The organism is Bacillus sp. M5A3_1b, assembly GCF_053345335.1.
The window spans coordinates 1-115,343 of the sequence record NZ_JBKEZY010000004.1; the positions used below are offsets into that span (position 1 = coordinate 1).

Annotated in this window: 111 protein-coding genes, 7 pseudogenes, 1 riboswitch and 1 other annotated feature (1 of these 120 running past the window's edge); of the genes and pseudogenes, 60 read left to right on the top strand and 58 right to left on the bottom strand. The window is 32.2% G+C overall.

All coding sequences use genetic code 11. The features are described from left to right. Positions 1-193: 193 nt before the first annotated feature. The 6 genes and pseudogenes from ACLBWW_RS12540 to ACLBWW_RS12565 form a co-directional block, all read left to right on the top strand. Positions 194-1,060, top strand: a pseudogene (locus tag ACLBWW_RS12540) (cytochrome P450); the annotation flags it as partial. A gap of 113 nt (positions 1,061-1,173) precedes the next feature. Beyond that, positions 1,174-1,752, top strand: a complete 579-nt coding sequence (locus ACLBWW_RS12545) for a cysteine dioxygenase family protein (protein WP_098047614.1) — start codon at positions 1,174-1,176, stop codon at positions 1,750-1,752. 177 nt (positions 1,753-1,929) lie between these two features. After that, complete coding sequence (locus ACLBWW_RS12550) at positions 1,930-2,781, top strand: HAD family hydrolase (RefSeq protein WP_098132785.1); 852 nt, start codon at positions 1,930-1,932, stop codon at positions 2,779-2,781. A 460-nt stretch (positions 2,782-3,241) separates the two neighbouring features. Continuing rightward, complete coding sequence (locus ACLBWW_RS12555) at positions 3,242-5,029, top strand: PAS domain-containing sensor histidine kinase (protein ID WP_098067889.1); 1,788 nt, start codon at positions 3,242-3,244, stop codon at positions 5,027-5,029. A 222-nt stretch (positions 5,030-5,251) separates the two neighbouring features. Beyond that, a pseudogene (locus ACLBWW_RS12560) lies at positions 5,252-7,368 on the top strand (peptidoglycan D,D-transpeptidase FtsI family protein). A gap of 337 nt (positions 7,369-7,705) precedes the next feature. Then, complete coding sequence (locus tag ACLBWW_RS12565; RefSeq protein ID WP_098132784.1) at positions 7,706-8,884, top strand: macrolide family glycosyltransferase; 1,179 nt, start codon at positions 7,706-7,708, stop codon at positions 8,882-8,884. Positions 8,885-8,933: 49 nt separating this feature from the next. Here the strand turns inward: ACLBWW_RS12565 and ACLBWW_RS12570 are convergent, their stop codons facing one another. Beyond that, positions 8,934-9,614, bottom strand: coding sequence for an aspartate/glutamate racemase family protein (locus ACLBWW_RS12570; RefSeq protein WP_048547145.1), 681 nt, complete (start codon positions 9,612-9,614; stop codon positions 8,934-8,936). A 154-nt stretch (positions 9,615-9,768) separates the two neighbouring features. Beyond that, positions 9,769-9,884: riboswitch (SAM riboswitch) on the top strand. Positions 9,885-10,022: 138 nt separating this feature from the next. Between ACLBWW_RS12570 and ACLBWW_RS12575 the strand changes: the two genes are divergently transcribed. The 4 genes from ACLBWW_RS12575 (at position 10,023) to ACLBWW_RS12590 (ending at position 13,321) form a co-directional block, all read left to right on the top strand. Then, the gene (locus ACLBWW_RS12575) at positions 10,023-10,571 is read left to right on the top strand and encodes an ECF-type riboflavin transporter substrate-binding protein (protein ID WP_001038206.1); all 549 of its coding nucleotides are present in this window, start codon (positions 10,023-10,025) and stop codon (positions 10,569-10,571) included. Between the two features lie 10 nt (positions 10,572-10,581). Continuing rightward, positions 10,582-12,285, top strand: a complete 1,704-nt coding sequence (locus ACLBWW_RS12580; protein WP_048547146.1) for an ABC transporter ATP-binding protein — start codon at positions 10,582-10,584, stop codon at positions 12,283-12,285. Then, positions 12,278-13,078, top strand: coding sequence for an energy-coupling factor transporter transmembrane component T family protein (locus ACLBWW_RS12585; RefSeq protein WP_098080144.1), 801 nt, complete (start codon positions 12,278-12,280; stop codon positions 13,076-13,078). The genes ACLBWW_RS12580 and ACLBWW_RS12585 overlap by 8 nt, the downstream gene beginning before the upstream one ends. Before the next feature lie 135 nt (positions 13,079-13,213). Next, on the top strand, positions 13,214-13,321 hold the full coding sequence (locus ACLBWW_RS12590; RefSeq protein WP_000120182.1) for a YjcZ family sporulation protein: 108 nt from the start codon (positions 13,214-13,216) through the stop codon (positions 13,319-13,321). Positions 13,322-13,413: 92 nt separating this feature from the next. Here the strand turns inward: ACLBWW_RS12590 and ACLBWW_RS12595 are convergent, their stop codons facing one another. Continuing rightward, a complete protein-coding gene (locus ACLBWW_RS12595; RefSeq protein WP_098221887.1) occupies positions 13,414-14,682 on the bottom strand; it encodes a sensor histidine kinase in 1,269 nt (422 codons plus the stop codon). 85 nt (positions 14,683-14,767) lie between these two features. After that, on the bottom strand, positions 14,768-15,649 hold the full coding sequence (locus ACLBWW_RS12600; RefSeq protein WP_447614054.1) for a protein kinase domain-containing protein: 882 nt from the start codon (positions 15,647-15,649) through the stop codon (positions 14,768-14,770). A gap of 127 nt (positions 15,650-15,776) precedes the next feature. Here ACLBWW_RS12600 and ACLBWW_RS12605 point away from each other — a divergent pair, with 127 nt between their 5' ends. The 12 genes from ACLBWW_RS12605 (at position 15,777) to ACLBWW_RS12660 (ending at position 28,610) form a co-directional block, all read left to right on the top strand. Beyond that, on the top strand, positions 15,777-16,286 hold the full coding sequence (locus ACLBWW_RS12605; RefSeq protein ID WP_048547154.1) for a GrpB family protein: 510 nt from the start codon (positions 15,777-15,779) through the stop codon (positions 16,284-16,286). 117 nt (positions 16,287-16,403) lie between these two features. Continuing rightward, complete coding sequence (locus tag ACLBWW_RS12610) at positions 16,404-16,934, top strand: hypothetical protein (protein WP_048547155.1); 531 nt, start codon at positions 16,404-16,406, stop codon at positions 16,932-16,934. Between the two features lie 12 nt (positions 16,935-16,946). After that, entirely contained in the window at positions 16,947-17,621 is a 675-nt protein-coding gene (locus tag ACLBWW_RS12615) for a response regulator transcription factor (protein ID WP_048547157.1), read from the top strand. Further along, complete coding sequence (locus ACLBWW_RS12620) at positions 17,618-19,033, top strand: HAMP domain-containing sensor histidine kinase (RefSeq protein ID WP_447614055.1); 1,416 nt, start codon at positions 17,618-17,620, stop codon at positions 19,031-19,033. The genes ACLBWW_RS12615 and ACLBWW_RS12620 overlap by 4 nt, the downstream gene beginning before the upstream one ends. A gap of 108 nt (positions 19,034-19,141) precedes the next feature. Beyond that, positions 19,142-20,128: a zinc-binding dehydrogenase gene (locus ACLBWW_RS12625; RefSeq protein WP_447614056.1), complete on the top strand. Its 987-nt coding sequence runs from the start codon at positions 19,142-19,144 to the stop codon at positions 20,126-20,128. Positions 20,129-20,377: 249 nt separating this feature from the next. Further along, entirely contained in the window at positions 20,378-20,977 is a 600-nt protein-coding gene (locus tag ACLBWW_RS12630; protein WP_048547161.1) for an undecaprenyl-diphosphatase, read from the top strand. Positions 20,978-21,336: 359 nt separating this feature from the next. Further along, entirely contained in the window at positions 21,337-23,475 is a 2,139-nt protein-coding gene (locus ACLBWW_RS12635) for a penicillin-binding protein (RefSeq protein ID WP_098641843.1), read from the top strand. Between the two features lie 177 nt (positions 23,476-23,652). Beyond that, positions 23,653-23,911 (top strand) — a binding site (T-box leader). 65 nt (positions 23,912-23,976) lie between these two features. Next, positions 23,977-25,215 (top strand): MFS transporter, encoded by a 1,239-nt coding sequence (locus tag ACLBWW_RS12640; RefSeq protein WP_098641842.1) that lies wholly within the window; start codon positions 23,977-23,979, stop codon positions 25,213-25,215. 104 nt (positions 25,216-25,319) lie between these two features. Then, on the top strand, positions 25,320-26,345 hold the full coding sequence (locus tag ACLBWW_RS12645) for a serine hydrolase domain-containing protein (RefSeq protein ID WP_098221899.1): 1,026 nt from the start codon (positions 25,320-25,322) through the stop codon (positions 26,343-26,345). A 206-nt stretch (positions 26,346-26,551) separates the two neighbouring features. Then, positions 26,552-27,019, top strand: a complete 468-nt coding sequence (locus tag ACLBWW_RS12650) for a DUF1453 family protein (protein WP_000353194.1) — start codon at positions 26,552-26,554, stop codon at positions 27,017-27,019. Positions 27,020-27,098: 79 nt separating this feature from the next. Next, on the top strand, positions 27,099-27,605 hold the full coding sequence (locus ACLBWW_RS12655) for a DUF3189 family protein (RefSeq protein WP_000576339.1): 507 nt from the start codon (positions 27,099-27,101) through the stop codon (positions 27,603-27,605). 198 nt (positions 27,606-27,803) lie between these two features. After that, positions 27,804-28,610 carry a DegV family protein gene (locus ACLBWW_RS12660; protein ID WP_048547168.1) on the top strand — a complete coding sequence of 269 codons (807 nt, stop codon included), beginning with the start codon at positions 27,804-27,806 and terminating at the stop codon, positions 28,608-28,610. Between the two features lie 135 nt (positions 28,611-28,745). On the opposite strand, the gene ACLBWW_RS12665 is transcribed toward ACLBWW_RS12660, so the two are convergent. Beyond that, positions 28,746-29,318: a DJ-1/PfpI family protein gene (locus tag ACLBWW_RS12665; RefSeq protein ID WP_098633657.1), complete on the bottom strand. Its 573-nt coding sequence runs from the start codon at positions 29,316-29,318 to the stop codon at positions 28,746-28,748. Positions 29,319-29,579: 261 nt separating this feature from the next. Between ACLBWW_RS12665 and ACLBWW_RS12670 the strand changes: the two genes are divergently transcribed. The 3 genes and pseudogenes from ACLBWW_RS12670 to ACLBWW_RS12680 form a co-directional block, all read left to right on the top strand. After that, positions 29,580-30,803 carry a methyltransferase domain-containing protein gene (locus ACLBWW_RS12670; RefSeq protein WP_098633658.1) on the top strand — a complete coding sequence of 408 codons (1,224 nt, stop codon included), beginning with the start codon at positions 29,580-29,582 and terminating at the stop codon, positions 30,801-30,803. 112 nt (positions 30,804-30,915) lie between these two features. Then, a complete protein-coding gene (locus tag ACLBWW_RS12675; RefSeq protein WP_098630736.1) occupies positions 30,916-32,211 on the top strand; it encodes an MFS transporter in 1,296 nt (431 codons plus the stop codon). Positions 32,212-32,301: 90 nt separating this feature from the next. Then, positions 32,302-32,433: pseudogene (locus ACLBWW_RS12680) on the top strand (methyltransferase family protein); the annotation flags it as partial. Between the two features lie 52 nt (positions 32,434-32,485). Here ACLBWW_RS12680 and ACLBWW_RS12685 read toward each other — a convergent pair. Further along, positions 32,486-33,199: a hypothetical protein gene (locus ACLBWW_RS12685; RefSeq protein ID WP_095205749.1), complete on the bottom strand. Its 714-nt coding sequence runs from the start codon at positions 33,197-33,199 to the stop codon at positions 32,486-32,488. A gap of 496 nt (positions 33,200-33,695) precedes the next feature. Here ACLBWW_RS12685 and ACLBWW_RS12690 point away from each other — a divergent pair, with 496 nt between their 5' ends. Further along, the gene (locus tag ACLBWW_RS12690) at positions 33,696-34,496 is read left to right on the top strand and encodes a GNAT family N-acetyltransferase (protein ID WP_098080124.1); all 801 of its coding nucleotides are present in this window, start codon (positions 33,696-33,698) and stop codon (positions 34,494-34,496) included. A gap of 45 nt (positions 34,497-34,541) precedes the next feature. Further along, complete coding sequence (locus ACLBWW_RS12695; protein WP_048547176.1) at positions 34,542-35,405, top strand: glycerophosphodiester phosphodiesterase; 864 nt, start codon at positions 34,542-34,544, stop codon at positions 35,403-35,405. A gap of 265 nt (positions 35,406-35,670) precedes the next feature. Here the strand turns inward: ACLBWW_RS12695 and ACLBWW_RS12700 are convergent, their stop codons facing one another. After that, positions 35,671-36,132 (bottom strand): DUF2306 domain-containing protein, encoded by a 462-nt coding sequence (locus tag ACLBWW_RS12700; RefSeq protein ID WP_048547178.1) that lies wholly within the window; start codon positions 36,130-36,132, stop codon positions 35,671-35,673. Positions 36,133-36,306: 174 nt separating this feature from the next. Between ACLBWW_RS12700 and ACLBWW_RS12705 the strand changes: the two genes are divergently transcribed. Continuing rightward, the gene (locus ACLBWW_RS12705; RefSeq protein ID WP_098047636.1) at positions 36,307-36,837 is read left to right on the top strand and encodes a DUF4269 domain-containing protein; all 531 of its coding nucleotides are present in this window, start codon (positions 36,307-36,309) and stop codon (positions 36,835-36,837) included. A gap of 45 nt (positions 36,838-36,882) precedes the next feature. Here ACLBWW_RS12705 and pdxR (ACLBWW_RS12710) read toward each other — a convergent pair whose 3' ends face one another. Continuing rightward, the gene (gene pdxR / locus ACLBWW_RS12710; protein WP_447614057.1) at positions 36,883-38,316 is read right to left on the bottom strand and encodes a MocR-like pyridoxine biosynthesis transcription factor PdxR; all 1,434 of its coding nucleotides are present in this window, start codon (positions 38,314-38,316) and stop codon (positions 36,883-36,885) included. Positions 38,317-38,464: 148 nt separating this feature from the next. Between pdxR (ACLBWW_RS12710) and ACLBWW_RS12715 the strand changes: the two genes are divergently transcribed. The 16 genes and pseudogenes from ACLBWW_RS12715 to ACLBWW_RS12790 all read left to right on the top strand — a co-directional run bounded on the left by ACLBWW_RS12715 (position 38,465) and on the right by ACLBWW_RS12790 (position 50,970). Further along, on the top strand, positions 38,465-39,379 hold the full coding sequence (locus ACLBWW_RS12715) for a DMT family transporter (RefSeq protein ID WP_048547183.1): 915 nt from the start codon (positions 38,465-38,467) through the stop codon (positions 39,377-39,379). 122 nt (positions 39,380-39,501) lie between these two features. Next, complete coding sequence (locus ACLBWW_RS12720; protein WP_098221905.1) at positions 39,502-40,863, top strand: glycosyl hydrolase family 8; 1,362 nt, start codon at positions 39,502-39,504, stop codon at positions 40,861-40,863. A gap of 161 nt (positions 40,864-41,024) precedes the next feature. Beyond that, positions 41,025-41,948, top strand: a complete 924-nt coding sequence (locus tag ACLBWW_RS12725) for a nucleoside hydrolase (protein WP_098047639.1) — start codon at positions 41,025-41,027, stop codon at positions 41,946-41,948. Between the two features lie 76 nt (positions 41,949-42,024). Next, a complete protein-coding gene (locus tag ACLBWW_RS12730) occupies positions 42,025-42,483 on the top strand; it encodes a GNAT family N-acetyltransferase (protein ID WP_098633659.1) in 459 nt (152 codons plus the stop codon). A 30-nt stretch (positions 42,484-42,513) separates the two neighbouring features. Next, positions 42,514-42,852, top strand: coding sequence for a divalent cation tolerance protein CutA (gene cutA / locus ACLBWW_RS12735; protein WP_098132811.1), 339 nt, complete (start codon positions 42,514-42,516; stop codon positions 42,850-42,852). 25 nt (positions 42,853-42,877) lie between these two features. Continuing rightward, the gene (locus ACLBWW_RS12740; protein WP_098132766.1) at positions 42,878-43,324 is read left to right on the top strand and encodes an NUDIX domain-containing protein; all 447 of its coding nucleotides are present in this window, start codon (positions 42,878-42,880) and stop codon (positions 43,322-43,324) included. A 199-nt stretch (positions 43,325-43,523) separates the two neighbouring features. After that, entirely contained in the window at positions 43,524-43,790 is a 267-nt protein-coding gene (locus ACLBWW_RS12745) for a heterocycloanthracin/sonorensin family bacteriocin (RefSeq protein WP_447614058.1), read from the top strand. Positions 43,791-43,891: 101 nt separating this feature from the next. Continuing rightward, complete coding sequence (locus ACLBWW_RS12750; RefSeq protein WP_098132764.1) at positions 43,892-44,908, top strand: serine hydrolase domain-containing protein; 1,017 nt, start codon at positions 43,892-43,894, stop codon at positions 44,906-44,908. Positions 44,909-44,939: 31 nt separating this feature from the next. After that, positions 44,940-45,083, top strand: coding sequence for a hypothetical protein (locus ACLBWW_RS12755; protein WP_000653369.1), 144 nt, complete (start codon positions 44,940-44,942; stop codon positions 45,081-45,083). 283 nt (positions 45,084-45,366) lie between these two features. Continuing rightward, entirely contained in the window at positions 45,367-46,575 is a 1,209-nt protein-coding gene (locus tag ACLBWW_RS12760; RefSeq protein WP_098047645.1) for an L-lactate MFS transporter, read from the top strand. A 289-nt stretch (positions 46,576-46,864) separates the two neighbouring features. Further along, a pseudogene (locus ACLBWW_RS12765) lies at positions 46,865-47,266 on the top strand (cadmium resistance transporter); the annotation flags it as partial. A 131-nt stretch (positions 47,267-47,397) separates the two neighbouring features. Next, positions 47,398-47,814, top strand: coding sequence for a GNAT family N-acetyltransferase (locus ACLBWW_RS12770; RefSeq protein WP_048547199.1), 417 nt, complete (start codon positions 47,398-47,400; stop codon positions 47,812-47,814). Between the two features lie 219 nt (positions 47,815-48,033). Then, positions 48,034-48,549, top strand: a complete 516-nt coding sequence (locus ACLBWW_RS12775; RefSeq protein ID WP_447614059.1) for a DinB family protein — start codon at positions 48,034-48,036, stop codon at positions 48,547-48,549. Positions 48,550-48,830: 281 nt separating this feature from the next. Beyond that, complete coding sequence (locus ACLBWW_RS12780; RefSeq protein ID WP_000757634.1) at positions 48,831-49,274, top strand: NUDIX hydrolase; 444 nt, start codon at positions 48,831-48,833, stop codon at positions 49,272-49,274. Between the two features lie 30 nt (positions 49,275-49,304). Further along, positions 49,305-50,435 carry a DNA polymerase III subunit beta gene (gene dnaN / locus ACLBWW_RS12785; protein ID WP_098630743.1) on the top strand — a complete coding sequence of 377 codons (1,131 nt, stop codon included), beginning with the start codon at positions 49,305-49,307 and terminating at the stop codon, positions 50,433-50,435. Between the two features lie 22 nt (positions 50,436-50,457). Further along, positions 50,458-50,970, top strand: coding sequence for an NUDIX hydrolase (locus tag ACLBWW_RS12790; RefSeq protein ID WP_048547205.1), 513 nt, complete (start codon positions 50,458-50,460; stop codon positions 50,968-50,970). 122 nt (positions 50,971-51,092) lie between these two features. Here ACLBWW_RS12790 and ACLBWW_RS12795 read toward each other — a convergent pair whose 3' ends face one another. Continuing rightward, positions 51,093-52,055 carry an MBL fold metallo-hydrolase gene (locus ACLBWW_RS12795; RefSeq protein WP_048547207.1) on the bottom strand — a complete coding sequence of 321 codons (963 nt, stop codon included), beginning with the start codon at positions 52,053-52,055 and terminating at the stop codon, positions 51,093-51,095. A gap of 296 nt (positions 52,056-52,351) precedes the next feature. Here ACLBWW_RS12795 and ACLBWW_RS12800 point away from each other — a divergent pair, with 296 nt between their 5' ends. Next, positions 52,352-53,347, top strand: coding sequence for an LAGLIDADG family homing endonuclease (locus ACLBWW_RS12800; RefSeq protein WP_048547209.1), 996 nt, complete (start codon positions 52,352-52,354; stop codon positions 53,345-53,347). A gap of 152 nt (positions 53,348-53,499) precedes the next feature. Continuing rightward, the gene (locus ACLBWW_RS12805; protein ID WP_048547211.1) at positions 53,500-53,895 is read left to right on the top strand and encodes a RidA family protein; all 396 of its coding nucleotides are present in this window, start codon (positions 53,500-53,502) and stop codon (positions 53,893-53,895) included. A 736-nt stretch (positions 53,896-54,631) separates the two neighbouring features. Here the strand turns inward: ACLBWW_RS12805 and ACLBWW_RS12810 are convergent. The 6 genes and pseudogenes from ACLBWW_RS12810 to ACLBWW_RS12835 all read right to left on the bottom strand — a co-directional run bounded on the left by ACLBWW_RS12810 (position 54,632) and on the right by ACLBWW_RS12835 (position 59,115). Beyond that, entirely contained in the window at positions 54,632-55,447 is an 816-nt protein-coding gene (locus tag ACLBWW_RS12810; protein WP_048547213.1) for a YwqG family protein, read from the bottom strand. Positions 55,448-55,525: 78 nt separating this feature from the next. Beyond that, on the bottom strand, positions 55,526-55,933 hold the full coding sequence (locus ACLBWW_RS12815) for a DnaJ family domain-containing protein (protein ID WP_048547215.1): 408 nt from the start codon (positions 55,931-55,933) through the stop codon (positions 55,526-55,528). A gap of 21 nt (positions 55,934-55,954) precedes the next feature. Next, a pseudogene (locus ACLBWW_RS12820) lies at positions 55,955-57,151 on the bottom strand (alpha/beta hydrolase). A 94-nt stretch (positions 57,152-57,245) separates the two neighbouring features. Beyond that, entirely contained in the window at positions 57,246-57,611 is a 366-nt protein-coding gene (locus ACLBWW_RS12825; RefSeq protein ID WP_048547218.1) for a hypothetical protein, read from the bottom strand. A gap of 268 nt (positions 57,612-57,879) precedes the next feature. Beyond that, a complete protein-coding gene (locus ACLBWW_RS12830) occupies positions 57,880-58,251 on the bottom strand; it encodes a YxiJ-like family protein (protein ID WP_098067911.1) in 372 nt (123 codons plus the stop codon). Positions 58,252-58,263: 12 nt separating this feature from the next. Further along, a complete protein-coding gene (locus tag ACLBWW_RS12835) occupies positions 58,264-59,115 on the bottom strand; it encodes a patatin-like phospholipase family protein (RefSeq protein ID WP_098630745.1) in 852 nt (283 codons plus the stop codon). A gap of 179 nt (positions 59,116-59,294) precedes the next feature. Between ACLBWW_RS12835 and ACLBWW_RS12840 the strand changes: the two genes are divergently transcribed. Continuing rightward, on the top strand, positions 59,295-59,672 hold the full coding sequence (locus ACLBWW_RS12840) for a PH domain-containing protein (RefSeq protein WP_000522465.1): 378 nt from the start codon (positions 59,295-59,297) through the stop codon (positions 59,670-59,672). Positions 59,673-59,792: 120 nt separating this feature from the next. On the opposite strand, the pseudogene ACLBWW_RS12845 reads toward ACLBWW_RS12840, so the two are convergent. The 5 genes and pseudogenes from ACLBWW_RS12845 to ACLBWW_RS12865 form a co-directional block, all read right to left on the bottom strand. Next, positions 59,793-60,266 (bottom strand): annotated as a pseudogene (locus ACLBWW_RS12845) (GNAT family N-acetyltransferase); the annotation flags it as partial. 1 nt (position 60,267) lies between these two features. After that, positions 60,268-60,789 carry a YfiT family bacillithiol transferase gene (locus ACLBWW_RS12850; protein ID WP_048547225.1) on the bottom strand — a complete coding sequence of 174 codons (522 nt, stop codon included), beginning with the start codon at positions 60,787-60,789 and terminating at the stop codon, positions 60,268-60,270. 13 nt (positions 60,790-60,802) lie between these two features. Further along, a complete protein-coding gene (locus ACLBWW_RS12855; RefSeq protein WP_098047656.1) occupies positions 60,803-61,333 on the bottom strand; it encodes a GNAT family N-acetyltransferase in 531 nt (176 codons plus the stop codon). Between the two features lie 63 nt (positions 61,334-61,396). After that, positions 61,397-62,719 (bottom strand): FAD-dependent oxidoreductase, encoded by a 1,323-nt coding sequence (locus ACLBWW_RS12860; protein WP_048547229.1) that lies wholly within the window; start codon positions 62,717-62,719, stop codon positions 61,397-61,399. An 82-nt stretch (positions 62,720-62,801) separates the two neighbouring features. Continuing rightward, on the bottom strand, positions 62,802-63,581 hold the full coding sequence (locus ACLBWW_RS12865) for an undecaprenyl-diphosphate phosphatase (protein ID WP_048547231.1): 780 nt from the start codon (positions 63,579-63,581) through the stop codon (positions 62,802-62,804). A gap of 132 nt (positions 63,582-63,713) precedes the next feature. Here ACLBWW_RS12865 and ACLBWW_RS12870 point away from each other — a divergent pair, with 132 nt between their 5' ends. Beyond that, positions 63,714-63,920, top strand: coding sequence for a hypothetical protein (locus ACLBWW_RS12870; RefSeq protein ID WP_000267713.1), 207 nt, complete (start codon positions 63,714-63,716; stop codon positions 63,918-63,920). Between the two features lie 53 nt (positions 63,921-63,973). Here the strand turns inward: ACLBWW_RS12870 and ACLBWW_RS12875 are convergent, their stop codons facing one another. The 4 genes from ACLBWW_RS12875 to ACLBWW_RS12890 all read right to left on the bottom strand — a co-directional run bounded on the left by ACLBWW_RS12875 (position 63,974) and on the right by ACLBWW_RS12890 (position 67,112). After that, complete coding sequence (locus ACLBWW_RS12875; protein ID WP_001048941.1) at positions 63,974-64,354, bottom strand: nucleotide excision repair endonuclease; 381 nt, start codon at positions 64,352-64,354, stop codon at positions 63,974-63,976. Positions 64,355-64,431: 77 nt separating this feature from the next. Beyond that, complete coding sequence (locus ACLBWW_RS12880; protein ID WP_088609372.1) at positions 64,432-64,995, bottom strand: GNAT family N-acetyltransferase; 564 nt, start codon at positions 64,993-64,995, stop codon at positions 64,432-64,434. Positions 64,996-65,034: 39 nt separating this feature from the next. Next, entirely contained in the window at positions 65,035-65,607 is a 573-nt protein-coding gene (locus ACLBWW_RS12885) for a hypothetical protein (protein WP_447614060.1), read from the bottom strand. Between the two features lie 74 nt (positions 65,608-65,681). Further along, a complete protein-coding gene (locus ACLBWW_RS12890) occupies positions 65,682-67,112 on the bottom strand; it encodes a PQQ-dependent sugar dehydrogenase (protein WP_098221924.1) in 1,431 nt (476 codons plus the stop codon). A gap of 203 nt (positions 67,113-67,315) precedes the next feature. Here ACLBWW_RS12890 and ACLBWW_RS12895 point away from each other — a divergent pair, with 203 nt between their 5' ends. Together ACLBWW_RS12895 and ACLBWW_RS12900 are read left to right on the top strand one after the other, a co-directional pair. After that, a complete protein-coding gene (locus ACLBWW_RS12895; RefSeq protein WP_048547237.1) occupies positions 67,316-67,573 on the top strand; it encodes a hypothetical protein in 258 nt (85 codons plus the stop codon). Between the two features lie 48 nt (positions 67,574-67,621). Continuing rightward, positions 67,622-68,071 (top strand): NUDIX hydrolase, encoded by a 450-nt coding sequence (locus tag ACLBWW_RS12900; protein WP_098047660.1) that lies wholly within the window; start codon positions 67,622-67,624, stop codon positions 68,069-68,071. A 42-nt stretch (positions 68,072-68,113) separates the two neighbouring features. Here ACLBWW_RS12900 and ACLBWW_RS12905 read toward each other — a convergent pair whose 3' ends face one another. The 6 genes from ACLBWW_RS12905 to ACLBWW_RS12930 form a co-directional block, all read right to left on the bottom strand. Then, the gene (locus ACLBWW_RS12905) at positions 68,114-69,229 is read right to left on the bottom strand and encodes an NAD(P)/FAD-dependent oxidoreductase (RefSeq protein WP_447614061.1); all 1,116 of its coding nucleotides are present in this window, start codon (positions 69,227-69,229) and stop codon (positions 68,114-68,116) included. A 126-nt stretch (positions 69,230-69,355) separates the two neighbouring features. Beyond that, a complete protein-coding gene (locus ACLBWW_RS12910; protein ID WP_048547241.1) occupies positions 69,356-70,009 on the bottom strand; it encodes a YdeI/OmpD-associated family protein in 654 nt (217 codons plus the stop codon). A gap of 157 nt (positions 70,010-70,166) precedes the next feature. Then, positions 70,167-70,934 (bottom strand): arylamine N-acetyltransferase family protein, encoded by a 768-nt coding sequence (locus ACLBWW_RS12915; RefSeq protein ID WP_048547243.1) that lies wholly within the window; start codon positions 70,932-70,934, stop codon positions 70,167-70,169. A gap of 138 nt (positions 70,935-71,072) precedes the next feature. Further along, positions 71,073-71,597 (bottom strand): MepB family protein, encoded by a 525-nt coding sequence (locus ACLBWW_RS12920; protein ID WP_088110257.1) that lies wholly within the window; start codon positions 71,595-71,597, stop codon positions 71,073-71,075. Positions 71,598-71,681: 84 nt separating this feature from the next. Continuing rightward, positions 71,682-72,053 (bottom strand): DUF4180 domain-containing protein, encoded by a 372-nt coding sequence (locus ACLBWW_RS12925; protein ID WP_048547247.1) that lies wholly within the window; start codon positions 72,051-72,053, stop codon positions 71,682-71,684. Between the two features lie 154 nt (positions 72,054-72,207). Continuing rightward, positions 72,208-72,900, bottom strand: coding sequence for an HAD family hydrolase (locus tag ACLBWW_RS12930; protein WP_048547248.1), 693 nt, complete (start codon positions 72,898-72,900; stop codon positions 72,208-72,210). 374 nt (positions 72,901-73,274) lie between these two features. On the opposite strand from ACLBWW_RS12930, the gene ACLBWW_RS12935 reads away from it, so the two are divergent. The 3 genes from ACLBWW_RS12935 to bla all read left to right on the top strand — a co-directional run bounded on the left by ACLBWW_RS12935 (position 73,275) and on the right by bla (position 76,684). Next, positions 73,275-73,940, top strand: a complete 666-nt coding sequence (locus ACLBWW_RS12935) for a response regulator transcription factor (protein ID WP_098047663.1) — start codon at positions 73,275-73,277, stop codon at positions 73,938-73,940. Continuing rightward, on the top strand, positions 73,933-75,405 hold the full coding sequence (locus ACLBWW_RS12940; RefSeq protein ID WP_048547872.1) for a sensor histidine kinase: 1,473 nt from the start codon (positions 73,933-73,935) through the stop codon (positions 75,403-75,405). Before ACLBWW_RS12935 ends, ACLBWW_RS12940 begins: the two co-directional genes overlap by 8 nt. A gap of 343 nt (positions 75,406-75,748) precedes the next feature. Further along, positions 75,749-76,684, top strand: coding sequence for a class A beta-lactamase (gene bla, locus ACLBWW_RS12945; protein WP_098080078.1), 936 nt, complete (start codon positions 75,749-75,751; stop codon positions 76,682-76,684). Positions 76,685-76,923: 239 nt separating this feature from the next. Here bla and ACLBWW_RS12950 read toward each other — a convergent pair whose 3' ends face one another. From ACLBWW_RS12950 to ACLBWW_RS12970, 5 genes are all read right to left on the bottom strand, one after another. Continuing rightward, on the bottom strand, positions 76,924-78,084 hold the full coding sequence (locus ACLBWW_RS12950) for a Ger(x)C family spore germination protein (protein ID WP_098047665.1): 1,161 nt from the start codon (positions 78,082-78,084) through the stop codon (positions 76,924-76,926). Next, positions 78,071-79,549 carry a spore germination protein gene (locus tag ACLBWW_RS12955; protein ID WP_048547256.1) on the bottom strand — a complete coding sequence of 493 codons (1,479 nt, stop codon included), beginning with the start codon at positions 79,547-79,549 and terminating at the stop codon, positions 78,071-78,073. The genes ACLBWW_RS12950 and ACLBWW_RS12955 overlap by 14 nt, the downstream gene beginning before the upstream one ends. A gap of 52 nt (positions 79,550-79,601) precedes the next feature. Next, positions 79,602-80,681 carry an endospore germination permease gene (locus tag ACLBWW_RS12960; protein ID WP_048547258.1) on the bottom strand — a complete coding sequence of 360 codons (1,080 nt, stop codon included), beginning with the start codon at positions 80,679-80,681 and terminating at the stop codon, positions 79,602-79,604. A gap of 441 nt (positions 80,682-81,122) precedes the next feature. Further along, positions 81,123-81,800, bottom strand: coding sequence for an ABC transporter ATP-binding protein (locus ACLBWW_RS12965; protein ID WP_447614062.1), 678 nt, complete (start codon positions 81,798-81,800; stop codon positions 81,123-81,125). 11 nt (positions 81,801-81,811) lie between these two features. After that, complete coding sequence (locus tag ACLBWW_RS12970) at positions 81,812-83,242, bottom strand: ABC transporter permease (RefSeq protein WP_098067928.1); 1,431 nt, start codon at positions 83,240-83,242, stop codon at positions 81,812-81,814. Between the two features lie 513 nt (positions 83,243-83,755). On the opposite strand from ACLBWW_RS12970, the gene ACLBWW_RS12975 reads away from it, so the two are divergent. Then, the gene (locus ACLBWW_RS12975) at positions 83,756-84,217 is read left to right on the top strand and encodes a GNAT family N-acetyltransferase (protein WP_098221933.1); all 462 of its coding nucleotides are present in this window, start codon (positions 83,756-83,758) and stop codon (positions 84,215-84,217) included. A gap of 394 nt (positions 84,218-84,611) precedes the next feature. Continuing rightward, on the top strand, positions 84,612-85,613 hold the full coding sequence (locus tag ACLBWW_RS12980) for an alpha/beta hydrolase (protein ID WP_098221935.1): 1,002 nt from the start codon (positions 84,612-84,614) through the stop codon (positions 85,611-85,613). Between the two features lie 208 nt (positions 85,614-85,821). Here the strand turns inward: ACLBWW_RS12980 and ACLBWW_RS12985 are convergent. The 6 genes and pseudogenes from ACLBWW_RS12985 to ACLBWW_RS13010 form a co-directional block, all read right to left on the bottom strand. Beyond that, positions 85,822-86,274 (bottom strand): annotated as a pseudogene (locus ACLBWW_RS12985) (hypothetical protein); the annotation flags it as partial. After that, entirely contained in the window at positions 86,253-86,852 is a 600-nt protein-coding gene (locus ACLBWW_RS12990; protein ID WP_098132646.1) for an undecaprenyl-diphosphatase, read from the bottom strand. The gene ACLBWW_RS12990 and the pseudogene ACLBWW_RS12985, both read right to left, overlap by 22 nt. Positions 86,853-87,276: 424 nt before the next feature. Further along, complete coding sequence (gene pulA, locus ACLBWW_RS12995; RefSeq protein WP_447614063.1) at positions 87,277-89,835, bottom strand: type I pullulanase; 2,559 nt, start codon at positions 89,833-89,835, stop codon at positions 87,277-87,279. Positions 89,836-90,320: 485 nt separating this feature from the next. Further along, complete coding sequence (locus ACLBWW_RS13000) at positions 90,321-92,024, bottom strand: M4 family metallopeptidase (protein WP_098047674.1); 1,704 nt, start codon at positions 92,022-92,024, stop codon at positions 90,321-90,323. An 883-nt stretch (positions 92,025-92,907) separates the two neighbouring features. After that, positions 92,908-94,854: a bifunctional metallophosphatase/5'-nucleotidase gene (locus tag ACLBWW_RS13005; protein ID WP_098077477.1), complete on the bottom strand. Its 1,947-nt coding sequence runs from the start codon at positions 94,852-94,854 to the stop codon at positions 92,908-92,910. Positions 94,855-95,407: 553 nt separating this feature from the next. Beyond that, a complete protein-coding gene (locus ACLBWW_RS13010) occupies positions 95,408-95,923 on the bottom strand; it encodes a DinB family protein (protein WP_060486760.1) in 516 nt (171 codons plus the stop codon). A 505-nt stretch (positions 95,924-96,428) separates the two neighbouring features. On the opposite strand from ACLBWW_RS13010, the gene secY reads away from it, so the two are divergent. After that, a complete protein-coding gene (gene secY, locus ACLBWW_RS13015; protein ID WP_087983907.1) occupies positions 96,429-97,733 on the top strand; it encodes a preprotein translocase subunit SecY in 1,305 nt (434 codons plus the stop codon). A 46-nt stretch (positions 97,734-97,779) separates the two neighbouring features. Here the strand turns inward: secY and ACLBWW_RS13020 are convergent, their stop codons facing one another. Further along, positions 97,780-98,697, bottom strand: coding sequence for a DMT family transporter (locus tag ACLBWW_RS13020; RefSeq protein ID WP_098847644.1), 918 nt, complete (start codon positions 98,695-98,697; stop codon positions 97,780-97,782). A gap of 146 nt (positions 98,698-98,843) precedes the next feature. Between ACLBWW_RS13020 and pdxR (ACLBWW_RS13025) the strand changes: the two genes are divergently transcribed. Next, positions 98,844-100,277, top strand: a complete 1,434-nt coding sequence (gene pdxR / locus ACLBWW_RS13025) for a MocR-like pyridoxine biosynthesis transcription factor PdxR (RefSeq protein WP_087983905.1) — start codon at positions 98,844-98,846, stop codon at positions 100,275-100,277. Between the two features lie 120 nt (positions 100,278-100,397). Here pdxR (ACLBWW_RS13025) and ACLBWW_RS13030 read toward each other — a convergent pair whose 3' ends face one another. Then, positions 100,398-101,327 (bottom strand): NADP-dependent oxidoreductase, encoded by a 930-nt coding sequence (locus ACLBWW_RS13030; protein ID WP_098077485.1) that lies wholly within the window; start codon positions 101,325-101,327, stop codon positions 100,398-100,400. A 195-nt stretch (positions 101,328-101,522) separates the two neighbouring features. Between ACLBWW_RS13030 and ACLBWW_RS13035 the strand changes: the two genes are divergently transcribed. After that, a complete protein-coding gene (locus tag ACLBWW_RS13035) occupies positions 101,523-102,377 on the top strand; it encodes an alpha/beta fold hydrolase (RefSeq protein WP_098080058.1) in 855 nt (284 codons plus the stop codon). A gap of 118 nt (positions 102,378-102,495) precedes the next feature. On the opposite strand, the gene ACLBWW_RS13040 is transcribed toward ACLBWW_RS13035, so the two are convergent. After that, positions 102,496-102,831 carry a hypothetical protein gene (locus ACLBWW_RS13040; protein WP_001257747.1) on the bottom strand — a complete coding sequence of 112 codons (336 nt, stop codon included), beginning with the start codon at positions 102,829-102,831 and terminating at the stop codon, positions 102,496-102,498. Between the two features lie 11 nt (positions 102,832-102,842). Next, positions 102,843-104,012 (bottom strand): ParM/StbA family protein, encoded by a 1,170-nt coding sequence (locus tag ACLBWW_RS13045; RefSeq protein WP_000025617.1) that lies wholly within the window; start codon positions 104,010-104,012, stop codon positions 102,843-102,845. Between the two features lie 210 nt (positions 104,013-104,222). Here ACLBWW_RS13045 and ACLBWW_RS13050 point away from each other — a divergent pair, with 210 nt between their 5' ends. Next, positions 104,223-104,624, top strand: coding sequence for a hypothetical protein (locus ACLBWW_RS13050; RefSeq protein WP_098047678.1), 402 nt, complete (start codon positions 104,223-104,225; stop codon positions 104,622-104,624). Between the two features lie 139 nt (positions 104,625-104,763). On the opposite strand, the gene ACLBWW_RS13055 is transcribed toward ACLBWW_RS13050, so the two are convergent. The 9 genes from ACLBWW_RS13055 to sleB form a co-directional block, all read right to left on the bottom strand. After that, entirely contained in the window at positions 104,764-105,348 is a 585-nt protein-coding gene (locus tag ACLBWW_RS13055) for an SMI1/KNR4 family protein (RefSeq protein WP_048547287.1), read from the bottom strand. A gap of 96 nt (positions 105,349-105,444) precedes the next feature. Beyond that, positions 105,445-105,873, bottom strand: coding sequence for a hypothetical protein (locus ACLBWW_RS13060; RefSeq protein ID WP_447614064.1), 429 nt, complete (start codon positions 105,871-105,873; stop codon positions 105,445-105,447). 150 nt (positions 105,874-106,023) lie between these two features. After that, positions 106,024-106,560: a DUF1697 domain-containing protein gene (locus ACLBWW_RS13065; protein WP_098080054.1), complete on the bottom strand. Its 537-nt coding sequence runs from the start codon at positions 106,558-106,560 to the stop codon at positions 106,024-106,026. A gap of 1 nt (position 106,561) precedes the next feature. After that, positions 106,562-107,644, bottom strand: coding sequence for an aromatic acid exporter family protein (locus ACLBWW_RS13070; protein WP_098067939.1), 1,083 nt, complete (start codon positions 107,642-107,644; stop codon positions 106,562-106,564). A gap of 109 nt (positions 107,645-107,753) precedes the next feature. Continuing rightward, entirely contained in the window at positions 107,754-108,251 is a 498-nt protein-coding gene (locus tag ACLBWW_RS13075) for a GNAT family N-acetyltransferase (RefSeq protein WP_098132639.1), read from the bottom strand. A gap of 26 nt (positions 108,252-108,277) precedes the next feature. Further along, entirely contained in the window at positions 108,278-108,634 is a 357-nt protein-coding gene (locus ACLBWW_RS13080) for a hypothetical protein (protein ID WP_048547297.1), read from the bottom strand. Positions 108,635-108,741: 107 nt separating this feature from the next. After that, positions 108,742-109,338: a YhcN/YlaJ family sporulation lipoprotein gene (locus ACLBWW_RS13085; protein ID WP_048547299.1), complete on the bottom strand. Its 597-nt coding sequence runs from the start codon at positions 109,336-109,338 to the stop codon at positions 108,742-108,744. 26 nt (positions 109,339-109,364) lie between these two features. Beyond that, entirely contained in the window at positions 109,365-110,705 is a 1,341-nt protein-coding gene (gene ypeB, locus ACLBWW_RS13090; RefSeq protein WP_048547301.1) for a germination protein YpeB, read from the bottom strand. A 15-nt stretch (positions 110,706-110,720) separates the two neighbouring features. Beyond that, positions 110,721-111,500: a spore cortex-lytic enzyme gene (sleB, locus tag ACLBWW_RS13095; RefSeq protein ID WP_048547302.1), complete on the bottom strand. Its 780-nt coding sequence runs from the start codon at positions 111,498-111,500 to the stop codon at positions 110,721-110,723. Between the two features lie 144 nt (positions 111,501-111,644). On the opposite strand from sleB, the gene ACLBWW_RS13100 reads away from it, so the two are divergent. Continuing rightward, complete coding sequence (locus tag ACLBWW_RS13100; RefSeq protein ID WP_048547304.1) at positions 111,645-111,977, top strand: DUF3889 domain-containing protein; 333 nt, start codon at positions 111,645-111,647, stop codon at positions 111,975-111,977. 45 nt (positions 111,978-112,022) lie between these two features. Here ACLBWW_RS13100 and ACLBWW_RS13105 read toward each other — a convergent pair whose 3' ends face one another. From ACLBWW_RS13105 to kynU, 5 genes are all read right to left on the bottom strand, one after another. Then, positions 112,023-112,646 (bottom strand): Pr6Pr family membrane protein, encoded by a 624-nt coding sequence (locus tag ACLBWW_RS13105; protein ID WP_064475460.1) that lies wholly within the window; start codon positions 112,644-112,646, stop codon positions 112,023-112,025. A 16-nt stretch (positions 112,647-112,662) separates the two neighbouring features. Further along, entirely contained in the window at positions 112,663-113,580 is a 918-nt protein-coding gene (locus tag ACLBWW_RS13110) for a serine hydrolase domain-containing protein (RefSeq protein ID WP_098047680.1), read from the bottom strand. A gap of 117 nt (positions 113,581-113,697) precedes the next feature. After that, positions 113,698-114,537, bottom strand: coding sequence for a tryptophan 2,3-dioxygenase (gene kynA / locus ACLBWW_RS13115; RefSeq protein ID WP_000661964.1), 840 nt, complete (start codon positions 114,535-114,537; stop codon positions 113,698-113,700). Positions 114,538-114,569: 32 nt separating this feature from the next. Beyond that, positions 114,570-115,199: an arylformamidase gene (kynB, locus tag ACLBWW_RS13120; protein WP_098047681.1), complete on the bottom strand. Its 630-nt coding sequence runs from the start codon at positions 115,197-115,199 to the stop codon at positions 114,570-114,572. 2 nt (positions 115,200-115,201) lie between these two features. Next, positions 115,202-115,343 carry the 3' portion of a kynureninase gene (gene kynU / locus ACLBWW_RS13125; protein WP_098132637.1) on the bottom strand. 1,145 nt of this gene lie beyond the right edge of the window, so the window shows 142 of its 1,287 coding nt (coding positions 1,146-1,287); its start codon lies off the right edge, out of view; its stop codon occupies positions 115,202-115,204.

Genomic DNA, 115,343 nt, shown 5'->3' on the forward strand with positions numbered 1-115,343 from the left:
TAATCTTCCAATAATTGAAGTACCAGCAATCTTATTTATGGAAAAGGATTTTGAAAAAATAAAGACTTATATAGACAATTATTTTTCTAATAACTCATAAAGAAAATAAAAGTACAGTAAAAAGAAGTCCGATAAAAAACGAGTGGCTTAGAATATTTCTATTAATCATTCGTTTTTTATTATATTTACATATCAGTCTATCGCAAATAAACTTGTACAACATATCGGGAAATATAGTGAGGTTAATATCGTTGAAGAGTTTGCTGCACCTTTACCTGTTACCGTCATATCCGATTTATTACGAGTGCCAACAACTGACCGTAAAAAAATTAAAGAATGGTCTGATATTTTATTTATGCCATATAGTAAAGAAAAATTTAACGATTTGGATGTAGAAAAAGGAATTGCGTTAAATGAATTTAAAACGTACCTGCTTCCAATTGTTCAAGAGAAAAGATATCATTTAACCGACGATATTATTTCAGATTTAATACGAGCTGAATATGAAGGCGAAAGATTAACTGATGAAGAAATAGTTACTTTTTCTTTAGGTTTATTAGCGGCTGGCAATGAAATAACTACTAATTTAATTATTAATAGCTTTTATTGCTTTTTAGTGGATTCACCTGGAACATATAAAGAATTAAGAGAAGAACCTAAATTAATTTCAAAGGCAATTGAGGAAGTATTACGCTATCGATTTCCCGTTACATTAGCTAGGAGGATTACAGAGGATACAAATATATTTGGGCCTTTTATGAAAAAGGATCAAATGATTGTTGCGTGGGTAAGTGCAGCAAATTTAGATGAGAAAAAGTTTTCACAAGCCTCTAAATTTAATATACACCGAATAGGAAATGAAAAGCATTTAACATTTGGTAAAGGTGCTCACTTTTGCTTAGGAGCACCACTTGCACGTTTAGAAGCTGAGATTGCATTAAGAACTTTCATAAATGCTTTTGAAAAAATAGAGTTATCTCCATTGTTCAATTTAGAAAAATGTCTATTGGAAAATGAACAAACGTTAAATTACTTACCTATTCTTTTGAATAATAGGTAAATTGATCAGCAAGGTACAAATTTACTGTACCTTGTTTTTTTATTTCTCAATTGTAAATTTTTAGTTGATTATTTAGTATGGAGATGTGTGAAAAAGAATGGAGGAGGACGCTTATGTTAACGTGTAATGGAAGTAAAACGTTTCAAACGTTCATTAAAGCTGTAACGGATTTAATGGATAGTAATTTATTAGAAGATCAAATTGTTTGTGCGATTGAAAAATTACTAGAAGAACTTTTAGAAAAGAAAACATGGCTTCCTTTAGAAAAACAGAAGGCGAATTCGGCTCAATACGCACGACATTTGTTATATGAAGATCCTTTTAATCGTTTTGAAGTATTAGCTCTTGTATGGAAAGATGGACAATCTACACCTTTACATGATCATGATGGTACATGGGGAGTAGAAGGCGTTTTTACAGGGAGGATAATGGTGCAAAACTTTATACAAACGAAGCAGTTTGAAAATTCACTTGTTTATTTAACACATACAGGAAATCTTTATTTGGGAGAAGGAGAAACAGATAAAGTCATTCCACCAGCTGATTGTCATATTCTTGAAATAGCTAAAAATGAAAGCGTTATCACTATTCATATTTACGGTAAACGTTTAGAAAAGTTTAAAGTATATGTCCCAACTGAAGAAAAGAATGTGTACATGTGTGAGACGAAATATATTAGTTATAGTTCATAGTATAAAATCAAAAACTTTTCTTTAAAAAGAAAAGTTTTTGATTTTATTATTAATTATTTCTTGACCTGAAACGCTTTTCATAAATTATAAATAAGGGGTACTTCACGAGATCAGTATGAAAACGATACCTTTTGTTTATAATGAACTCGTGTATTTATAGAAAGTGGTGAAGAAATAATGAAATTAATCGCAATTGATTTAGATGGAACTCTTCTTTCAGGGAATAAAATGATTAGTAAAGAGAATGCAGAAGCAATTCGAAAATGTCAGGAAGCGGGTCATGTTGTAGCAATTTGTACAGGACGTTCTATCGTCGACATTGAAAGATTGTTGTTAGAAGTTAATTTAGAGTGTCCAATTATTGCGGAAAACGGTGCGCTTATATATAAAGATAAAAAAATGATGAAGAGATATCCAATTCAAAATATGCAAGCACTTGAGATTGTAGAATATCTTGAAGAGAATGGCTTATATTATCAGCTTTATACTGATAAAGGTGTGTATGTACCGGATTATGGAGTAGAGAGTGTACGTAATGAAATTGAGTATGTGAAGAATTCAAAAGAAAATTTCGACTTGAAAGAATTAGAAACGATCGCAGCTTTATACCTTGAGCATACAGCGTTTCATAGTGCAGAAAGTTGTAAACCGATTGTAGAAACTGATATACATGTGCAGAAGCTTTTACCATTTTCTTATAACATAGAAAAATTACAAAAGTTAAAAGCAGCGTTTCTGCATAATACTGATTTAGCAATTACATCTTCATATTGGCATAATTTAGAAATTAATCATCGAGATGCTCAAAAAGGAAATGGATTATATACTTTAGCAGAACATCTAAATATTCCAGTTGAAAATACTGTAGCGATAGGTGATGGGCTAAACGATGTATCCATGATGGAAAAAGCAAACATATCAATTGCAATGGGGAACGCAGTCGAAGAAATAAAAGCAATGTGTAAATACGAAACTTTATCAAATGAAGAACACGGTGTTGCACATGCTTTATATAATTATGTAATGTAATATAAAAAGAAAAAAAGAATCCAAATGGATTCTTTTTTTCTTTTTATTAGGGGTAAGGTATTCTATGAGATTCATAGAAGCCTTATTACTTTTTATTATATAGAATATATTGGAATAAATGTTTATATTTTTCATACTAATTGTGAAAATTTTATGAACTTTATATTTTTTGTATCTTTATACTACTAAAATCGATGTGTATGACTCTGATATTAAAATCCGGTTTCTGCATGAGTACCCGTTTTAGGTTGGTCGTACATTCAGAATTAATATGTGATGAACAAAATACGTACTGATTAAGGATTCATTTTATACGCAAATTCTTCTCTATTTTAATTGAAAAATAAAATTTATTCGAATAATTATTCTGCAGCTATATACCTAAAGGCACATTCTACGTATAATGGAGAAGTATAAAATTTGAATTTGTATTAATTTTACATATTGAGGTGAAAAAGGAATGAATGCGCGGCTAATGGAACTTATTGATGTGAGTACAATAGAAACCATGGCAGAACAGTTTTATAAATTAACCAACATATCACATCAACTTCTTGATGCTGAAAAAGAATGTATATTTTCTTTTGGAATAAATGAAATGAAAATATGTAAACTTCCCAAAATTGAAATCCCCATTTTTTTATACAATCAACATTTAGGATCTTTTGTAGTATGGTCAAACAAAAGTGACATTTTCAATTGTCAAAAATACTTTGAAATGCTTTCAAATCTAATTATAGATGGAGCAACAAAGGTATTTCAAAGTAAAAATACAACGTTGCTTTCTCGAAAAGAGGAGGAACTGCATACGATTTTACAAAACATGCCTGTTATGGTTGATGCGCTTGATTATAATGGAGATTTTGTTTTGTGGAATCGGGAGTGTGAAATTGTAACAGGTTATACAGCTGAAGAAATAATAGGGAATCCAAATGCCCTACAATTATTGTACCCAGATCATAATTATCGTCACCAAATACAAACGAAATTTTTAACTTGTGGAAAAAATTTCAGGGATTGGGAAATGCACTTAACATGTAAAAATGGTGAAATCAAAACAATCATGTGGTCCAATATATCAGAACAGTTTCCTGTAACAGGATATAGCTACTGGGCTGTCGGAGTAGATATTACACATTTAAAAGCGATAGAAGACCAGTTAAAACAACAAACGTCTGAATTGGAATTAATTTTTAAGGCTTTACCAGATTTATGTTTCTTAACAGAAGCTGATGGCACAATTATAGATTATAAAGCAGGATCCCCTTCGAAATTTTACGTACCGGCACAAGCTTTTATGGGAAAAAAGTTTTTCGAAGTATTACCATCTCCAGTAGCACAGCAGTTTCAGGAAGCAATTCATCAAGTGAAGGAAAAAGGGACGAATGTAATTGTTGAGTATCCACTTACAATTAATGGGAGTGTCGATTTCTTTGAAGCTAGATGCTTACCATTATTACATGATAAAATTATGATCATTGTACGCGATATTACAGAACGGAAAAAGACAGAAGAATTGCTAAATAAATCAGATACACTTGCAGCGATTGGTCAATTAGCAGCTGGTGTGGCTCATGAAGTGAGGAACCCATTAACTGTCATTAAAGGGTTTATACAGTTATTTCAAATTAATAAAGAAGATCAAGAAAAATATTTTGATTTAATGCTTTCTGAAATTGAAAGAATAGAAGCGATACTTCAAGAGTTTTTATCAATTGCTAAAACAGATGAGATAAATACAGAACAAAAAAATATTTATCAAATTTATAATAATGTCGTATCGTTAATGAATACAAAAGCAATTATGACGAATATTCAAGTGGAACTATATGCAGACAACAAAGACATAAGCATTGAATGCTCAGAAAATCAATTGAAACAAGTGTTTATTAATATTTTGCAAAATTCAATCGAAGCTATGCCAGATGGCGGGAAAATTACAATTCATATTAAAGAGATAAACGATGAAGGTGTCATTATTCATGTAATTGATGAAGGAATAGGGATACCTGAAGATAGAATTAAGAGATTAGGTGAGCCTTTTTATAGCACGAAAGAAAAAGGTACCGGTATCGGATTAATGTTAAGTTATAAAATCATTGAAAGTCATCAAGGAAATATAAGTATTATGAGTGAAGTTGGAGTCGGGACAACAGTAACGATTTACTTGCCGAAAGCTCAGAGCGAAAAATCTCTATCAAATTATGATGATAGATTCGAATCAATACGTCCAATTATTAACTCTTAAATTACCAAATCCCCAATAACCAAAAGCTTAACTTTTGGTTATTGGGGATTTTTATATTTAATTTAGTAAACTTTACCTTTTCTTAACCTTTGTTTTAATTTCTATTAAGTTTTTATCAGTATATTAATATTTGTGCAAAGTACTGTATAGAAAATGTGCATTACTTTTAATATATAGATTCAATTATAAGTAGGAATTTGATAAGGAGGAGATTATGACAAGGTGAAAAAGCATGAGAAAAAAAGTGGTAGAGCAATACCGACGCGGTTAAATATTTTATTTCTTTGTGTATTTTTATTATTTTCTGCAATGATTATACAGTTAGGTAAAGTGCAAATTTTCGATGGAGAGACTTATAAAAATGAAGTAGAAAAGAGAGAAAATGCAACTGTGAGCCTATCTGTCCCACGTGGAAAAATATTTGATAGAGAAGGGAATCCAGTAGTTGATAATACATCTTTGCGTACGATCACGTACACAAAGATGAAAGGTGTAAAATCAGAAGATATATTAAAAACTGCAAGACAACTTGCAGACATAATTGAAATGCCGCAAGAAGATATAGCTAAGTTAACTGAGACAGATAAGAAAGATTTTTGGATGCAATTAAATCCGAAACTGGCTGAAAATCTAGTATCGAAAAAAGAAATAGATACATTTAGAGAAAAAGATATTAGCGGCAAGAAGCTAGATAAAAAAATAGAAGAGTTAAAAAGAAAACGGGTTACAGATAAAAATCTTCAGGAATTAACAGAGAAAGATATAAAAGTGTTAGCTATTAAAAGTAAGATGACTTCTGGTTATCAAATGGCTCCTCAAATTATTAAAAAAGATGTTAGTGAAAAGGAATTTACTATAATTAGTGAAAGTTTAGCGAATCTCCCAGGTGTAGACGTATCGGTTGATTGGGAGAGAGTGTATGTAAATGATGGATTATTCCGATCTGTTCTTGGAAATGTTTCTAATTCTGATGAAGGATTACCAAGTGAACGATTAGATTACTACTTGGTACGTGATTATAGCCGAAATGATAGGGTTGGAAAAAGTTATATCGAGCAGCAATACGAAGATGTACTTCATGGTACAAAAAAAGAAGTAAGAAGCGTTGCAGATAAACAAGGTAATACAATTAGAACGGAAATCGTTTCTGAGGGAAAGAGCGGTAAGAATTTAACTTTAACAATAGATATGGAATTACAGAAGAAAGTATTGAAAAAATATTAAAGACATATAAAGGGTCAGAATCCATGTTGGACCGTGCTTTCGTTGTGATGATAAATCCGAAAAACGGACAAGTATTATCCATGGCCGGGAAAAGACTTGTAGAAAAAGACGGAAAAACAGAAGTTGAAGACTATGCATTAGGCACAATGACTAGTTCTTATGAGCTTGGATCAACAGTGAAAGGTGCGACAGTTTTAACTGGATTTGAAACGAAAGCTATAACACCAGGTACTTATTTTTATGATGCACCTATGAAGTTTAAAGGAACAAAGGAAAAAAAGTCTTGGAAAGAGTTTGGAAATATTGATGATTTAAGAGCGTTACAAGTCTCTTCAAACGTTTATATGTTTCATACAGCATTAAAAATTGCAGGTGTAGATTATGTGAAAAATAGTTCATTAAATATTAAACAGGAGTACTTTGATAAAATGAGGTATTATTTCAGGCAATTTGGATTAGGTGTTCCAACGGGTATTGATTTACCAAATGAAACAGCTGGACAAATTGGTAAAAAAGATAATCAACCTGGTTTCTTACTAGACTACTCAATTGGCCAGTATGACACCTATACGCCACTTCAACTTGTACAGTATATTTCAACAATCGCAAACGGTGGATATCGAATGAAGCCACAAATTGTTCAAGAGGTAAGAGAGCAAACGTCGCAAAAAGATGAGATTGGTAAAGTGGTGCATGCAGTAGAACCAATTGTTTTAAATAAGATAGATATGAAAGAGGAATATATAAATCAAGTAAAAGAAGGATTTAGAAAGGTATTCCAAGAAGGTGATGGAACAGGAGTAAGGGCGTTCCAAAAAGCATCTTATAAGCCAGCAGGTAAAACAGGGACAGCACAGACAGTATACGGTGGAGAAAGTGATATTGGAAGAAATGAAAAAGGTGAGCGAAGAGAATGTTATAATTTAACGTTAGCAGGATATGCGCCGTATGATAATCCTGAAGTAGCATTCTCTGTAGTTGTGCCGTGGGTTATTAATGATAAATCTGGTATTAACTCTGATATTGGAAAAGAAGTTTTAGATGCTTATTTTGAACTGAAAAATAAGAGATTGACTGGAGAAACTATAAAAATAGATAGCTCTCAAGAAGGTTAAAAACATATGAAATAGTACAGAAACTAGAGTCGACTTATTTAGAAATAGGTTCAAAATGGGTGATAGAAAGGTAAAATCATTCTATCAATTATTCACATTTTATAAAATAAATCATATATTGATAGCATAGGACAAGCTGAAAAGCTTATTCTAACCTCACAGAACACTCCTTATCACGGTTTGGCATCTACTTATGTAGATGCCTTTTTTAATTTAATCACTAACAATTATTTATCAACCTAAAGTAGCAAGCATATTAGGACTATTAGGTGAAGATTGACGGTAATAATTACAGTATGCTTAATAAGCGAATTGAAATGTAAGGAGTGAGAAATAAGTGCTAAATATTTTAGTGATTAATTTTCCAGCAGAGGGACATGTAAATCCTACATTAAGTTTAGTCAAAGCCTATACTGAACGAGGTGATCACGTACATTATATTACGACAGAACAATTTAAAGGCAGAATTGAAGATTTGGGAGCTACTGTATATACACATCCAGATTTATTAAAGGAGATTTCTATTGATTCTGAAACTCCAGATGGGCTGAATTCTTTCTTTCGTGTACATGTTCAAACTTCTTTATATATATTAGAAATTACGAAACAATTATGTGAAAACATACATTTTGATTTCGTAATTTATGATATATTTGGCGCTGGAGAGTTAGTAAAGGAGTATTTACAAATTCCAGGCATAGTTTCTTCTCCTATATTTTTAATTCCTCCAAATTTTTTGGAAACATTACCTTTTCATCCAAATGCAGAAATACCATACCAACCTGATAAAATTTCTGAACAGTTACTATATCAAATGGAACATGAATTTGGAGTAACACCTAAAAATAATCTTCAATTTATGCATAACAAGGGAGATATTACTCTTGTGTACACAAGTCGCTATTTTCAACCTAATAGCGATTTATTTGGAAGAAATAACATTTTTATTGGACCGAGTATTTTAAAGCGTAAAACAAATGTACAGTTTCCATTTGAATTACTTAAAGATAAGAAAGTTATTTATATTTCAATGGGGACACTGCTTGAAGGACTTGAACCATTCTTTAATACTTGCATTGATACTTTCTCAGATTTTGATGGAATAGTTGTAATGGCAATTGGTGATAGAAATGATCGTTCAAAAATTAAGAAAGCGCCAGACAATTTTATAATTGCTTCATACGTACCCCAATCAGAAATATTAAGTGAAGCAGATGTTTTCATTACACATGGTGGTATGAATAGCGTACACGATGCCATTTATTTTAATGTCCCATTTGTTATAATTCCACACGATAAAGACCAGCCAATGATAGCGCAAAGATTAACTGAACTTGAAGCCGCACATCGGTTATTGAAAGAGAATGTTAATGTGCAAACTTTAAATGAAGCGGTAACAGACGTTCTTTCAAATGAAAAATATAAACATGGTATACGAAAACTGAATGATAGTTTTTTAGAATGTGGTGGTACTAAAGAAGCAATTGCAGTGATTACATCTCTTTTAAATAAATAGTTTAGACAATATAAAAGCATAGAGGCACTACCTTTATGCTTTTATATTATTATACTGCAAACTGCACAGCAGTATTTGCATGTAAAAAAGCGGTATCAAAAACAGGTACAGTAAGGTCGTTTTGGGAAATGAGCAATGGTATTTCAGTGCAGCCTAGCAATATACCTTCTGCGCCATTTTGAATTAATGAGTTTGTAATTTGTAATAGCTTTTCTTTTGATGTTTCTGAAATAATTCCTTTACTTAATTCATTTAAAATAACATGATGAATAAAATTTCTTTCCTCTTTATTTGGAATAATTGTCTCAATGTTATAGTTCGCTAGACGTGATTTATAGAAGTCTTGTTCCATCGTTTGTTTCGTACCTAATAGTCCGATCCGTTTTATATTCTGCTCTACCATTTCTTTAGCACTTACATCACCAATATGAAGAAGTGGAATAGATATTGCCTGTTCTACTTCTTCAGCAAATAAATGTACCGTATTGGAACACATTAATAAACATTCAGCCCCGGACTTTTCAACCTTTTTTGCAACTGTGACTAATTCGTTTTTCACTTCTTCGTATTGATGATTTTGTAATAAAGTAGTTACTTCACCAAAGTCCATGCTATATAAAACAAGCTTCGCATTTTGATCGTATTGAGAGAGTGTAAGTGTATTAATATGTTTATAGTATAACGATGTAGCTTCCCAACTTAGTCCACCAATTAAACCGATTACTTTCATCGTACATTCCTCCCGTTACTATTTTGAATTCATTATTTCATAATTCCGATAAGAATACAATGATTTAAATGTACCGTTAAACGAAAAATAAAAAATAATTAGAAAAGTGTTGAAATTTACACTTATTAATGCCATAATACAAATTACAAATTAATACTTATCCAGAGAGGTGGAGGGAACGGCCCTATGAAACCTCAGCAACCCCTATATAACTTTATAGGAAGGTGCTAATTCCGCAGAGGACACGACGTGTTTTTTGGAAGATAAGAGGATTCTTGAACGTGAAGAAAATGACCTCTTATGTAAGGGGTCATTTTTTGTTGTATAGAAAGGGAGTGTCGATGCATAATTCATTTTCAAAATAAATATAGAGTAATAAAAGTTGACTAATACGGGAGGGGAATTGTAATGAACAAATTATCAACAAAGTTAGTAGTAGCAATCGGAATTGGAGCAGCATTATACGGGATATTAGGGCTTTGGGGATTTTCTATTGCACCAAATACATTTATTAAACCTGCATTAGCTATTTTAACCGTTTTTGGAGCGTTATTTGGTCCAGTGGCAGGACTGTTAATAGGACTTATCGGTCATACCGTAACAGATACAATCGCTGGATGGGGTATTTGGTGGGGGTGGGTTATTAGTTCAGGCATTATCGGCTTTGCAATGGGACTCATTCAAAAAAGAGTTAGCTTTAGTGTGAAAAACGGGACGTATAATAAGCGGGATATTTCTTATTTAGCCATTACTGGGTTAATTGGTATTGTCATTGCTATTATATTTGCTGGGGCATTCGATGTTATTGTCATGGGAGAACCATTTGACAAAATTGTTATACAAGTATTAGGAGCGACAATTGCGGATGTTATTGTATTTTTAGTTCTTGGATTGCCAATTACAATAGGTCTAGCTAAATCTAATAAGAAACATACACATTTAAAAATTGAAAAGTAGGGATGTTAACATGCAACCAATCATTTCTTTTGAACAATTCAGTTTTCAATATGAACATGCTGCGCAGCCTACTGTAAAAGACATTACATTTCATATATACCCTGGAGAAAAAGTACTAATCGCTGGACGAAGTGGTTCAGGGAAGTCAACGTTAGCTCATTGTATAAATGGGCTAATCCCCTTTTCTTATGAAGGGATTAGTACTGGTAATATTTTAATTGCCGGAGAAGACCCGAGGAAAGAGAGTGTTTTTGAACTGAGTAAACAGGTAGGCACAATTTTGCAAGATCAAGATGCTCAATTTATTGGTCTTACAGTAGAAGAGGATGTAGCTTTTTATTTAGAAAATGAATGTGTAAATCAAGATGATATGAAAAAGATTGTTTCGAACTCATTAAAAAAGGTAAAGATGCATGCTTTTCATAAACAAAGTCCACATGAATTATCAGGAGGGCAAAAACAAACTGTTTCTTTAGCAGGTTTGTTAACAACAAATGCTGATATATTATTGTTCGATGAACCGTTAGCAAATTTAGATTCAGCAAGTAGTTTACATACAATAGAACTTATTAAAGGCATACATAAACAATATAATAAAACAATTGTAATTATTGAACATCGAATAGAAGAAATGTTAAACCTGGATTTAGATAAAATCATTTTAATGAATGAAGGGGAAATTGTTGCGATAGGGACACCAGAAGAGATTTTAGCGTCAAATATATTACCATCTATCGGCTTAAGAGAGCCTATGTACGTAGAAGTATTAAAGAAATTACAGTTTGATCGTAATAGTGACGTAATATACTACCCACTTGAAAATCTTCAAAGGGAAAGTGTTCGTAGCGTAATAAATGAGTGGATGGAGAAGCAAGTTTCTTGTAAAGGTACTCCTACAAAAAAAGAATTATTGAAAGTAGAGAATTTATCATTCTCCTATCCTAATAAACAAAAAGTATTGGACAATGTAAATTTCTCCATATATGAAGGTGAAATTGTAGCACTTTTGGGCCATAATGGAGCCGGGAAATCAACATTAGCTCATAGTCTTATAGGCATAAACAAAACAAAAAATGATAGGATTGTATTTGATGAAGTAAATATCAATTCTTGGTCTATTCGTAAACGTGGTGAGGTTATATGTTATGTGATGCAAAATCCAAATCATATGATTACACAACCTACTGTTATAGAAGAGGTTTCATTTTCATTAAAATTAAAAAAGTTTTCAAAGGAAGAAATTAAGCTTAGAGCGGAAGAAACATTAAAACTTTGTGGTTTGTATCCATTTCGAAATTGGCCAATTCAGGCATTAAGTTATGGACAAAAGAAGAGAGTAACGATTGCATCTGTACTAATAGCAAATCCGAAACTTATCATATTAGATGAACCGACAGCGGGACAAGATTATTATCATTATAAACAGTTTATGTCGTTTATTAGAAAACTAGCTGTAAAGGGAATATCTTTTATTTTTATCACACATGATATGAATCTCGCTTTAGAATATGCAGACAGAGCGATTGTTCTAGATGAAGGGGAAATTATTGCGAATAATTCCGCGTGCGTTGTATTAGGAGATACAGAAACGTTACAAAGGGCGAACCTAAGGGAAAGTTCTTTATTCAAACTAGTTAAATTTAGTGGAATTTCATATCCTGAAAGGTTTATGGAATATTATTTTGAGGATATTAGGAGGGAGGAAGGTGTATAGTACATATTTTCATCGCATGGATGGAGCAGTGAAATCGTTGTTATTTATCTTTTGTATGACACTTACTTTTTTGTTTTTTGATTTTCGTATATTGCTATTTGTATTTATGATTGGATGTATCGGACTGTTTATTGCTAAAATTCCATTTCGTAAAATTTGCATTGTTTTTACTGTTATATTTACATTTAGTTTATTAAATTCTGTCATGATTTTATTTATTACACCAACTCATGGATCCGAATTAACCGAATCATATACTTCGTTTTTACATATCGGATATGCAACAATCACATATGAAACATTATTTTATGCAGCTACACTTTCATTAAAATATTTTACGTTATTACCATTTACACTTATTTATATATATACGACTGATCCAAGCAAATTTGTGAGTAGCTTAAGTAAATTTCGAATTCATTATAAGATTACATATGCAATAAATATTGCATTACGTTATATACCTGATATTCAGTCCGAATATAAAGTTATTAAACATGCACAAGAGGCGAGAGGAGTAGCTTTTGAAAAAGGAGAAGCAAGTTTATGGATTCGTATGAAAAACCGTGTCTTAATTTTTTGGCCTTTAATTATTCATTCACTAGATAGAATCGATACAGTTTCAAATGCAATGGATTTAAGAGGATTTGGAAAGAAGAATACACGAACTTGGTTTTATACAAATAAAGCGAAAAGCGGGGATTTCATTGCTTTATTTGTAGGTGTTTTTATTTTAATTGTTGCAGTGTATTTAAAGTTACATGTATTTCAAAACTTTTGGTATCCATTTTAAAGCACTCTCAAATGAGTGCTTTTACTTATTTTTATGTGGACATGCTCAAAAAAGGGATATTTACATAATGTATAATACGAACCAGTTAAAATGATCAACTACCTATTAGTTTTCAAACCAAAAGGAGGAGAAAATATGAGTTACGGTGGTTCTTGTGGTTTTGGTGGAGGTTTCGCGTTATTAGTTGTGTTATTTATTTTATTAATTATCGTTGGATGCAGCTGCTGGGGCGGAGGGTACTAATTTCTAATTAGTCTCCACAAATGTAAACTTAAAAAACATAGAAGATACTTATGTATCGAAACAAATAAAAAAGGAGCAATTATGCTCCTTTTTTATTTGTTTTCAGATGAATTCATATTACATCTCGGCAATGTAATTGTCAAAGTTGTACCTTTATTAATAACGCTTCGGATTTTCAAACTACCTTGCATCGTTTCAATGATCTTAACAGCAACCATTGTACCTAAACCTGTACCTTTTGTTTTTGTACTAAAATATGGTTCACCAAATCGATTTACTTGCTCTTGTGACATACCAATTCCGCTATCCTCAATTCGAATAATAACTTTATTATTACTAATAGATGAGGAGATATGTAAAGTACCACCATTAGGCATTGCTTCAATCCCATTTTTTATTAAGTTTAAAAAACATTGTTGAAAGTGCTGTTTATTGCCTACAATTGTTGCCGTAGAAAAATCTTTTGTAATATGTATTGTATTCATATTGCATAATGGTAAGATCATATTAATAACTCGGTTCAACTCTTGTTCTACTGAAATATGATCTAATTTTTCTGAAGCAGGTTTGGCAAACGTTAAATAATCATCAATAATTCCTTGTGCACGATGTAACTCTTCAAGTATATGTTCAATATACTCATCTCTTGATTCTGGAGTTAAATTAGGTGTTTTTAAAAGTTGAGTAAATCCTTTTACGACAGTTAAGGGGTTTCTTACTTCGTGCGATATACTAGCAGCAAGTTGGCTAACAATCTCCATTTTCTCCATTTTAATCATCTTCGATCGCATACATACTGCATCTTTTAAAACTTCATTAAAATAAATGCCAAACAACATCAAAATGGTTGGTAATATTATGAAATAAATAATGTACAAATTATTTACTTCAAAATCTGATAAAGTTAATACAATTACAGTTGTAAATATTGCTAGAAAAAATGTTAAAAACATTCCATAAGCTACTTTAATTTTTCTATTATACTTATTAAATTTTGCGGATGCGAATGCTGTAACGATAAACATTGTTCCATAAACTAGTATTGTTAACATACTAAATCCATAAAATGAAAATCTTGTAATTAATAAAATAGCAAACAAAATGATACCAACAGGGAAGCCACCATAAAGTGTGCCTATTATAACTGGTATTTGTCTTAAATCATGAATACAATTTTCATCCATATAGATTGGATAGCGCATACATAAAATAAGAGGGATACTCGTACAAAGGATAATAAGTAATTTTTTATATTTCTTTAAATAGCGTCCGCTATCATATATAAAATAAAAAATAAATATACTACTTAAAATGTAAAGAAGATTATTTAATACGTTTTGATTAATATAAACAAAGTTCATAATATTTTCCTCGTTATTTTGAATTTCCATTTTATATGTATTATACATGATTATAGTAGAAACTTTATGTTTTTAATAATATAGGTTATATCTTTTCAGCATTTGCCACGTTTATCCACTCTTCATAAAATACTTTAACTGATTCATATCGTTCAGCTCGGCTTTCATTTACAGCACGATGCACTATTTCATATAAGTCCCTACTTGCTTCCCATTTTGTAAAGGAACGATCTTTTCCACCTCCTAAAATTTCGAAAGCCATCGCCCCCATATTAAATACATTTGTTCTTGCATCAATCATAGCGTTTAGCTCAAATTCTTCAGGAGACATAAAACGCGAGGAACCCCATAATCTACCCATTTTATTCACGTATGGTTTTTTAGAATATAAATCAATATCACAAATCTTCGTCTCATTTGTATGGAAATTATATAAAATACTACCGTCATAAAAATCTATTGCTACATAGTTTTCCTTTTCGACATATGTATGGAAAGAAAACATAGAATTTAAGGACTGAATTCGCTCCAAAACAGATAAATGCTTATATTTATAATAAGGAGAGTTTGGATTTTTATATTTCTCAGGAGGCGGGAAACTCCAATGTGAATGAAGACATTCGCCATCAAACCAATCAAAAATTAAGACATATCCAGATTGAACGGGAAAATGTTCAATTAATTGTATTAGTGACTCATGCTTTAATTCTTCATATAAGGAAACTGAATTTTTTAATCTATCAATTGCATCGCTGGTCTTTCCGTTATATGCAATTGTATGTGCCCCTGCATATTTAATAAATTTCTTATGACCATCTTTTTCTACACCAAAAGATAGATTTCCTGAATCTTGCTGGTCAAAAACCGCAAATACGGTTCCTAATTTCAATAGCCAATCAAAATTATGATGTTCTTTTAATTTAAATGTTACTTGATTTAATTGAATTTCAACTGGAATATCTTTCATAATATACCTCACATTTATTATAATTAAGTTGTATATTTCAGTATTCGACATATTTTGTAAAAATCCTATGTTAATCACATGAAATTTTATAAATATAATAATAAACACTTATAAGAGGGTGAACAATATGGAACAACAAATCGTTATTAAACCATATCAAAAAGATTGGTATGAAGAGTATGTAATAGAAAAAGAGAAATTTATTTCATTATTTGAAGGAGAATGTATTGCTATTGAGCACATAGGGAGCACATCTGTACAAGGATTAGGAGCGAAACCTCTAATTGATATGATGATTGGCGTAACGGATTTACAAATTACTGAAAAGTGGATTGAAGCGCTATCAAAAATTGGGTATGAGTATGTTCCAAAAGAAACACCTAATCGACGTTTTTTTAGAAAGGGAAAATGGAGAGCTGGTACTCATCATTTACATGTTTATATTTATAATAGTGAGGAGTGGAAAAACAATCTTTTATTTCGAGACTTTCTAATAAAACATGAATGGGCACGTAAAGAATATAGAGAATTAAAAGAGAAACTTGCAACTACATATCCTTTTGATCGTGTTTCATATACAAGTGCAAAAGCACCGTTTATTCAAAATATAATAAAATTAGCTAAAAAAGATCACTAGAAAATTCAAGTGATCTTCAAATTCTCATTTTATTTTAATCTTTCTCTCATGTTCCTTTCTTTTTAATTTGATATTCTGCTTGTTACAGAAGGTTTATAAGGAAGGAGCTTGAATAAATTGGAGAAGCTACTAAGAAATAAATATTTTCATTTGTATGTTAAAATTACAGGCATTACTATAATTTTTTGTAGTATAGCATTGTTAGTTATTAATGTAATATACGGCAACGCATTAAATGTGAAATGGTTAAATAAGAAATTAGGTTCTTTCGGTGAATACGGGGCAATTTTAGCTGCATCGTTATGGATTTTACGTCATGTATGGTTATTTTTAAAAAAGAAAAATATAATTGGGTTTAAATTGATAAAGGATATATATCTTTTTATAAAAAAATTTCACGTATTAATTGGATATACTGTATTAGCTGTATCATTTACTCATGGCGTTTATTTTTTATTAAAAGGAAGTCGGCATATACTTATATTTTATAGTGGTATATTCTCTCTTTTCATTTTAATCATACTAGGAGTCGTCGGATTTTTCTTACAGAAACATAATAAAAAAACAAACTTGATATTGTATAGAAAAGCACATCAAATCATTGCAATTATATTTGGGATAGGATTACTCATTCATTTAACTATATAGGAGGAATTAGGGTTGCAACATATATTAATTATTGAGGATGAGGAAAGTTTAGCTGATTTTTTAGAATTAGAATTAAAGTATGAAGGATATAAGGTAGACATACAGTTTGATGGAAGGAAGGGATTAGAGGCCGCACTTGAAATAAATTATGATCTTATTTTACTTGACTTAATGCTACCAGGGTTAAATGGACTAGAAGTGTGTCGTAGATTAAGGGCAACTAAAAATACACCTATTATTATGCTGACTGCACGCGATAGTATTATGGACCGCGTGACAGGGTTAGATAGCGGTGCCGATGATTATCTTCCGAAACCATTTGCAATTGAAGAGCTATTAGCGCGAATGAGAGTTATATTTAGACGAGAAAAACATATAGAAAACAAACATGTATCATCTCTTACGTTTAAAGATTTACAGCTCCAGATTGAATCGCGAACTATTACAAAAGGTAATGAAGAAATCGAACTTACAAATAAAGAATTTGAACTATTACTGATGTTTATGAAAAATATTAATAGAGTACTTACCCGTGATGTTTTATTGGATCAAGTATGGGGATATGACGCGATGGTTGAGACAAATATCGTTGATGTATACGTTCGTTATTTACGTAACAAGTTACATAGTGTAGATAAGGAGGAATATATCCAAACGGTCCGCGGTGCTGGATATATAATGAAATGATTAAAAATATTGTGCATCGAATTCGAAATCTACCTATAAAGTGGAAATTAACACTTTGGTCCACTACTCTAGTATTTATTTTATTCATTTTATATAGCACTCTGCAGTTTATTGTAATTAACAAGTGGACTATAGACTATGAACAAAAACAAATAAATAGACAAGTGACAGAAATAGCGGCCTATTTCCAAGATAAAAATGATACCCTTTCGAGAAAAACGTTTGAAAACAGTAAAGATTTCTTAAACAATATGATTGATAAACATCAAATGATTCGTATTATTGGTATGGATGGGAAAACAATTGTTACTGTTTCGCGAGATTTTAATGAAACATGGATAAAGCCAAAACAAGTTACACAAGAGGAATTATTTATAAAAAGACATGTAGAAGATCGCATATTAGTTAAGCGTATACCAATCCAAACAAAAGAGTTCACTGGTACTATTGAGCTTACGAAAAACTTAGAGGCTTTCGATCATTTATTAAAAATTATTGTAGTGGTAATGGTTATTGCTGGAATATGTGGACTAATCTTTAGTTTTTTAGGTGGGCTACTAATCACGAAAAAACTATTATCAAGCGTTCAAAATATAACGGATACGATGAAACGCATTAAGAAAAATGGATTGAATGAACGAGTTCCAGTACGTGAAAATAATGATGAACTTGCAAAATTATCGTTTCTTTTTAACGAAATGATGGATGAGGTAGAAACTTCTTTTACACAACAGAAACAGTTTGTTGAAGACGCATCCCATGAACTGAGAACACCACTAACAATTATTCAAGGACACTTATCTATGTTAAATCGGTGGGGGAAAAATGACCCGGCAGTTTTAGATAAATCGCTTCAATCCAGTTTAAAGGAAGTCGATCGTTTAAATAAGTTAGTTTTAGAATTGTTAGAACTATCAAGAGCCGAATCAGAACAGATGCATCCAATCGCAGCTGAGCCAGTCCATGTAAATAGTATATTAAAACACGTTACACAAAACTTTGGCGTACTTCAAACTGGATTTCAATTTGAAATGAAACTGGATGGAGATACGGCATATGTCTCAATACCCTCATCTTACTTAGAACAAATTATTATTATCGTAATGGATAACGCTGTGAAGTATACAAAAGAAGTTAATAAATATATTTGTATTGAATCTAGTGTGCAATCAAGGAAAGTTAAAATTCGTATCATAGATCGTGGAGCGGGAATACCCGAAGCTGATTTACCTTTTGTTCTTAACCGCTTTTATCGAGTGGACAAAGCAAGAAGTCGAAAACAGGGTGGAAACGGTCTAGGTTTGTCTATTGCAAAACGACTTATAGAGAAATACAACGGAACAATTCAAATAGAGAGTAAAGAAGGCGAAGGAACAATCGTTACGATTACACTGCCTACCGTTTCACTTTAATAATTTAGAAAGAAGGGATGTTTTTGTGCATTCCTTCTTTTTTACGGTCAAATTATTTTGTTTATTTCGAACTTTCTAGTACATTAGAATCATGAAGGGGGAATAATAATGAAAGCTATCGTACAACAATATAAATCTGGATTTGAAGGGGTAGAATATAAAGTATTACCAGAGATAACACCTAATGCTGGAGAAGTGAAAGTGAAATTAAAATCAGCCGGTTTAAATCACCGAGATTTATTTATAATGAATAACAGAAAAGAAATGCAATTACCATTAGTTCTAGGATCAGATGGTGCAGGTATTGTTACGGAAATTGGAGAAGGTGTTTCAGGTGATTTATTACAAACCGAGATCATTATTAATCCTAGTATTGGATGGGATCATATTGCTGAAATACCCGAGTTACCAGAGGTGTTAGGTGGACCGAAAGATGGAACGTTTGCTGAATATGTGATTGTGCCCGCTGAAAATGTAGTGGAAAAACCGTCATATCTTACTTGGGAAGAGTCTGGCGTCTTATCTTTATCGGCACTAACTGCATATAGAGCGCTTTTTACAAAGGGTAGATTAAAGAGTGGAGAACATGTTTTAATTCCTGGAATAGGCGGCGGTGTAGCGACATTTGCCATGTTATTTGCAAAAGCAATTGGCGCAAAAGTAAGTGTTACTTCAAGGGTAGAGAACAAAAGAAAGTTTGCCGAAACATATGGCGCAGACTTTTCTTTTAATAGTTCTGGAAATTGGGAAGAGAGTTTATGCGGAGAGAAGGTAGATTTAATAATCGATAGTATAGGTCCAGCAACATTCTTAAAATACTTTGATGTATTAAAACCTAATGGAAGAATTGTTAATTTTGGTGCAAGCTCAGGAGATAAAGTTGAATTATCATTACGAGCATTATTTTATAATCAAATCGATATAATGGGAACATCTATGGGTAGCCGTGAGGAATTTAATGAAATGGTTAAGTTTATAGAGAAATATAAAATTAAACCAATTATGGATAAAGTTTATTCGTTAGAAGAAGCGATTCAAGCATTAAAACGTATGGAACAGGGAGAACAATTTGGTAACATTGCACTTCGGATGTAATACAAATATGATTTTGCAACTAGTATATTCAAATGACTATGTTATGTATTCTATATATAAAAAGCATATGATTCGTATTGTTTTAAAGGTTTTTCAGCTTTATACAAAATTAGCCATTATAAATAGTCTTAATATTGTCAAATAACTACTAGTAAAATGAGAATTAGATGAGAAAAGTTTAAGTCCATTTTCATATAGATGTTGTATACTGTGTAAATCACGAACGCTTTTATGTAAGGAGAGAGTATTATGAATTACACAGTATTTCAATGGTTTAATAATTTTGCAGGATCGTCCAAACTATTAGATACGCTAATGATTGCTATTACAAATAGTGCTGTATATGTAGCGATTTTGTTTATGTTTGTCTTATGGTTTAATAATGGAAAGAAAGTCAATGCCATTAAAAAACAATACACAGTGTTATATACGACACTTTCAGTCATTATCGCATTACTAGTAAATGTGGTGATACATGCAGTATATTACCATCCACGTCCGTTTGTATCACATGATGTACATCAATTAGTACCACATGCAGCAGACTCATCATTTGTTAGTGATCATTCTGTACTTGTATTTTCCATCGCATTTGTATTTTTACTTAGAGGAGAAAAACTTAAATATGTCGCTCTTATTTGGGCAGTATTAGTTGGTGTATCACGTATGTACGTAGGAGTTCATTATCCTCTAGATATACTAGGTGCTGCGTTCTTAACATTTATTACGAGTAGTTTAGTAATACAAAGTACACGTATGCTTGAACCGATAGCGAGATTTGTATTCAAAATGTACGCATTGGTAGCGAAACGAATTCCTTTTCTAGCGAAATATAATCATATAGCTTAATTTTTATAAATAACTATTTGTAAGTTTGTTTAAGAGTTCGCCTTTGGAAATCCAGAGGCGAACTTTTTTATTATGCACAAGATAAGGGTATGCGTAATAAAAGAGTGGAGAAAGAACAACGGAATTAGCATCATAAGTTCCTATTAAATTTGTATAAGTTAACCATCTTATAACGGAATATTCGTAAATTTCACGCACCGTACTGTAAATAGAAAAATAAAAGCAGAAACAACAGCTACTTTCAGAACGTTTTAAAGGAATTAAAAAGAAAAGTTCGAAACATATAGTATTGAAATCAAAAACTACATAATTTGTAGCACACCTTTGCCGCAATTAATTGTGAAAGAAAGGAGATCAATATGCATAAACTTCAAACGAATAAAGGCGCGCGGTATTTTATGATTGCTTTTATTGTTTTGTTTCTTATTATGCTTTTGCGTTTTTTCTATATTCAAGCAGTAGGGGTCGTGCATAATGTGAACGTCAAGGATCTTGCAACTGAACAACATAATAAAAATGGTGTTTTGGAAGCAAATCGTGGCACAATATATGATCAAACTGGAAAGGTGCTAGTCCAAGATTCCACAACGTATCGTGTTGTTGTGAATTTGAAAGGAACAAATAAAGTGAAAAATAAAGAGGAAACCGCAGAGCGATTAGCTGATGCACTTGAAATTGATAAAGAGGACGTATTAAAAAATTTTCATGAGGGACGCACGCAAGTTGAGATTGGAAAAGTTGGCCGGAATTTATCTAGAGAAGTAAAGGAACAAATAAAGCAATTGAAAATCCCGGGTGTATCTTTTATGTCAGAAAAAGCAAGAGTATATCCAAATGAAGATTTTGCATCTTATATTCTTGGTTTTGCGAGACCTGACGATAAAGGGAATACAGAAGGGAAATTTGGACTGGAAAAGAGTCTGGATAAATATTTGCGCTCGACAAACGGAAATATAGAATACGTGGGAGCACCAAGAGGGGTCCCACTTACAAATGATATAGGGAAAATAGAACCCGCTAAAAATGGGAATAACGTATACCTTACGCTAGATAAACAAATTAATAGTTTTTTAGAAGAAGCGATGAATAAGGCGCAAGAGCACTATGATCCTTCTATGCTAGTAGGAATCATAGCGGATCCAAAGACAGGGAAAGTTTTAGCAATGTCTAGTAAACCTAGTTTTAATCCTAATAAAGGAGATATCGAATACTTTTTAAATGACCCAATCGCATATGCATTTGAACCAGGTTCAACTATGAAAGTATTTACGTTAGCTGCTGCAATAAATGAAGGGGTATATAACGGGAAAGAATATTTCCAATCTGGAAAATATTCAGTTGGTTCATCTGATATAAAAGATCATAACGGTGGGTTTGGATGGGGATCTATTACATTTGATGAAGGCTTTGAAAGATCATCCAACGTAGCTTTTTCTATTTTAGAAGATCAGTTATTGAAACCGGATAAATTTAAGCAATATATGAATAAATTTGGATTCAACCAAAAAACCGGAATAGATTTACCTGGCGAAAGTAAAAACACATTATTATTAAATACACAAATTCAACAAGTCACAACTTCTTTCGGACAAGGTTCTACAGTAACTCCCATTCAATTAATCCAAGCAGCTACTGCTATAGCAAATGACGGGAAAATGATGCAACCATATATCGTTGACAAAGTTGTAAATCCAATAAATAAACAAGTTATTATGGAAAATCAACCGAAAGAAATTGGGAATCCAATAAAAAAAGAGACAGCGGACAAGGTAAGAGACTTAATGGAGCGTGTTATTACGTCTTCAAAAGGTACTGGTACAATGTATAAAGTGGATGGTTATCCAATAGGAGGTAAGACGGGAACAGCGCAAATTCCGAATCCTGAAAATGGACGATATATGGAAGGAAAAGAAAACTATATTTTTTCATTTTTAGGAATGGCTCCGATTGATGACCCAGAGTTAATTGTATACTTAGCTATTAAGCAGCCAAAGTTAAAGGGAGATGAGTATGGAGCTCAGCCGCTCGCTGAAATATTTAAACCAGTTATGAAAAATAGCCTTGAATATTTAAAAGTGAAACCATATACAGAAAAACAAATGGCAGATGCAACGAAACGATCCCAATTAAAAGTACAAAACTATGTCAATCAAGCAATGGATACAGTAGAGAATAGTGTGAAAAAAGAGAAGCTCCAACCGATAATTTTAGGCGAAGGAAAAATAATAAAACAATATCCGCAATCTGGTGAAGTAATGAGTGAAGGGGATCGTATATTTTTATTAGGGAAGAACGCAATAATGCCAAATTTACAAGGTTGGTCAATGCGTGATGTTATGTATTTCTCTAAATTATTAAAATTAGATTTAAAAACTACAGGTACGGGCTATGTAACGAGTCAGAGCATTGAAAAGGGACAAGATATACAAGAAGGCGATGCATTAGAACTAAACTTAGAACCACCTTTACAACCGCTAGCAGAGGCGAATACAAACTAATTCGGACAAAGTGAAGGGTCTATATACAATAGGCTCTTTATTTTACAGATTTAAGTAATTTCACGCACCGTAATTTTTAGAAAAAATAATAAATAAAAGAATTAACAGAAACATGTTATTAAATATCTGATTATTTTTTATTTACAGTTAAATATTTCTGTGATAATATGGAAAAAATCAAATGCAGTGAAGAGAAGAGTAAATAAAATGAATTTTTCACAGAGAGCTCCATTTAGCTGAAAAGGAGTAAAAATTCTTTATTGAACCAAGCCTCTGAGCGGCACATCGGAACCTTTTATTAGGGGGTGGTGTGACGGGAGCTCCCGTTATAGAGCTATGGTATAAGCATGATTTACAATGCAGTACCTAATAAGGTTAATATGGCGACATATTAACAAACTAGGGTGGCACCGCGATGATAAATCTCGTCCCTAAGACAAAAAGTCTTGGGGGTGGGATTTTATTATTGTTTAAATACGATTTGGAAAGCGGGGGCCTAAAATGAAAAACTTACTTAAAGGTTGGAAATATCCTTTATTATTACTGTCTGGAGTTGGTATTGCGAATTTAGGGGCATGGATTTACTTAATAGCACTGAATGTACTTGTCTATAATATGGGAGGCTCAGCCTTAGCTGTTGCTACTTTATATGTAATTAAACCATTAGCCGCTTTATTTACAAACGCATGGTCAGGAAGTATGATTGATCGTTTAAATAAACGGAAGTTAATGATTCACCTCGATATATATCGTGCGGTATTTATCGCTATTTTACCTTTACTTCCATCACTTTGGATTGTTTATGTGTTCGTATTCTTTATTAGTATGGCTAGTGCAATTTATGAGCCAACTGCTATGACGTATATGACGAAATTAATTCCAGTTGAGCAAAGACAACGTTTTAACTCATTACGTAGTTTAATAGGATCTGGTGCATTTTTAATTGGGCCAGCGATAGCGGGAGTATTGTTAATAGCAAGTACACCAGAGTTTGCTATATATATAAATGCTATAGCATTTCTCATATCAGGAGTAATTACATTACTGTTACCTAATCTTGATAAAAAATCCGATATTCATACATCAAATGACAAGTTATCTCTAGCTGTACTAAAAAAAGATTGGAACATCGTTTTAAAATTTAGTAAAAAATCTTTATATATCGTTTTTATGTACTTCTTGTTTCAAGGGATGATGGTTTTAGCTGCCGCAAATGATTCACTTGAATTGTCATTTGCTAAAAAAATTTTACTGTTATCAGATAGTGAGTATGGCTTTTTAGTTAGTACCGGCGGAGCTGGATTTATTTTAGGAGCTATAACAAATACAGTTTTATCAAAAAAATTAACACCTTCATTTTTAATTGGAATAGGATCATTATTCATCGCAATCGGTTATTTAATTTATGCTTTTTCAAATGAGTTTTTAATAGCTACTATCGGATTCTTTATTTTATCTTTCTCTATGGCATATGCAAATACAGGATTTAACACCTTTTATCAAAATAATGTCCCTGTCTATATGATGGGACGGATTGGGAGTATATATGGGCTTGTTATTGCGTTCATGACCATTTCGATTACGATTCTATTCGGAGTTGTAACCCAATTTATTTCTATACAACTTGTAGTTATTATAGGATCATCAATCATGTTCCTTATAACTATCATATTGTGTGTGTTTACTTTATTGCCATCACAGTCTAAAGTGCATTCCTCTGAGTCAATCAATTCAAAATAGTAATCTTGGTTTTGATTTACGGTATTCAATAGGAGGGTTTACCCTCCTATATATGGAAATATAAGAAGGGTGAACAATATTGATAAACGAGGGTGGTTTTTGTAATGAAAACAAAAAATCAAATAGACAGTATTGTAAAAGAAATGCATCAGCATATAGATTTCTCTGGGGTAATTTTAGTAAAAGAAGAAAAAGGCTTAGTCTATGAAGAGGCGTTTGGTTACGCAAATCGCAATGAATGTATAAATAATACGCTACAAACAAGGTTTGGAATTGCCTCCGGTTGTAAAATATTCACTGCTATCGGTATCTGTCAACTTGTTGAAAAAGGTGTAATCACTTTTCATACAAAGTTAAAAGAGTGTTTACGTATAAACTTTCCAAACTTCAATGAAGATATTACAATACATCACCTTTTGACGCATAGTTCGGGTATTCCGGATTATTTTGATGAAAGTATTATGGATAACTTCGAAGATCTTTGGGAACAAACTCCTATGTATCTATTAAAAAATTTAAAAGACTTCTTACCATTATTCCAAAACAGAAATATGATGTTTGCAACAGGAAGTAAGTTTCACTACAACAATGCTGGGTTTATCATACTTGGATTAATAATCGAAGAACAGACAGGACTTAAATTTACGGAGTATATAGAAAAAAACATATTTAATCCAATTGGTATGAACGATTCTGGCTATTTTTCTTTAGATAGATTACCAAGATACACAGCTCTTGGATATATAAAAGGTGAAATTAACCAAAATTGGAGGACAAACATCTACTCTATACCAATAATAGGAGGATCTGATGGTGGAGCTTTTATTACTGCGCCAGACATGCTGAAGTTTTGGGAAGCGTTGTTTAACTATGAAATTGTAAGCCGGGAATATACAAACATACTTTTAACCCCACACATTCAAGTAAATAAAAATCAGTCTTACGGATATGGAATATGGATTGAAACGAGAGAAAACAAGATATTCAAATATCATGTAATGGGATATGATCCAGGCGTTAGCTTTCGCTCGGCCGTATATCCAGACTTAGGAATTACAGTAGTTATTCCATCAAATAAAGGAGCGGGTCCTGAAAAGATAATGAAAGAATTAGAAAACTCTTTTTCATAAGGTTAAAAGAGTTTATGAACGCATTAATAAATGTAAAAAAGACGTACTATTTATTTGTACGTCTTTTTTGCATAAACAATGCTTAAAACTGATGGGAAATCACATTCTATATTTTATAATTTTTATTAGCTAGTTTATTTAAAGTATGGAATGAAAAGAAGCGAATATAATTTTCAAATGTAAACAAGTAAATAGGAGGACTCTAAATGGATATTCTATTTGTTATTCTACTTGTTGTTTTTATAATGATATTAATGCAAGGTAAAGAATATAAAGTGAATATTAATCGTATTTGGTTCATTCCGACTTTGCTGTGCTTTGCGACAATCCAGTCTATTATTCATATGGGACAATTAACTATATTGAAAGTATTACTATTCGTTGTAATGCTGGGGATTGGATTGGGCCTTGGAATGATTAGGGGAAAAGTTTTAACATTTCGATTAGATAGTGAAACAGGTCATGTATTACGAAAAGGAAATTGGTTAAGTACAATTATTCTACTTGCCATTCTAGGTACGAAGGTTTTGATTAAACAAAGTATGTTTTCTAGCAGTACTCACTATACATTAATGGTTGTAACAAATACCTTTTTATGTATCACATTAGGTACTGTAATTAGTAAACGATATTATATTTGGAAAAAATATAATGAATTAATACAAAAAACATGAAAGTATTCATCCATTGTTTAACAGCGCCGTGAACGGTAATACTAAATAACATTGAACATTTATAACAAGGGATGATAATATGATATTCATTTACACAGATTTCGGCGGAACGCATTCAACTTCACTTGCTGCAGCTTATCATTTAAATAAATTACCAACGGATCGTAAGTTAACGAAAGAAGAAATTTTGAATGTAGATTACTTTAATAAATTGAAAACAGAAGATATGGGGAAAATTATTTTTCATGGAATAGACGAAAATGGTAATCCAGTATATACAATTGGATGCGGCGCATCAAAAGTTGTTGTACCTGCGATGAAACATTTAGGAGAGATTTTGCAAAAACATTATCAAAGTCATGAAAAGATTATTTTTTCTAATACATCACCAACAGTGCCTTTACCAATGACTTTCGGTGGTCTGTTTTCTAGAAGATTTCACATCGACTTCATCGGCGTACCGTTACTCGTATGGGGAGCGAAACTTTGCTGTGATAACGTGCAAAGACTTGTTAGTTATACGAAGGAAGCTGGTCGATTGACCAATGATTATGTAGTAATTTTAGATAATGAAACTTTTAAATAATGTATGATAAGAGAAAATTGGGAAAAACTCCGATTTTCTTCTTTTTTTGGCCAAAATGACAAAAAATATTCACATTTAATATTCATCTACTATAGCCAAAACAATAAAGTCCTGTTACTATTACAGGGATATTCTCTTTTCGTAACATAAATATATAGAAAAGTCAGAAAAGAGGAGTTGAATTAAGGGAGGAACAACATGAAGCGTGTTGCTTGGATTACTGATAGTACAACTGCGAGTTTTAAAACAGAAGGAGATAACTTTGTTATCCCAATTGAAGTTATTATTGATGGTGTGTCGTACAAAGATTGTGAAGAAGGTGTGCGTGAGCGCGTTTATAATGCTTTGAACGAAAGTAAAACTGTCACTACATCACAGCCTAACATAGGGGAAATGGTAGATTTATTTTCGAAATGCAAAGAAGAATATGAAGAGGGATTTGCAGTTGCTATTAGCGGAAAAGTAAGTGGAACTTATCAAAACATGAAGTTAGCTGCAGACATGGCAGGTTTCCCATTAACGGTATTGGATAGTGAAACAACAAGTTATCCAATGGATGAACTAATTAGAAAAGCGAAATCGTTATACAATGATGGTATGACGTTACAAGATATACACAAAACATTAGTAGATGAAAAAAGAAGACCTTTCCACGTATTCCCGAAAAGTTTAAAAGGCCTTTACGCAAGTGGACGTGTAAAGGGAGTTCAATTTTTACTTGGAAGTTTATTAAGTGTCAACTTAATATTAGAAGTAAAAGGTGGAGAGCTTTTACTTGAAAAGAAAGTTCGTAAAATCCAAAAATGTCGAGAATATATTAAAAATGAACTTGAAAAAGAATTACCAAAAGTACTTCATATGTTCCATGCTAACGATAAAGATGGAGCTGAAGAATGGATTGCAGATATTAGACAAGCATTCCCTGAAATGGATTTCAAATTATACCCATTACCAATTTCATTTGCGGTTCATGCAGGTGAAGGTACAATAGCAATTAGTTATTAAGCAGAAAACCCGTGAATGATTCGCGGGTTTTTTTATTTAATTAAATTGGAATCGGAGGTATATTACGTCGCCATCAAGCAAAAAAGCTCATTTTATCGGTTTTGGGAGCAACCAATCCCTCAACTTGATTTGAAATTAAAAATATAGACCTTTGCCTACTGGCTGAACAGTTTCTAGCACAGTATCGACCATTTTTTCATTGATTAAGGTTCTTATAATCCAAGCTGAAAGATCTTGAGCAGCAAAACAACCTGCAGCAGTCGAGATATTTCCTTCGTTCACGAAACTTTGTTCAATAACGTCCACATCAAATTCCTTAAGCTGTTCTACTGCGGATGGATATGTAGTGGCTTTTTTACCTGTTAGCAATTTCTTAGCACCTAGTAGTAATGAACCAGAACACATAGATCCTATTAATTGTCTTTGAGGATCTACATGAATGCTATTAAGATACTCTTGATTTTTATATAAATCTTGTACACCTTTACCACTTGCAAATATTACTGCGTCAGCGGTAGGAATATGAGATATGCTTCCTGTCATGGGAATACGTAAGCCAGACATGGATATATGAGTTTTTCCCGTTCCTAATAGTTGAACGTTCCAATCAGAAATACCGCCAACTAAACGTACACGATTTAATAAATCCCATGGTAGAAAAACATCTATATCAGTAAAGTTATCGAAACAGACTATTGCAACTTTCATTTTTCAATCCCTCATTCCGTATGTATGTCCCCTTATTTAGAATATAAACTCCTCCTTTTTATTTTCTATATTAAGTTGTAAATTCCTGTATATTCTATGCGATGGAAATTTAATTAAATAAAAGGATTATACACCTTATAAAATATGTGGCATTCAAATACCCCATACATAATGTAAATAATGTTGTTTCGAAAGTTTAAAGGGTTTTTAAATATAAAAATAGAAATCTATATAAAAATATATAAAAATGGTAGGGGTATTATGAAAATTGGTAAGTTTGGAGAAGTAAATAACATAAGTATTGATACAATTAGACATTATATGGATCTCAGCCTCATTATTCCTGAAAGAAAGGGATCGCATTATTTTTTTGATGAGTATTGTCAAACAGATTTAGAACTTATATTACATTACAAAGATCTAGGATTTAGCTTGAATGAAATTAAAGAACTATTTTTTTATAAAAAATTAGCGAAATCTATGAATTACGAAAATGATCCTTTTTATCAATCTTTATTTAAATTGAAATATGACAAGATGGAACAGGAAATAGAAATTTTGGTGAAGAGGCGGGATAAATTAAAGAAAGTGTTACATGATTTATTATTAACAAATGAAACTTCAAATTCAATTATAGGGATAGATTTAAGCGTACTGCATTTGCTTACATGTTCTAAGTGTAGTAAAAAACTAATTCTTCAAGATGGAATTATTAATAACAATCAAATTACTGAGGGGAGGTTACTTTGTAATTGTGGTGAAGAATACATTATTACTTCAGGAATTATAACTGCTGGTAAATCATTTAAATTAAATGAGCAAACGTCACTTGAAGATACTATTTCGGATTATATTCATGAAACTGATAATGCTTATTTGGAAAATATGCATAGAGAAGGGGAATGGGCGAAAAAGAAACTAATACATTTAAATTTAAATAACAAATTAATACTGGATTTAGGATCGGGACTTGGATTCTTTTTGAGAAACATTTATGAAGAACTGCCCGAAGATTGCCTATACATTGCAGTGGATCGAGATTTAAATAAACTTTTATTTTTAAAAGATGTATTAGCGAGAAGAAATCCGAAAAGAAACATTCTCTTTATCTGTGCTGATTTTTTGAATATCCCTATTCAGAATCAGTCAGTTGATATTGTAATTGATCATTCTGGTACGAGCAATTATAGTTTTGAGCATGAGGATTTTTTACTTCGCGAATTAAATCCACTTTTTAAAACGGATTGTTATTTAGTAAGTTTATTTATTTTATTTAAAAATTTCAGCTCAAATAGCCAAATTAAAAATAACTTTCGAGAAAATTTTACACTTTCAAAAGTAACGAAAGAAATCCAAAATCTACACTTTCAATCCATCGATGAAAGTACTTCAAATTATTTGAAACGAGGAGGAAAGTACGAGGATTTCTTTGTTCAAGGAGAAGAAATTTATACATATTCATTTTTCGGAAAAAGATGGGGTTAACCCCATCTTTTATTTATTTTCCCTGAAAACTTTTCAAATAGTACATATTGCGATTGGGTTGACCCAAGAACTTACAATGTACGTAACACAAAATTAGGCAGGGGGAAAAGTGATGGGAAGTTTACGATTACATATAGAAAATAATAAAAGAAACCAAGAACTAAGAAATATTTGTTTATATTCAATTGCAAAAACAGTATCAATATTTGGTACCGCTATGTATAGTTTCGCATTAGGATTATATGTTTTACAAATAACTGGATCTGCGTTAAATTTCGCAATTACGCTCATATTAGGAACGATTCCAATGATTGTTATGAATCCATTTGCTGGTGTAATTGCTGATAAAGTTGATAAAAAGAAACTCGTCGTTTGTATGGATCTACTTAGTGGCTGCTTATTAATAGCTGTTTATATAGTAAGCAGCCACTATGGATTAAATTTATTCATCATTTATACTACTACATTTCTTATGACGGTATTTACAACCTTTTTTGGAATAGGGTTAGAAGCTGCGAAACCGAATATCGTCTCTAAAGAGAGGCTTATGAGTATTAATTCTATAAGTAAAATTATCGATTCTGTATCTTTAATTCTTGGCCCTATGTTAGGTGGTATCGTTTTTTCAGTATTTGATATTAAAACTTTTATCATTATAAACGGTATTTCATTTATTCTTTCCGGGATAGCATTACTATTTATTCACTTTAAACTGTTCGAGTGTAATATAAATGAGGAAAATGCAAAAAGAAGAGTTAATTTTATTAAAGATATAAAAGAGGGGGTTTCTTACTTACTTGAAAAGGAAAGCTTAAAGAATACGTTTCATATTTTAATTTCGTTTAATTTCTTCTTAGGCTTTGCTGTAACTGTTCCATTGCCATACATTATTAACACAGTACTCAATCTTGGTTCTAAGCAATTTGGTATCATTCAAGGGACTTTTCCAGTAGGGATGATAATTGGTGCAATTGTAGTAAAAAAGATAACTGATCGTTTTTCTTACTCTTATCTTTTGAAAAAACTAAGTTCTATGTTGTCAGTTTTTATGATTATTTTAGGAATTCCAGTTTTATTCAAAAGTTTTGAAGTGAATGATTTAGTATTCGTTATTACGTATTGTGTTGTTATGATCTTTTTAGGGTTTATTATAGCGCTAATTGATATTCCTTTAATTTATTTCATGCAAAATGAGATTCCCGATGAATACAGGGGAAGGGTTCTCAGCATTGGATTAAGTATAGGTAAAATGATGCTCCCTATAGCAATGGCACTATCTGGTCTATTATTAAATTATATCCCAGCGTACACCATTCCAATTGTAGGGGGATTCTTATATTTAATAGTAATTAAAGTTTCATCAAATCGTTTCATATTAGAGGTTCATTCGAAAGATTATAGTGCTTAGTAGATTCTTAGATTATGTATAGAATGGATACTGCTACCTCTTTCAAGCTAAGAAAAGCAAATACTATAAAACGAAATTTATAGTTTGTGAATTCCTATAGGCCTATTCTTTGTATTTGTTTTTGACTATATTCCGCAATCTGATGATTACTTACAGAATAAGTACGGTGAACAATTTACAGTGTATAAACAGAAAACAAAAAAACTAATACCGTTTATTTAGTAAATCAGTTTCATAAATTATAAAAAGCGCAGGATCATCATCCTGCGCTTTTCTATCGTAATTCAGCTGTTTTTCTAATAACAATCTTATCAATATCATCTTCTTCATCACCATTAAATAACCCGCGTTCTTTTAAATACGCCTCAAAATATAAATCTGCTTCTGCACGTTCATCATATGGTTTTACAGATAGAACGAAACCTAATTTGTTTTGTTCCTCTAAATGAGAAGTGGAGATGTAGGCCGGTACATTATGGCGTAAAAAGAGTTCTTTAACCGGAATAATCATATCTTTCATTAATTTCGTTAACATACCCATTTCAAACTCGAAATTAAAGCGATCTATGCTACATAAATCAGCGAATACTACACCGATAAAACCTGTATTAAATACTTCTTGATATTCTACATCTTCGTCATTACCGTAAAAATTCTTTTCGATTAAATAATTTATAAAGTAAGCAACACCGTCACTTTGTTCAAATGGTTTCGTTGAAAGAACAAAGCCGATTTTCTTTTGTTTATGTAAATACACACATGACATGTATGCTGAAATGTTATGTTCTTTAAATAGAGAACTTGTTGCTCCAGAGAGGCCATCAAGTACGTGATGAACAATTTGAAGTTTTTTACGAGCGAAATAATAGGATTTCTTTTGTAACTCCAATGTATCAATAAAGACAGAGCCGATAAAGCCTGTATTTGAAATGATAGGTGTTTGCTTTTTTCTTCCTCTGCGCTTTGCTTGAGCCATTGTAAAAATCATCCCTTCATGTACAATTAAAATAAAAAGAACGTTTGTTCGTATATTTATATTGTACTATTAAAACGCTCTAAAGTAAAGGGTTTTTGACGAAAAAAACAACAAAAAAGACACCTATAAAAGGTGCCTTAAACGCTGTAGGGAAGAGGGTTCATTCCAACAATTTATATTATGATACAGAAACGATCTCTTCTGCATCTTCTACATCTAAATGACAGTCCATAGTACGAACATCTTGATCTTCATGACTTCCGAAATAAATAGTAATTTTCATATGTATCGCTCCTTTATTCTAGGAATACCTAAAATAATTACTAGTAATGTTACTATTTATTATATACCACTTTTTTCATTCCGACAACGTTATATCATTTTTAATTCTTTTAGGGCAAAAAGAGTGATGTATAGAGATATTTTTATAGAAATAGATACATTTCTTATGTGTTATATTTAATACTGAAGAATTCGAAAACGAATTTTTATGAAAGGAGCAAAATGAATGAATTATAAACAGTTACTAATAGATAACTTCACATATAAAACCTCATATATTGCGCGGCAGATACATGGAATGAATGTAAAAGAAACGAAGGATTACATTGCTGTCGACTGTGGTTTACCGGCAGATACATTTAATATCATTACTATACTAAACAATAATTTAACGGAAGGTATTGAGAAACTATATAAAGTGGTAAACAACTATAATCAAAAGAAATTTCCAATGAGTGTTTGGTTTTGGGATGATAGGCATGAGCAGACTATAAAAAGCGAATTAATAAAACTTGGCTTAAAAAAAGCAGAACAAAATATCGCGATGATAGCAGACTTAAAAACAATTCATCCATTAATAAACATGACAAAAGGTTTTACGATACAAAAAGCATCTTCTTCAGGACACATCAAAAAGTTTGGAGAAACGTTAGCTAATCTATTTGGTACTTCAGAGGAAGGTACACATGTACAAGCATTCTACAATGAAACTGCTTCTTTCGATTTATGGAATAGTGAGAATATGAAACTATATTTAGGGATTTTTAAAAATGAAGTCGTATCTGTTGGTTCATTAGTATGTACAAAAGATAGTATTGGTATTTATGATATAGCAACGAAAGAAGAAATGAGAGGGCAAGGATTTGGCTCTACTATGTTTAATTACTTGCTACAAGAAGCAAAGGAATTAAACGTTTCTCAATGCGTATTACAAGCTTCACCTGATGGGATTAATATTTATAAAAAGGCTGGTTTTCAATCTGTTGGACAAATGACTGTATTTGAAAATAGACGTTTAATTGAATAAATTATTCAATCTAAATTGCTTTCATGTAGGAGTTAATACATCATTATGAAAAAAATATATATCGTTACAATCATTTTCACCTTTATAGTAATAGTCACTTTTTCTTTTCATAAAGTAAATGAACTTAAGTACACAAAAGCTATTAATCAATCAAATCGTATAAAAAACATTGCACATAGAGGAGCTTCTGCGTATGCGCCGGAACATACAATACAAGCTTATAAACTAGGACAACAATTAAAAGGAGATTATATAGAAATTGATCTTCAAATGACAAAAGATGGACATTTAGTAGCTATGCATGATGAAACAGTAAACCGCACTACAAATGGTAAGGGGCTAGTTAAGGAACATACATTAGAAGAAATAAAGCAACTAAATGTAGGTTCTTTTTTCAATGAAAAGCATCCAGCTTTAGCAAAGAAAGAATTTGAGGATGCTACAGTTCCAACACTAGAGGAAATTATTGAAACGTTCAGGAATAGTACTAATTATTACATTGAAACAAAATCGCCAGATGAATATCCCGGTATGGAAGAAAAGTTATTAGAAATTATACAGCACTACGAAATAAGTGATAAAGTTATTATTCAATCATTTAGTAAAGTAAGTTTGCAAAAAATTCATAGTTTAGATGTTCATATACCTCTAGTACAATTACTACCTTACAAAAAGGCAGTTCAATTAACTGAATTAGAGATAAAAAAGTATAAAACATACTGTATCGGTATTGGGATGAACTATAAATATATTGATTCAGCTTATGTAAAGAGAATAAAGAAACACGGATTAGAAGTTCATCCATTTACTGTAGATAATGAAAAAGATATGAAAAAGTTACTTCTATGGGGAGTTGACGGGATGTTTACGAATTACCCGGATCGTTTACATTCGTTATTACAATCTTGAATTATAATGGTGTAATTATCACTGAATCAATACAACAAGTACCCACAAGTATACAAAGATAGTTTGTGGTCCAAATGGTAACATCATTGAATACATAGAGTCGATATTGAAATGAAATCCGAAAAAGAATCCAATATTTTTATTGGATTCTTTTTATTTAGCTCCAAGTGACGAACTTAAAGTAATTTGAATTTGTTAATAAAATATTACATTGAGTATGATTTTTTGTAATTACCATTAGAAAGTAACGAAATTGTAATGAATTTTAACTACGCTTTTTATATTTTTTTGATACACTGACTACGAGAGGAATACCGATTAATGTAGGTAAAAACCAAAACCATATAGGCGGTAATAAATTAATTATGGGAATATGAATACCAACGTTTACTAAAAGTGCGGTAACGGCACCAATATAAGAACCTAACATACCTCTAATATGGTGATGGAGCCAATTTTTCCAACGTTTTTTTCGTGCGAGGTATCCATATATCGCAAATGAATAAGAGAAAATTGCTACATAAAATAAATATGCGATTTTATCCCAGTTTATAATGGATAATATAATTGCGGTAACGGTGATCACAACATAGGATGCATGATATATTTCACCCCATTCCGTATGTTTTCCTTTCTTCTTCTGAGCCACCATCGCTACAATACCGGTGATTAAACATATTGTTCCAAATAATATGTGGATGGTTAAAAGAACGTTGAAAATGCTCATAATAATTCCTCCTTTTTTATTTTTATAGTATTGCAGTATAGGAGAAAAGTTGAAACATATTGTTTATTCGCCTTAATATAGTGAAATAAAGATGCTTCTAGAACAAGTTTAATCGGACAAATTTTTCTTGAATTTAGTGAGACACGTATTACGTGAAATGAAGGAGAGACTTTCATGTTTACATCTATTACATATTTACAATCAGGGAATGACAAGCAACAAAAGGTATATGATGTTTTGAACAAACTAAATATTATGGAGGATTTAGCTTTGTATAGTCCCGTTCTTTGTGGGACAATCCCTATAAGAATTGATACTCTTCAATCTGACTTAGATATAGTAATGGAAGTACATAACTTTGATGTTTTTGAACAAGAAATGAGATCTTTATATGGTTCTTATGAAGGGTTCAAAATAAAAAAGAAAAAAATGAAAAATATTGAATCGATAAAGGTAAATTTTAAATTTGAAGGTTTTGAATTTGAATTATTTGCTCAGCCTAAGCCAGTGCGTAATCAAAATGCATATAGACATATGATAGTAGAGCATATGCTATTAATGCAGCATCCCCATATAAGGGAAGAAATTCTTCGCTTAAAAGAGAACGGTTTAAAAACAGAACCTGCTTTTGCTCAAATATTAAATATTGACGGAGATCCTTATGAGGAACTTATTTTGTTAGGGCAGGAAATGAGATTGTGGTAAATAAGATACACAAAAACTCCTCTATAGATAAAAGAGGAGTTTTTGTTATGCCATGAGCTTACGAATTAATTCACTTAGTAATTTAATCCCGCTAGTCATTTGCTCTGGAGAAGCATATCCATATGATAAACGAATGTATTGATTTGATTCTTCTTCATAAATACGTCCTGGGTTTAAAAGAATTCCTTTTGATAGCGCCTCTGAAAATAATTTCTTCATCGGAATGTTAGGTACAATCTTTAGCCATATAAAAAATCCACCAGTAGGAATATCCCACGCCGCAACATCTGAACAATACTTATTTAAAGCTTGTATCATGATTTGTCTTCGTTCTTTTAATTGAATTCTTACGTTTGCTACATGTTCTTCATAAAAACCTTTTTTTATCCATTCAGCAGCAACTCTTTGAGATAAAGAGCTCGATCCATAGTCTGTTTGCATTTTTATATCTGACAATCTATCAATAACTGGTTCGGGTCCAATGATCCATCCAATTCTAAGTCCTGGGCTAAGTGTTTTAGAAAGACTACCAACATATAATACATGTCCATGTTTATCTATTGACTTTAAAGGAACTGGAGGTGGTTCATCAATCCATAACTCGCGGTAAATATCATCTTCAATTATAGGTAACTGTTCCTTTTCACATATTTTTATTATTTCTTTTCTTCGTTCTTGAGACATTAATGCCCCTGTTGGGTTTTGAAAACTAGGGATAGAGTATAAAATGTTTTTCTTTTGACTGTATTTAATACGTTTTAATAATTCGTTAGGTAAAATACCGTGATTATCCATACATATACCAGATAGATTTATATTTGCTGATTGAAATACATGAAGTGAATATAAGTAAGAAGGTTGTTCAAGTAAAACGGTTGATTCTCGATGTAAAAGACCAATTGATATTAATTGGAGTGCTTGTAATGCACCAGAGACAATTAATATAGAACTGGCTGAAGTATGTATTCCGAATGATTTGACGTATTTACTAATTGCTTCACGTAACGGCAAAAAACCTTTTTGTTCTTCGTATCCAAAATAATCTATTTCGTCACTTACGCTTTTCATAATAGACTGCATAGTTTCTAGCGGGAAAATTTGAGGCGCAAGTTCACCTTTACTAAGATGGATAAGTTCTTTATTTGCTTCTGCTTCATTGATTTCTCGTACCATTAACTTGCTAGGTTTGTGAATACCAGCTTTTACATAGTCACTCCAATCAGGCGGGGGATTCGTCGCTAATAATGACCATGTATTATTTGTTACAATTGTTCCTGCTCCAATTTTCCCTTGAATCAATCCATCTGCCATAAGTTCATCTAGCGCAGTTATTACAGTACTTCGATTTACATGAAATAATTTGGCTAACTGCCGTTGACTAGGAATCTTACTTCCAATAGGCCATTCTCCATTTTCAATTTTTTCTTTCATAAAGTTTACTATCTGCCGATACTTAGGCAGTTTTTTATTAGTTGTCATAAAAAAACTCCCTCGTTCACTTTACAAATGCCAAGTGGTTGGTTTTTACGATAAATAACTGGTTGAAGACATTGTAACAACTATTAAATATGATGAAAAGAAATAATTGGTAATTATAAAGTGGTTGGTTTGAAGGGGGAGAAAAAACATGAATTATAAAAAATGGGACTTTCGGATTATTTATGCTCATGCTTTTACGATTTTAATATGGGGGACTGCCTTTCCAGCAATTCGCATGGGGCTCGAATCTTATACACCTGAGCACCTTACTTTACTACGTTTATTAATTGCTTCATTTATTCTTCTGTTGTTTTCTTTTATATACAAGTTACGACTGCCGGACTTAAAGGATATCCCAGCAATTTTTATATTTGGTGCTTTAGGATTTACTGTTTATCACATTGCATTAAACTACGGCGAAAAAACAGTAAATGCTGGATCTGCAAGTTTAATTGTTTCAGTCACACCTATAGTAACGGCTATTTTTGCATCTGTTTTTTTGAATGAAAAAATGAAATTAAATGGTTGGATCGGTGGTGTAATTAGTTTTATAGGAATTGCTTTCATATCATTTAGTCAAGGAGATGCTATTCAATTGAATAGTGGAGGATTATTTATTTTATTAGCAGCGATTTCAGAAAGCTTATTTTTTGTTTTCCAAACTTCTTACTTGAAAAAGTATGGCTTCTTGCCATTTACTATATATACAATTTTATCTAGCACTGTATGTATGCTTATTTTCTCGCCGGGAGTGTATACAGAAATACTAGCAGCTCCTCTTGAAGTGAATATGAGTGTTATATATTTAGGTTTATTTCCAACAGTACTCCCATATATCGCATTGGCGTATATCATATCTCATTCTGGTGCTGCTGAGGCAACAAGTTCTCTATATTTAACTCCAGTAACTGCATGTTTTATTGCTTGGTTATGGTTAGGTGAAGTACCGACTTTTGTTTCAATAATTGGCGGGGGAATTACTATACTTGGAGTTTTAATTACTCATATAGCACTATCAAAAAAAGAAAAATATACAACTCTAGTAAATAATAAATCAATATAAACTCATTCCATAACCACTTTATTATACTTTCTTTTGTTGATAAATATAATATTTTGTATTTCAGTTAAATATTGTATGTTACATTTTATGTAGTAAGCATTTTAAAAGGAGATGACAACATAATGAATGGAAAAAGAAAAATTTTCACATGTATTTCTATTATAGGAATCGGACTAGCTAGTTTTTCTAATTCTAGTTTCGCAGCAAATGGAACGGACAATTCAGTACAAACTTCTATTCCCATAGTTAATCAACAAGTAGCTGCTGTAAAAGAAATGAAACCATTTCCCCAGCAAGTTAATTATGCAGGTGTTATAAAACCGAATCATGTTACACAGGAAAGTTTAAATGCTTCTGTAAGAAGTTACTACGATAATTGGAAAAATAAATATTTGAAAAATGATTTATCTTCTTTACCTGGTGGTTATTACGTAAAAGGAGAGATTACGGGTGATGCTGATGGGTTTAAGCCACTTGGAACTTCAGAAGGTCAAGGGTATGGGATGATAATTACAGTATTAATGGCTGGTTATGATTCGAATGCTCAAAAAATCTATGACGGTTTATTTAAAACAGCAAGAACTTTTAAAAGCTCTCAAAATCCTAATTTAATGGGATGGGTTGTCGCAGATAGTAAAAAAGCACAAGGCCATTTTGATTCTGCTACTGATGGGGATTTAGATATTGCGTATTCTCTTCTTCTTGCTCATAAGCAGTGGGGATCAAATGGAACGGTTAATTATTTGAAAGAAGCACAAGACATGATTACAAAAGGTATTAAAGCTAGTAATGTTACAAATAATAATCGACTAAATTTAGGAGATTGGGACTCTAAAAGTTCACTTGATACGAGACCATCTGATTGGATGATGTCACACCTTAGAGCATTTTATGAATTTACAGGTGATAAAACTTGGCTTACTGTTATTAATAATTTGTACGATGTTTATACGCAATTTAGTAATAAGTACTCTCAAAATACAGGACTTATTTCAGATTTTGTTGTAAAAAACCCACCACAACCCGCACCTAAAGACTTCTTAGATGAGTCAGAATATACAAATGCATATTATTACAATGCTAGTCGGGTACCATTGAGAATTGTAATGGACTATGCGATGTATGGCGAGAAAAGAAGTAAAGTCATTTCTGATAAAGTCTCCTCATGGATTCAAAATAAAACGAATGGAAATCCTTCTAAAATTGTGGATGGTTATCAATTAAACGGATCCAATATTGGTAGTTATCCAACTGCTGTATTTGTTTCACCGTTTATTGCAGCAAGTATAACAAGTAGTAATAATCAAAAGTGGGTAAATAGCGGTTGGGATTGGATGAAGAATAAGAGAGAAAGCTATTTTAGTGATAGTTATAATTTATTAACTATGTTATTTATTACAGGAAATTGGTGGAAGCCTGTACCTGATGATAAAAAAACACAAAATATAATAAATGATGAAATGTATGAAGGATACGATAAATAATCAAATTTGAGAATAGTTACTTAGGACAAGGAATTAGCATATGCTAGTTCCTTTTTTATAACTTGTAAAACACTATCCATTTTAAACTTTGCATAGATATACTTGCTTTTTTCATATACATAGTTATTGATGAATCTATTTTTTTGAGGGGAGAGTATTTCTTGGAAAAAGTATTATTTTTCGGAGACCCAGGTATTGATGACTCATTTGCCATTATGTATGGTTTACTGCATCCCGAAATTGAAATCGTCGGTATTGTAACTGGATACGGAAATGTTGAGCATATACATGCTGCACATAATGCAGCGTATATTTTACAGTTAGCAAATAGACAAGACATTCCTGTCATTAGTGGTGCAACAAAACCACTTACAGAAGAAATTACTACGTACTACCCTGAAATTCATGGTTCAGAAGGATTAGGGCCCATCCATGTTCCAGAAAGCGTATTATCTATTCCAATATACAATTTTGGTAGTATCGCTTCGATTCTTATAAAGTACGGAAAAGATTTAACGATTGTCGATGTAGGGAGATCTACCTCGTTAGCAATTGCTTTTAATTTATGGAGTGACCTGATGCTAAATATAAAAGGTATCTATTTCATGGGTGGCGTCTTTTTAGAAGTAGGAAATGTAACACCATTAGCGGAGGCAAACGTGTATGGTGATCCAATAGCAAGTAAAATTGTTTTCCATCAAGCAAAGAATTTATTAATATTCCCTTTAAATGTAACAAACAAAGCTGTATTAACACCAAATGTATTTAACTATATTCAAGCTAATACAAAGAATCCATTTCATATGATAATGAAACCAATGTATGATTACTATTTATCTGCATACCAAAAACTTAATCCATCTATCGAAGGGCCTTTGCTACATGATGTGGTTGCAATAAGTGGATTAGTAAATCCAAGTTTTTTTGAATTTGTGCATCGTACCGTACATGTAGATACATACGGAGAAACGAAAGGACAAACATTTGCTGATTTTCGCCTTAGCTCTATGTCTGAAGGAGCCCGTATAGCATTAGAAATAGATGAACAAAAATTCATTCAAGATTTTATAAAAATTATGTTATAAGTTGTTGTCGAAAAAGGGAATTATTTCACTACGTTGAATATAAACATACATCCTCTATATAAAGGAGCTTACAATATTGAATGTCCAGTTAAAGGTTGTTACGAGAGAAAATTGGGAAGAAGCATTAAAGCTACAAGTTAAAGGGAATCAATTGAAATTTGTTCCATCTGTAGCGGTTTCACTTGCTAAAGTATATATAAAACCGGATGGTGACAATGTAGAATACATACCATTTGCTATATATGATGGTGAACTTATAGTTGGCTTTATTATGCATGCTATTGTAAGAGAGACATCGGATATGTATTGGATTAACGGATTTATTATTGATCAATCGCAGCAAGGAAATGGTTATGGAAAAGCAGCATTACAAGAAAGTATTGATATAATAAAAAATACTTTTAAATCGTGTAAAGAAATTAGATTAACCGTACATAAAGATAATATCTCTGCAAAGAAATTATATGAACGATATGGTTTCCAATCATTAGAACAGGAGTATGATGGTGAGCAAGTATATCGTTTATTCGTTTAACTATTATGAAGTAAAGGCGTGAAATGAAATATGCAATTTAATGAAGTGAAAATTGAAGTGTTTATTCCTGAAGAATATATTGAAACATTAAGGGGTGAATTAAATAAAATTGGAGCATGTAAAACGGGCGAATATGACCATTGTCTTTCTTATAGTTCAGTGAAAGGATATTGGAGACCGTTAGACGAGGCATCTCCTTTTAATGGAGAAATTGGTCAAATATGCGAAGGACAAGAATGTAAAGTTGAAATAAAGTGTAAACGAGAACTTGTAAAAGATGCACTTGAAGTTATTAATGAAATTCATCCGTATGAAACACCTATGATTTATATTATACCTATACTAAATGAATATTTTGAGCAACTATAAATTGAATAATTAGGAGGAATATCGATTGAAAAGTAAATTTCATCATATTGTACGAGCAGTCATGATAAAAGATGAAAAATTATTAGTTGCTGAATATATTGGCCATCATTATTTCTTGCCAGGGGGCCATATTGAAATCGGAGAATCAGCAGAGAATGCATTAATAAGAGAGTTAAGAGAAGAACTTGGAGTAAACTGTAGTATACAACAATTTTTAGGAGTCATAGAAAATCAATGGCAAGATAAAGAAGTGCTTCATCATGAAATCAACCACATTTTTGAAGTAGAGTCACAAGATTTACATATAGACTTAACACCGAAATCTAGTGAGTCCCATTTAGCATTTCACTGGATACATTATAATAAAGAAGCCTTAAATCATTATGAAATCATGCCAATGCCTTTAGTGAAGGAATTACTAAAAAGAAAGTTAAGTGATGAACTACTAAATTGTTGGATTAGTAATTTTTAAATCACTTTATTTATAGTAAATACGTCCATCGAATGAATATAAAGAAAATAGGCTAAAAAACAAGGTACATCACCTAGTGTAAGTTCATATTTTGTTGATGTACGCATTTAGTCTATAGCCTTGTTTCTACTTTAATTACAAAAATTTATTACCTTTAATATTTGGACGGAATTTACATTAATAAATGGAGGGTTTTATAATGAATCAGTTTCAACAAGAACTACAATCATTAAACCTTAATGATTATCAAACTGGTAATGTTGTTTATTGGGATCAAGTACAAAATCAATATCCATACTATTACATTCAAGACGATGCACGTCGTTGCGGTGGATGCGGAGGTTGTGGTGGACGCTGTGGCGGATGTGGCGGCAGATGTGGTGGTTGTGCAGGTCGTTGCGGCGGATGTGTAGGGTGTGCAGGATGTTTCGGTTGCTTTAATTGCTGGAACTGGTGGATTATTTAGGTATAGAAAATCAAAACTATTTTACATGAAAGAAAGGTGTGAAAATTGTTTTGCACTTTTCTTTCATGCTGTAATTTCGATGTGTATTAAGGGGGAGTTATTTGTATACATATGATAAGTTGATTTCTTGGGTAGAGAATATAAAAGAAAAAAATCATAGTTCTGCAGCAGCACTTTGTATTATAAAAGATAATAAAATCGTACTAGAGCATTATAGTGGTTATCACTCAAATATATCTACAAACAAGAGAGTAACAGCATCTTCACAATTCAACGTTGCTTCTGCGAGAAAAAGTTATTTAGGTTTAATGGTAGCATATGCACTTTACGAAGGGAAAATAAAATCTATTGATGATGCAGCAATAAAATATTTTAGAGACTTTGATCCTGTATTGCTTGGTAAAACAACGATAAGACATTTAGTAACACATTCGCACGGATTAGAAGAAACGAATGACGGGACAATTTTTCGTGAATTTGAACCGGGACAAGCTTGGGCGTATAGAGATATTAATGTAAGAATGATGACACATCTGATTTATAAGCTATATAACAAAAGTTTTCCCGAATTGTTAAAGGAGCGTGTATTTGATCTAGCTAACTTTAAAGAAACAGGTTGGAGAATTCAGCAAGATGAAAATTTAGTTGAAGTTGTTAATGATCCAAATGAAGATGCAATTAGCGCAATTGGTACAGTAGATGACGGTACGGAAAAAAATCTGTTTGTTTCAGCTAGAGAATTTGCTTATTGGGGAAATCTTCATTTAAATCAAGGTGTATTAAACGGGAAACAAATTGTTCCAAAAAAAGTGATAGAAATTGCGACAAGTTTACAGAGTCCAACATTTACAAACAATGAACTACCACAAAACGGGGTATTTTGGTTCGTTCAAAATGAACTTGCGCTTTTAAGCGAGCTTGGTGAACGCGTTCCAAAAGGATCGTATCAAATATTAGGAATTACCGGACCGACTATATTAGTAATACCTGAATATAATGTAGTTGTTGCGAAAATGTATAATAAAAGATATAACTACGGCGGTGATAATTATTTATATTATTTACGTGAATTTAGCAATTTAGTCGCTGATACATTTCGTAACGGTAATAGGGCATAATTACTCCTATAATGAAAAAGGAGTGAAAAAAATGAAAGATAAAATGAATAAAAACAAAAAACAAAATATAAAAGATGTGAATACAGAACAAAATGCAATTTATAGCGATCCTAAAGATGCTGCTAATATGCAAACGGTACCGCAGCCGAAGGATTTTGATGAAATCGAATATTAATTTTTATCCATCCGACTATATGACGAATGAAAAATACATCTTAAGTCCCATCACATGACAGAAGTCTTTTGATATCATATATACATAAGCATTTGAAAATGTCTTATCTTAACAAAGCTTTCTTTAAGTAAATCTAATATAACCTGCAAAAAGACACTTCAAAATGAAGTGTCTTTTTGTGTATATGAACTTAATTTCCATTTTCCACACAGTATCTTGCTTTTTATGATGGTTATACTAACTGTGAAAATTCATGTCAAGATAAAAGAAGGGGACAGTTAGTATGAAACAAACTTCTATAAATCCGTTACTAATTGTTCTAGGTACAATTATTGTTCAAATTGGCCTTGGAACAATTTATACATGGAGTTTATTTAATCAACCCCTTGTTAGTAAGTTTGGATGGAACCTCAATTCAGTAGCGATAACTTTCTCCATAACAAGTTTTTCATTATCATTCTCAACCTTATTTGCAGGAAAGTTGCAGCAAAAATTAGGACTTCGTAAACTCATCGCTACTGCAGGGATTGTTCTGGGACTTGGTTTAATACTTAGTTCGCAAGTTTCTTCCTTACCATTACTATATTTATTAGCTGGTGTCGTTGTTGGTTATGCAGATGGAACTGCTTATATTACATCACTATCTAATTTAATTAAATGGTTTCCAAATCGAAAAGGACTTATTTCTGGCATATCTGTTTCGGCATATGGAATGGGCAGCTTAATCTTTAGATATATAAACGGAAGTCTTATCGATAGTCTTGGTGTTTCACAAGCATTTTTATATTGGGGTATCATCGTTTTACTTTTAGTATTAACCGGATCGTTCTTCTTACGTGAAGCAATAGTGAGTAATACTGTAACTGAGACATTACACAATGATTATACGCCTCGTGAAATGATGCGAACGAAACAAGTATATTTTTTGTTTTTTATGCTATTCACATCGTGTATGGGCGGTCTATATTTAATCGGTATGGTAAAAGATATCGGAGTACAGCTCGTTGGACTTAGTGCAGCTACTGCTGCTAACGCCGTTGCAATGATTGCAATTTTTAATACGGTAGGTAGAATCGTTCTTGGAACGTTATCAGATAAAATTGGACGAATGAAAATTGTTTCTGCAACGTTTATAATAATTGGATTGTCAGTCTTTACTTTAAGTTTCATTCCTCTAAATTACGGCATTTATTTCGCTTGCGTAGCCAGTGTTGCCTTCTGCTTTGGTGGTAACATTACAATATTCCCGGCCATTGTCGGAGATTTCTTCGGCTTAAAAAATCATAGTACAAATTACGGAATTGTTTACCAAGGTTTCGGATTTGGTGCGCTTGCAGGAGCATTCATCGGAGCACTACTTGGTGGGTTTCAACCAACCTTTATTATAATTGGTGTGCTATCTGTTATCTCTTTCGTTATTTCAATATTAATTCGTCCACCAAAAACAGAAAAGAAAAAAGAAACAAAACATTTATATCGGAAAATAGCTTAATTCTGGAAAAGAGTCCTAATAAAGGGCTCTTTTTATATTACAAAATATTTGATTTCCCCTTTTTAATAAATGTGTAGGAAGAAAAGAGTTACTTAATTCAAAATGAAATGATTTGAAAAGTAATAAAGTGATTTATTTCTCAACGAACGAAGTAGCAGATTAGTAAAATATTCATATGGTTTTATAAAGGAACTGAAATGTTATTTTAAACCTACATTAACCAATTTTTTTATTAGACATGAAATTCATTTATATACCAGTATTTTATTATAAAGGTAGTTGGCTTATATTGGTTACAACCATAATTTCTTCTTTTATGGCATTCACTTCAACAAATATTGATGACATTTTTATACTCCTTGTTTTATTTTCACAAGTAAAGACAAGAGTAATTAAGAAAGAAGGTAGAGCTGTCCGGGAAAAAACTAAGATGAAAGAACTTTATATTGTTGTTGGACAATATTTAGGATTTAGTGTGATTACTTTTCTAAGTATCATTGGTTCTTTAAGCTCTTTTTTCATTCCTGTTTCGTGGATCGGATTATTAGGATTCGTACCAATTTATATGGGAGTGAAAGGAATATTGTCACTTCGTTCTTATAAAAGGAAGGAAGTCATTGATAATGTTTCTGGTTCAATATTTAAAGTAGCTTCGATTACATTAGCTAATGGAGCTGACAATAAAGCCGTACTACAGATAAAATGTAGTACGGCTTTTCTTTATTTTAGTGAAATGAAACAGTGCTCTACGACTATTAAGTTAGACAGGATATTACGATTATTAAATTGAATAGATACTTTAAAAGGAGTGTGCTACTTAAAATGAAAATAGTAAAACAATGGGTCCAAGAAGATAGTGATTACATAAGAGAAAAAGTAATTGAATATAACCAAAAACATATTTCGGATGAAGAGAAAAAGCCTTCAGAAAAAATTAGTTTTATAGTGAGAAATGAAAAGGAAGAAATTGTAGGTGGAATAACTGCAATTACATTTTGGCACCACGTACATGTCGATTTCCTTTGGGTTTCTGAAGAGTATAGACACGAAGGCTACGGAAGCAAGTTATTAAAGCTTATTGAAGAATTTGCAATTAAACAAGAGTGCAGGCTAATCAATTTAGATACTTTTAGCTTTCAGGCACCTGCGTTTTATAAAAAGCATGGATATAAAGTGATTGGAGTAAGTGAAGATCATCCGAAAGGACATAATCATTACTATTTAGAAAAACGTTTATAAAGTGTATATAGAATTAACGTTAGTATTTGGAATACAAATTTATCCTTTTGGATTATGCATTTAAAGGAGAATCTTGAGTGAATTCATATTTAGAGGCACTTCTAAAGCAAAAAAGATTGGATTGGATTAGAATAGTAGTGATGGGAAACTATTTTTTATAGCGAATATATTTAAAATAGGAATCTAAATGTGGACATTCAAATAAAGGGGGAAATTCTTATGAATTCATTTGTGAATGACAATTTTTATGAAATAAGAAAAAATCTATTCGAGGAAATTACGATGTTGAACGATGCGCAATTCAACAATAAACCAGATAAGAATAAATGGAGTATAGCACAAGTATGTCATCACTTAGTTTTATTGGATAAAGTGGTTATAAAGGTTATTTCATCTGGCTTAAAAAAGATTGATAGTACCCTAAAAGAACGTCGAGAAATTCACTCTATATTACAAGATAGAGCGATAAAATTTGTAGCTCCAGAAATGATTGAACCAAGTTTAGAACTATTTGAAGTGCAGCAAATGGTTGATTTGTTAAACAAATCGAGAAAAGAATTAATGCGTTTCCTAAGTACAATAGAAGATGAATCTATATTAACGAAAAAATCAGTGATACATCCAGCTCTTGGAGAATTACTTCTTGATCAGTGGATAGAACTAATCTATTTGCATGAACAGCGTCATATAGAACAAATCAAAGAGATAAAATTACTTTGTGAAATTGGGAAGTAAAAAATCTTTGGCTATTAACAAAAAATACGGGTCTCATATGTATACTTTTAAAATTGATCTAAAGAAACGTTAATTTGGAATCCGTTTGTTATATAAGTTTAACCTCGTCTCAAAATAGGAGCGGGGTTTTTACTAATTGAGGAGTTATTCTGGCATTTTCATTTAGTATTAATTTAATCAATTTTTATTCTAATACTTCGGGAACTTACTATTAAACCGAGTTAATGATAGAATGATAAACAGACAGAAAATTCCCTTTATTAAAAACAGAGGAGGTACGTATGAAAAAAGTAAATGTTACATATGCACTTTTATACGATAAAACAAACGAAAAAATCTTAATGGTAAAAAACAAAGGGAAGAATGGTTCATATTACACGCTACCAGGTGGCGCAGTTAAACTGGGAGAAACGTTAGAAGAGGCAGTAATTCGGGAAGTGAAAGAAGAAACCGGACTCCATATAACTGTAAACGGCATTTGTTACATTAGCGAAGCTTTTTTCGAAGAGAGAGGACACCATGCAATTTTCTTTAATTTTTTAGGTGAAATAATTGACGGGGAGACAAATATAACAAGGCCAAAAGAAATTGAAGAGATTACTTGGATGGAATTACATAGAGCAGCACCACATTTACGTATACCAGAACACTTATTAAATATATTACAAAGGAAAGAAACAGTACCTTACTTTTTTAACGGAACAATCGTTCATCAATCTTCATAACATTATCATTTCATGTAAGGCGGGGGAAGAATGGAATTTATCGTAAATCATAAATGTTTAACTCAAGCACTTTCAGAAGTAAGTAAAGCTGTATCTACTAAAGCTATAATCCCTATATTATCTGGTATAAAAATAACTGCAGATCAATCTGGAATTACTTTAATCGCAAGTAATTCAAATATTTTTATTGAAAAGTTCATCCCTAGTTCCAACGAAGACAACCAAATTACAACTATAGTAAAAACAGGAACTATTGTAGTACCTGCAAAATATTTCATTGAAATTATAAAGAAAATGCCAAGTGATGTATCAATAAAAAGTAAGGATGAGCAAATCATTGCGATACAGTCAGAAGAAATCACATTAAACTTAAATGGACTTCCAACATATGAGTTTCCGAATGTACCACTTATAGACGATCATGCAAAAATACAAGCAGAAACAGAACAATTGATTGAAGTGTTTAAACAAACAGCCTTTGCAGTAGCTAAAAATGAATCTAGACCTGTTCTTACCGGTGTTCATTTAGAGTTAGATCATAATAAATTAATTTGCGTAGCAACTGATTCACATAGACTTGCTATACGCGAAACGATAATTTCTACAGAGGTGAAAGCAAGTTGTATCGTACCAAGTGCAACTATTAGTGAACTGCTAAAATTAATGAATAGTAATTCAGAATTCGTATACATCTATCTTTCAGAAAGTCACATTATTTTTACATTCGGCACTACTACATTATATTCAAGATTAATTGAAGGAAAATATCCTAGTATATCTAGTTTAATTCCAAATGACTTTCAAACAGTCATTAACATAGATAGAAAAAAGATTTTACAAGGTGTAGATCGATCAAGCTTATTAGCAAGTGAATGGGCAAATAACAATGTCAACTTAGAAATCATAAACGAATCCACAATTAAAATTTCTTCTAACGCTTCTCAGATTGGAAAAATATCCGAGACACAACAGATAGATGCGATTCAAGGTGAAAAACAATTAAATATATCTTTCGATGGACGATTTATGATAGATGCTTTAAGGGCGATAAAAGAAGAAACGGTTACGTTAAGCTTCAGCGGTTCTATGAGACCGATATTAATTGAAGCAGGGACACCATCTGCTGCAGTACATCTTATATCTCCAGTAAGAGCTTATTAATAACAAGGGAAGGAATCACATTATGTACAAGCACACTTTATGTTTTATAAAGAGAAATGAAGAGATACTTATGTTAAATAGAGAATATGACCCTGTAAAAGGATTATGGAACGGGGTAGGTGGAAAGATAGAAAAGGGAGAAACACCTTTAGAAAATGCGATTCGTGAAATAAAAGAAGAGACTAATATAGAAGTTACGCATGAACAAATTCAGTTTAAAGGCATTATTATGTGGGAAGACTCATCTTACTCTGGTGGTATGTATGTTTATTTAGTAGAGCTACATAATGAATTTACATATCACACTCCCAAAAAAGTATCAGAAGGAATTTTAGATTGGAAAGAGATTTCTTGGATTCTAAGTGACTATAATTACGGCGTAGGAGAGATGATACCTAAATTTTTACCGAATTTACTCCACAATGAATTAATATTAGAGCACAATTTTGTTTTATCTAATCATAAATTAATAGATTATAGGAATGCAGAATTGATTAAGCAGAATAGTTCTATAGATAACGTAATTCAATTGTAAAAAGAAGGAATTCACCTCAAAGTAGAGTTTCAGATAGCAAAAAGGCAAACATAGTGAGATAAACTTAAATACGGAAAAAGAGCGAATCACTTATAAGAAGGTTCGCTCTTTTTTATTTAAAATTAAATTTCTCGCCACCATGCTGATGAAGGATAGTCTGTAGATTTTAACGTAATAGATTCACCAATTTGTGGAGTTGCAATATTAATTCCTAAACGCTTTGCTTCTTTCGTAACTCGTTCAATTGGATCACTCCATTCATGTAATGCCAATGTAAAAGCACCCCAATGAATCGGAAGAAGTAGATCTCCCTTCACGTCAATATGAGCTTGAACCGTTTCTTCAGGTAACATATGAATAGCAGACCATCTTGTATCGTATTGCCCGCATTCCATTAAAGTAAGATCGAACGGACCGTATTTATTTCCAATTTCCTTAAAGTGAGGAGCATACCCGCTATCACCACTAAAGAAAACTTTAGTATCTCGACCAAGAATAAGCCATGAACACCATAACGAACAATCTCTATCTGTCATACTCCGTCCAGAGAAATGCCTTGCAGGTGCACAAACTAACTTTATATTATCAAACGCAATTTCTTCCCACCAATTATGTTCACTAATTTTACTAGGTGAAACACCCCATTTCATTAAATATTGCGCAACTCCAGTTGGGACGTAAAAGTGCTTTGCATGATCTTTTAACAGCATAATACTCTTATAATTCAAATGGTCATAGTGATTATGAGAAATGATAACCGCATCAATTTCTTGAAGATCTTCACGTTCTAAAGAAAAAGCACCACTATAACGTTTACTAGTAAACAGAGGAAACGGGGAGGAGGCATCTCCAAACATCGGGTCTAATAAAAATTTTTTACCCTCTATTTTTAAAAGGGAAGCAGAGTGCCCAAACCATGTCACACTCTCTAAAGACTCATTATTTTTATCCGATAAAACAATAGGTAAATTTTTTACAGGACGCAGCTTTGTTTTCATTTTAAAGTAATCAGTTATTAAACCGATTATATCTTTCGGTTTAAAACTTACATCAGTATGAATTTGATTTTTATATTTCTTTTTCATTCGTTCTCCTTTTTACGTTTAACAATATACGTATGTTGTTATTGTAGCTAATTGTAGTTTAAACGAAATTATATTACCTTTCATCTTAAATGCATTACATTTCATAAATTCGTCAAATTCATTATTCTTATATAAAAAATGTAAATTAAACAGCAGCAGATGAAACTAATATAAATTAAATGTAAAATGTTTTAATTTAGTAAATTCCTTCTTATACGAAACGAAGAACGTATGTTTCGTTGTATGTTATAGAAGTAAATACATCTCTAAATAATAAAAGGAAGGAGAATTTATAAATGCATGCAGATAGAAAAAAGAAATCAAAATGTAAACTATCAAAATCTGAAATAACTCAGCTATATGTAGAAGGGAAGAGTACCTCAGAAATAGCTACACTTGCTAATGTGTCTGCTAGGTATATTCGTATGGTTTTAACAGACAATAACGTTCCAAGACGCGCTATAGGGAGTTGGAAGAGAAAGTATGACATAACAGAAGATTATTTTAAAACGTGGTCAAATAACATGGCTTATATTTTAGGGTTTATAGCAGCAGATGGTGTTATACAGAAAGAAAATCAATGTGTCAGTATATCTCAAAAAGAAAATTACATTTTAGAAGATATAAAACAAGAACTAAACACCAACCAGCCACTATATCAAAATAAAAAAACAGGCGTATATATGCTAAACATTAATAGCAAAACAATAAAAGATGATTTAATGAACATTCACGGAATTAAGCCATGTAAATCTTATAACATTGTATTTCCTTTTGTACCAGAAGAATATTTACATCACTTTGTTCGTGGGTATTTTGATGGGGATGGTTACGTCAATTATAAAACTTATACAGTTAGTTTCGTAGGTGGATCATATAACTTTATGAACACTTTACATCAAATTCTTCAAAATCACGATTTACGAGCCGATTTACTAAATCAAAACAAACATTATCGAGTCATTTTATCCGGAAGAAAATCAATACAACTATTTTCAAATTGGATTTATAAAGACAAAGATATTTATTTGCATAGAAAATATGAAGTGTTTCAGAAAGAAAGTCTAAGTTTAGACCAAGTACAAGATCGAAAACTAAAACAAACTCAAACTGCCGTTAAACAAAGAAAACAAAATTTCCTTAAAGAATATGTGAAAAATAAATGCAATGCTAAAACTTGTTCAAATTTAGAAATAAGCGAATCGACTTTTAAACGTTGGTTAAAAAATGATAATCAATTTAAAAGAGAGTATGAAGAGATTAATTTGACAAGTTCCACTAGCGATAACTAAATATAAAACTCTAGAAAACCTTAGTATTGGTATGAAGATAGCTATACTAAGGTTTTTAATTTGAAATCATTAAAGAATTCTTAGTTTTATTTATGGAACATAATAAATACATAGATTTTACAATTAATTTACTAAAAAAGGAGAGAGACACCATGCAAAAGAAATTTATCAATCCAGAAACGATGCCACCAACTTTTGGATACTCGCATGTAGTCGAAATTAGTAACGCAAAACGAACAATTTACATATCTGGACAAGTAGCGATTAACACTGATGGTCAAATAGTTGGCGTTGGTGATTTAGCTACACAAACGCGACAAGTATTCGAAAACATTAAAAGTGCATTAGAAACTTTGGAATTACAATTTAATGATGTAGTAAAATTAACATTTTTCCTAACAGATATTTCTCAAATGGCCATTGTTAGAGATATACGAGATGAATACATTGATACTAAAAATCCACCAGCAAGTTCAGCTGTAGAAGTTAGAAAGTTAATTAACGATAACTTATTAATTGAAATCGAAGCAATTGCTGTAGCAAACTAATTTTAAAAACTTATTATTAATAATTTATCCATGCAATTCGTTTAATGTGTTCAATTAAAACGAATTTCGTTTTTTATTGTCTTAAATATAATTTTTATCTGGAGACATTATCATCAACAACTTATAAAACAACAAAAAAACAAATAACTAAACAATTCATCACACAGAATGATTTAAAAGAAAAAGGGGAGGCTAACCACCAAAACTAACTTATAATAAGTTTATTACTTTTTACTAGTTAACATAATATATATTATAGGCAGTTATAGAAACAAAGCGATATCAGGTATCAAAAGCCAAGTAAACTATAGTTAATGAGACGAAACGGAGATTTTTAGTGAGATTTACATAAAATCTTATCTAAACGAATTTCTACAGTTTTTATCATTCTTTTTGTTATAAATCCATCACAGCAAATTCAAATCAATAATCCATTAAGAATTATCAAATCAAAAATGTTTTTGATCGACAAGAAATTTTTTATACAGAAAAATTATTTCTATACAAAATATAAATTATTAAATTCATTTTATGTTTTACTTAATAAATTTATATTGCTATTTACACACGTTTTATAACTTTAGATTATTTGTTGTTATTTCTGTCAGTTACGCTTGACTTTTATTGTACTTACCGTTCTTTATTCTAGTTAACATAACGTTTGTTTTTAACATAAAAAAATCTCCCTCACCTTTAGGAAGATTTTTTAGCTTGCTAGAACTTCATTTATATATTTTTAATAACAATCCCAATTGTAAATAACATTGGAAAAATCTAGATTTATTAAATCATCTTTCTTTATAAAGAAATTAGCAACACCAGAATCTCCCCACATAATATTTAATGAATCATCTGTATCAATTTGCAACAATAACATGTCATGTTGCTCGTATTTTTCTTCCCATTCCCTTGGATCTGTCTGTGTGAAAAATGGATAACCACCAATTTTATGTCCTTGATCTTTACATAAATCATCATACAGTTCGCCTAATTCAGTATGATTTTCTTCATCAACAATTTCTTCCCAATCAATTTCCTCACTAAACATCTTTTCAAATCGATAATCCCTTGATGTTACTGGTTGATAACCTAATTCAAACTTTAATTTCGCTGCTTCAGGAATGATAAAGTCCTCTAATTCTGAAGTGTTTAAATAACTAAAATCAGTAATTACCTTATTTAAATCTTCTATAATTTTCGAATGATACATAATTCGAAAGTCTTTTTGGATTGTTGGATGATCAAAATCTGCTCCGTAAAGTTCATCTTCAGCACTTACGAAAAACTGTAGCATACCCTTTTGAGGCATATATTCAACATGGGGCATTTCTTCAAAGTTTAGCTGCGCAAGTAACATCATAGGTTGTCCATTTGAATCTTTAGGATGCTCTTGATCGATAGGTAAATACGGATAACCACCAAACTTACTCTCAAAAAGCGTTGTCTCTGCTTTCGCTCCAGACACTTTAATATACGGCTTCACACTTTCTTCTAAAATAGTACGATACTGCTCTAGTTCTTTCGGAATTTGAAACTGATACGTATTCTTCATTACATTTGCCTCCCTTTAATAATGAATTGAAAATGCCGTACTTAATTATATAGCAAAAGATAGCTTCATTGAAAATTGTTAAAAATCCGTTTTCACCCTCGTTTTTTGCGCACTTGGTGGACAAAGTAGATTATGTTCTAAAACCTTTTTATTAATAGTTCGAATTAAATCCGCTGCTTCTGTAGTATTTGTATTTTCTTTTAGCTTTTCTTTTAAATCATCAATTTCCTTTGAAAGCTCAATCCACCTAGGTAAAACATGATTATTCTTTAACGTTCTATAAAGTTGCTTTTCAGGATTGTAAGAAAGATCATTATCAAGATTAAGAGGCTTCCCTTTACCGGGTAAATTATCAAAAGACCCTTTCTTTTCTGCTTCTTTCACGATAGAACTAATATGATCCTCATACGTATAAGACCAAACTTTCTCATCTTTTACTAATATCTCTTGCTTTTTTAGTTTTTTATCTAGTTCTTCTTGATTCATAGAATCTATCCCCTTTATATTTTATAGAAGTGTTTTTGTAGATTTTAATGCTTTCAACCCATCAAATAACTTTTCTCGCCACCAAACACTGTCATGACCGCCTTGAAACTCTTCATAAGTAATTTGGTATCCCTTTTCTTTTAAAGCTTTATACAGGCGTTTATTAGCCGTTAAAAGAGGTTTGTTTTCAATTTCTCCTGCTGCAATATAAAAATGAGGTTGAGTCACATTTAGATCTATAGATGAAATTTGATTTTCAATCCAAGGAATTTGATTTTCATAACCATCCTTTTTCCAATGCACGGATCCAGACATTGACAACACGTTTCCGAAAACATGTGGATTTTGAAGCGCTGCATAAAAAGTTGCTAAGCCACCAAGACTGAAACCAGCAATTGTTGTATGATTCTTTTCTTGATATACGTGATACCTAGCTTGAATCCACGGAAGTAATTCCTCCGTTAAAAATGTATTCATTTTATCGTTATAAGTTAGCTATTCTAGCCGATCAACAGGATCTATAGCAACAGCAATACAAGATGAGATTTCTTTTGCGTGAATTAAATAATTGAGTGTTTTTGCGATTGAAAGATTATTAATGAATGAATTTCCATCAAACACAATGAGAAGATCTTGAAGATGTGAAGTGTGCGAATAGTCATGAGGCGTATAAATATGAATTTTACGTGTGTTATTTAAAATCGTACTATGAAAAGAATATGTTTCAATTTTTCCGGATGGATAATGATCTGAAGGAAAACGACTGCTATACTGCACTTCCATCCCTATACTTAACACTGATGCTTTATTAGCACCTTCTCCAAATGTATTTCCATTAAATCGGTCTAGTTCGTACTGTTCACTACGCTTTATCCAATCATTTTCGAAAAAATCGTTTACTGAAAAATAGTAAGTTGAAATAAAACTCTTATCCGTCCTAAACGTTTCATACCATATATCTGTCTGTAACAACCTTTTTAATTGATTTACAGACAGATCCCAACCAGGAAAACTACCGAATACATAAACATTTTCAGTTTTTTGGTCTCCTAACCATATATACGTTATAAGCTTATACTTATTATCTACAGGACATTGTTCTATTAGTGGCGTATTATTCGACTTTATTTCATGTAAAAAAGTATAAAAAGCTGTCTCATTTCCATTCTTTAATTGATTATTAAGCTCCTCTAACTTAGGACTAATTACTGAAGTCACCCATCTTCCTCCTTTGTATTTCTTTTCACTAGATTGCTTTTATAAAAATTAGGATTAGGATGATATGTATTTAGATCAGTTATTTATTAATGAGTTATTTATTAGAAAGTTTATCAATTGCCTGAATAGAAAGTTCCAATGCTTTTATCCGTCTTGTTAAAAGTGTTCTTTGCGGACTACCAACTTTAGACTTATCATAAGCCCTCTCAATTGATGGAAGTAAACCAGCAAGGACATTACGAGCTTCTGCTAACTCTTCTTGACTATACTGGTGACTTTCTTGATTCCAAACGTTTTCTAGTACTGCTAACCCTACACAAACGGCTTTAAGTCGTTTTTTCACTAATGTAGTATTTGCACCTTTTTGAGTCATTTGTGATAGTGCATTTTCAAGTTTACGAATAGTCGATTGTAAAGATGTTATTGATTCTGATTTACCTATATTTGATACGTTTTCCATTTTACTGTTGTTCCTCCTGGCTTAACTTATTTAATACTGGATATAATAAGTACTTGATTTCACTCGAAATATTTTATCATAAATAACAAACGATATTCGAGTTGGACAATCCATTATAGGAAAACAATCGCTAAATGCCTCTCCTCTCTTACTTCATTCTATAACTACTTCTTTCTGCACATTAAAATTCCTATATAAGCAAGGTATAAATATTGTCTTTTTTATGAACAAAAAACGCACAAGCAGCATAACTTATCCGTTTTAATTTTCATTCAGTAAGATAATATAGTAATAGTTTTCGCGCTTTCTCATAATTAATGAAATCTCTATACAAAACGGGATACTTCACAATTTCTGTTTCTATAGAACGATATTGCGTAAACCGTTCAAAAAACGATTTCCTTAACCACTTTATTTGCTGAAACGTAATGTTCTGTTCGTTTCCATTTAGTACAGAACTTAAAGTACCTGCTGTATGCATCCAATAATGATTAAAATCAGCGTTTATACAGTCATCATCTGAAAATTTACTTTTTAAGTCTCGTTGCAATTTTCCTGTAGCACGATACGGAAACGGTTTATGCAGCAGACTATGCATTTTCTGCAATTCATTAAAAATAACCATTTTACCTAATAGCAACTTTCCTCCCCTTTATTTCTCTATCCAACTTAATAATTTTTCATAATGATATTGAGCATCTTTATAGCCAAGATTATATAAAATAACTAGCTTTTCTTTATTTCTTTCTATTCCGCTTATAGGAATTTGTGAGCTAGGCTGAATTACATAAAAATTATCTTTCTGTTCGTTGCCATTCATATAAGTTACGGTTTCATTATAATAACGATAATGTTCTACTAAATGTTCTGCGATTTTCGGATATTTCCTATATAAAATTTTAGCCAGACCAGAAAATTTATTCCGCTGCTTCTCATATCCTTCTGGCTTTGTCATAATCACGACGTTCTTTTGATAACCATCAGTTTGGGCTTTTAAAACCGGTATAGGATCTATAATCCCTCCATCTAGCAATTTTCGATTATCGTATTCTACAGCAGGTGCTATAAAGGGGACCGAGCTTGATGCACGAATGATTTTTAAAATATCATTGCCATGTTCTATTTTATTGTAATAAACTGCTTTTCCTAAATTACAATCCGTCGTTCCTATAACAAACTGTTCATTTGAGTTTAAAAAAGTTTGAAAATCAAATGGTACAATTTTATTCGGTACTTCATCAAATAGAAAATCCATTCCAAATAACTCACGTTTTCGAATCAAATTTCGATAAGATATATAACGGTGATCTGATACTAACTCTGTATTTACTTTTTTATTCCTTCCTTTTTGACGTGATAAATAAGTTACGCCCATACATGCACCAGCGGATACGCCAACTACATAAGGAAAGTATAAGTTCTTTTCCATAAAATATTCGAGTACGCCTGCAGTATATAAACCTTTCATTCCTCCACCTTCTAATACTAAACCGATATTTTTCATAGTATATCCCTCTGCTTCTTTTTTCTTACTTATATATTAGCATAAGATATTAAGATGAGATTATATAAAAGGGTTACGACAATAGCCAGAAACTGCTAATGTAATATCATAACTTCACACCGAGTTGCATGGTACAATATAAGTAACACATTCCACAAATAATGGAGGAGGAATTTCCTATGGGTTTATTTAGCGGTATTTTAGGAAATGCATCAAATGCGAGTACAGAAAGTGTAGAACGTGATTTAGAGAAGATTATGTTAGACGATGAGAAAGTTGAACATGCTTATAAATTAATTCGTGATTTAATCGTATTTACAAATCGTCGTCTTATTTTAGTAGATAAACAAGGGATATCAGGTAAAAAAACAGAGTATCATTCTATTCCTTATAAAAGCATTACACAATTTAGCATTGAAACAGCTGGGCATTTTGATTTAGACGCTGAGCTTAAAATTTGGGTATCTAGTTTGAGTACACCAATTACGAAAGAATTTAAAGGTGACGATAGTGTTTTAAGCATTCAAAAAGCGTTAGTAACATATACGACGAAATAATTCTTTTTGTATATTTATTCAGTTATAAAATTACTAACCCGAGTATTTCGGAAGAACATGCATAATTTTTGTATATTTAATCTCAAATAACAGAAAAAGGTAAAGCGTATTTCAAATACTTTACCTTTCTTTTTTGTAATAAATAAGTGTAGTTTTATCATTTAATTTCTTTATTACTTCTGTTCTTTTATACCCCATTTTTTCATATAGAAAACAATTTCTTTCTTCTTCTAAAATTGTAGCAAGTTCAAAGCTCCGTGCTTCTAAAAACATCTCTTCAATTAATTTAAGTACCTTCTGAGCGATTCCTTTCCCTTGATAGTTTGGATGAATGAACATTGGACTAATCCAAAATTTATATGGTATTTCTTTTTTGGAAATGCATATCGCTCCAACAAGGTTAGAATCTATTATCATTTTATAATAGTTACTGCTGGGATTATTTATCCTTAAAATCGTTTTTTCAATAGATTCATTTGCTGGATTTGTTTCATAGTCTTTATATTTATTTAATAAAGGGTTAAACGAGTCTATTTGCATTTGAAATACAGCTGCAGCATCATTTTCTGTCGCCTTCTCTAAAGTAATATCCATGTTACCAATTTAGTCGATTTCTTAATGAAGTTATATGAGCTGTATGATGACGTCCGTGCCATGCATATAGTCCAATTGCAGCAGCGAGTTTTGTTTCACCGGTATCTGGATGGTTAAATGTCTTTTCTAAATCTTCCAGTTTTAGAGAATATAAAAGGTTAACCCATCTTTTATGTAATGAATCTAACATTACTAGTGAAACATCGACTGGTAATTTAGAATCAGGTAGTTCGGCCCACTTCTCTTCTTTATATGGTTTAATCGTTGGATTCTTTTCTGTTAGTGCTAATTTAAAGCGTATGTAGCTGTTCATATGGCTATCAACAACGTGATGTACTACTTGACGAACTGTCCATCCACCAACTCGGTACGGTGTGTCTAACTGCTTCTGATCTAAATCTTTAATTGCCTTTGTTAGTTCATTAGGTAAATCTTCAATTTCTTGAATCCATGTATCAATCATTTCTTCAGTAATAGGACGTTTGTATGTAAATTGGCCAATTGGATAACGTAAATCATTCATGTATAAGTCCCCCTTAATATAAGCGCGAAGTATTTCTCCATATATAATGTACAAAATTCACATGTTCTCCGTTTAATTCTACAGAATTTGTATCTGCTTCGTCTTGATAAGAAGAAAACCCGCTTTTTTCTAATACAATTTGTGATGCGAGATTATTAGTAGTCGTTTTAGCATGAATCTCATTAATTTTATTACTTTTCGCTACGTCTAAAACTAATTTTACAGCTGCTGTTGCAACTCCTTTTTTAGTAAACTTTTCTCCGACTCGATATCCTAGCGAACTGCTTCGAGTTTCTGTATCTATATCTACTAAATTTATTCGTCCTACAATTTCTTTTTCTTCGTTACGAATTAAATAAAAATAAGAATCTCCATCCACCTGTTCTATTAATAAATCGTCTAGTAGTTTTTGGAAATATTCAAAATCGAAATATTGCGAGCCACGATTTGGTACCATTCTTTCAAAAAAAGATTTATTCGTAAGTTCAAACGTAAATAAATCTTTAGCATCGTGTTTCTTTAATTGTTCTATGTATATTTTCATCTCGATTACTCCTTCTATATTTACTAACTGTTATATATTCTTTTTCAATCAATTAATTTCCTTCTATTTCTTTTGCTTCAGTAATACAGCAAATAGCACTTTGGGATGAAATAGGTGCAATGGACTACGAATTAAATTCATCACTCTTACTAATCGAATATAAACGTCAGAATCAGTTGCAGATAGTTCATATATTTGTTTCGTATACCATAGCTGAAATTTTTGCTTTATCGTTAATTCTCTTTTTAGCTGAGGATGACGTGATATTTCCGTTGTAGTCATTTCCCAAGGAGTCTGTATGATATGAGCGGTCTTTTTATAAAATCGCTGTGTAAATGTTTTATCAAGCTTTTGTCTCTTTTGCAAAAGTAACTGCAATTGGTGAGCTTCCATAGCTGCAACTGAAACACCTTGCCCAAAAACAGGATCAAAACGACAATGTGCATCCCCAACTACTAACAACCCTTCTGGTAAATGATTAACTAAATCAAATCGCCGACGTACTTGATAAGGAATTTTGTAAGTTTTGATATGTGAAATTGCCTCAGCTTTATTTAGAAAATCTGTCACATTAGAAATTGATAGGTTTTCAGCAAAATCATAAAACTCATCATCTGTTTGTGGTGCTTTCTCATTTGCATATCCGCTGAAAGTAACAAAATAGCGATTATCCTCAATCGTTTGAATAAGAACACCATACGGATTGTCAGGGAAACTTGGAGACATTAGCATATTACAACAGTCTAATTTCTCATTTTCATTGAGTTTAAACATTCTAGTTGCGTAAAACAAATCAATGCGCACTTTCTCTTCTTGCACTTCAATATTGTATTCACGTAACCACGCTATACTTTTTGAACCGAATCCACTTGCATCAACCACAATATCTGCTTGAATTTCTTCTTGTGTGTCAGTCTCTAAACATTTTGCTTTTACTCCACATACTTTGTTAAGTTTTCCGTCTATTAATAACCCTTCAATCAATGTCTCATATTTAATAGTAATATTAGAAACCTGATTTATTCGTTTTTGAATATGCCATTCAAGCAAAAATCTACTTTGTTGAATCATATGTACTTCTCCTGTGAATGGTTGTTTCCATAAACCAAATTGATGCCATTTTAAATCACGAGTAAAGTTATTTACGATACTACCTGCTTCAATTAGTTCATTAGTGATAGTAGGAAACAATTCTTCAATAGCTCTTTCTCCACCTTTTAATAACACATGAGGATGATTACTTTGTGGAACTCTTTTTCTTGAAGATATTCCATCCCATCTTTCACCGGCTTCTATAATGATTACTTCTTTAAAAGCAGTTGATAATGCTTTTGCTACGAGTTTTCCTGCGATACTGCCGCCAATAACGATAGCTTTATTAAACATATTTTCCCCCTTAATAAAAAGAGATCCTGTCTTTTATGAATGAAACAGGATCTTAAACTAATTAACTTCTTTACCATTATAATTAAAATACATGAGTATATTGCAACGTTAAAATTAAAATGCCTAATCCCCATACGTAATACGCGAATACTTTTAAGGAGTGACGTTTTAAATATTGAATCATCCATGAAACGGCTATATAACCGAAAAACGCTGCTGATAATGTGCCGACGATTAAAGATGTACTAGAAATAGATTCTGCTTTCCCTTGATAAACATCTGCTAATTGCAAAATGATAGCTCCGACAATGGCTGGCGTTGATAATAAAAAAGAAAAGTAAGCAGCAGTTTCGCGGTCTAACTTCCTCCATAATGCAGCAACAATTGTCATACCAGAACGAGAAATTGCTGGGAAAATAGCAGCCGCTTGAAATGAACCAATGATAAATGCATCTTTATATGTAATGTCGTCCATTTTTTTACGACCATTCTTTTGTTTATCGGCCATATATAGAAAGAATCCTGTCACTAAAAACTCCCATCCAATCGTAATACCTGTTTTTGAAATATCCTCAAAAAAGTCTTTAAATAACAATCCGATTACAACTGCGGGTATCGTCCCGACAATAAGTAGTAGCATTAGTTTCGAAAATGGATTTTTAATTAAATATATAAATTCTTTTTTGTAATAAATAAACACTGCAAGTAAAGTTCCAATATGGAGCATCGTATCTAAAAATAATCCCGCTTCATCTAGTTGAAACAAATGCCTCCCTAAATAAAGATGACCTGTACTACTTATCGGTAAAAACTCTGTTAAACCTTGTATGATCCCTAATATAAAAGCTTCTAACCAATTCATGATGGCCCCCTTTCTCGTTTGCTTGTACCAATATATGAAGGTTAAATTTTCGATATGAAAAAAACTATATTTCTCTATGAATTTACTTTTATTTTATAGATATATATGTAAAAAGAGATAAGGAGGGTTACTATGTGGCAACATACGAAATTCGGTAATGTATTACTGTGGGCAGGACCTATCCTTGTGTTTATAGGGTTATGTATGACAAATGTTATTTCTGATATTCCTTTCTTTGAGGGAAAACATAAATCGATTGGCATTGTACTTATATGTATAGGTGTATGCTGTTTTATTGTTGCTAATCATTTAAAAAAAGGAGAAAAATATGAGGACTAAATTTAAATAAAAAACAATCCCAGTATATGCGCTAGGATTGTTTTTTTTATTACTTATTTATAGAATACTTTATCAACGTTATATTTTGCTTTATATTCATTAATAATGTAAGTTTCGTAAATTTCTCTTTCTGTTGGATCTTCTACGATACATGCATCAATGCGGTATACTTCATCACGGTGATTTTTAATCGGTGAAACATTGTCTTCAAAATGCTTCTTAATACGTTGTCTAATTTTACGAGCTTTACCTACGAAAAGAAGTTCGTCATTAATATTGTAAAACATAAAAATGCCGCCTTTATCTCTAGGGAACAAGTGGAAATCGATAAATCCATTAATTGGAGTAATTATTGGCTCGTCTCCTTTAATAACTTGTTTACGTTCAGTAATTGAAACATCAGCTTCAGGGATATTAATTTTAATCAAGTTCATTCACGTCCTCTTTTATTATAAAGATAAATAATAGCATACATATGTAAGAAAAGCTACGTTCAGAGGCATATTTCATTTTATAATTCAAATATTATAGGAGTATCATGTAAACTCTTCTTCCAAATCATATGATCGCTTGATTCTCCCCAATACTCCTTCAGTACATAACTAGGTTCTCCAAACTTCTTCGTCCATATACTTTGCGCTTTTTTGTATCCACTATCTAAACAGTATTCTGTTATTCCTCTGCTAAGTAACGTAATATACATTGCATGTAGTAATAAATTACCTATGCCATTTCGTTGATATTCAGGTAGTACAAATACAGTTCCTATTTCATATAAATCTTTAAACACACCACCTGTACAACTATTAATCAATGTACTCGCTGGGCCAATTTCAATTGTTCCAATGATTTTATCGTTACTTGTATCAATTGCTAATAAAAAGTAACGACTTTCTCCATTACTCTCCAAATCATTTTTCAAATATTGTTTTTTCGTGTTAATTTCATTTTCTATGTCATCTAATAATTGTGATAACCCTTCATTTTTAAATGTATCAGTAATAACAAGACGAAAAAACATATTCAGTTCATCTACATCATCCGAATTTGGTCTTCTAATTTTAACGTTATACACGACTTGAATCTCCAATCTTTAAAAATATATGAGAAATTGTTAAGACCATGCTTTATATACTCTATTCAACATTATTTTACAAATGCCTGTATAGATCCAGCAGTATAGAAAGCTCAGAATAAATATTAATAGAATAATTTTTATATCCAAAGTTGTATGAACAGTAGGACCTAATACAGGAAATCGAAAGATATCAAGTACAATCATAATACCTAGAAGTAGACATATTGCTGAAAAGGAAACAATCCAAATCCTTCTCTTGAATTGTATAAAGGATACTCCTAACGCTATACCTAATAAACCTGTAGTAAAAGGAAAGACAATTAGTTCGCTTGGCTCAATAATAAATAATAGGAGAATAGTAAGAATGTAAGAAAGTATTCCCGTGCGAGTAGAATAACAAATAGCAAAAAATATAGGCAGTGTCGCAAAAGGACTAATAAATAAGCCTATACCAGGGATTAGGTTCCCGGCAGATTGAAAAATAGCAGCAAGTGAACCGAGTAACGCTGTAATGACTAACCTCTTTGCTGGCGTCATCTTTCTTTTATGAACAAAATTCGCATCATGCGCGATCATCGGTTGATACCAATAGTTTCTAAATTGATTCATCAAAATCCCCCTAAAGATATCTAATTATACAGTGGACGATTATATAATGAATAATTCCGAGAGTGTCTATCATATTAAGGAACGATTTCAAAAATAGTACCTTTGTTCAAATCAGTTACTTTCATAGAACCGTAAACTCCTAAATATAATCTAGTTTGATCCAAATTTGTTCCTAAACTCATAAAATAAGCTGCCTGCTCACCGAAATCATAATGGGTTTCAATAACATGAAAGTCAGTATGTTTACCATGCGTACCAGCTCTAGAATAAGCTAACGCACCTTTTACTGAAGACTGCGATTTTTCTTTTTTAGCAAGATCAGTAAACACGATACTACCAGTCAGACCAGGAATTGCAGTTCCCATATACGGTTGAACGCCAGTAAGTGAAGTTCCGTCAAATTTATCCGGTCTGGAATCTTTATGATAATAACTTATTAGAGGTTGAATACGATTTACTGATGTTACTATTGTTTCATTATAATAAGCCGTTATCCTTTCATCTAAAGTTGGATTCTCAGAACAGTTCCTTATAAAAGAAGTAGGTAATTCCCCTTCCCATCCTCTCCACCCAAAATTAATAAATCCATATTTATCAGGAGTATCTCTCATTAAATGGATTTGAACGATTTCGGTAACTGGTATTGATTTATATAGAACAAAAGAAAAAATAGACTCTACAATATCTTGTCCGACGTTACCGGCATATTTGATATATTGATTATGCAACCTTTGGAATGAAATACCTGTTATATTACGTACGCCTTTTGCAATTACTGTAAGTGTTTCTTGTATAGATACAGGAAGTTCATTAAAGCGTGTAACTACTGGAGGATTGGTTATGAATGTATCTCTACTTACATCGATTTCAATTATTTTACCCGCTATTTCTAAATCATCCTGGCTCAAATTAAACGGATCATAGCCAGAACCACCATCTCCATTAGTAAAAACAAGTTTTCCAGTCTCAGGTGAAAAGTTTAAGCTATTTACGCCGTTATGATTAAAAAATGGCCGTTTTATATTAAGTAATGTTCTTCGCTTTTGAGGTTGGCCATTTGATTGTAAAACCCATTCTTCAACTGTATCAATATGATCATATTGAGTATCTCTATTTGTCCACTTTAAATTTAAAGTTTTCGGGTCACAAGGATTCGGTTTAAATTGTTCTGAAAGCGAACCTGGTCCTTGAGTTCCAGCCATTGAATAATGAAGGTAAAATAAGCCGTTATGATTAAATTGTGGATGGAACGCTAGTCCCAGCAAACCGCGTTCATCATAACCGCTACTAGAAACACCTTCTTCAAATGTACCTAATTTAATAATTCGGTGACGAATATTTAAAAATGTCTTTATAGCTCCGTCTCCTATGTAAAAAACCTCTCCTAATTGAGTTGCGATAAATAGTCTTTCGATCGATTCACCTGGAAGTATAGCTGTTTTCAATACAGTCGGTAAATTTACTTTATGAACGATGGGCCGTAAACGAACCTTAACTTTTGTCAATTAACTTTACACCTCTTTTTATTCTTTTTATATAGAAGAATATGATTAAAGTAGTTCAATTAGTATTAAAAATATAGACGTGAAAGCGTGATATCCCTGTTCGTATAAGTCTATTTTCTATTTAGCATCAATTAAATCACATTCCTTTTTATTACATTTTTCGGTATGATGTAAGTATAAAATATAAATTAGGGGGACAATCCATGGCAATCTTACTACAAATCATCGTACCACTTATATGTGCAATATACTTATTTACCCTCTATCGCAATGGAATTTATGGATCAGTTACATTCCTTTTAGCGGTCATGATAGGGATTTTCGGTTTAGAGAATATTTTTCAATATGCTAGTTTAACAGACCATACTGTTTATCCGTATTGGGGGAGTTTGAAGGCCGTAATCTTTATTTTATCAGTTGTGTTTTTATTCAAAAGAACACCCACTCCATATAATAATTAACAATTATTCATGTTTATTTAAAGCTTATTTTCGGGAAGAGGTTATGCAATGAGAGCACCATATCAAGTATTAATATTTCCTTATATAATAATTGGAGATTCTATTCAATACGCTATTTTTAACCGAAGTGATTATGGTTATTGGCAAGGAATAGCTGGTGGTGGAGAAGATGGTGAAACTCCTATTGAATCAGCAAAACGAGAAGCGTTTGAAGAGGCTGGTATTATAAAAGAATGTCCCTATATAAAATTAGATTCGGTTTCTTCACTACCTGTAGAGGATGTAGTTGGAGAATTTCTTTGGGGAGAAGGTGTTTATGTAATAAAAGAATTTTCTTTTGGAGTTAAAGTTTCTACAAAAAATATTTCATTATCTAAAGAACACTCCAATTATAAATGGTTATGCTTTGAGGATGCAGTAATGCTTTTGAAATGGGATAGTAACAAAACAGCATTGTGGGAATTAAACAAAAGGTTATCAAAGCAGTTAAAGAATTAGCTATAAATAAAAAAGATTAGGAGTGAACCCTAATCTTTTTTATTATTCAATTGCACCAGCAACGTCATAATCATTTAAATCTAATTCAATTGGTTGTCCCAGCGCTAATTTAGCAAGTTCTGATCCTAAATATGGACCTGCAGTTAAACCTGAGGCACCTAATCCGTTTGCAACGAGAATACCTTCAAAGTTAGGAAGCGGGCCAATTACAGGTAAGAACCCTGGCGTAAATGGTCTGAATCCAACTCTCGTTTCAAGCATAGTAGCATTTTCTAAGCCAGGTGCAACTGCTAATGCTTTATGGAATACTTCATTTAAACCACCAGCCGTTACACGATGATCGAAGCCAGTTTCATTTTCATGGGTAGCACCAATTACGACATGGCCATTGTCAAATGTTAAAATGTATTGATCATTTGGCGGCATAACAACTGGCATATTTTCTGTTGCTGTATTTTCCATTTGCAAGTGAACAATTTGTCCTTTTTGAAACGTAACTAAGAAATTAATTCCTAATGGGTTTAAGATTTCATTCGCCCATGCACCTGCAGTTACAATAACCTTTTCTGCTAAAATTGTTTCATCGTTTACTGTAACTCCAGTAATATGATTTCCTTCACGGACTAATATGGCATCGCCTTTTATAAAAGTTGCACCATGTTTTTTCGCAGCACTTATTAATGCATTGCGTAATAATCTTCCATTTACTCGTGCAGCACCACTAATATGAACAGAACTATATTCGTCTGATAATGCTGGGAATATTTTTTTTGTTTCTTCAGCTGATAAGCGAGTGATTTCACCAATCTCTGGGGCATCTTCACGTCGTTTATAAGCTCGCTCTTCCATTTGATCTAACTTTTTCTCGTCAGTATGTAAACTAATTGCACCTACACGATTATATCCTGTGTCAGTTTCACCGTCTTCTTCTAATTGCTGAATTAACGAAGAATAGTAACGTGCACCGCCTTTAACAATTTTATACCATGCTTTATTACGACGCTGCGATAGCCATGGACATACAATACCTGCTCCTGCATCAGTTGCTTGCCCTAATTGTTGGCGATCCACGATAGTAACGTTCGCACCTGCCTTAGCAAGATGATAAGCAGTAGACGCTCCTAAAATTCCAGATCCAACTACAATATACGATTTCATTTCAAACACCTTTTCTTTTTTGCTAATTATATAAATATAAGAACATTCCTTAGTATAATGGAAGGAATGCTTTTTTCAATGTACTCATCACAATTAATTGTTGCAGCATTGTGACTTTCTTAATCATTATTTTTTCTTCTTACGGAATAATTCAATTGTTTTATAGCCTTGTGAAAGGATTTCTATCATTTTCTCTAGACGTTTTTCACGTGTTTTTTCTTGTTTTACAGAAAAAAGATTACGTGCCCAATCTTTCTGATATCCAGGCGTTAAACTTTGATAAAACTTAAGTTCATTCGGGTGATTTGTTAATAATGCTTCAACATCTTTAATTCGATCTGCATAATCGGCAACACATTGACTCATAGCAGGCGTTTTCTTCTCTTTTTTCTTTTCACGTTTTAAACCTACAACAGTAAAGACTTCATCCATACTTACCATTCGTGCAAATTTAATATCACTCTGTCCTACATAACCATCTTCTCCAACGTTTAATGCCGGAAACATCTCATCACGGTGAATGAACGTACTATAACGAGCATTACCTTTTTTCGGATATGCGAAGAATACGTAACCTTTTTCAATTAGTAATTCTTCATTACTAATAATAAAATTCGTTTGTTTCACCATTTCATCAAGCGTTTCTACAAAAATAAAGATAGCATCGTGTTCTTTTGAGAATGCAGTTTCTTTTCCTGTGAAAATGTCATAATCACTAGGTTCATTCATTACGACCATATTTGTATACTTATTAAGTTTCAATTTATCAATAACTGACATAATAATCTTCCTTTACATTCAAAATTCATTGTACATACTTTTTCGTACTGTTCTAGTGTATTATATGTATTAAGAAAATCAAACTTTAATAGTTGTTTTAAATTAAAATTAATAAAATAGCCGGTTCTGAACAAGAACCGGCTAGTTATTTGTTTTATCATAACTCAATAGCAAATAAAGTATATAAAAGCTCTCTATATTGATCTTCTGTAATTTCACGTTTCGTTTTTTCACCATGAACTATTTCAGTGAAACTAGTATTGGTTAAAGAGACATGGCCAGATTCCGTCAATTTGACTGCAATTGGTCCTTTATTGAAAATAGATTTCTCATCTTCTACTACTCTTTTTTGAACATCATTCACTACTGCCTCACCAATGATACGATTATAAAAAGCATGACATACTTTCCACTCACCGTTCGTATCTTTTCTTTCTAGAACGTAATTCCCTTTACTCGTATCTTTTCGTCTCACTCGATACGTACCATTTTTAGAAGAAACAGACTCACCAGTAAAAGGTACAGGGACTAGAGGTACTAATGAAGCAATACCTACATCAATTACGTATCGTACGTTATCATAATTTAGAATAATCGTTATATGCCCATCCTCGAGTGCCCAAGCGTTTATATCATTTTTATATACGGTACCTAATGCGAGTTGTACATTATAACCACAATCTTTTAAAAAGTAGTAAAAAAGAGTATTTAATTCATAACAAAGTCCACCGCGGAATCTAGTTAAAATTTTATCCTGTAAATTTTCCATAGTAATTGCATTCGTATTACGTGCTATAACATCTAAATTCTCAAATGGTATAGTGTGTGCAAATGCAAAGAGAATTGTATTTAATTCTTCAAACTTCATTTCAGTACGCTTTGCAAGATTCAATCTTGTAAAAAGCTTATGTTGTAGACTTGTCATAGTCAGCACCCCTTAAAATGTATAAGTTAAAATAGTATATGCTGATTGTAAATTTAAAGGGGTACTGAAACAATGTACATTTCGTTTAACTGTACCGGTACAAAAAGTCTAACCAACAAGATTACTTAAGATAAGAAGCTACGAATACAAATGTAATAGTTTATCTATAGGTAAATTATTATGATCGCTTAAGTCAACAAAATACTGAAGTTGCCACATTTGGCTCTTTTTAGCTTGGTTGCTGACAGGGTTATCCCATATAGGATAAATTCTCATAGCCATCTTGCCTTTTTGGTTTTGTGTTCTCAAGATTTTTTCCTTAAGAAGAATCTCTTTTGGGAAAATAAATTGTCCTAGTTTATTATCATCTATACAAGTGATAACTAATAAGTCAGGAGCAGCGTCATAAGAAAATGCTTGATTATGCATATTGTCATCTTTCTCCCAAAAAGAAACAAATTGCCCAATTTTATTAGGGGTAATTTTTGATATTCTAAAACGAATGCTATTATGATTTAAGTGAAATAAACATCCCGCATATTCTGCGTTTTGCTGTTCTTCTTTTAGATTCGTGATTATTAATTCGTTAGGTTTGTAAATTATATTGTTTAAATTTCGGATTGTATCATTAAAATTGTACAAGAAAACTCCCCCTTTATTCATCTCTTAGTTTACCACAAACATCAGTTCTTATATGTTGTAAATAATAAGCGACATGAAAAAGAGGGAGATTTTACTATGGTATTATTAATGCTTCAATGTACTTAGTTTTTCAATTGCTTGTTGTTCAGTTGCTAAGTAAAAAATGTCTTTCCCTTTATTACATTCATAAATAAAATCCTTTAAGCTTTTACTCGTATACATAGAGAAATCTCCAATAATAGCAATCTTTACTCTGTAATTTATAAATTTTTGAAGGATATCACCAGCAAGGCGTGTTTTTAAGTCAAAGAAACTTTCAGTTATTAATGATTTGTCGATAATAATATGTTTAGCATCTACCTCATATTGAACTGTTGCCATAAGATCTAATGCCGTTTGAACATCGGAAATTAGTAATTTTTCATTTCTTATGATCGCAATATTTATTCCGCCAATTACTACTTTCTTTATTTCCATCGTATCACTCCTCTATAATGTTCATATCATGCTTTGTTAGTAAATTTTTAAATACTACTATTACAGATAAAAGAGTTTTAAGTGCCTCTTTGTTTTTCTTTTTTATTTAAATTACGGTAAATGAAATCTTTCTTATTATAACTCCATAGCATTTTTACTTATTATAAAAATATTGTGGAGTAATATAACTTAATAAACTATCAAAAGTATCTATCTCAGAATACGGTTTTATTTCAGTCTTATTTGTGATTCTATGAGGGTTAAACCATATTCCTTTTATATTTGCATTTTGACAACCAGCAATATCCTTTTCTAAGTCATCTCCAACAAATAATACATCTTCTGGTTGTACATTTAGCTTATTTAATGCTAGTTCGAATATACGTTTATCAGGTTTACTAACTCCCACTTCTTCAGAAATAATGATTGTATCAAAGTGATTGTTTAAATTCGTGTTAATTATTTTAGCCGTTTGCCTCTGCGTTGAGCCATTTGTAATAATTCCAACTTTGAAGTGCCTTTTTATTTGATTTAAGAAATGAATAGTATTTTGGTCTATTGAAAAACATTTAGGTAAATTTTCATTCCAAAAATCTTGGATATAATTGTGTGGCAATCTATATTTCGGCGCGAATTCATTAAATAATGATTCTAAAACTATCGTTTTATCACTAATGCCGTATTCCCTTTTATCGTATTCTTTGAATTTCTGTAACATATTGTTTTTGACTGTATCACTAACATCCTCATAACATTTTTCTAAAACTAATAAAAACAAGTTATCTACTGCCTTATCCCTATCAATTAACGTATCATCTAAATCAAACAGCATCGCTTTATAACCCATCAAATAATTTCACAACCTTTCTCACATGATTTAAAATTTCGCTGGCTTCTTTTATATTTAAATTCATCTCCCTTTCCCTTTCTAGTAAAGTATCGAAAGTATATTTTCAAACAGCTAAAAAAAACTACATACATTTTACATTATTATACATTAGTTTTTTGTAAAGATTAATCGTTCAGCTTTTTATATGATAAGTTTTTTCAAGCACACAAATATTTCTCCATAAAAAAGGAATATGGGTAATAATACTTTTTTATGGAGAATACAGAATCTTGAAAATGGAGTTAATACGTTAAACGTCCTATGAAGTTTCCTACTGTATCTCCACATAAACTACAGATAGTACGGCTATAATGACTACCAGAGGTGATATTATGAAAAACTATCATATCCTCGTGGTTGAGGACGATCAAGAAATTCAGGAATTAATTAAACAATTTTTAATGACACAACAGTATACAGTGGTAGTTGCTTCAGATGGACTAGAGGGTATGACACAATTTAATAAGCAATCCTTTGATTTAGTTCTTCTAGATGTAATGATGCCCAATCTTAATGGATTTGAAGTTGCTAAAATGATTCGAAGTGAGTCAAACATACCAATTATTATGCTAACTGCGTTAGAAGAAGAGGAAGATCAAATGAAAGGGTTCGATCTTGGGATTGATGATTATATAACAAAACCCTTTTCGTTTCATGTTTTGATTAGACGAGTCGAAGCTGTACTTAGAAGAAGTTATGATAAAAATGTAAATAATTATTTGGTATTTAAAGAAGTGCGCATTGATGTTGATGCATATAGAGTATATGTAAATGATGTTGAAATTTTGTTAACGACAAAAGAGTTCGAAATTCTACAACTACTATTTCAAAATGAAAGAAAAGTACTTACAAGAGAAAATATCGTAGAAAAAGTTTGGGGATACGATTATTTTGGAGAAACACGAATAATAGATACACATATTAAAAATCTACGTAAAAAACTAGCTATCCCCTATATTAAAACAATAAAGGGGATTGGTTATAAAATTGATGAATAGAATTGTAAAAATCATGAAGATGAAGCAAATTACTTATAAACTCTTTATGACTACATCTCTCATTTTGTTATCCTTTGCAGTGTTGATTTATTTAACTTTATATTTCTTTCTCCCTACGTTTTATGAGCAATACAAAACAGATCAACTTCAAACAGGGATAAAAGAAATAATTGATAAATCCAAAGATCTTACGTTTCAAGATGCGATACCACTTTTTGATGAATACGCAAAAAAAAATAACGCGATGCTTTCGCTTCAAAATAAAGAAGGAATAATTATTTACTCGCCTTCATTTTCTTTTATTCAAAGTGGTACACAAACAACAGTAGTTACTAAAGCAGCACGATTTGAGAATGCAGGTACCATTAGCAATTCATATAATGTTACGGAACCAATTCAATTCCAAGATGGTAGTTTAACGCTTGTAGTGTTCGCAACATTTCAACCGATTGATGAAGCTTCGCAAGTATTAGTGCGCTTTCTCCCCTATATTAGTATCATTGTGATCGTAATTGGTATAGGGAGTGCTTATTTCTATTCCAGGTTTATTACAAAGCCACTTATTTATATTAACGAGGGTGCACAAAATATGGCAAATTTAGATTTCTCCGAAAAAATTGAGGTTCGCTCCACAGATGAGTTAGGAGAATTATCTAATAGTTTGAATGACATGTCTATTAACTTACAACAAGCTATGTTTGATTTAAAAAAAGCAAATGAACAATTAAAAAATGATATTGAAAAAGAAAGAGAAATAGAAACAAAACGCAGAGAGTTTTTTGCGATTGTAGCACATGAATTAAAGTCCCCTCTTACTGTAATGAAAGGATACTTAGAAGGGATGATATACAATATTGGCCCTTATCAAAATCGTGATCAATATTTAAAGAAAAATCATCAAATTATTGAAAGTATGGAACAATTAGTTCGTGAAATTTTAAGTATGTCAAAGTTAGAACAACACACTTTTAAACTAAAAATAGAAGAAGTTAATCTTTCAAAGTTAATAGGTACAATCACAAAAGATCTCGAATTTTTCGCTTCTCAAAAAAGCATCCAAATAATAAAAGAAATTGACTCTGACCTTTCTGTTTATACAGATCGTGTACTTTTTGAAAAAGCATGTAAAAATATTATCCATAATGCAGTTATGTATTCACCACATAATGAAAAAGTCTATATAAAGTTAAGTAAGGATTCTAAACAAGATCAAATTAAAATGCAAATTATAAATACAGGTATCAATATTAAAGATGAAGATATACAACAAATTTTCAAACCATTTTATCGAATTGAAAAATCAAGGAATCGAAATACTGGCGGAAGTGGTTTGGGGCTATATATTGTTAAACAAATTCTTGAAACGCTAAATATAAAGTATTCTATAAAAAATATGGAACATAGTGTGCAATTTTGCATGAACATTCCTTTATCTAAACAACAAACAAACAAACTCCCCTCTTAGTAGGACGAGTTTGTTTGTTTTTGTAGCAAGTATAATCTTATTAGGAATCAATAAGGGGGACTTTTCGTTTTTTAAGCTCTTTATTTCTACCATCCAACTTTATTAAGTGGAGTTTGCGATGCTTAAAAACAAAGTTAATAGATATGTTAAAAACCTTAATCATAAATGGAACAAATGTGTTACTTAGATTGTCTATTACGTATAAAAAAGGTATTCTTGGTAGTCCTCTCATTTTGTAATGCAAGAAATACAAGAGAAGTGCTATCCAGTGCATTTGTTAATTGTATAGGTATGTAAAATACTTATACAAAATCCATATATTCTTGAAAGAGGTTGAAAATGTATGATAGTTTCAAAGAAGGTTTTTCACATTGCACAATATAAAAAGATGCTACCTGTAGTATTACTTTCATGTGTAATGCTTATAAGCTGTTCCAATAGTAATATTCAATCCGAACCATCGAAACAAACCAAACAAGAAAATATAAGTAGGCATTCTTTTGTAAAGCTTGAAAAAGAATTTGATGCTAAACTTGGTATTTATGCATTGGACACAGGTACGAATCAAACTGTTACTTATCGTTCAGATGAACGCTTTGCATACGCATCTACCCACAAAGTCCTTGCTGTTGGAGCACTGTTACAAAAGAAATCAATAGAAGATTTAGATCAAAAAATTAAGTATACCAGCAAAGATCTTGTGAACTACAATCCAATTACAGAAAAATATGTAGGAACAGGTATGACTCTGAAGGAGCTTGCAGATGCTTCCATTCGATATAGTGATAATACTGCACAAAATCTTATTCTTAAACAATTAGGTGGGCCAAGTGAATTCAAAAAATCACTAAGAGAAATAGGAGATTCTGTTACAAATCCTGAACGTTTTGAACCAGAATTAAATGAAGTGCAGCCAGATGACACTCGTGATACTAGTACCGCAATGGCATTAGCTACTAGTCTTCAAACTTACGCGCTAAGTGATATCCTTCCAATTGAGAAACGGAGCTTTTTAATAGATTTGATGAAAAGAAATACTACGGGAGACAACTTAATCCGTGCTGGAGTTCCAGCAGGATGGGAAGTAGCCGATAAGACTGGCTCTGGGTCTTATGGAACAAGGAATGATATCGCAATTATTTGGCCACCAAATAAAAATCCAATTGTACTTGCGATACTTTCTAATCATGCGAAAGAAGATGCGAAATACGATGATAAACTTATTGCAAATGCAACTAAAATAGTGTTAGACGCTTTAAAAGTAACAAATAAATTATAGTAATGAATTTAAGCTGCTCCTACTTTACGGCGCATATAGTTTTAAATACTTGTACTTATCTAAACGCTAAGAAATGTAAGCGTGTTTTCAGGCAAAGAAGGAGGCAAAAGCCTCCTTCTTCTCCTAATCGAACTCTCATCCCATTCCTAAAGAAGACGACGTCACATCATAGTGGTCTTTCAAGTTCGAATCTCCTATTTAGAGTTAATATTTTACGTTTCCTTTCATCTTCAACCATTCTAATGTTCAATCATATTACGCATATTTTTAGATTTTCCATTTGTAGCTATATTAATCGAGACATTTAAATCTAATTCTTTATTTTGAAGGGATATCTCCCCCTCTTTTTTATACCGTTTCCATAATTCGGAATTCTGTCGATATAAGGAATGTGATAACTGATACGTGTCAATCCCTTTTTCGATTCCTTTGCGGTACGTTTTTTTAATTTCTTTTTCAACTTGGTCCTCTGCAATTTTTTTAATATCATTTACAGGCATAGAATTTATTAATTGAAAAATATCAGCATCGAAATGGATGTTCATAAGCATACGTAACTTTCCATTTTTAATAAAATGCTTTGTATCTATCTTTGGATTTTTTAATACTATATGTCCAATGATTTTCTTGTTAAATTTTAATAGTAATGGAGCTCGTTTGGTATTTTCATCCGTCCATCGAACCCCAGCAATATCATGGCTGTTTAAATGATTTATATAGGATTTATCGTTTATAAAACCATAACCACTAAATTTTAACATTGGAAATGATGTATGTCCTTTTTTCCAATATGTTTTAGTCGTAGCTAAGAATGGAATGCGAGTTGTCATCCCAGGTTCATAATAATTTCTTTGGAATTTATATAAAGGTAAAGGATCTATTATTGTATATTGCTTGGTTATCTCTTTTGGTAAATTAATGATTGTATATAATTGAGAAATATTTAATATATTATTGTTCGCTAATATATTTTCTAAAGGCTCCTTAGTTCCAAATATCCACATAGTATCTCGAAATTGAAAAAACCGAGAAAAAAAATCATTAAATTGATTTAAGTCACCATGTTTTAGAAATCTCTCTGTTACAACAATTGTTTTGAGATGTTCCCATGAGATTTCTTGTTGAGCACCCTTATAAAAATCAAATGCTGCCTCATCTAAAATGGGGCCTTTTCCCTTTCCGATATAGGCCTGGCTATAATTACGGGTAGTGCTCCCTTCTTGTTTAGCTATGTTAGAAAAATTAATAAATTGCGGACGGATGATATAGTTATTATCTTTAAAATCGATACCTAGACTATTTATATACAAAACGTGATGCAACTCTCTTTGATCCCAACACCCTGTTAGAAACGTACACATCATAAAAAGAAATATAACTATTCTTTTATTTTTCTTCATCGGTACTCTCTCTTTTCCTTGTATTATCTTGCGTATGCAATTCTTTAGGTCTTTTTTTCATATACGTGAAAGGAAGTCTAAATGTGGCTGCTAGCATACTTTTAAACACAGGGGGTGAATATGGTGTAAAAAATGGAACTCCAAAAGAGCGTAAATTTACTACATGTATCACCATCACAAGGACACAAAAGATAAATCCTACTATGCCTAATAAAGAAGATACTAAGAATACTACATACCGCAATATACTTATTATTCCTGTTACTGACTGATTAGTTAAAGCAAATGTCGAAACAACCGAGATTGCTATTATAATGACCATAGATGCTGAAACAATTCCTGCACTAATAGCAGCTTGTCCAATAATTAATCCCCCTACAACAGATAATGTTTGACCGAATACGGCAGGAACACGCAATCCTGCTTGTCTCAAAATTTCAAATAATGTCATCATAATTAGCCCCTCTAAAGGAGCTGGAAAGGGAATCCCTTCTCTTGATAAGCTTAATGTAGCTAGCAACGTATAGGGAATCTGATCTGGATGATATGTAATTAGTGCTATCCAAATTCCTGGAAGAAATATAGAAATTGCTATCCCCAAAAGACTTACAAGTCGTACAAAACTACCGAATATGTAGAAAAGATCTTGATCTTCAGATGTATTCACAAAAAAAGGAAATGTAACTGGTGCAATTGTCGCTGTTGGTGACCCTTCAACCAGTAAAATAAAACGCCCATATAGCAAACAATTCACAGCATAATCAGGGCGCCCTGTATATTCAACTAAAGGAAATACACTAAATTGATCGTTTGTGATTAACTCTTCAATTTGTGCACTTGAAACAACCCCGTCTATTTTAATTTGTCTTAATTTTAATTGAACTTGATTAATGATATCTTGGGATGCGACATCTTTTAAATACAGGAGTGCTACTTTAGTTTGTGTTCTTTCTCCAATAATAAATTCTTCATAACTAAGAGAACTCGTTTTTAGTCTTTTTCTAATTAATCCTATATTTGTGTTTAACTCTTCAACAAATCCATCACGTCCACCACGAATGGTCATCTCTGTATTTGTTTGTTCAACCGATCTGGTAGGTATTTGGGCAATATCAACTATATATCCATGTTTAGATTCTTCAAAAATAATAAGGAGGTTACCTTCAAATATAATCTGAGAGATAGTTTCATTCGAATTTACCATATCTAATTTCTTTACTGATAACTGCGGAATTAATGTTGAGAGGTTAAACTCTTCTATTGAATTACTTGAAAGCTCTTTGCAAACATGGGATGATGTGGCTTGTTTTAATTTTGTATTGTCAATTAAGTTTTGACAATACATAAACAATACTGAATTCCTTTTTTCTGTCTCATCCAATTCACGCTTTATTACTTTTACATCGTTGCATCCTTCAAACCACTCTAGTATTATCTTCTCATTTATTTCTACTCGTTTGTTCATCTACGTTGTCTCCTTCAAACTCAGCAACCTTATATAAAATCCCCATACTCTTTTAAGAGCTTTTCTTAAATTTAGCAACCCATACAAACAATATTAGTAAGATAGAAAACAAAAATAGCCCTAAAGCTGAAACTGGTAAAATAATTTGAGATACAAACCAATAGAAACTAGAGTCACTGATGGGTAGTATACTTATTAATAAAATACATGAAAGTATTGCAAACATAATCCCATTTCTCGTTTTTCGATTTGTAATTGATAACAAATCTGGTATAAGAAAAACAACAAGTGATAGACGAATAAAGATCCCTACAAGCCACTGATACACAGAGAGAAAGTCTAAATTTTCAATATACCTTCCTATTGACACAAGTCTCCATTCTTCAAATGCTGGATATCGTTGGTTTGCTGCTACGAAAGGTCCAAATTCTATAATAGCTGCCATAACTGGACCTATTGTGATACCGATAATAACCATTCCCAAAGCGATCAGTTGATATAATTTGACTTTTGAACAAATGTGATGCTGTAAGAAAAGAATAAAAATTAACTCTAAAAATCCTGCTGCAGGATAAACCATTCCCTTAAATACTGGCTTCATTCCATTTTCCATCATTGGCTGAAGTAAAGAATAATCTTTATGTGGAACATTTGCAAACATTACAAAAAAACCAAGTAGGAATACAATAGGTAACAAAACACCTGTTGTAAGTGCAATAGATTGAATTCCTCTTGTAGCATTATAGAGACAAATCATTGAAAAAAGTATTCCTAATACAAAGTGAGGTGTTTCTGGTAAATAAAAAGAGAAAAAGGTTAATGTTTCTTTTAGTGCAACGACACCAATTGTTATTAAATAAATCACAACTATAAATATGATTGGATATACACTGAGTTTCCCAAAATTATTTTTTAACCACGAAAACAAGTGTTCATTTTTTATGTTTCTATATATGATAAATATTAATGAAATCCAAATCAAGTATATAATGCTTACTAATATGATAGAGATCCACGAATCTCTACCTGAGGTATCTAATAACATAGGAATCATAATGACATGATTAATTATCCCAATACTACCAATGAGTATCATAGAAACTTGAAATAAAGTAATTGTTTGCTTAGTCATACATACCACCATATTTTGTAATGAATAAATATTACATAGTATAACTGATACATTGCATCTTTATTCCAAATGGTTAGTGCTTAGAGCCATGGCCAATTAAACGCTCTTATTTATAAAATCTATCACATGAGATGTAAGCTAGTTCCTTTTTACAGATAAATAATTAAACGGGACAGTATTTAGATCATACACCTAAATACTGTCCCGTTTTTTATATGCAATTCTTCAATGATATAGTAAACCGATCATAACAAAAAGAACCTGTAGAATATACTACAAGTTCTTTTTCAAAAATTGTTAAAAAGGGAATAACAAACTATCTTAACATTCAATACAGGGAGACCATTTTAATTATGGCTTGGTTATATTGTATATCAAATATAAATATTTGAAGCAACTAATTTCGAAAATTATGTGAATTGAAAAACTAGGGTGTTTATATTAAATTTCGTTTACTACCAACTTCTTCTTACTTAAATAGACTGCACGGTCTGATTTTTTAGCAACTTCCTGTGAGTGCGTCACAACAATAATACATTTATTTTCTTTATGTGCAAGTTCTTGAAACAGTTCTATTATATCCATTGCCGTTTCTTCGTCGAGGTTTCCTGTCGGCTCATCCGCAATCAGTAAATCAACATTACAAGATAACGCTCGAGCGATTGCAACACGCTGCTGTTGCCCGCCACTTAGTTGCAGAACATTTCGTTTCGCTTCTACTTCTGTAAGTCCTACTTTCTCTAATAATTCTAATGCCCTTGCCGTTTTATTTTGCACTTTAACACCTGTAATTTCCATTGCTGTTAAGACATTTTGAAGAGCAGTCATATAGGTAATCAAATTATAAGATTGGAAAATTAACGATACATTTTGATTACGGTACCGATCCAAACCAATTTTTCGAATATCCTTTCCATTAAATAGTACATAACCATTTTTAGGTATATCTAGCCCACAACCTAAGCTAAGCGTAGTGGTTTTACCAGATCCGGATGGTCCTAGAATCGTGTAGAAATGTCCTTTTTGAAAAGAAAAGTTAACATTTTCTAGTATCGCTACTTTTTTTTCGTTACTTTCATAATAATAATCTAAGTTTTTAAATTGTAAAATCGTCTCCATATCGAGCCTCCTTATTCATCTTTTAAAAGAATTTGTTTTGGATTCAGGCGTAGAATAGATAATGCTGGAAGAAGCGTTGCTAATATAGCAATAGCTAGTCCAATCCCCCCCATTTTTCCTACATCTTCACCTGTTACACTCACATTAATTTTATCAATTGGATCCTCTTTTTGATTTTGTACAGTTCCACCAGGTCCAGCTACCATTACAGTTCCATTTTGTGAGGTGTTTGTTTCTTCTCCTGCTGTAGCAATTTCACTCGAAAGTAAATTATTCCCTATGAATTGAGAAATTTTTGCTCCTGTTGTTATAGATAATCCAAATGCTAAAATAGCGATACATACTACTTCTACTACGAACTGCGCCATCAGTTTCCACTTTTTCTCTCCAATGGACAATAGAATCCCCATTTCCTTACGACGTGCTTTAATCGATAACATAATGATTAACCCTAAAATAATCGCACCTGCAATTGATACAATATAAATAATCATTTGAGAAGTAGATGAGATATTTTCGATAGGTCCAATCATTTGTTTGTACAACGAATCATGTGCATCTAATTTATAATAATTAAAATCAATATCAGATTTTTTTGCTTCTTCTTTAAATGCTTCAATGTTTTGTGGATCTTTCAAAAAATACACGACTTGAATGCTACTTATACCTTGATCTATTTCTAATTTTTTCATAGTTGAATGCGGCATATATAGTTTATTAGCTGGATCCATTATAGGAGGAGCTTGTTGCCCCATTGCTTGCTCATTCGTTTCGTAAATACCGATAATTTCAACCTCCAGGGTTTCCTTCTTATCCCCTGATTGCACTTTAACTTTGTCTCCTACTTTCAAGTTGTTTAATTCCGCTAATCGTTTTTCCATTAAAGCTACATTCTGATCTTTCATCTGTTCTGTAATTGGTTTCCCATCAATGATTTTACTTTTTCCATTCTTAAAGCTTTCTTGTAATGCAGTTTTGCGAACTCCCTCAATCATAAAAGAAGAATTCATATCTATTTCTGTACCGGAGCCTGAACCGCCTCGTACAGCCGCCATTCCCGCCTTACCTTTTCCTTCTTCTTCTCCTTCTGAAGCTCCTACTAGTTTAAGTCCGTCAGAAATTCCGAAAGTGCTTGTTATGTAATTATAGTCTTTTACATACTTTGACTTCGCTAATTGATCTGCTTCTTTTGTATTAAGCTTCGGTGGATTAGGCATCTCTCCAGTTTCCCTAGCTTGTTGACCTAATTTGTCAAAATCAAGACTTAAAGTAACATCTGCGCCCAGTTTTTTTCTTGCAGCATCCGCTGCTTTTTTTGATGCATTTTGGATTGTGAACCCTGAAAGAACCAAATTTGTAACAATCAGAAATACTGCCATCAAAATTAATGATGTTCCTATCCTTTTTTTCATACTGAGAATTGCGCGTTTCATAAAGTTCATTTTTTCTTACCTCCTTGATAACTTGTATTCTATATAGGTTATCTAGAGTCTATATGGAGCTAATCGGTAGTTTATCTAGAGATATAAGGAGTTTATGTGTAGTTATTCATTGACCTGGTCAAGAAAGACCGGAACACATATTCAAAAACGTAATCGTTTTTGAATATTGGCAAGGAAGTTATGGCTTTAGATAGCATTGAATGAGAGCATACAAATCCATGCTTATTACGTAATTTCTATACAACAAATAAAAACCACCCTATTTGAATGGTTCTATGTGTGCTTGTTAAATATGAAAATTCATTAAAGAATATGGAGTTTTTTTGAAGTTGGTCGGATTTTCTAATAATAATATTGTGTTAAAAAGCCTAAATTATAATTTTATAAGTTAGGCTTTTATGCTATCTATAAGAAAAAGTTATAGAGACTCATAATATTTTATAATTTAACCTATTGTATTTAAACAAGTAAAATAAAAGTAACAAGTGCATACATTAAGGAGGTTTTTTGATAGTGACAGAAACTATAACATTTAGGATTGCAACGGCAGATGATTTAGATACAATTGTAAAAATGCTTGCTGATGATGTTTTAGGAAATAAAAGAGAGCGCTATGAAACACCACTCCCTGATAGTTATATAAGAGCATTTTATGCTATTGATTGTGATCCAAATAACGAGTTGATTGTAGCGTGTGATGGGACGGAGATTGTCGGTATTCAACAAATTACATTTACGCCTTACATTGTACGTCAAGGGGGGTGGAGAGCTACAATTGAGGGTGTACGGACAGCCTCATCAAAACGTGGTAAAGGTATAGGAAGTAAACTTATTAAATGGGCTATTCAACGTGCTAAATTACGGGGATGTCATTTAGTACAGTTAACAACAGATAAAGAACGACAAGAAGCTTTACATTTTTATAAGAAATTAGGTTTTAAAGATTCTCATGAAGGATTAAAACTCTTTCTCTAATGAATATAGCTATTTATATACCAAAAAGACGTATATTGTAAGGTTAATTAACTATAGGCTTCGAAAATTATAATAACTATCACTGTATTAAATATACAAATTGACACATTGTCTTTCATATAAATTACGTCACTTCAAAAGGTGTACCTTTTAATACGAAAATAAGCAAGTTAATGTTCTCTTTTATGAATGAGAATATTAACTTGCTTTTTAGGTTTTTGTAAAAGATATTTATAGTTTTATTTTATTGATAGCTTTATAATATAATATACAAATTCCCCACCTGTTTTATAATTCAAGCATCTACTATTAGGAAAAGAGAATATTTTACAATTAATTTACAGCATAAATTTTGTCCATCTTTTAGACGATATGTATTTTGGAGGAGGTTAATTTGATTTTTTCAAAACTCATTGATCGATACGCCTTGTATGATTTGCACAAAAAAAGAAGTGTAAAGTTTCAGTATACTTCTCTTTCTAACACCTCACTATATATAAAGGACATAGAATTTTTTTATAAAGTAAAACCATCTCATATTCATTTTAACATTAAGCATTTAAAACAGGAAAAGGACTACATGGTTGGACAATTCAAATATAAAAGCTCGGTTCAATCTGGTGATTCACGCAACGATTCTGTCACTGGAGAATTATTTTTACATAAAAATGAAGATGCACCTCATGTCATCTTTGTTCACGGTTGGAGAATGGATTCTAACGAACGTGTAAAAAAAATATTCCACGATCATATGACCAACTTAAAGTGGAATATGTATTATTTCACTTTACCATATCATTTTGACAGAAAACCGAACCAATCCCTATACAATGGAGAGTACATGGTAAGTGCCAATGTTGAACGAACTGTAGAAGCAACTAAACAAGCGGTAGCTGATTTACGAACTTTGATCAAATGGATTAAAGCAAATAAAAATGGTCCCTTGATTTTAATAGGAATCAGTTTAGGTGGAGTTATTACTAACTTAACATCTCTTGTTGAACTAGAAATTGATGTGTTAGCATCCATTTTCTACGCGAATCGACTCTCTTATTCAATTTGGAAGACAAATCCAGGTAAATTTATTAGAGAAGACTTGGAACATCATGGTGTTACTTATGATGATTTAATAGCTTATTGGAAAATCACTGAACCGAGTCAAGCATTACCAAAAGTAAAAAAAGAAAATATTTTATTAATTTCGGGCAATCATGATCTTTATGTGCATTCTGAGGATACGGACTATTTGTGGGAATCCTGGGAAAGACCTACGCGATATATTTATACATGTGGGCATGCCGGGATTGTCCTTAAACGTAAAAAAATTGCAACTGATACTATCCATTTTATTCAGAATCGATTGAACTCCCAAATCTTCCCCAATGATATGCCTTAAATTGTGAGATTACTAAGTAGGGGGTAGTACCAACATTCGTACGCTAAGATTCTTTCAACATAAAGATTGTTGATAACTTGTACGTGCCAGTAATGTTGGTGTTACTTTAAATACAAAGAGCATGTTTTAAAAAATGATAATAACATGCTCTAAACTTCTCTATTTATTTTAATTTCTTAAAGATGTCTACAGGTAATATTGAAACATCTCATGTATTAAAAAGTGTTTCCTGCAGTGCTTTTATGTATCGATCTGCTGACTTCTGAACAGCAAGGTCCGCATGCTTTGACACGACTCGATGAAAAGCATTATAAATACGGTTGAATGGTAGCCCTTTTACTTTATCCATCATCTCTCTTACTTTACTAGCAGGAAGTAGAATCAGATTTGGATAACTGTGATACCTTTTTATGATTTCCACCTTTCCAGTGTAAAACAGTTCCTCCTTTAAAATGACCTCCAATACGATTTAAAGAATGCCATTTGTTAATTCAAAAGACTCGCCCGACCAAAAAATTATTTTGTTACTTGGACGTACTACCCATTCTTTTTCGTCTTCGTGGATGTAAATAGGTGCATTGAATGTATCGACCCATTCAACTTGTGTAGAATAATAATAAGGATGAGAAAGGGCTATACTCAAAATCCCTTTGATTTGTTTTTGGATGGTAAAACATGTTTCTCTACTCTTTCATATAGAGTAAGCAATTGAGTGATAAAAGAAAATTTTGGTACTAACCAATAAGAAAACAATGCTGAAACACATCCTATTAAAGCCCCTATTGCAACATCAAAAGGATAATGAACCCCTACCCAAATACGGGAAATCGCTACACAAAATGCAAGTATAAGCCATAACCATCCAGTTTTTTTATGAACAAGCCAAAACGAAAAACAAATCGAAAAAAAGAGTATCGTATGGTCACTAGGAAATGAATTATCTACAGTATGGTCGACAAGTTTATTCACATCCGGCAATACTGCAAACGGTTGATAATTCAAATGAAATTCCCCTGCTATTTTTCCAATGATTTCAGCAATTACAAAAGCAACCATCGCTTGCATAACCATCATTCTACTTTTTCTGGACCCGGTAAACCAATAAGCTAAAATAATTAAAGCAAAAATATATACCATATATTCTGCCAAAAATACCGTGGTTGAGTTTAGGAATGAATATTGTTTACCTAAATCATTAATTGCTCGAAAAATATCAATATTGAATTGAGAAAAAGACATTTCAAATCCCTCCTTTTTTAGTAAGGTGTTTTACTGATTGCCTTACACCTTCATTACATAAATAGCTTTGGTTATTGTACTCATCTAAAAATATCAACCTCTCATGAAATCGCTTTCTTATTTTTCACTTTAATAAAAAAAGAAAAAGGAAAACATCGAACTTTCTTACAAACATTCATGCATTCTTACAGTTTTGTCATTTTCTTGTCACTTTGTACATAGGTTCATCGTCTTGCCTTTAGCTATTTTCAAAACCTCTTATATCTACAATCATGTAAACGCTAATTACACATAAAAAAGAGAAGAACCTTGGTGAGTTCTTCTCTTTTTGTTTATTAAATTGTAATAAAATTACAGTACGTGAAATTATACTACTTTAACTTTAAAAGCGAAGTGAAAACAATCTTCACTTCACTTTTTGCATTTATTTAATCGGTGTCTCTGTTTTTAAAACTAATGAACTTAACGCAGGAACTTTAATTTTATTATCATGGACAACATACAGTGGTTTACTTCCCGACTGTTTCCCATCTACTAGTACCTTCCAAGGACCTTTCGATGGAAGTGTTATTTCAACCGCTTCTCTATTTGCATTGTGAACCACCGTAAAGTATTCGTTTTTATTCCCCTCTATTGTATAAGCTATAGTATTTTTCGGGGCATCAATAAATAATACATGTGTTTTTATTTGCTCTGCGGTTGTCATTCGAAAAGCTGCGTACTTCTTCCGTAAATCTATTAAACCCTTCATATATTCTACCTCATTATTAAATGCTGCACGGCGTAACCAGTCCATTTGGTTAATTGAATCAGGAGATTTGTAACTGTTATGATCACCATATTTCGTGCGCATAAACTCTTGTCCTGCATGTAAGAATGGAATGCCTTGTGATGTTAATAAAATTGAAGAAGACAATTTGTGCATTTGTTTTCGCACTTCTTCACTGTCACCTGGATTAGTTAACTCAAGTTTGTCCCATAATGTATGATTATCATGCGCTTCCACATAAGTTAGCACCTGCTCCGGATCTTTATACGTAGACGAATTTGTATCGTAGTCAATGCCTGCTGTAATCCCTTTTTTAATACGGTCTTCCATGTTTTCCTTCCCATTTACAAAGCCATTTTCTTTCTCCTCAAATACACTACCTTTCAATCCATCTCGTATATTATCGTTAAAATGAGCAATCCCTTTCATTTTCTCTGCATTTTTTTGATTTGCTTTCAATTCAGCAGCAAGAGGTGTATTTAAATCCCAACCTTCCCCATGCAGTATAATAGAAGGGTCAATTTGATTAACAGCTTTACGTATTTCATTCATCGTTTCATAATCATGAATACCCATTAAATCAAAACGGAATCCGTCTAAATTGTATTCTTTTGCCCAGTATGTGACCGAATCCACCATAAATTTTCTCATCATTTTTCGCTCTGAAGCTGTATCACTTCCTACTCCGGTTCCATTTGCAAATGTTCCGTCTTCATTGTAACGATAATAATAACCTGGAACTAACTTATGAAAATTAGATTCAGCAGCGTTATACATATGGTTATATACTACATCCATTACAACACGAAGATTATTATCATGCATTGTTTGAATCATTTGCTTTAATTCGGTTATTCTAACAGTTGGTTCATATGGATTTGTAGAATAGGATCCCTCTGGAACGTTGAAGTTTTTCGGGTCATATCCCCAGTTATATTGTGGTTCGTTTAAATTCTCTTCATTTACTGATGCATAATCAAATATCGGTAAAAGCTGCACGTGCGTAACACCAAGATCTTTCATATGATCAAGTCCTGTTTTCACATCTTTAGGCCCTCTTGTTCCTTTTTCAGTTACACCTAAATATTTTCCTTTATGTTTTATACCACTTTCGGGCTGAATAGAAAGATCACGTACATGCAATTCATAAATAATTGCATCTTCCGGATTTTTAAATTTTGGTTTTTTATTCGTTTTCCATTTTTTTGGGTTTGTTTCTTCTAAATCGACAACTGCACCTTTATCTCCATTTACAGAAGCTGCACGCGCATACGGATCAACTGCTTCTGTCCACTTATCACCAATTTTCACCTTATACGTATAAAAGAGACCTTTTTGGTTCCCTTTAAGTTCTGCATTCCAAGTGCCTTTTTCACTTTGTTGCATGTTTATTTCATTACCTATTTTATCGTTCCATTTTTTATATGTAACTAACTTCGCTTCACTCGCAGTAGGAGCCCACACACGGAACTTTGTATGTTGTGGTGTATATATATTACCTAAATCGTTACCACCATAATAAAATGAATGATCAAACTCCGCACTACGAATGACTTTACCGATTTCGGTATACGTATCAGCTACGTTTTCGATTTTAACTTTGTATGTCTGTTTTAAATCAATTTTCTGCTCCGTAATTATTTTAAACTTATTCGTAACATTCCCACTGTTTCTATCATAAGGACTAATATTCTTAATTTTAATGCCTTCAATTTCAATTTTCCGTTCCTTAATATGAAACGGCACATTAGTCGTTACAGTAATTTCATTGAAACTATCAATAGTTGCTTTTTGAATTGATAGATCCGAAGAAGGCTTAGAAGTATATACTTTATCATCACCAGAAAGAATCCATACTTCAGCACGACCGTCCTTTATATTTTCAATCCAACGATCGCCACCATCTTTTTCCCACTCATTCGTACGAATGATAAATCCTACACGATCATAGTCACCATCTATATTAATCTTAGCGTACTTTCCAAATTCATCTTCACCAGTAAATTCATATGATTTACCATTCGCATTTTCTCCCCATAACCAAAGGTTCCAATCCTTTGTATTTCCAGACTGTTCTTTGTAATGAATGATAACTTCAGTTGTCTTCGAATTTGAAACTGCCTTTACACTTTGAAAAGAGAAAACAGATGATAACATAACGATTATAGTAAGTAATAAAACTGATTTGTTAATTAATCTTTTTATCATTTGCACCACATACACCCTTTCTTTAAATAGTACGTACAATTTATTATGCTCGTACTAAATTACACTACTTAAATTAATCTAGAACTCTCTTTTAATTCACCCCCATATTGGCTATTTTCACATATGTATTTCAATGATCTTTCAATAAGAAAACGTTTGCATTAATGTTTAAAAAAATAGATTTATTTATGTCTTCATATGTTTGTAAATACTAAAAGATCAAGGAAATCATTTTAAAGCAATCGTTTGTTACCGCTTTCATTTTATAGCACTTTCTATTAAGAGGTCAATATATTATTAATTTTCTGTTTTTATACACTTTAATCCTTATATATGTGTCGTAACTTCATAAAGATGGACAACCTAATTATTGCTTATTAAGTGTATTTTCAATCATACATTGCTGTATAAAAAAACAGCTACTATCTTTAAAGTGACAGTAGCTGTTTTTCATAATGTAATAATATATGAATGAAAACTATATTTCTAACTTACTTAATTTTTGCTGCATCAAATGCCTTTTGAACTGCTTGAACTTCAGCAGTATTTGCTCCATATTTATTCGTTGCAACTCGAATACATGCTGATCTCAACTCTTTGAAATTAGAAGTCATGTTTAACTCATCTGTATTTGCATAATAAAAGATATCAAACATTTTATCTTCACCAATCCCTTTAACAGTTACACCGTTATGAGTTCCACCTTTTGCAATGAGATACGCAACTTTATTAATAATACTTGAATTAAAATGAACGCCACCTTGATCCCATCCATTAAAATCGTTAAATTCACTGTAATCATCTGGATAAGGTACTCCAAGTGAAGATGGAACAGAAGCCGGGTTTTCCATATCACGGAAAACAGATCCAGTTTGTTCTCCCATAGTCCAGTTAAAACTTCCATTGTTTACGTATTTCTCAATAGATGTTCCCATAATATCAGATAGCGCCTCATTAATCGCACCAGATTCACCGTAATATTCAAGATTAGATTCGCTAGAAGTAACTGCATGTGTAAATTCATGGCCAGCTACGTCGTATGCCTTGACGATAGGATCTCCATATACAAGCATACTTCCATTATTCGCACTTAATGCATTCTGCCAATTTTTCGGATCATTCGTATCTCCAGAATCCCAAGCGTGTACAACTGAAACTACCTTTTGTCCCTTATTATCAAAGCTATTACGCTTGTATTTATCTTTATAAAAATCAAATACTTTTGTTGCTAAGTAATGAGCACTTACTGCTTTTGGATCGTTAAATGTTGTCGAAGCACTAGTTGCTAATGTACCAGGATAATAGCTTTCTTCTTTAGTAATGTCTCTATAATTCACATCATATGTTTCGATTCCTTGCCCTCTTGTATAATCAGCAAGAGCATATTTGCCATTACTTTGTTGAGAGATTCCAAATGTACGTGATATACCTAAATCATCTTTTCCTGTTCCAGTTAATGATGTAAGATTGCTTTTTTTACTTTTCTTTAATGCTCCAACTAGTTTTTCACTTGCTTTTAAGTTAGATTCTTGTACCATATTTTTTAACATATCACCATTTTGTGCATTTACTAAATAAGTTCCGGAAACATATTTTGGTGTTGCAGCTTCAAATGTAACCTGGTATGCATTGCTAGCTTGTCCATTATTTTCATCAACAAAAATAACTTCTTTAACTTCTGGCTCAGAAATAAAATTGATATCGTTCCCGTACTTCGTATAAATATATTGTTTTGCTTCATCTTTTGATAGATTAATAGGTTTTTTCAATTCTTCTTGTTTTAAATTTTGCGCGCTATCGCCTGAAACACTTTTAATAACACCGTTATTATCTACGTGTGCAGTTAATTGATGGCCATATACTTCTTTTCCTTCGTATGTTTGCTGTATACGTACAAGTGTAGTTCCATCATATGAACCACGTTTTTGAAGAACTTTATAATCTACTCCTGTTTCTCCATTGACTTGCTTTGGAGAAAGAGCTTGTTCTGTTTTCTCCTTAAGAGCATCTTTTACTACATTTTCTGGTGCCTTTTGTGACGGTTGTGTAAGTTCACCTGAACGGAACGATTCTTCCTGAATTTGAACTTGTAGTTGATCTGTTTCCTCAGCATGACCTACTCCGTATGGTGCTACAGCTGTTAAAGCTAAGCCTGTTGTTAATGCTACCTTAGTTAATGTCTTTTTGTTTTTCATTTTTTCACCTCGTATAATTTTTGAAATAGAAAGCTTGTACAAAGTATACTGTCTATTCCTGTCGGAAAAAAGAGAAAATACACAATTTATGTAACATTATGCAAAATTACATATATGTGGTCGATGATATAAATAAAGAACGACACATATATGTATATTAATTTCAATAAAACAGAGCTCTTTTAGGCGCTCATCCAATTGGTTAGTTGTTAATTATCTATATTCATTCTAATCAAAGTACCCTTACATCTAAATAACAACATAAAAACCCACTCTTTACTATTTTAAGAGTAGGTTTAATGCTATTAAAATAACAATTATTATAGGACATCTTATAATTTATATTACTTATTTAAACTTATATTTCGGACATGAAGTTGATTTAGGATAAAGATGGATCAAATAAATACTAATGACCTTGATAAACAAGAAAAAGAAAGTGCGTGTATTGTTTTATGATATATAGTATATAAATACTTTAGTGAGGCAGCGCATCTACAATTTAGATTTTTTAATATAATGTTGTTATGTATATAGCTGCATGGATTGTAACATCATGAGATAGCTGAAGTCTCATATGAGTTTCAGGCTTTTTTATTTTGTCAAAAATATCTTTAATTTGTCTCCCATTTAAATATAGTAAAGGACACATCTATTGCATGTTATTAGCTCAAGGTATGTTCTTTTAAAGCATATTATAAATATGCATAGTAAGAAATAAAACCAAAATTATTCAAATAAAAAATCCCCCGGATTTGTTTAATGATCCAGGGGATTTTTTATCGTTGATTCTTTATATTTCCATACCAATCACAAACTTTTTTTAGGATAATGGTATGTCCAAGTTTAATAGTTTTTTGCACGAAAGCTATCTATTTTATATTTATTTAATTATCCTACTAAGTTTTTTGTAAAATTCACCTTTTCTTTTTACATGATTAAACTGATTTGGATTAATATTAGCTTTTTGTGAGAGTGCTACAATCTCTTCTTTTGTAATTGAATCTTTAGTATTTATAGATGCTATATTTGTATATTTTCCATCTTCAGTTTTTGGAATTTCTAAAATCCCTTTATTTACAAGATCCACTACAGCCTTATGCTCTGAAGAATGTGTATTCACGCCAGTAATTTTCCAATTATGCATAACTTTTGGCGTATATACACCGTTCTTTACCTCTTTTAAATATGTAATAGCAAGGTTACGAATGGTTCCACCTGTTTCTCCGAATGCATTCTCTTGTTTAGATGACCAAGTTTGTTCAAATTTCCGTCCCTCTAAAGCTCCCCCTTTTGCCTGAAGAGCCTCCATTCTATACGCATTCATTCCTAGCGTCATAACATCACTCATTTTGATTGGTTTATTTGTACGAATAGAGCGTAAATTTGTAATTCTACTACCATATGGTTTTGTTAAGTCAATTTCATATTTTACGCCTCCAAAGAAATCATTCGTACTGTATTTAGAAGCACGACGGGTTTTATCAAAGCTAACTGTTACATCTCCGGCACGAGATGAGTTAAAGTACCCTGCCGCCCATTCCATATAGTCTTTTAAGTCTTTCCCAGTTACCTTATATACCGTAATTTCTCCCAAAGCATATTGATAATTATACGCAATATCTTTTTTCTTAATAGGACCTACATCCAAACGGGCATTATCGTTATCAATTTGATGGGCTACTACATCTGCTTTGCTGTAGTAGAGCATGACTTCATGAAAGAAATCCGATAAAGGTGTCTCTTGAATCTGCACACTTGGAATACCTTTTATTTCATTTTCAGGAACAAGGTTTCTACCCTTTAATTGAGCGACTACAACATTTGCATCTCCCCTCGCATACTCGTGAAAAGGTGTCAATGTGTCTTCAAGTGTAGGATCAGATACTATTGTTGTTCCATCAGTATTTTTTACAGGTATAGCTGTAGCAGTTTTATCTTTTAAAACCAGCTTTCCATCTTGCTTTGTAAAAGTAAGGTCAATACGTGAGATATGTGTTCCATATTTATCTGGTTCTGTAATAATGACACCATTTACAACTTCTTTTTTAACAAGTTTATGCATATGAGCTGCAAAAATAGCACTTAGTTCCGGACAAGCATTCGCAATATCTTGAACACCAGTACCAGGGATTCCATTCTCATTTTCTAGTCCCATATGCATAACGCCTACCATTACATCTACTTTACCTTCTAATTCTTTAATTGCCTTTTTTGTCTCTTCTACTGGATTTTTCACAACTAAACCATCCAAATGATCTGTCCCTTTTTCAAAATCACTAATCATTGGTGTATTCATACCAATAATCCCGACTTTAATTCCACCTTTTTCAACAATTGTATATGCAGGAAGAAAACGCTCTCCATTTTCCTTATAAATATTTCCTGCTAGTGTCTTGCCCTTATATTGCTCACTAACTTTTTTCAATGTATCTAATCCAAAGTTAAATTCATGATTTCCAAATGCCCAGGCGTCATATTCCATTGCATTCATCGCTACCATCATTGGCGATTGTGGCTGATCATTGAATAACTCTACTGAATTTCCTTGAATTGTATCCCCGGCATCTACTAATATGGTATTGGGATTTTCTTGACGCACCTTCTTTATAACCGTATAAAGCTGCGTTAAACTTCCACTCGTATTTGCACCATCAAGCGCATAATCCCAAGGCATAAATCTACCATGAATATCGGCAGTACCTAACAGTGTAATATTAACATCAGATTCCTCAGCTTTTGAGATAGATGGTTTGACTGTTACTGCTGTTCCAAGAAGTATAAAAATAACAAAATAACATAAATAGTTCTTCCATTTCATTTTTTGCATAATAACAATATTTCTCCCCTTTTTGTACTTTCATAAAGTTGCTTGAACTTTAAAAATGTAACTTATTATTCGGAAAACTTCAACTGCAAAAGAAAATTTTGGAGATGGTTCTGCTGTGAAAATATAGAGAATAAAATGCATATACCCCCTAGCAGAATAGTATTTACTTCTTCCTCCAACGTGTGAAGAGCGCTAAACCAACGGTAGATGTATATGTACTGTCAAAATTATGGACATATAACTCATTTCCGGAAATCATTATAACTTAAAGATATAGTGTGTAATGCTGATTACATTTTCGGATTTCATTGCTAATTTATTTCCTTCTAAACGAAAATGCTGAGATCACTTCCAAAAATAATAACCCCGTTCTTCATTTAAGACGGGGTTCCACTTATACAACAATTCGGATTCAGTTTTTTTTCGAATATTCGTTTCCTATTCAAGAGTAAGATCTGCTAGTTTCGTATTTTCTTCTGCTTATCAGGACTTATATTTTATCACTCGAACCCTTGATGCTTTCCTAAATCGCTCAATAAATAGATAATAATTTTTACTTTTCAACTTCACAAAGCAATTTTACCTCTTTGATTTGTTCTATATGACGTTGTTCATGCAAATAGATTAATTCTATCCACTGATCAAGAAGTAATTCTCCAAGAGCTGGATGCATCACTGATTTTTTTGCCAATTTAGATTCATCTTCTATTGTACTCAGAAAACGCATCAATGCTTTTCTAGAGTCGGTTAACAAATCAACCATTTGCAGCACTTCAAATGGTTCTATACTTGGTTCAATCATTTCTGGTGCTATAAATTTTATTGATCTATCTAATACAATAGTATGAATTTCTTTACGCTCATTTTGGAAACTATCCATCTTTTTTAATCCTGACAAAATAACCGTTATAACTCTCTCATCTAATAAAACTAAGTGATGACAAACTTGTGCTATACTCCATTTATCCTTATCTGGTTTTCTATTAAATTGAGTATCACTTAACAAAGTAATTTCCTCAAATAATTGATTTCTCGTTTCATAAAACTTGTCCTTTACAAATGTATTCATGTGAATTCTCCTTTCATTAGAACCTATATACTTAGATTCCTGCGTTAGAAATATTCTCTATAGAAGAAAGATTTTCCTTCACTACTGTTTCTCTAATTCACGACTAAATATATGAGTTTTCTCAACATCCTTGAAGATTTCCTTGAAGTTATCATGTGCTGCAGTTACACCATAATACTTTCCACCGAATCCTTTCAATACAACTACATAAAACGTTCCTAATTATCAATCTAGCATTAAATAAATGTAAAAAATGCCCCTATTCATTCATTTTTCATGCGTATGTATGTACATTTGTTAATTTATTCGATATATTATGTGTATTGAATGATTACGAAAAGCATATTGGTCGCTAAAAAACACCTTATATTTTTATATCCGAGAAAACTACAAAGTGTATAAAATTCCATTTGTCAAATGAATTTAATGCGGAAGGAGGTTTGTGGTTACTTCATCGGGATATAACCATCAGTTTTGAACTGATAAAAATATAGGAGGCGACATAATGTTTCGTACGATTTCAAATTTCATGAGAGTAGCTGAGATAAGAAACAAAATTCTTTTTACACTAGCGATGCTAATTGTTTTTCGAATTGGCACGTTTATTCCAGTTCCTCATACTAACGCAGAGGTATTAAAAGTACAAGATCAAGCTAACGTTTTAGGTATGTTAAACGTATTTGGCGGAGGAGCACTGCAACACTTCTCAATCTTTGCTGTAGGTATTACACCATATATTACAGCTTCCATCATAGTACAATTACTACAAATGGACGTTATACCTAAATTTTCGGAATGGGCAAAGCAAGGAGAAATGGGCCGAAAGAAATCAGCTCAATTCACTCGATACTTTACAATCATTCTCGCATTCATACAAGCCATTGGGATGTCTTATGGTTTTAATAATATAGCAGGTGGACAATTAATTACAGATCAAAGCTGGACTACATACTTATTTATTGCGACAGTTTTAACTGCAGGTACTGCATTTTTACTTTGGTTAGGTGAACAAATTACCGCTAATGGCGTTGGTAACGGTATTTCGATGATTATCTTCGCAGGACTTGTTGCGGCGATTCCAAATGTTGCGAATCAAATTTATTTGCAACAATTTCAAAATGCAGGCGATCAATTATTCATGCACATTATAAAGATGATCTTAATTGGTCTCGTAATTTTAGCGATAGTTGTTGGTGTTATTTACATTCAACAAGCTGTGCGTAAAATACCGATTCAATATGCAAAAGCTGTTTCAGGAAACAATCAATATCAAGGAGCAAAAAACACTCATTTACCTCTTAAAGTAAATAGTGCTGGTGTAATTCCAGTTATCTTTGCTTCCGCATTTTTAATGACGCCGCGTACAATTGCGCAGCTCTTCCCAGATTCAAGCGTATCGCAATGGTTAGTTGCAAATCTTGATTTCGCACATCCACTTGGAATGACGCTTTATGTCGGTCTGATCGTTGCTTTCACATACTTCTACGCATTTATTCAAGTAAACCCTGAACAAATGGCTGAGAATTTGAAAAAGCAAAATGGCTATGTGCCTGGTATTCGTCCTGGTAAATCAACAGAACAATATGTAACGAAAATTTTATACCGTTTAACATTTATCGGTGCAATTTTCTTAGGTGCCATTTCAATTTTACCGCTCGTATTCACAAAAATTGCTACATTACCACCTTCTGCACAAATTGGTGGTACAAGCTTACTTATCATCGTCGGTGTAGCACTTGAAACAATGAAGACGTTAGAAAGTCAGCTTGTGAAACGTCATTATAAAGGGTTTATAAAAAAAGTAAATTAAGTAAAAAACACAGTTGGTTATTTTTCCAACTGTGTTTTTAATTCTACTACCTTTCCTTCTCAAATAATTTCCCTTGTTTGAAATAGCTCCGAAGTGTGGATCGATTAGCTAAAAATACACCAACCAAAATAAAACAAGCACCTATTCCCATTGTAGGGTTTAAAGGTTCCCCTAATATGATATATCCTACAATAATAGCAATTAACGGTGATACATATAACCACGTTGACGGGAATACAGGATTTGTTTTTGATAAGAGCCAATAATATAATCCGTGCCCACCAATTGATCCGATAAAGATAAGATATAAAATAGGCCACTGTACACTCCATGAAGCTAATACAGATACATTCGGTTGTTCTACTATGACGGATGCGATTAGTAATAAAACCCCTCCGTAAAACATTTGAATACCATTAATGAGAAATGGTGATACACTTTGTAAATCCGAAAGTATTTCTTTTGAGCGAATAGAGCCTATTCCGTAAAATAACTCTCCTATTATTAAAACAAAACAAGCGATACTCCATATGAGACTTACTTCTTGGTGCGTTCCTGGTAAAGAAACAAAAACAACACCTATTAGTGCGATAATTAAAGCAAAAAGTTGCTCTTTTTGTAATTTTTCCTTATTTCTCTTTGCCTGTAATAATAAAATCATCATCGGCCCCGTAGCAGAAAGTACAGCAGCTAACCCTGAAGAAATATATTGTTCCGCCCAGTACAATGTTGCAAATGTCATAAACGTTAAGCAAAAACCAGCATATATAATATGTTTTGAAAATACATGTGGCACAATTTCCTTTCGCTTTAACTTAAATATAATCATCAGAATTACGCCTGCTAAAAAGAAACGAATTCCTGCTGAAAATAATGGGGGCGCTCCTGCTTCAATTCCGATTTTTATCGTTAAAAATGTTGTTCCGAAAATAATACATACTAAAATATAATTGAAAATGACCATTTTTCTTCCTCCTTTTTACTCTTAACATGAGTATAGAAGGTATGGTGTATAACAGTGTATCTATGTATATAACAGTTACTTAAAATTGTAGTTGATTCTCTTTATATTTTTCGCTTTAATAAAATAAAAATGAAAAAGGTGAAACCATGAAGATTGTCCTTCGTAAAGAATCCAACATACCGTATTACCAACAAATATATATGCAAATCGTTGAAAGAGTACAAAGTGGCATGCTTGCGCATGGTGACCTCCTTCCATCTTTACGCTCTATGGCCGAAGATTTGCAGATTAGCCTATTAACTGTTCGTAAAGCATACAAGCAATTAGAAAAGAAAGAATATATACGCATTGAGCAAGGAAAAGGTGCTTATATACATAAACATGTAAAGAAAGATTTCAAACCAATTCCGTACAAATGGCAACAAACGAAAACGATTAATGTTATGCGATCTCAATATGCAATGAATCAGCACCGAAAATATTACGATTTTTCACAAGCGATTTTGTATCCTCGTTTATTGCCAAATCCATTCTTAGCAGACGAAATGCATAAAATACTTCATAAAGACCAGATGATCCTAGCAACTTATGGGCCAGTACAGGGTGATTATGAACTGCGAGTTGAAATAGCAAATTACTTAAGTGAACACCAAAATTTAGTGACCGATCCATCTAAATTATTAATTACAAGCGGAGCACAACAAGGAATTGATTTAATTGCTCAAACATTATTAAAACCTGGTGATATTGTATTAGTGGAAAGTCCTTGTTACAGTGCTGCGCTTGATATTTTCATCAATAAAGGTGCTAAAATTATACCAGTTTCTCTTGATAATCATGGAGTTCGCTCCGACTTAATCGATGATATTTGTCAAAGTAAAAATCCCGTATTATTGTATACGAATCCAACTTTCCAGAACCCGACAGGTACAGTAATGAGTAATGAACGGCGAATGGAACTTATAGAACTAGCAGAGCTATATGAGTTTTTTATAATTGAAGATGATTCTTTCGGAGAAATATATTTTGAGGGTGCTACTATTTCCTCTCCTATCAAAAATTTTGATACGAATGGTCATGTAATATATATAAAAGGATTTAGTAAAACGTTAGCACCAGGATTGCGTATCGCATCTCTTATTGCCGATGGGCCTATTTTTGAATGGTTATATGCTGTAAAAGGTTCAATGGATATCGGTAGTCCTTTATTAACGCAAAAAGCACTCCTTCCTTTTTTACGTGCAGAACGTATGAAAAATCATTTAGAAAAATTACGTACGGCTTTACAAATTAGACGTGATATAACTATTGATATGTTATCACCACTTAAAGAATTACGATTTGAAATACCAAATGGTGGCTTTAATTTATGGATTACACTTCCTGATTCGATAGATCCCTTTACCTTATTACAAAAAGCAAATGAAGTAGATGTCTCTTTTTTACCAGGAACAGCTTGTCTATTAAATACAGATATAAGTAATAACCAATTACGGATTAGCTACTCGATGTTAAATGAAAAAGATATGTTGATTGGTTTAGAGAAATTACATGATACAATACGAAACTGTATATTATAGAAATAACATTACATATCCAATAAGAAATACTATCCAAAATGAAAATGTGACTTTTTGGATAGTATTTTTTTCTGCGTTTTTGTAGTTCAACTTCACTTTCTCTACAAGCCACTATTTTCATTATCCTCCGACTTTCATTACAATTTTACCTCTAATATGTTGACCTTCACTCAAAATATGAGCTTCTCTAACCCCCTCTTCATTAAACGGCACAACTTTACTTATAATTGGTTTTATTTTTCCGTGTACAATTAATTTTGATAATGCTTCTAATTGCTTTCCGTTTGGTTTTAGCCATAAAAATCCTGATTTTATCCCTTTTACTTTTTGAATTGGCTCATGAACAATCGAAACTAACACACCACCAGATTTTATAATTTGAAAGCTTTTTTCTTGTACTTCGCCACCTATTGTATCTAATACAATATCGAAATCTGATAGTAACTCTTCAAATTTATCTTTTTTATAATCAATAACGAGATCTGCTCCTAAAGACTTTAAAAACTCTTCATTCTTACTACTTGCGGTTGTCGCAACAAAAGCTCCAAATGATTTTGCGATTTGGATTGCCAAACTTCCAACTCCACCAGCTCCAGCATGAATGAGTACTCGGTCATGTTCTTTTATTTTTGCGTAATCTACAAGACTTTGCCACGCTGTAAGTCCTGCAAGAGGAATAGAAGCTGCCTCTTCGAAACTTAGATTAGTAGGCATATAAGATAATAAATCCGATTTTACTGTAATAAATTCAGCATAAGAGCCCTTCCCTATATTTTCAGGTTTCGTAAATACTTTATCTCCTACTTTGAAGCACTCTACCTCTTCCCCAACTTCTTCAATAACCCCAGCTACATCCAACCCTAAAATAATTGGAAATGAAAATCGCAACTGTTCTTGTAAGTCTCCTTTTCTTATTTTCCAATCAACAGGATTAACAGATGTCGCGAGAATACGTATCAATACCTCGTTACCTTTAACAATTGGTTTTAAAACTTCTCTTTCTTTTAATTCTTCAACATTACCATATTGATCTATAACAATTGCTTTCATGTCCATTCCTCCTTGCTATTTATTTTAATAACATACAAATATTTCTCAAAATTTTTTGCCTTGAATTATCATAAACTTATTTTTGGGGGTAATTACGTAAGAAGCGTTATGAATTCCGTAAGAAAACGTACACTCACCTTAGAATCACTCAAAACTGTATTTTCAATTACATTCAAAAGAAATGGGGAGAACTCTATGACTGAAAAGAAATTTAAAATAAACGGGATTGATATATGTACAGAAAGCTTTGGGAACCCTAAAAATCCAGCTATTTTATTAATTATGGGTGCTACGTGTTCAATGGTTTATTGGGATGAAGAGTTTTGTGAACAGTTAGCTAACACGGGGAAATTTGTTATTCGTTTTGATAACCGTGATGTGGGATGCTCTGTTACATATGAGCCTGGAACTTCCAATTATACAGTTACAGATATGGCTGAAGATGCAATTGGGGTCCTCGATGCTTATCATATTGATAAAGCACATCTATTCGGTATGTCATTAGGTGGAATGATCGCACAAATTGCTGCTGTAAAACATCCCGAAAGAATTTTAACGTTAACATTACTGGCTACAAGTGTGATAGGCTCTGACGATAACACGCGCGATTTACCTCCGATGGACGAAAGAATTTTAACACATCACGCAAATGGCACGCATTTAGATTGGACAAATAAAAATGTTATAGCAAAATATTTAGTTTCCGGATCTCGCCTATTATGTGGGTCCAAACGAACATTTGATGAAAAAAGAGTCTATAATCAAGTAAAACAAGAAATAGAACGCGCAAACAATCTACTAAGTATGTTTAATCACGCTTTACTTCAAGGTGATGATGCTTATGAAGGTGTGCTTCACTCCATACAAGCACCTACATTAGTTATTCACGGAACAGACGATACTGCACTCCCCTTTGAACATGGTCTCGCACTTATTGATGAAATTCCTAACTCAGTCCTACTAACCCTTAAAGGCGCAGGACATGAAAATCATCCTGATGACTGGGAAGACATCATTCATGCAGTTATTGAACATACATCTAAAATATAGATAAATAACGAATAGAAGGGGCACACCATAATTTGTGCCCCTTCTATTCGTTACATGTAAAAATGCCCATCACTGTATCCATATGTATAGTGATGGGCAATACTTATTTTTTCTATGTTTAAAAAAACGGACAATCTAATTGATCAACAGATTCCCATGATTTTTTTTTTATATTATCGGTGGATTTATTAGCTTCTAGTGGCACGTTTTTAAAGGGATTTACTTCGACCTTTAATAAAGATGATGGCTCCACGTATAATGAGAAAACATGGCTACTTGGTATAGCTTTTGACACATCAATATCTCCTACTTGTTTAAAGAGTTGCTGCGCTGCAAAGAAAAAGAAATTGGTTGGGTTTGATTGTTTATTCAGCCATGCAATCATTTCAGGTGATACTGATTTATGAATATTGATTTTTACTCGATCACCACGTTTATATCGCCTAGATCGCATACTTCCACCAACTAACTTATCGTTAAGTTTGTAAATCCTAACTCTTTTTGCTTATGCTCTCTATATTTTGGCGAACAAGTGTAGACTAATAATCCACGTGCATTTGTAAATAATGGATTATCTACAAAGATTACATTTGTTAGTCGTCCTTTTTGTTTTAAAATCATTTTTAAACTGTTTTTAATGATAACTGCGCCCCCGCCATAAATAAATACGTATGGATCGTCTTTCATGTCATCAATTTTGTTTATGATATCTGTTGCGACACGCGCTGCTAAACCTAATAATGCTGGTTGTGATTCTTCAACTAGTAACGCATTTCTTGGGTGCTTTTCATTTAAATAAATTTGGTTAAACTCTGTAATACTATCAATCGTCTTTGTTGGATACTTCCGATTCCATCTTGTAATAATTTGTAGTAACGTTTCTTTCACACCGTATGATAAGCCCTTACTTAGTTGTGGTCTAAAGTTCACACCTAGTGAAACTACTTCTTCTGTCGTCCCTGCACCAATATCAAAAGACAATAAAGTTTTATCAACAAAATCAATTTCTGAAACTTGATTTTGTTCACATTCTATTTTATGTTTCACTACATTTCCTTCTTCATCATATACAATGCCCCACGTACCAGAAGCGCCTTCAGGTAGGCATTTACAATATTCGATTGAAATATTAATTGTCACATCACGTCCGTTTGGATAATGGAACACAACCTTATGATTGCCCATATAACGTTTCGCATTTTCCGCAGCTATTTCTTGTGTAATAAGCTGCATAGGAAGAGCAACAGATAAATCATAACGAATATTAATATGACTAGAAGTTGGACTTTGACGCATAGCACTTACTGCTAAACCAGATAGAATTGTAATAACCATTAACTCATCAGTTGACTTATTTGATTTCTTCTCAACCTCAGTACCTTTTAATTGATCTTGAATGACTTTTTCCCCAACGATATACCGCACGTTATTTAACATTAGCGATGGAGAACTAATGGTCACATCAATGTGATTTTCTAATTCAGATAATGAAACATCACTCTCATCTAACAATCCTGTAGGCTCTCCTATATATAAAGAATATATACTTGGAATAAAAATAGGGTCTTGCCCTTTCACCATTAACTTCAAACCGTTATTTCCTGCATCAGCACCAGCTTTTAATAGAATAGACATAACTACCCCCTAAATTAATCTGACATCCCTTCCAAATATATGCGAGCCCTTTCTTTTACATTCAAATGTAATGTAATTTTTTATAAATCGTAAAAACAAAATATCATATTCTTGCACCATTTATGTAAAAAGTATTTGACATTAAACTTTTCCAATTTTATACTATGGATGTAAAGAGTTTTTTACATCACAGGAGGTGTCATTTCTAAATTGAATCATAAAAAATTTATTTTCATAATTATCGTTTTATCATTAATCGGAGTTCTCATACATGGCGCATATAAATATGTAACGGAAGGTTCGATTTTTGGAGGGACAATATTCGCTTTTTCGTTAATACTTGGTAATTTAATTAATCAAATTACTTGGGGAGATCCAAACGGAGTATCGGAAGAAAGCAAAGATGAAATGGGACAACAAATTAAATATAAAAGCTTTAAAATTGCTTATTTTGCACTTATATGCCTTATGTTTTTTATTGTAATATTATCAGAAGGATTTTCATTCCTAATACTCGATGAAATAAAGAATCTTCCTCTTTTTATCGCACTTTGTTCTTCGTTCTTTATTTATCCTATCGTCGAACTTATAGTCGCAAAACAATATAAATAAAAAGATGAGATTTTGTAAAGTGATAATAATGTTATTTAATTTTGATTAAAAAATATAAGAGCCTCGCTACAAATCATATTGTAGTAAGGCTCTTTAAAGTTGTTTAATTTCTAACCTTTTAAATGAGTTTGTAAAAAAATTATTGGGATTCTTCTTCTAGAAAATTAAAATCACCATCAATAAGATTCTGTAAATACTCATCAAAGCTGTTTGCAATCACTTCATATTCATCAGGGTCGTGCAAAAAACGAATGATTTGGCCACATACACCTTCATCAGAAGGGTTAAAATCAATATAGAGTCTTGATGTTCCACCATTGTTCATACAGTCTGAAAAATGAATATAAGTGCCAGGGAGAAGTCCTTTTGGATTTATCTTAGAATCAACAGTATCCTCGTCATCTTGGTATTCTAAAAGATAGGATACGTCTTCTTCTTCTTTTGAACTTTCGAGCATCTGCTGTGTAGAAAGCAAATAATATGGATACTCTTCAACATCTGAGCCTAAAATACATACCGCAACTTTGTTTTCTCCATATTTCCGCCAATATGTACCATCAATATTTTCAAGAAAAGAGATTAGTGATTCTGGACAATTTGGATATTCTAGCCTTAATGTATCAATATCCTCTTTTGTAGCACCGCACGCTTTATTTAGTGTTTCGAGATCATCTGTTGATAATGCTGCTCTCAAGCCGTTTAAAAATTTGTTTACCAAATCCATTACTTCGTCCTCCCAATAATAAAATATAAAAATTTTTTATTAATCTATATACCTAACATAAATAAGATTTGACTTTTAACTGTTTTCACATCTAATTTAATTTGTACCATTACACTCTATTCCTTCTCGATTAAAGTATTGTTCTAGTAACTCTTTACCTGTTTTGATTGTAGTATAGTACTCTCCACCATACAGTTTCCCTTCTGATGGATTGTGAAAATCTTCGCATTTCTTGAAATCTTCATTTTCTTCAAATGATTTCTTTGCAAGTTCCATGTCTGTTGTTTCAATCGCACCAAAAACTCTACCAATATCAAAAACCCCTTCTTCATCAAAACTCTCTTCTAAAAAATAGTGTTTATCCTCTTCTATAGACGTTATCTTACCTTTTGTAACTGAGTATAGGTGCTTCGTTTCTTCTACTTGTACCATGATAAAAATCCAACCAACTCTTATAACTGTACATGGTGCTAACCCCTCTAATGTAAATGCAACTACCCTTTGGTCTTTCACAAATTTCCCCATCTTACCTACCTCTTAATTCGTTTTATTTTATACTATAACCATAGTCTCTTAAACATTTATCTACCCTAAGTAATACGTCTCTAAGAGTTTTCTTTTCTGTAGATGTTAATCTATTGTCAATCGTATTCCAATATACTTTACCGTATTTCTTTACATCCCCTCAACTATCGCTTTTAATTTATTCACAGTCCGCCAATTTCTTACTGTAGCTGGTGTATGTAACTTCTGAAACTGGTTCATTAATTTAGAATTTCGAATGCTATTTTTGAAAAATAAATACACAACTTTTTCATGAATATAGCAATCTTCAGTCTTATTTTTTTGCATAAGCAGCTGATCTTTTTCTTTTTCAGAAAGTTCGTTTGCTAAGAAAGCAACATGTATACTTTCCCCTTCTAGCAATGAATCGGCTTCATAGGGGCATCTTTTTATCATATTTATAAATTCCTCATGTGTTCTTAACATGACTGGAACATCAAAACCAAAAACGTTTTTAATTTCCGATTGTATTCGTTTATTTAAAAAATCAACATCTTTTTCAGATTCGAACACGATATTACCGCTTTGAATATATGTTTTTACTTGTTTTAACTCTATTGATTCAAACATTTGTTTTAAATCCGCCATTTTGATTACCTTATGCCCACCTACATTGATTCCTCTTAGTAATGTAATATAAATTGTCATATCAATCCTCCCCATTTAAATGAGCCGAACAATTGAGTTGATTTTCACTCTCATATTTCTCGGATATTTGTTTTAATTCCTCTAACATATCATGTATAGATAATACCTCAAACAAAATGATAGATTCGCTTGAAAAGTGATGATGATATTGATTTGGTTTACAATGTCCTAAATCATTTTTATAATCCCAAAATTTTTTGTCTAATTCATCAATCAGTTTAAAATGTTCTTCATCTATTTCATTACAATTATTTCTTAATATAGAAATTACAGAATGAACCGTTCGCTGTAATATCTCTTTTTTATTTTGTGACCAGTCCCATGCTTCAATTGGTGCTCGAGCTAAATTATCTATATGGTAAATAATTTGCTGCAATATATGGAGTTGCTTCTGCATAGCTAAAAAGCTTCTCATTTCCTTCTTTGTATGTCGATGATATTTCCAATCTTTTTGCTCATATTGAACAAATTGTACCGCTTTATGTAATGATAAATTCAAATTAGATAGATTATAGGTTGTCTCTTTCGTTATAACTTTCCCTTCAATTAATGCATTAAGCCATTCCTCCATAATATTTGCAGTTTTAACAAATAGCTCCTCTGTACATCCCGAAATGGTTTTAAGGTAGTGTGGTGGCAAAATGAAAAAATTCACTAAAGTAGATACTATAATACCAGTAGATGTAGTAGCTAATCGAATTAAAAATGCAGTGAAATAATGATCTGCCGTAATAGGGATCATTGCAACAGCAGTTAATGTTGCGACTAACGTTCCCGCATGTAACTTTAGTTTTTGACATGTAACGATTGTAAACATCGCTGCTAACGCATAAGAAAGAGCCTGATGACCTAGGGAAAATGTGAAAGTCATTGCATACGCCGATCCAATTGTTGAAGCTGGAAAACGAACTAGCCCTTTTTTTATAGAATCCGTTGCAGTTGGCTCAATCGTTACAATAGCCGTGATGACAGCAAAAATAGTAGGTATATTGAAAAATTCACAAACTAGAACTGTAAGAAAAACTGCTATTCCGGTTTTTATCACCCTTCCTCCAACAATATTCCATTTTCTAACTTGATTCATTTTGTATTTCCTTCATTTCTATTTCATTTATATATATAATCTACATTATATATCGTACTAAATAAAAAAACTTACTACTTTGTTATGCAAGAGTAAGTTTTTCTTCTCGTTATTTCATGATAGGTAAATGCATTATAATTTGTTGACCAATTGGTCCCATTCTTCTAAAGCCTTTATCTTGGAAGCCGACTTTTTCATATAAATTTTGTGCAGGAATATTTTTTTCATTCACAGCAAGTACAACCTCATTTTTTATCGGGAAATAACGTTTTACAAACTCTTGTAATAATGCCAATGATTTTTTAGCATATCCTTTCCTTTGCCTATTGTGATTTATAGAAAACGAAGTTAAAAGTAAAGCATCTTGATTGTCTGTGAACTCCTGTACTCTATCCCCTGTTTGCAATGCGAAAAGACCAACAGGTACCCCATTGTAATCTAAAATAACAATCACATTTTTTGTTCGATCACTTTTTGCTTTCTCCAATAATTCACCTGGATCTGATGTGAATTGAACTTGTTCACTTGGTAAAGTAAATGTTTGTATAACTTCTTTATACTTCTCCTTAAACGGAACTAATTGAATTTCCCCTGTATGTATGTTCATGCTAAACTCTCCCATTTTTCAACTTATTAACTTAAACCTTGCTGCGCTTTTGAATGCACTTTTCCATCTAAAAAGGTAATTTCAACTAATGAAGTTGGATCGCTTCCCTTCCATGAAAAAATTTGTTTAATTTGTGTAGAATCTTCTACACCTTCTTCTATAAGTAAATTACCATCAAAACCAATTACATCTTTCACTTCAATATAAGTCATTCCTTCATTTATATTCGAGAAATGATTTATATTGATAGACTCTTTCTTCTCACTTTCCAACACAGTAGAAGAAGTCGCTGTTTGTTTTTTTACTTCTTTCTTCTGTTCACACGCTGTCATACTGAAACCTAAGCATAAACTACATACTATTAATGCGCTTTTTTTCATCATAACAGTTGTCCCTCCCACCATAATTAAACCATATATTTCCTTAAAAATAAACTGAATATTAAATATTATATTGAAAAATCCCCGTACAATTAAGTACGGGGTTAACTTTATTTATTCAAATGATTATTTGATTGGTCATTCTGTTCTTTTCTTAGTTCTTGTTCTTCATCTTTTGGTAATTGTTTATCATTATCTTTAATTGGATTCGTTTCTCGATTTTCAATCATGTCATTTGGAACTTGTGGCATTACTCGGCCAACAATTGCTGCTAACTCATCAAGTATACCTTCACCTGTTTTTCCTTTTTTAATTTGTTTTCCAATTTGTTTCAGTCGTTCATACGTATCAACATCCGCTACAACGACTGCATTAGCACCATCCGGATCGTTTTTTAAACTTTCTGCTACAGAGTATTTAATGGACTCCACGCGAGTTCGATCGAGTTTCGCTTTTACATCAATACCTACAATAGCATATTTTCCTACAACTACCGCTGTTGCATCATTCACACCTGGCACACTTGCGGCTAAAGATGCTAAATGGTCCGCCGCTTTTTCATTTGGCTTATTTGGTTTGTTTGTATAATTAACATTTTTCGTCGAAACATTTTTTTGCTCTGGTTTTTCGTTTGGATTGTCCTTTTTTCCAATACTGCATCCTGTTATAAAAAAGCAAAGCATCAACATATATATTAAGATCTTCATTATTCTCACCACTTTACTATTAAAGTTTAATCATAAATTTTTTCAACAGCTTGCATTTTCTTCACTTTTTCCTCTGCACCGCTATTTGCATTAATGAAAATTTGGTACGTATCTTTCCCTAAAGTACCTACAAATTCATAGCAAAGTACTTCATTATGCAAATCATTTACAACTACGGCTTTACGTTCTTCCATAACTTTAACATCTGGATTGATTTTCTTTCTTGCTTCTGCTGCAGTTAGCTTTGCTGAGGGAACTGTTCGTTTTTGGTGTGATGCTAAATATTCTTTTGCAGAAAAACCAACGATAGAACCATCATCTAAAGCAATTTTCATTTGAATTGCTTCTGGATAAATTCGTACACCATTCTCATTTACTACATACGTAAATACACCAACGTTATCATATTGTGAGCTATCAAAAAGCTCCATATTATTAAACTTGTGGTCCTTTAAAAATTTCAAACCTTTACTTCCTGCATCGTTTAAACTAATTTTCTGTTCTTTAATTTCTCGGTTATTCATAACCCAAATTGGATATCCGCCTTTTCCGGTAATATCCATATAAAACTCATTATTCGTTGCTGGATCTTTAATTTTCACACTATAGAAAGATTCTTTCGCACCTTTTCCGCTTTTCTCAACATCTACTTTTTCATTTCCTTTTAAATTCAAAAATGATTTTGCGATTTTCGCCGCTTCATCCTTAGAAATTGCTTTTCCTTCTGCTTCAAATCCGCCTTTTTTATTTTTTTGCGCACTAGTAAAGGTCGGTCCGAAGTTTGTAGACGAATACGATGTTACGTTTTTCTCTACTGTTTTTAATCCATCAATAATTGTATTGTCTGCAGGATCACGATTTGATGCGAGTGCCATCTCAACATCCATCCAGCGTAAATTATTTTTCAAAACAAGATGTTGTACTTTTCTTAGTTCATCTTGTATATTGCCTGCATTTGAATATAAAGTTTCCAACGTTTTGTATTCTTGATCATTTAACGGCTCTTTTTCTAAATCACGAATGGCTGCACGGTAACTAAAATCACCGATATTTGCTAAAAATTCTTCCGTTTTATTAAAAGGCATTAATGTTAAAGGCAGTTGTCCTACATCCGAACGAGCTACAGATGTTATTCTCCATACGTCTGCTAATGCAGGTGATAAAGATGCACGTGAATTCATCGCGAGCGTTGTTCCAATTTTGTCGTGCAATAAATCAACCTCATATGCTAAATCATGAAACGCACGTTGATAGCTATTTTCTGCTCGAATTAATACTGCATTCTTCTCTTGATGTTCTTTGTAGCCCCAATATCCTGTTCCAACTACACCGACTGTTAATAATACGATTATAATACCTCGTAACATAGTTCCACCTCCGCTCTATTTACAGAAAATATGTTTCCCGATCTTTTTAATTTGTGGACGAGTCCAAATCCATTTACTTGTTGCGGTATCTGGATTGAAATAGTACAATGCATTTCCTGTTGGATCCCATCCATTAACTGCATCTAATACAGCTTTTTTCGCTGTTTCATTTGGCGTTAAATATATTTGTCCGTCTGCTACCGCTGTAAATGCTCTTGGCTCAAAGATTACACCCGAAACGGTATTTGGGAATGAGGCACTTGTAACTCGATTTAAAATAACCGCAGCTACTGCAACTTGCCCTAAGTACGGTTCACCACGAGATTCTCCATATACTGCGTTTGCCATAAGCTGAATGTCATTTTGAGAATAACCATTTGGAACATTTGTCCCTTTATTTTGAGATGGTTTATTTTCTTGTGCAGTACCACCACTATTTCCTTTATTCGTTGTCGTTCCTTTATTAGCTGTTGACTTGTCATACTTCGTTGCTTTTACTAGCATTTGCTTCGTTTTAGCTCCAGCTAAACCATCAACAGGTAATCCGAATTTCTCTTGAAAATTTCGAAGTGCCCAGTATGTACCCCATCCGAAAACACCATCCACTTTTCCCGTATAAAATCCGTTATATTTCAAACGAGATTGCAGTTCAATGACATCTTCGCCAGATGCTCCTCTTTGAATGACTTGATTAGAAAAAGCTTCAACATTTTTTAGTTGTATACTACTTACCATCAAAGATAGTCCTATGAATGCAAGTAAAATTGCTATTTTAAAAATAGCTTTTTGACGCATGATTTTCCCTCCTTAATTACGGAAATGATTTCTTGGTTATGTTTTGTAAAAGCCTCGCTTTTATGTAAAGAAGACAAAAAAATCCAAACTCATATCGTTGAAAAAATATGTAAACAATATAAAAAAATATAAAAGGAGTTCATCATGAAAAAATTGTTAAAGCGTATCGCACTCGTCATTTTGTTCATAACTACATGTTCAAATATATATACTGTCCCATCAATTGTTCATGCGCAGCCTCCGTATGCCAAATGGGGGAAACTTGCTGTAGAAAAGACGAAAGAACAATACCCAAAAGCGGAGATTATTGATTACCTTCATATAGGTAGAAAACCGAAAACCGTTCAAATAACGGTTGAAAAATTTAAATTGTGGCTACGTGAAGATGGAAAAGAATATGGTGTTTTTGTTGATGTAGAATTTGAAACGAAGACAGATAAATTTATAAAGATGACATTTCAGAAGACGAGTAGATAAAATGAAAACCCCACTGTTAAAATGTTAACAGTGGGGTTTTCATTTCTAAAATTCTTTCCTAAAATCTCGGTTCCCTAAAAATCTTACCAATATACAAATAGCACCAATTACAACTGCTATCCCTATACTGTATATAAGTACTCTACCATATCCACCTATTCTCGGATCTAAAAACGGATATGGATACCAATTTACGATTGGACCACGAATTAAGCTGTACACAACGTAAAAAAACGGGAATAAGAGCCAACTTGCAGCTTGTTTCCAAGTGATTTTCTTACTAGGTGGATTTAAAATCCAATCTAAAAGCATGGCAATTGGCATGATATAATGTAGCACCGTATTCACCCATGGTATTGCGGTTTGAAGTGATTCTTCTAATCCTCTTAATAGCAAAAAATAAATGAGTCCTGTCGTAAGTATATATACAGTTGCGGCACCACGAAGTATACTAAACTGCTCTGATCGACCAAATGTAGCTGTTCCAATGCTACTTAAAAGGAGAATACATGCAACTAAGATGTTACTTTCAATCGTAAAGAAACTAAAAAAGTTAACTGGATTGAACGGTTTCACTTGTGCCCTTATTATAAATTGCGTAATAATGGCGCTACATGCTAGAAGACTTAAACATAGTCTAAATAAAGCTAATGTTTTTACACCTCTCATACATTCTCTCCTCTTCTTATATCAACTTATCATTCTCTTGTACATGCTCAATAAATAATTTCAATGGAACGAGTCCGCGTTTTGGCATATGGCTACTAATAACTGCTACCAGTTCTAACTGTGGAATGATAACGATGTATTGTCCGCCGTATCCCATAGCAAAATACATACAATACGGTATGTGAAATCTTTCGTTATTCAATACCCACCAGTGATATCCATATGCCCCGACATGTTCATACGTTTCAAATAGAGGTGTACTTGATTCTTCTAACCATTTCGAGGATACAATTTCATTACCCTGCCAATATCCATTCTGCAAACATAATATTCCGAGCTTTAATAAATCTTTAGATTTCATTTTCATACCGAAACCGCCGACATGTATGCCTTGCGGATCTTGTTGCCACTCATATTCGGTAATTTCTAATGGATCAAATAAATATCTTTTCGCAAACTGCTCTGTCGACATTCCGGTAACTTCTTGAACAATATAGCTAAGCAAGTGAGAAGACCCTGAGTTATAATTCATTTTTGTAGCTGGTTCTTCCATTATTGGTTTTTCTAATATGTATTGCACCCAGTTTTCCGATTCTACAAAATCATTTGGGAACACTACTCCATTTCCGAACTCTTTCCAATCCTCACCTGTAGTCATCGTTAATAAATGATAAAGAGTCAAATCCCGCTTTTCATTAGATACATTTTCAATCCACTCTATAATCGGTGTATGTATATCATTTATATATCCTTTATCAATTGCAATACCAATTAATATAGATACAATGCTTTTTGTAATCGAGTTTATTTTATATAAATTACTTGCACATTCTATCGTTTTATAATATTCATTGGTTAGCTCACCTTTTTGATAAACGAGAAATGTATTTACTTTTTTCTTTTCAAATTTATTTTCTAGTTGCTTGAAATCCAAAACTTTACCTCCAATTAAATCATTACCTTATTTATTATATCTTGTAGCTTTAATTAAAACATAAATGTGTTCAAATAAAAAACAAACCTGCCAGTAATAAACTGACAGGTTTGTTTTTTATAATTTCGTACGAACATTCCAAAGCTCTGGGAAGAAACATTGATCAAGTACCCTTTTCAAATAAGATACACCAGAAGATCCACCTGTTCCCATTTTATGACCAATAATACGTTCTACCGTTTTCATATGACGGAAACGCCATTGTTGTAGCCAGTCTTCAATATCGATTAATTTTTCAGCAAGCTGATATAAATCCCAATACTTCTTCACATCTGCATACACTTCTATCCATGCTGCTTCTACTGTTGCGTCTTCTTCATAAGGCTGCGTAATATCACGATTTAACACATCTTTATGAATAGGGAATCCTTCTTTTACAAGAGCTTGAATTGCCACATCATACAAACTTGGTGCATGTAGTGCTGTATGAAGTCGAGCGTGTAATTCTGGATCTTTTTCATAAATTTTTAATGCGTGCGGAGTTTTATAGCCAAGCGCATACTCAATCATACGATATTGATACGATTGAAAACCTGAAGCTTGACCGAGTGAGTCACGAAACTCAATGTACTCTGATGGTGTTAATGTCGCAAGAATATCCCAAGATTGAATAATTTGCGACTGAATTTTTGATACGCGGGCTAGCATTTTAAACGCTGGTTGTAATTTATCTTGTTTAATAGATTCAATCGCTGCGTTTAACTCATGTAAAATAAGCTTCATCCAAAGTTCACTTGCTTGGTGAATCACGATGAATAACATTTCATCATGATGATCTGATAATCTCTTTTGAGAAGATAGTAAACTATCTAATTGTAAATATTCCCCGTACGTCATATTCTCTTTAAAGTCCGTATGAATTCCTTTTTCCATAATTACCTTTTCGTTTTCTTTCATATTAGCCAAACGCCCCTTTTATATAATTCTACTTATATTGGTCTAATAACTGCTCGAACTGGACTTCCATCTGCATCTGTTAAGGCAAGTGGTAATGCGATTAATTCATAATCGCCGTCTGCTACATGATCTAGTACGACATTTTCTAAAATGTGTATACCATGTTTAAACAATTGGTGATGCGCTGCTAATTCTTTATCGTCTAATGGATCTACTGATGGTACATCTACCCCAATTAAACGAATTCCCTTTTCAGAAAGAAATGGTGCGATATCAGCACGTAAATGCGGAATTACATCCGGGAATTCATTCGCTTTACCATGTGAAGATGTGCGTAACAACAAGCGTTCTATACCTTCTAAATGAAAGGTTTCTAATTCCTTTTTCCCAATGCTTTCAAGATTAGAAACATCAATGATCCGCGCTGGACCGACATAAACTTGAACATCTAAATCTATTACTTTCTTTCCATCATTATCAAAATGAAACGGTGCGTCAATATGAGTACCTGTATGAATACTCATCGTTAACTTTCCGACATTTACTGAGCCACTCTCTTCTTTTGACCATGAAACTTCATACGAGAACGGTGTATCACCTGGCCAAGTAGCAATATCATTATTTAGCGGTTGTGAAATATCAATCCACACTGAAGCTTTCATACTTATGCCACAACCTCTCGCTTATTTTCAAACTGCTTATACTCTTCATCTCTCATGATTTTCTTTAATATTTGTACAGATTTCCACACTTCTTCGTATGTGTTATATAAAGCGACTGGCGCAAGTCTTACTCCATTAGGTGCA

Excerpts from the sequence above, each read along its gene's own strand:
- ACLBWW_RS13070 (WP_098067939.1), bottom strand. The coding sequence starts at position 107,644 with ATGAATCAAGTTAGAAAATGGAATATTGTTGGAGGAAGGGTGATAAAA.
- ACLBWW_RS12685 (WP_095205749.1), bottom strand. The coding sequence starts at position 33,199 with ATGATTTTTACAATGGCTCAAGCAAAGCGCAGAGGAAGAAAAAAGCAA.
- ACLBWW_RS12850 (WP_048547225.1), bottom strand. The coding sequence starts at position 60,789 with ATGAATGATTTACGTTATCCAATTGGCCAATTTACATACAAACGTCCT.
- ACLBWW_RS13005 (WP_098077477.1), bottom strand. The coding sequence starts at position 94,854 with ATGCAAAAAATGAAATGGAAGAACTATTTATGTTATTTTGTTATTTTT.
- ACLBWW_RS12595 (WP_098221887.1), bottom strand. The coding sequence starts at position 14,682 with ATGAACTTTGTTTATATTAATCAAAACGTATTAAATAATCTTCTTTAC.
- ACLBWW_RS12930 (WP_048547248.1), bottom strand. The coding sequence starts at position 72,900 with ATGGGTTATAAAGCGATGCTGTTTGATTTAGATGATACGTTAATTGAT.
- sleB (WP_048547302.1), bottom strand. The coding sequence starts at position 111,500 with ATGCGTCAAAAAGCTATTTTTAAAATAGCAATTTTACTTGCATTCATA.
- ACLBWW_RS12915 (WP_048547243.1), bottom strand. The coding sequence starts at position 70,934 with ATGACAAGTCTACAACATAAGCTTTTTACAAGATTGAATCTTGCAAAG.
- pdxR (WP_447614057.1), bottom strand. The coding sequence starts at position 38,316 with ATGACAACTAATAAAAAACTGCCTAAGTATCGGCAGATAGTAAACTTT.
- ACLBWW_RS12660 (WP_048547168.1), top strand. The coding sequence starts at position 27,804 with ATGAAGCGTGTTGCTTGGATTACTGATAGTACAACTGCGAGTTTTAAA.
- ACLBWW_RS12625 (WP_447614056.1), top strand. The coding sequence starts at position 19,142 with ATGAAAGCTATCGTACAACAATATAAATCTGGATTTGAAGGGGTAGAA.
- secY (WP_087983907.1), top strand. The coding sequence starts at position 96,429 with ATGTTTCGTACGATTTCAAATTTCATGAGAGTAGCTGAGATAAGAAAC.
- ACLBWW_RS12545 (WP_098047614.1), top strand. The coding sequence starts at position 1,174 with ATGTTAACGTGTAATGGAAGTAAAACGTTTCAAACGTTCATTAAAGCT.
- ACLBWW_RS13045 (WP_000025617.1), bottom strand. The coding sequence starts at position 104,012 with ATGTCTATTCTATTAAAAGCTGGTGCTGATGCAGGAAATAACGGTTTG.
- ACLBWW_RS12970 (WP_098067928.1), bottom strand. The coding sequence starts at position 83,242 with ATGAACTTTATGAAACGCGCAATTCTCAGTATGAAAAAAAGGATAGGA.
- ACLBWW_RS12990 (WP_098132646.1), bottom strand. The coding sequence starts at position 86,852 with ATGTCTTTTTCTCAATTCAATATTGATATTTTTCGAGCAATTAATGAT.
- bla (WP_098080078.1), top strand. The coding sequence starts at position 75,749 with ATGATAGTTTCAAAGAAGGTTTTTCACATTGCACAATATAAAAAGATG.
- ACLBWW_RS12940 (WP_048547872.1), top strand. The coding sequence starts at position 73,933 with ATGAATAGAATTGTAAAAATCATGAAGATGAAGCAAATTACTTATAAA.
- ACLBWW_RS12720 (WP_098221905.1), top strand. The coding sequence starts at position 39,502 with ATGAATGGAAAAAGAAAAATTTTCACATGTATTTCTATTATAGGAATC.
- ACLBWW_RS13030 (WP_098077485.1), bottom strand. The coding sequence starts at position 101,327 with ATGAAAGCAATTGTTATAGATCAATATGGTAATGTTGAAGAATTAAAA.
- ACLBWW_RS12645 (WP_098221899.1), top strand. The coding sequence starts at position 25,320 with ATGAAAACAAAAAATCAAATAGACAGTATTGTAAAAGAAATGCATCAG.
- ACLBWW_RS12960 (WP_048547258.1), bottom strand. The coding sequence starts at position 80,681 with ATGACTAAGCAAACAATTACTTTATTTCAAGTTTCTATGATACTCATT.
- ACLBWW_RS12795 (WP_048547207.1), bottom strand. The coding sequence starts at position 52,055 with ATGAAAAAGAAATATAAAAATCAAATTCATACTGATGTAAGTTTTAAA.
- ACLBWW_RS13100 (WP_048547304.1), top strand. The coding sequence starts at position 111,645 with ATGAAAAAATTGTTAAAGCGTATCGCACTCGTCATTTTGTTCATAACT.
- ACLBWW_RS12805 (WP_048547211.1), top strand. The coding sequence starts at position 53,500 with ATGCAAAAGAAATTTATCAATCCAGAAACGATGCCACCAACTTTTGGA.
- ACLBWW_RS12580 (WP_048547146.1), top strand. The coding sequence starts at position 10,582 with ATGCAACCAATCATTTCTTTTGAACAATTCAGTTTTCAATATGAACAT.
- cutA (WP_098132811.1), top strand. The coding sequence starts at position 42,514 with ATGCAATTTAATGAAGTGAAAATTGAAGTGTTTATTCCTGAAGAATAT.
- ACLBWW_RS12950 (WP_098047665.1), bottom strand. The coding sequence starts at position 78,084 with ATGAAGAAAAATAAAAGAATAGTTATATTTCTTTTTATGATGTGTACG.
- ACLBWW_RS13105 (WP_064475460.1), bottom strand. The coding sequence starts at position 112,646 with ATGAGAGGTGTAAAAACATTAGCTTTATTTAGACTATGTTTAAGTCTT.
- ACLBWW_RS13075 (WP_098132639.1), bottom strand. The coding sequence starts at position 108,251 with ATGAACATACATACAGGGGAAATTCAATTAGTTCCGTTTAAGGAGAAG.
- ACLBWW_RS12670 (WP_098633658.1), top strand. The coding sequence starts at position 29,580 with ATGAAAATTGGTAAGTTTGGAGAAGTAAATAACATAAGTATTGATACA.
- ACLBWW_RS12590 (WP_000120182.1), top strand. The coding sequence starts at position 13,214 with ATGAGTTACGGTGGTTCTTGTGGTTTTGGTGGAGGTTTCGCGTTATTA.
- ACLBWW_RS13055 (WP_048547287.1), bottom strand. The coding sequence starts at position 105,348 with ATGGATTTGGTAAACAAATTTTTAAACGGCTTGAGAGCAGCATTATCA.
- ACLBWW_RS12635 (WP_098641843.1), top strand. The coding sequence starts at position 21,337 with ATGCATAAACTTCAAACGAATAAAGGCGCGCGGTATTTTATGATTGCT.
- ACLBWW_RS12865 (WP_048547231.1), bottom strand. The coding sequence starts at position 63,581 with ATGAATTGGTTAGAAGCTTTTATATTAGGGATCATACAAGGTTTAACA.
- ACLBWW_RS13000 (WP_098047674.1), bottom strand. The coding sequence starts at position 92,024 with ATGAAAAACAAAAAGACATTAACTAAGGTAGCATTAACAACAGGCTTA.
- ypeB (WP_048547301.1), bottom strand. The coding sequence starts at position 110,705 with ATGTTACGAGGTATTATAATCGTATTATTAACAGTCGGTGTAGTTGGA.
- ACLBWW_RS12955 (WP_048547256.1), bottom strand. The coding sequence starts at position 79,549 with ATGAACAAACGAGTAGAAATAAATGAGAAGATAATACTAGAGTGGTTT.
- ACLBWW_RS12825 (WP_048547218.1), bottom strand. The coding sequence starts at position 57,611 with ATGGAAAACGTATCAAATATAGGTAAATCAGAATCAATAACATCTTTA.
- ACLBWW_RS13040 (WP_001257747.1), bottom strand. The coding sequence starts at position 102,831 with ATGCGATCTAGGCGATATAAACGTGGTGATCGAGTAAAAATCAATATT.
- ACLBWW_RS12555 (WP_098067889.1), top strand. The coding sequence starts at position 3,242 with ATGAATGCGCGGCTAATGGAACTTATTGATGTGAGTACAATAGAAACC.
- ACLBWW_RS12570 (WP_048547145.1), bottom strand. The coding sequence starts at position 9,614 with ATGAAAGTAATCGGTTTAATTGGTGGACTAAGTTGGGAAGCTACATCG.
- dnaN (WP_098630743.1), top strand. The coding sequence starts at position 49,305 with ATGGAATTTATCGTAAATCATAAATGTTTAACTCAAGCACTTTCAGAA.
- ACLBWW_RS12745 (WP_447614058.1), top strand. The coding sequence starts at position 43,524 with ATGAATCAGTTTCAACAAGAACTACAATCATTAAACCTTAATGATTAT.
- ACLBWW_RS12695 (WP_048547176.1), top strand. The coding sequence starts at position 34,542 with ATGAAAAAAATATATATCGTTACAATCATTTTCACCTTTATAGTAATA.
- pdxR (WP_087983905.1), top strand. The coding sequence starts at position 98,844 with ATGAAGATTGTCCTTCGTAAAGAATCCAACATACCGTATTACCAACAA.
- ACLBWW_RS12835 (WP_098630745.1), bottom strand. The coding sequence starts at position 59,115 with ATGAAAAATATCGGTTTAGTATTAGAAGGTGGAGGAATGAAAGGTTTA.
- ACLBWW_RS12885 (WP_447614060.1), bottom strand. The coding sequence starts at position 65,607 with ATGAATCAATTTAGAAACTATTGGTATCAACCGATGATCGCGCATGAT.
- ACLBWW_RS12840 (WP_000522465.1), top strand. The coding sequence starts at position 59,295 with ATGGGTTTATTTAGCGGTATTTTAGGAAATGCATCAAATGCGAGTACA.
- kynB (WP_098047681.1), bottom strand. The coding sequence starts at position 115,199 with ATGAAAGCTTCAGTGTGGATTGATATTTCACAACCGCTAAATAATGAT.
- ACLBWW_RS12575 (WP_001038206.1), top strand. The coding sequence starts at position 10,023 with ATGAACAAATTATCAACAAAGTTAGTAGTAGCAATCGGAATTGGAGCA.
- ACLBWW_RS12690 (WP_098080124.1), top strand. The coding sequence starts at position 33,696 with ATGAATTATAAACAGTTACTAATAGATAACTTCACATATAAAACCTCA.
- ACLBWW_RS12775 (WP_447614059.1), top strand. The coding sequence starts at position 48,034 with ATGAATTCATTTGTGAATGACAATTTTTATGAAATAAGAAAAAATCTA.
- ACLBWW_RS12965 (WP_447614062.1), bottom strand. The coding sequence starts at position 81,800 with ATGGAGACGATTTTACAATTTAAAAACTTAGATTATTATTATGAAAGT.
- ACLBWW_RS12675 (WP_098630736.1), top strand. The coding sequence starts at position 30,916 with ATGGGAAGTTTACGATTACATATAGAAAATAATAAAAGAAACCAAGAA.
- ACLBWW_RS12755 (WP_000653369.1), top strand. The coding sequence starts at position 44,940 with ATGAAAGATAAAATGAATAAAAACAAAAAACAAAATATAAAAGATGTG.
- ACLBWW_RS12790 (WP_048547205.1), top strand. The coding sequence starts at position 50,458 with ATGTACAAGCACACTTTATGTTTTATAAAGAGAAATGAAGAGATACTT.
- ACLBWW_RS13085 (WP_048547299.1), bottom strand. The coding sequence starts at position 109,338 with ATGAAGATCTTAATATATATGTTGATGCTTTGCTTTTTTATAACAGGA.
- ACLBWW_RS12600 (WP_447614054.1), bottom strand. The coding sequence starts at position 15,649 with ATGAAAGATATTCCAGTTGAAATTCAATTAAATCAAGTAACATTTAAA.
- ACLBWW_RS12900 (WP_098047660.1), top strand. The coding sequence starts at position 67,622 with ATGAGAGCACCATATCAAGTATTAATATTTCCTTATATAATAATTGGA.
- ACLBWW_RS12815 (WP_048547215.1), bottom strand. The coding sequence starts at position 55,933 with ATGAATCAAGAAGAACTAGATAAAAAACTAAAAAAGCAAGAGATATTA.
- ACLBWW_RS12650 (WP_000353194.1), top strand. The coding sequence starts at position 26,552 with ATGGATATTCTATTTGTTATTCTACTTGTTGTTTTTATAATGATATTA.
- ACLBWW_RS12780 (WP_000757634.1), top strand. The coding sequence starts at position 48,831 with ATGAAAAAAGTAAATGTTACATATGCACTTTTATACGATAAAACAAAC.
- ACLBWW_RS12760 (WP_098047645.1), top strand. The coding sequence starts at position 45,367 with ATGAAACAAACTTCTATAAATCCGTTACTAATTGTTCTAGGTACAATT.
- ACLBWW_RS12620 (WP_447614055.1), top strand. The coding sequence starts at position 17,618 with ATGATTAAAAATATTGTGCATCGAATTCGAAATCTACCTATAAAGTGG.
- ACLBWW_RS12925 (WP_048547247.1), bottom strand. The coding sequence starts at position 72,053 with ATGGAAATAAAGAAAGTAGTAATTGGCGGAATAAATATTGCGATCATA.
- ACLBWW_RS12935 (WP_098047663.1), top strand. The coding sequence starts at position 73,275 with ATGAAAAACTATCATATCCTCGTGGTTGAGGACGATCAAGAAATTCAG.
- ACLBWW_RS13020 (WP_098847644.1), bottom strand. The coding sequence starts at position 98,697 with ATGGTCATTTTCAATTATATTTTAGTATGTATTATTTTCGGAACAACA.
- ACLBWW_RS13065 (WP_098080054.1), bottom strand. The coding sequence starts at position 106,560 with ATGACAATTTATATTACATTACTAAGAGGAATCAATGTAGGTGGGCAT.
- ACLBWW_RS12855 (WP_098047656.1), bottom strand. The coding sequence starts at position 61,333 with ATGAAAATATACATAGAACAATTAAAGAAACACGATGCTAAAGATTTA.
- ACLBWW_RS12870 (WP_000267713.1), top strand. The coding sequence starts at position 63,714 with ATGTGGCAACATACGAAATTCGGTAATGTATTACTGTGGGCAGGACCT.
- ACLBWW_RS12770 (WP_048547199.1), top strand. The coding sequence starts at position 47,398 with ATGAAAATAGTAAAACAATGGGTCCAAGAAGATAGTGATTACATAAGA.
- ACLBWW_RS12630 (WP_048547161.1), top strand. The coding sequence starts at position 20,378 with ATGAATTACACAGTATTTCAATGGTTTAATAATTTTGCAGGATCGTCC.
- ACLBWW_RS12860 (WP_048547229.1), bottom strand. The coding sequence starts at position 62,719 with ATGTTTAATAAAGCTATCGTTATTGGCGGCAGTATCGCAGGAAAACTC.
- ACLBWW_RS12715 (WP_048547183.1), top strand. The coding sequence starts at position 38,465 with ATGAATTATAAAAAATGGGACTTTCGGATTATTTATGCTCATGCTTTT.
- ACLBWW_RS12800 (WP_048547209.1), top strand. The coding sequence starts at position 52,352 with ATGCATGCAGATAGAAAAAAGAAATCAAAATGTAAACTATCAAAATCT.
- ACLBWW_RS12875 (WP_001048941.1), bottom strand. The coding sequence starts at position 64,354 with ATGAACTTGATTAAAATTAATATCCCTGAAGCTGATGTTTCAATTACT.
- ACLBWW_RS12910 (WP_048547241.1), bottom strand. The coding sequence starts at position 70,009 with ATGTCAGTTATTGATAAATTGAAACTTAATAAGTATACAAATATGGTC.
- ACLBWW_RS12810 (WP_048547213.1), bottom strand. The coding sequence starts at position 55,447 with ATGAAGAATACGTATCAGTTTCAAATTCCGAAAGAACTAGAGCAGTAT.
- ACLBWW_RS12920 (WP_088110257.1), bottom strand. The coding sequence starts at position 71,597 with ATGAATAAAGGGGGAGTTTTCTTGTACAATTTTAATGATACAATCCGA.
- ACLBWW_RS12700 (WP_048547178.1), bottom strand. The coding sequence starts at position 36,132 with ATGAGCATTTTCAACGTTCTTTTAACCATCCACATATTATTTGGAACA.
- ACLBWW_RS12905 (WP_447614061.1), bottom strand. The coding sequence starts at position 69,229 with ATGAAATCGTATATTGTAGTTGGATCTGGAATTTTAGGAGCGTCTACT.
- ACLBWW_RS12655 (WP_000576339.1), top strand. The coding sequence starts at position 27,099 with ATGATATTCATTTACACAGATTTCGGCGGAACGCATTCAACTTCACTT.
- ACLBWW_RS12665 (WP_098633657.1), bottom strand. The coding sequence starts at position 29,318 with ATGAAAGTTGCAATAGTCTGTTTCGATAACTTTACTGATATAGATGTT.
- ACLBWW_RS12895 (WP_048547237.1), top strand. The coding sequence starts at position 67,316 with ATGGCAATCTTACTACAAATCATCGTACCACTTATATGTGCAATATAC.
- ACLBWW_RS13080 (WP_048547297.1), bottom strand. The coding sequence starts at position 108,634 with ATGATGAAAAAAAGCGCATTAATAGTATGTAGTTTATGCTTAGGTTTC.
- ACLBWW_RS13035 (WP_098080058.1), top strand. The coding sequence starts at position 101,523 with ATGACTGAAAAGAAATTTAAAATAAACGGGATTGATATATGTACAGAA.
- ACLBWW_RS12640 (WP_098641842.1), top strand. The coding sequence starts at position 23,977 with ATGAAAAACTTACTTAAAGGTTGGAAATATCCTTTATTATTACTGTCT.
- ACLBWW_RS13060 (WP_447614064.1), bottom strand. The coding sequence starts at position 105,873 with ATGGGGAAATTTGTGAAAGACCAAAGGGTAGTTGCATTTACATTAGAG.
- ACLBWW_RS13010 (WP_060486760.1), bottom strand. The coding sequence starts at position 95,923 with ATGAATACATTTGTAAAGGACAAGTTTTATGAAACGAGAAATCAATTA.
- ACLBWW_RS12605 (WP_048547154.1), top strand. The coding sequence starts at position 15,777 with ATGGAACAACAAATCGTTATTAAACCATATCAAAAAGATTGGTATGAA.
- ACLBWW_RS12550 (WP_098132785.1), top strand. The coding sequence starts at position 1,930 with ATGAAATTAATCGCAATTGATTTAGATGGAACTCTTCTTTCAGGGAAT.
- kynA (WP_000661964.1), bottom strand. The coding sequence starts at position 114,537 with ATGAAAGAAAACGAAAAGGTAATTATGGAAAAAGGAATTCATACGGAC.
- ACLBWW_RS12705 (WP_098047636.1), top strand. The coding sequence starts at position 36,307 with ATGTTTACATCTATTACATATTTACAATCAGGGAATGACAAGCAACAA.